The 115343-nt window shown below is 72.8% G+C and carries 97 protein-coding genes and 2 pseudogenes (1 of these 99 running past the window's edge); 60 read left to right on the forward strand and 39 right to left on the reverse strand.

All coding sequences use genetic code 11. The annotated features are described in order from the left end of the window. Positions 1 to 23: 23 nt before the first annotated feature. Positions 24 to 305 carry a hypothetical protein gene (locus ACWCXH_RS19065; RefSeq protein WP_449802590.1) on the reverse strand — a complete coding sequence of 94 codons (282 nt, stop codon included), beginning with the start codon at positions 303 to 305 and terminating at the stop codon, positions 24 to 26. A gap of 101 nt (positions 306 to 406) precedes the next feature. Beyond that, a pseudogene (locus tag ACWCXH_RS19070) lies at positions 407 to 743 on the reverse strand (cobalamin/Fe(3+)-siderophore ABC transporter ATP-binding protein); the annotation flags it as partial. A gap of 146 nt (positions 744 to 889) precedes the next feature. Here ACWCXH_RS19070 and ACWCXH_RS19075 point away from each other — a divergent pair. Then, entirely contained in the window at positions 890 to 1531 is a 642-nt protein-coding gene (locus tag ACWCXH_RS19075) for an HAD family hydrolase (protein WP_449802591.1), read from the forward strand. Here ACWCXH_RS19075 and ACWCXH_RS19080 read toward each other — a convergent pair. Continuing rightward, a complete protein-coding gene (locus tag ACWCXH_RS19080) occupies positions 1528 to 1767 on the reverse strand; it encodes a hypothetical protein (protein WP_449802592.1) in 240 nt (79 codons plus the stop codon). The two genes, ACWCXH_RS19075 and ACWCXH_RS19080, sit on opposite strands and share 4 nt — an antisense overlap. A 531-nt stretch (positions 1768 to 2298) precedes the next feature. Between ACWCXH_RS19080 and ACWCXH_RS19085 the strand changes: the two genes are divergently transcribed. Continuing rightward, positions 2299 to 2682: a cold-shock protein gene (locus ACWCXH_RS19085; protein ID WP_449802593.1), complete on the forward strand. Its 384-nt coding sequence runs from the start codon at positions 2299 to 2301 to the stop codon at positions 2680 to 2682. Between the two features lie 18 nt (positions 2683 to 2700). Here ACWCXH_RS19085 and ACWCXH_RS19090 read toward each other — a convergent pair whose 3' ends face one another. The 4 genes from ACWCXH_RS19090 to ACWCXH_RS19105 form a co-directional block, all read right to left on the reverse strand. Beyond that, a complete protein-coding gene (locus ACWCXH_RS19090; RefSeq protein ID WP_449802594.1) occupies positions 2701 to 3552 on the reverse strand; it encodes a 1,4-dihydroxy-6-naphthoate synthase in 852 nt (283 codons plus the stop codon). Beyond that, positions 3545 to 4294 (reverse strand): futalosine hydrolase, encoded by a 750-nt coding sequence (locus tag ACWCXH_RS19095; RefSeq protein ID WP_449802595.1) that lies wholly within the window; start codon positions 4292 to 4294, stop codon positions 3545 to 3547. Before ACWCXH_RS19095 ends, ACWCXH_RS19090 begins: the two co-directional genes overlap by 8 nt. Before the next feature lie 10 nt (positions 4295 to 4304). Then, positions 4305 to 4835 (reverse strand): hypothetical protein, encoded by a 531-nt coding sequence (locus ACWCXH_RS19100; RefSeq protein ID WP_449802596.1) that lies wholly within the window; start codon positions 4833 to 4835, stop codon positions 4305 to 4307. Positions 4836 to 4909: 74 nt separating this feature from the next. After that, complete coding sequence (locus ACWCXH_RS19105; protein ID WP_449802597.1) at positions 4910 to 6559, reverse strand: MFS transporter; 1650 nt, start codon at positions 6557 to 6559, stop codon at positions 4910 to 4912. 297 nt (positions 6560 to 6856) lie between these two features. Here ACWCXH_RS19105 and ACWCXH_RS19110 point away from each other — a divergent pair, with 297 nt between their 5' ends. Both ACWCXH_RS19110 and ACWCXH_RS19115 read left to right on the forward strand, forming a co-directional pair. Then, positions 6857 to 7738 (forward strand): DUF3027 domain-containing protein, encoded by an 882-nt coding sequence (locus tag ACWCXH_RS19110; RefSeq protein WP_449802719.1) that lies wholly within the window; start codon positions 6857 to 6859, stop codon positions 7736 to 7738. Between the two features lie 180 nt (positions 7739 to 7918). Further along, positions 7919 to 11215, forward strand: a complete 3297-nt coding sequence (locus ACWCXH_RS19115) for a sacsin N-terminal ATP-binding-like domain-containing protein (RefSeq protein ID WP_449802598.1) — start codon at positions 7919 to 7921, stop codon at positions 11213 to 11215. A 43-nt stretch (positions 11216 to 11258) separates the two neighbouring features. Here ACWCXH_RS19115 and ACWCXH_RS19120 read toward each other — a convergent pair whose 3' ends face one another. The 3 genes from ACWCXH_RS19120 to ACWCXH_RS19130 all read right to left on the reverse strand — a co-directional run bounded on the left by ACWCXH_RS19120 (position 11259) and on the right by ACWCXH_RS19130 (position 14455). Then, positions 11259 to 11480 (reverse strand): hypothetical protein, encoded by a 222-nt coding sequence (locus ACWCXH_RS19120; protein ID WP_449802599.1) that lies wholly within the window; start codon positions 11478 to 11480, stop codon positions 11259 to 11261. Positions 11481 to 11616: 136 nt separating this feature from the next. Continuing rightward, positions 11617 to 14082, reverse strand: a complete 2466-nt coding sequence (locus ACWCXH_RS19125) for an HAD-IC family P-type ATPase (protein WP_449802600.1) — start codon at positions 14080 to 14082, stop codon at positions 11617 to 11619. Between the two features lie 52 nt (positions 14083 to 14134). After that, on the reverse strand, positions 14135 to 14455 hold the full coding sequence (locus ACWCXH_RS19130) for a DUF2530 domain-containing protein (protein ID WP_449802601.1): 321 nt from the start codon (positions 14453 to 14455) through the stop codon (positions 14135 to 14137). Between the two features lie 164 nt (positions 14456 to 14619). Here ACWCXH_RS19130 and ACWCXH_RS19135 point away from each other — a divergent pair, with 164 nt between their 5' ends. Next, positions 14620 to 16080, forward strand: a complete 1461-nt coding sequence (locus ACWCXH_RS19135; RefSeq protein WP_449802602.1) for an NCS2 family permease — start codon at positions 14620 to 14622, stop codon at positions 16078 to 16080. 78 nt (positions 16081 to 16158) lie between these two features. Here the strand turns inward: ACWCXH_RS19135 and ACWCXH_RS19140 are convergent, their stop codons facing one another. Next, a complete protein-coding gene (locus ACWCXH_RS19140; RefSeq protein ID WP_449802603.1) occupies positions 16159 to 16608 on the reverse strand; it encodes a VOC family protein in 450 nt (149 codons plus the stop codon). Positions 16609 to 16738: 130 nt separating this feature from the next. Here ACWCXH_RS19140 and ACWCXH_RS19145 point away from each other — a divergent pair, with 130 nt between their 5' ends. Together ACWCXH_RS19145 and ACWCXH_RS19150 are read left to right on the forward strand one after the other, a co-directional pair. Further along, positions 16739 to 17662 carry a DUF4231 domain-containing protein gene (locus ACWCXH_RS19145; RefSeq protein ID WP_449802604.1) on the forward strand — a complete coding sequence of 308 codons (924 nt, stop codon included), beginning with the start codon at positions 16739 to 16741 and terminating at the stop codon, positions 17660 to 17662. 198 nt (positions 17663 to 17860) lie between these two features. Then, the gene (locus ACWCXH_RS19150; protein WP_449802605.1) at positions 17861 to 19582 is read left to right on the forward strand and encodes a hydrogenase maturation protein; all 1722 of its coding nucleotides are present in this window, start codon (positions 17861 to 17863) and stop codon (positions 19580 to 19582) included. An 80-nt stretch (positions 19583 to 19662) separates the two neighbouring features. On the opposite strand, the gene ACWCXH_RS19155 is transcribed toward ACWCXH_RS19150, so the two are convergent. Continuing rightward, positions 19663 to 20439 (reverse strand): MHYT domain-containing protein, encoded by a 777-nt coding sequence (locus tag ACWCXH_RS19155; protein WP_449802606.1) that lies wholly within the window; start codon positions 20437 to 20439, stop codon positions 19663 to 19665. A gap of 321 nt (positions 20440 to 20760) precedes the next feature. Continuing rightward, positions 20761 to 21183 carry a VOC family protein gene (locus ACWCXH_RS19160; RefSeq protein WP_449802607.1) on the reverse strand — a complete coding sequence of 141 codons (423 nt, stop codon included), beginning with the start codon at positions 21181 to 21183 and terminating at the stop codon, positions 20761 to 20763. A 134-nt stretch (positions 21184 to 21317) separates the two neighbouring features. On the opposite strand from ACWCXH_RS19160, the gene ACWCXH_RS19165 reads away from it, so the two are divergent. Next, positions 21318 to 21752, forward strand: a complete 435-nt coding sequence (locus ACWCXH_RS19165; RefSeq protein ID WP_449802608.1) for a MarR family winged helix-turn-helix transcriptional regulator — start codon at positions 21318 to 21320, stop codon at positions 21750 to 21752. 356 nt (positions 21753 to 22108) lie between these two features. After that, entirely contained in the window at positions 22109 to 23398 is a 1290-nt protein-coding gene (locus ACWCXH_RS19170) for an MFS transporter (protein ID WP_449802720.1), read from the forward strand. 51 nt (positions 23399 to 23449) lie between these two features. Here ACWCXH_RS19170 and ACWCXH_RS19175 read toward each other — a convergent pair whose 3' ends face one another. Then, the gene (locus ACWCXH_RS19175) at positions 23450 to 23968 is read right to left on the reverse strand and encodes a GNAT family N-acetyltransferase (RefSeq protein WP_449802609.1); all 519 of its coding nucleotides are present in this window, start codon (positions 23966 to 23968) and stop codon (positions 23450 to 23452) included. Positions 23969 to 24079: 111 nt separating this feature from the next. Between ACWCXH_RS19175 and thpR the strand changes: the two genes are divergently transcribed. Then, positions 24080 to 24670, forward strand: coding sequence for an RNA 2',3'-cyclic phosphodiesterase (gene thpR / locus ACWCXH_RS19180; protein ID WP_449802610.1), 591 nt, complete (start codon positions 24080 to 24082; stop codon positions 24668 to 24670). A gap of 3 nt (positions 24671 to 24673) precedes the next feature. Here the strand turns inward: thpR and ACWCXH_RS19185 are convergent, their stop codons facing one another. Further along, positions 24674 to 25264 carry a TetR/AcrR family transcriptional regulator gene (locus ACWCXH_RS19185; protein WP_449802611.1) on the reverse strand — a complete coding sequence of 197 codons (591 nt, stop codon included), beginning with the start codon at positions 25262 to 25264 and terminating at the stop codon, positions 24674 to 24676. 100 nt (positions 25265 to 25364) lie between these two features. Here ACWCXH_RS19185 and ACWCXH_RS19190 point away from each other — a divergent pair, with 100 nt between their 5' ends. Continuing rightward, positions 25365 to 26135, forward strand: coding sequence for an SDR family oxidoreductase (locus tag ACWCXH_RS19190; protein WP_449802612.1), 771 nt, complete (start codon positions 25365 to 25367; stop codon positions 26133 to 26135). 208 nt (positions 26136 to 26343) lie between these two features. Here ACWCXH_RS19190 and serC read toward each other — a convergent pair whose 3' ends face one another. After that, positions 26344 to 27462 carry a phosphoserine transaminase gene (serC, locus tag ACWCXH_RS19195; protein WP_449802613.1) on the reverse strand — a complete coding sequence of 373 codons (1119 nt, stop codon included), beginning with the start codon at positions 27460 to 27462 and terminating at the stop codon, positions 26344 to 26346. A 163-nt stretch (positions 27463 to 27625) separates the two neighbouring features. After that, positions 27626 to 28726 carry a citrate synthase 2 gene (locus ACWCXH_RS19200; protein ID WP_449802614.1) on the reverse strand — a complete coding sequence of 367 codons (1101 nt, stop codon included), beginning with the start codon at positions 28724 to 28726 and terminating at the stop codon, positions 27626 to 27628. Between the two features lie 418 nt (positions 28727 to 29144). Between ACWCXH_RS19200 and pdxH the strand changes: the two genes are divergently transcribed. The 14 genes from pdxH to ACWCXH_RS19270 all read left to right on the forward strand — a co-directional run bounded on the left by pdxH (position 29145) and on the right by ACWCXH_RS19270 (position 49803). After that, complete coding sequence (pdxH, locus tag ACWCXH_RS19205; protein ID WP_449802721.1) at positions 29145 to 29777, forward strand: pyridoxamine 5'-phosphate oxidase; 633 nt, start codon at positions 29145 to 29147, stop codon at positions 29775 to 29777. A 147-nt stretch (positions 29778 to 29924) separates the two neighbouring features. Next, positions 29925 to 30116 carry an FxSxx-COOH cyclophane-containing RiPP peptide gene (fxsA, locus tag ACWCXH_RS19210; protein ID WP_449802615.1) on the forward strand — a complete coding sequence of 64 codons (192 nt, stop codon included), beginning with the start codon at positions 29925 to 29927 and terminating at the stop codon, positions 30114 to 30116. 149 nt (positions 30117 to 30265) lie between these two features. Next, positions 30266 to 31648, forward strand: coding sequence for a TIR-like protein FxsC (locus ACWCXH_RS19215; protein ID WP_449802616.1), 1383 nt, complete (start codon positions 30266 to 30268; stop codon positions 31646 to 31648). Continuing rightward, positions 31638 to 35651, forward strand: coding sequence for an FxSxx-COOH system tetratricopeptide repeat protein (gene fxsT, locus ACWCXH_RS19220; RefSeq protein WP_449802617.1), 4014 nt, complete (start codon positions 31638 to 31640; stop codon positions 35649 to 35651). The genes ACWCXH_RS19215 and fxsT (ACWCXH_RS19220) overlap by 11 nt, the downstream gene beginning before the upstream one ends. Before the next feature lie 156 nt (positions 35652 to 35807). After that, the gene (locus ACWCXH_RS19225; protein WP_449802618.1) at positions 35808 to 37022 is read left to right on the forward strand and encodes an FxsB family cyclophane-forming radical SAM/SPASM peptide maturase; all 1215 of its coding nucleotides are present in this window, start codon (positions 35808 to 35810) and stop codon (positions 37020 to 37022) included. 192 nt (positions 37023 to 37214) lie between these two features. Then, on the forward strand, positions 37215 to 38279 hold the full coding sequence (locus ACWCXH_RS19230; protein ID WP_449802619.1) for an aKG-HExxH-type peptide beta-hydroxylase: 1065 nt from the start codon (positions 37215 to 37217) through the stop codon (positions 38277 to 38279). A 214-nt stretch (positions 38280 to 38493) separates the two neighbouring features. Then, complete coding sequence (locus tag ACWCXH_RS19235; protein ID WP_449802620.1) at positions 38494 to 38685, forward strand: hypothetical protein; 192 nt, start codon at positions 38494 to 38496, stop codon at positions 38683 to 38685. A gap of 255 nt (positions 38686 to 38940) precedes the next feature. Continuing rightward, positions 38941 to 39126 (forward strand): FxSxx-COOH cyclophane-containing RiPP peptide, encoded by a 186-nt coding sequence (gene fxsA, locus ACWCXH_RS19240; RefSeq protein ID WP_449802621.1) that lies wholly within the window; start codon positions 38941 to 38943, stop codon positions 39124 to 39126. A 70-nt stretch (positions 39127 to 39196) separates the two neighbouring features. Next, on the forward strand, positions 39197 to 41578 hold the full coding sequence (locus ACWCXH_RS19245; protein WP_449802622.1) for an FxsB family cyclophane-forming radical SAM/SPASM peptide maturase: 2382 nt from the start codon (positions 39197 to 39199) through the stop codon (positions 41576 to 41578). A 143-nt stretch (positions 41579 to 41721) separates the two neighbouring features. Continuing rightward, positions 41722 to 42435, forward strand: coding sequence for an aminoglycoside N(3)-acetyltransferase (locus ACWCXH_RS19250; protein WP_449802623.1), 714 nt, complete (start codon positions 41722 to 41724; stop codon positions 42433 to 42435). Positions 42436 to 42557: 122 nt separating this feature from the next. Further along, positions 42558 to 43307: a hypothetical protein gene (locus ACWCXH_RS19255; RefSeq protein ID WP_449802624.1), complete on the forward strand. Its 750-nt coding sequence runs from the start codon at positions 42558 to 42560 to the stop codon at positions 43305 to 43307. Positions 43308 to 43444: 137 nt separating this feature from the next. Next, positions 43445 to 44809, forward strand: a complete 1365-nt coding sequence (locus tag ACWCXH_RS19260; protein WP_449802625.1) for a TIR-like protein FxsC — start codon at positions 43445 to 43447, stop codon at positions 44807 to 44809. Further along, positions 44802 to 48809 carry an FxSxx-COOH system tetratricopeptide repeat protein gene (fxsT, locus tag ACWCXH_RS19265; RefSeq protein ID WP_449802626.1) on the forward strand — a complete coding sequence of 1336 codons (4008 nt, stop codon included), beginning with the start codon at positions 44802 to 44804 and terminating at the stop codon, positions 48807 to 48809. Before ACWCXH_RS19260 ends, fxsT (ACWCXH_RS19265) begins: the two co-directional genes overlap by 8 nt. 31 nt (positions 48810 to 48840) lie before the next feature. Continuing rightward, a complete protein-coding gene (locus ACWCXH_RS19270; protein WP_449802627.1) occupies positions 48841 to 49803 on the forward strand; it encodes a 2-hydroxyacid dehydrogenase in 963 nt (320 codons plus the stop codon). 4 nt (positions 49804 to 49807) lie between these two features. On the opposite strand, the gene ACWCXH_RS19275 is transcribed toward ACWCXH_RS19270, so the two are convergent. The 3 genes from ACWCXH_RS19275 to ACWCXH_RS19285 all read right to left on the reverse strand — a co-directional run bounded on the left by ACWCXH_RS19275 (position 49808) and on the right by ACWCXH_RS19285 (position 52605). Continuing rightward, entirely contained in the window at positions 49808 to 50662 is an 855-nt protein-coding gene (locus ACWCXH_RS19275) for an alpha/beta fold hydrolase (RefSeq protein WP_449802722.1), read from the reverse strand. Positions 50663 to 50692: 30 nt separating this feature from the next. Further along, entirely contained in the window at positions 50693 to 51625 is a 933-nt protein-coding gene (locus tag ACWCXH_RS19280; RefSeq protein WP_449802628.1) for a DUF4231 domain-containing protein, read from the reverse strand. A 215-nt stretch (positions 51626 to 51840) separates the two neighbouring features. Beyond that, on the reverse strand, positions 51841 to 52605 hold the full coding sequence (locus tag ACWCXH_RS19285) for a sugar isomerase domain-containing protein (RefSeq protein ID WP_449802629.1): 765 nt from the start codon (positions 52603 to 52605) through the stop codon (positions 51841 to 51843). A gap of 222 nt (positions 52606 to 52827) precedes the next feature. Between ACWCXH_RS19285 and ACWCXH_RS19290 the strand changes: the two genes are divergently transcribed. After that, positions 52828 to 53520: a metal-dependent transcriptional regulator gene (locus ACWCXH_RS19290; protein ID WP_449802630.1), complete on the forward strand. Its 693-nt coding sequence runs from the start codon at positions 52828 to 52830 to the stop codon at positions 53518 to 53520. Between the two features lie 453 nt (positions 53521 to 53973). Here the strand turns inward: ACWCXH_RS19290 and ACWCXH_RS19295 are convergent, their stop codons facing one another. Then, positions 53974 to 54681 carry a bifunctional DNA primase/polymerase gene (locus ACWCXH_RS19295; protein WP_449802631.1) on the reverse strand — a complete coding sequence of 236 codons (708 nt, stop codon included), beginning with the start codon at positions 54679 to 54681 and terminating at the stop codon, positions 53974 to 53976. 306 nt (positions 54682 to 54987) lie between these two features. Between ACWCXH_RS19295 and ACWCXH_RS19300 the strand changes: the two genes are divergently transcribed. Both ACWCXH_RS19300 and ACWCXH_RS19305 read left to right on the forward strand, forming a co-directional pair. Further along, positions 54988 to 56364 (forward strand): transcriptional regulator, encoded by a 1377-nt coding sequence (locus ACWCXH_RS19300; RefSeq protein ID WP_449802632.1) that lies wholly within the window; start codon positions 54988 to 54990, stop codon positions 56362 to 56364. Between the two features lie 164 nt (positions 56365 to 56528). Continuing rightward, positions 56529 to 57698 (forward strand): hypothetical protein, encoded by a 1170-nt coding sequence (locus ACWCXH_RS19305; RefSeq protein ID WP_449802633.1) that lies wholly within the window; start codon positions 56529 to 56531, stop codon positions 57696 to 57698. A 40-nt stretch (positions 57699 to 57738) separates the two neighbouring features. Here ACWCXH_RS19305 and ACWCXH_RS19310 read toward each other — a convergent pair whose 3' ends face one another. Then, complete coding sequence (locus tag ACWCXH_RS19310; RefSeq protein ID WP_449802634.1) at positions 57739 to 59034, reverse strand: ABC transporter substrate-binding protein; 1296 nt, start codon at positions 59032 to 59034, stop codon at positions 57739 to 57741. A 255-nt stretch (positions 59035 to 59289) separates the two neighbouring features. Here ACWCXH_RS19310 and ACWCXH_RS19315 point away from each other — a divergent pair, with 255 nt between their 5' ends. Both ACWCXH_RS19315 and purU read left to right on the forward strand, forming a co-directional pair. Further along, positions 59290 to 59724 carry an SCO4402 family protein gene (locus ACWCXH_RS19315; RefSeq protein WP_449802635.1) on the forward strand — a complete coding sequence of 145 codons (435 nt, stop codon included), beginning with the start codon at positions 59290 to 59292 and terminating at the stop codon, positions 59722 to 59724. A gap of 135 nt (positions 59725 to 59859) precedes the next feature. Continuing rightward, a complete protein-coding gene (gene purU, locus ACWCXH_RS19320) occupies positions 59860 to 60726 on the forward strand; it encodes a formyltetrahydrofolate deformylase (protein WP_449802636.1) in 867 nt (288 codons plus the stop codon). A gap of 39 nt (positions 60727 to 60765) precedes the next feature. Here the strand turns inward: purU and ACWCXH_RS19325 are convergent, their stop codons facing one another. Continuing rightward, positions 60766 to 61944 carry a zf-HC2 domain-containing protein gene (locus ACWCXH_RS19325; protein WP_449802637.1) on the reverse strand — a complete coding sequence of 393 codons (1179 nt, stop codon included), beginning with the start codon at positions 61942 to 61944 and terminating at the stop codon, positions 60766 to 60768. Further along, on the reverse strand, positions 61941 to 62582 hold the full coding sequence (locus ACWCXH_RS19330) for a sigma-70 family RNA polymerase sigma factor (RefSeq protein ID WP_449802638.1): 642 nt from the start codon (positions 62580 to 62582) through the stop codon (positions 61941 to 61943). Before ACWCXH_RS19330 ends, ACWCXH_RS19325 begins: the two co-directional genes overlap by 4 nt. 498 nt (positions 62583 to 63080) lie before the next feature. Here ACWCXH_RS19330 and ACWCXH_RS19335 point away from each other — a divergent pair, with 498 nt between their 5' ends. Beyond that, positions 63081 to 63560 (forward strand): ATP-binding protein, encoded by a 480-nt coding sequence (locus ACWCXH_RS19335; protein WP_449802639.1) that lies wholly within the window; start codon positions 63081 to 63083, stop codon positions 63558 to 63560. A gap of 409 nt (positions 63561 to 63969) precedes the next feature. Here ACWCXH_RS19335 and ACWCXH_RS19340 read toward each other — a convergent pair whose 3' ends face one another. Then, on the reverse strand, positions 63970 to 64938 hold the full coding sequence (locus ACWCXH_RS19340; protein ID WP_449802640.1) for a GlxA family transcriptional regulator: 969 nt from the start codon (positions 64936 to 64938) through the stop codon (positions 63970 to 63972). Between the two features lie 122 nt (positions 64939 to 65060). Here ACWCXH_RS19340 and ACWCXH_RS19345 point away from each other — a divergent pair, with 122 nt between their 5' ends. The 3 genes from ACWCXH_RS19345 (at position 65061) to ACWCXH_RS19355 (ending at position 68255) form a co-directional block, all read left to right on the forward strand. Next, a complete protein-coding gene (locus tag ACWCXH_RS19345) occupies positions 65061 to 66410 on the forward strand; it encodes an MFS transporter (RefSeq protein WP_449802641.1) in 1350 nt (449 codons plus the stop codon). A 302-nt stretch (positions 66411 to 66712) separates the two neighbouring features. Further along, positions 66713 to 67057, forward strand: coding sequence for a DUF4229 domain-containing protein (locus ACWCXH_RS19350; protein WP_449802642.1), 345 nt, complete (start codon positions 66713 to 66715; stop codon positions 67055 to 67057). A 31-nt stretch (positions 67058 to 67088) separates the two neighbouring features. Further along, the gene (locus tag ACWCXH_RS19355; protein ID WP_449802643.1) at positions 67089 to 68255 is read left to right on the forward strand and encodes a substrate-binding domain-containing protein; all 1167 of its coding nucleotides are present in this window, start codon (positions 67089 to 67091) and stop codon (positions 68253 to 68255) included. A gap of 258 nt (positions 68256 to 68513) precedes the next feature. On the opposite strand, the gene ACWCXH_RS19360 is transcribed toward ACWCXH_RS19355, so the two are convergent. Beyond that, complete coding sequence (locus ACWCXH_RS19360; protein ID WP_449802644.1) at positions 68514 to 69722, reverse strand: MFS transporter; 1209 nt, start codon at positions 69720 to 69722, stop codon at positions 68514 to 68516. A 441-nt stretch (positions 69723 to 70163) separates the two neighbouring features. Here ACWCXH_RS19360 and ACWCXH_RS19365 point away from each other — a divergent pair, with 441 nt between their 5' ends. After that, positions 70164 to 71516: a dicarboxylate/amino acid:cation symporter gene (locus ACWCXH_RS19365; RefSeq protein WP_449802645.1), complete on the forward strand. Its 1353-nt coding sequence runs from the start codon at positions 70164 to 70166 to the stop codon at positions 71514 to 71516. Between the two features lie 225 nt (positions 71517 to 71741). Here the strand turns inward: ACWCXH_RS19365 and ACWCXH_RS19370 are convergent, their stop codons facing one another. Then, positions 71742 to 71945, reverse strand: a complete 204-nt coding sequence (locus tag ACWCXH_RS19370) for a cold-shock protein (protein ID WP_030060085.1) — start codon at positions 71943 to 71945, stop codon at positions 71742 to 71744. 321 nt (positions 71946 to 72266) lie between these two features. Between ACWCXH_RS19370 and ACWCXH_RS19375 the strand changes: the two genes are divergently transcribed. The 8 genes from ACWCXH_RS19375 to ACWCXH_RS19410 all read left to right on the forward strand — a co-directional run bounded on the left by ACWCXH_RS19375 (position 72267) and on the right by ACWCXH_RS19410 (position 79939). Further along, a complete protein-coding gene (locus tag ACWCXH_RS19375; RefSeq protein ID WP_449802646.1) occupies positions 72267 to 73181 on the forward strand; it encodes a menaquinone biosynthetic enzyme MqnA/MqnD family protein in 915 nt (304 codons plus the stop codon). A gap of 267 nt (positions 73182 to 73448) precedes the next feature. Continuing rightward, positions 73449 to 74669: a cyclic dehypoxanthinyl futalosine synthase gene (gene mqnC, locus ACWCXH_RS19380; protein ID WP_449802647.1), complete on the forward strand. Its 1221-nt coding sequence runs from the start codon at positions 73449 to 73451 to the stop codon at positions 74667 to 74669. Between the two features lie 52 nt (positions 74670 to 74721). Continuing rightward, positions 74722 to 75366 (forward strand): imidazolonepropionase-like domain-containing protein, encoded by a 645-nt coding sequence (locus ACWCXH_RS19385; protein ID WP_449802648.1) that lies wholly within the window; start codon positions 74722 to 74724, stop codon positions 75364 to 75366. A 249-nt stretch (positions 75367 to 75615) separates the two neighbouring features. Next, the gene (locus ACWCXH_RS19390; protein ID WP_449802649.1) at positions 75616 to 76203 is read left to right on the forward strand and encodes a hypothetical protein; all 588 of its coding nucleotides are present in this window, start codon (positions 75616 to 75618) and stop codon (positions 76201 to 76203) included. 91 nt (positions 76204 to 76294) lie between these two features. Further along, on the forward strand, positions 76295 to 76993 hold the full coding sequence (locus ACWCXH_RS19395) for a demethylmenaquinone methyltransferase (protein WP_449802650.1): 699 nt from the start codon (positions 76295 to 76297) through the stop codon (positions 76991 to 76993). Positions 76994 to 77106: 113 nt separating this feature from the next. Next, a complete protein-coding gene (locus ACWCXH_RS19400; RefSeq protein WP_449802651.1) occupies positions 77107 to 78417 on the forward strand; it encodes a geranylgeranyl reductase family protein in 1311 nt (436 codons plus the stop codon). A gap of 111 nt (positions 78418 to 78528) precedes the next feature. Beyond that, complete coding sequence (locus tag ACWCXH_RS19405; RefSeq protein WP_449802652.1) at positions 78529 to 79365, forward strand: LLM class flavin-dependent oxidoreductase; 837 nt, start codon at positions 78529 to 78531, stop codon at positions 79363 to 79365. A 28-nt stretch (positions 79366 to 79393) separates the two neighbouring features. Continuing rightward, positions 79394 to 79939, forward strand: a complete 546-nt coding sequence (locus ACWCXH_RS19410; RefSeq protein WP_449802653.1) for a nucleoside deaminase — start codon at positions 79394 to 79396, stop codon at positions 79937 to 79939. 136 nt (positions 79940 to 80075) lie between these two features. On the opposite strand, the gene ACWCXH_RS19415 is transcribed toward ACWCXH_RS19410, so the two are convergent. The 11 genes and pseudogenes from ACWCXH_RS19415 to ACWCXH_RS19465 all read right to left on the reverse strand — a co-directional run bounded on the left by ACWCXH_RS19415 (position 80076) and on the right by ACWCXH_RS19465 (position 95401). Further along, positions 80076 to 80531, reverse strand: a complete 456-nt coding sequence (locus tag ACWCXH_RS19415) for a cupin domain-containing protein (protein WP_329932195.1) — start codon at positions 80529 to 80531, stop codon at positions 80076 to 80078. Between the two features lie 76 nt (positions 80532 to 80607). Further along, a complete protein-coding gene (locus tag ACWCXH_RS19420) occupies positions 80608 to 81876 on the reverse strand; it encodes an MFS transporter (protein WP_449802654.1) in 1269 nt (422 codons plus the stop codon). Positions 81877 to 81884: 8 nt separating this feature from the next. Beyond that, positions 81885 to 83141 (reverse strand): ATP-grasp domain-containing protein, encoded by a 1257-nt coding sequence (locus tag ACWCXH_RS19425; RefSeq protein WP_449802655.1) that lies wholly within the window; start codon positions 83139 to 83141, stop codon positions 81885 to 81887. 67 nt (positions 83142 to 83208) lie between these two features. Beyond that, on the reverse strand, positions 83209 to 84477 hold the full coding sequence (locus ACWCXH_RS19430; protein WP_449802656.1) for an ATP-grasp domain-containing protein: 1269 nt from the start codon (positions 84475 to 84477) through the stop codon (positions 83209 to 83211). Next, the gene (locus ACWCXH_RS19435) at positions 84474 to 85472 is read right to left on the reverse strand and encodes a PLP-dependent cysteine synthase family protein (protein ID WP_449802723.1); all 999 of its coding nucleotides are present in this window, start codon (positions 85470 to 85472) and stop codon (positions 84474 to 84476) included. The genes ACWCXH_RS19430 and ACWCXH_RS19435 overlap by 4 nt, the downstream gene beginning before the upstream one ends. Then, positions 85473 to 86726, reverse strand: a pseudogene (locus tag ACWCXH_RS19440) (ATP-grasp domain-containing protein); the annotation flags it as partial. It abuts the gene before it with no gap. Between the two features lie 48 nt (positions 86727 to 86774). Next, positions 86775 to 87374 (reverse strand): serine O-acetyltransferase EpsC, encoded by a 600-nt coding sequence (gene epsC, locus ACWCXH_RS19445; RefSeq protein WP_449802657.1) that lies wholly within the window; start codon positions 87372 to 87374, stop codon positions 86775 to 86777. A 59-nt stretch (positions 87375 to 87433) separates the two neighbouring features. Beyond that, entirely contained in the window at positions 87434 to 91519 is a 4086-nt protein-coding gene (locus ACWCXH_RS19450) for an amino acid adenylation domain-containing protein (protein ID WP_449802658.1), read from the reverse strand. Positions 91520 to 93426: 1907 nt separating this feature from the next. Further along, the gene (locus ACWCXH_RS19455; RefSeq protein WP_449802659.1) at positions 93427 to 93765 is read right to left on the reverse strand and encodes a MazG-like family protein; all 339 of its coding nucleotides are present in this window, start codon (positions 93763 to 93765) and stop codon (positions 93427 to 93429) included. Positions 93766 to 93898: 133 nt separating this feature from the next. Continuing rightward, entirely contained in the window at positions 93899 to 94603 is a 705-nt protein-coding gene (locus tag ACWCXH_RS19460) for a peptidylprolyl isomerase (RefSeq protein ID WP_449802660.1), read from the reverse strand. A 96-nt stretch (positions 94604 to 94699) separates the two neighbouring features. Next, complete coding sequence (locus ACWCXH_RS19465; protein WP_449802661.1) at positions 94700 to 95401, reverse strand: TetR/AcrR family transcriptional regulator; 702 nt, start codon at positions 95399 to 95401, stop codon at positions 94700 to 94702. Between the two features lie 94 nt (positions 95402 to 95495). Between ACWCXH_RS19465 and ACWCXH_RS19470 the strand changes: the two genes are divergently transcribed. Next, positions 95496 to 96158 (forward strand): CatB-related O-acetyltransferase, encoded by a 663-nt coding sequence (locus tag ACWCXH_RS19470; protein WP_449802662.1) that lies wholly within the window; start codon positions 95496 to 95498, stop codon positions 96156 to 96158. A gap of 38 nt (positions 96159 to 96196) precedes the next feature. Here ACWCXH_RS19470 and ACWCXH_RS19475 read toward each other — a convergent pair whose 3' ends face one another. Then, a complete protein-coding gene (locus tag ACWCXH_RS19475) occupies positions 96197 to 96748 on the reverse strand; it encodes a hypothetical protein (RefSeq protein WP_449802663.1) in 552 nt (183 codons plus the stop codon). Between the two features lie 192 nt (positions 96749 to 96940). On the opposite strand from ACWCXH_RS19475, the gene ACWCXH_RS19480 reads away from it, so the two are divergent. From ACWCXH_RS19480 to nuoN, 16 genes are all read left to right on the forward strand, one after another. Beyond that, a complete protein-coding gene (locus tag ACWCXH_RS19480) occupies positions 96941 to 98059 on the forward strand; it encodes a sensor histidine kinase (protein WP_449802664.1) in 1119 nt (372 codons plus the stop codon). 2 nt (positions 98060 to 98061) lie between these two features. Beyond that, complete coding sequence (locus ACWCXH_RS19485; protein ID WP_449802665.1) at positions 98062 to 98748, forward strand: response regulator; 687 nt, start codon at positions 98062 to 98064, stop codon at positions 98746 to 98748. An 801-nt stretch (positions 98749 to 99549) separates the two neighbouring features. After that, on the forward strand, positions 99550 to 99909 hold the full coding sequence (locus ACWCXH_RS19490) for an NADH-quinone oxidoreductase subunit A (protein WP_030060100.1): 360 nt from the start codon (positions 99550 to 99552) through the stop codon (positions 99907 to 99909). 182 nt (positions 99910 to 100091) lie between these two features. Continuing rightward, complete coding sequence (locus tag ACWCXH_RS19495; RefSeq protein ID WP_449802666.1) at positions 100092 to 100646, forward strand: NuoB/complex I 20 kDa subunit family protein; 555 nt, start codon at positions 100092 to 100094, stop codon at positions 100644 to 100646. Continuing rightward, positions 100643 to 101356 (forward strand): NADH-quinone oxidoreductase subunit C, encoded by a 714-nt coding sequence (locus ACWCXH_RS19500; RefSeq protein ID WP_449802667.1) that lies wholly within the window; start codon positions 100643 to 100645, stop codon positions 101354 to 101356. The genes ACWCXH_RS19495 and ACWCXH_RS19500 overlap by 4 nt, the downstream gene beginning before the upstream one ends. Beyond that, positions 101356 to 102765, forward strand: coding sequence for an NADH-quinone oxidoreductase subunit D (locus tag ACWCXH_RS19505; RefSeq protein ID WP_449802668.1), 1410 nt, complete (start codon positions 101356 to 101358; stop codon positions 102763 to 102765). The genes ACWCXH_RS19500 and ACWCXH_RS19505 overlap by 1 nt, the downstream gene beginning before the upstream one ends. Then, positions 102762 to 103565, forward strand: coding sequence for an NADH-quinone oxidoreductase subunit NuoE (gene nuoE / locus ACWCXH_RS19510; RefSeq protein ID WP_449802669.1), 804 nt, complete (start codon positions 102762 to 102764; stop codon positions 103563 to 103565). Before ACWCXH_RS19505 ends, nuoE begins: the two co-directional genes overlap by 4 nt. Next, positions 103565 to 104926 carry an NADH-quinone oxidoreductase subunit NuoF gene (gene nuoF / locus ACWCXH_RS19515; RefSeq protein ID WP_449802670.1) on the forward strand — a complete coding sequence of 454 codons (1362 nt, stop codon included), beginning with the start codon at positions 103565 to 103567 and terminating at the stop codon, positions 104924 to 104926. The genes nuoE and nuoF overlap by 1 nt, the downstream gene beginning before the upstream one ends. Beyond that, positions 104923 to 107415, forward strand: coding sequence for an NADH-quinone oxidoreductase subunit G (locus ACWCXH_RS19520; protein WP_449802671.1), 2493 nt, complete (start codon positions 104923 to 104925; stop codon positions 107413 to 107415). Before nuoF ends, ACWCXH_RS19520 begins: the two co-directional genes overlap by 4 nt. Next, positions 107412 to 108785: an NADH-quinone oxidoreductase subunit NuoH gene (gene nuoH, locus ACWCXH_RS19525; protein WP_449802672.1), complete on the forward strand. Its 1374-nt coding sequence runs from the start codon at positions 107412 to 107414 to the stop codon at positions 108783 to 108785. The genes ACWCXH_RS19520 and nuoH overlap by 4 nt, the downstream gene beginning before the upstream one ends. Positions 108786 to 108791: 6 nt before the next feature. Continuing rightward, positions 108792 to 109394 carry an NADH-quinone oxidoreductase subunit NuoI gene (gene nuoI / locus ACWCXH_RS19530; protein WP_449802673.1) on the forward strand — a complete coding sequence of 201 codons (603 nt, stop codon included), beginning with the start codon at positions 108792 to 108794 and terminating at the stop codon, positions 109392 to 109394. Further along, positions 109391 to 110347, forward strand: coding sequence for an NADH-quinone oxidoreductase subunit J (locus ACWCXH_RS19535; protein WP_449802674.1), 957 nt, complete (start codon positions 109391 to 109393; stop codon positions 110345 to 110347). The genes nuoI and ACWCXH_RS19535 overlap by 4 nt, the downstream gene beginning before the upstream one ends. After that, the gene (gene nuoK / locus ACWCXH_RS19540; protein ID WP_195911268.1) at positions 110344 to 110643 is read left to right on the forward strand and encodes an NADH-quinone oxidoreductase subunit NuoK; all 300 of its coding nucleotides are present in this window, start codon (positions 110344 to 110346) and stop codon (positions 110641 to 110643) included. The genes ACWCXH_RS19535 and nuoK overlap by 4 nt, the downstream gene beginning before the upstream one ends. A gap of 14 nt (positions 110644 to 110657) precedes the next feature. Continuing rightward, positions 110658 to 112553 carry an NADH-quinone oxidoreductase subunit L gene (gene nuoL / locus ACWCXH_RS19545; protein ID WP_449802675.1) on the forward strand — a complete coding sequence of 632 codons (1896 nt, stop codon included), beginning with the start codon at positions 110658 to 110660 and terminating at the stop codon, positions 112551 to 112553. Positions 112554 to 112736: 183 nt separating this feature from the next. Continuing rightward, complete coding sequence (locus tag ACWCXH_RS19550) at positions 112737 to 114371, forward strand: NADH-quinone oxidoreductase subunit M (RefSeq protein ID WP_449802676.1); 1635 nt, start codon at positions 112737 to 112739, stop codon at positions 114369 to 114371. An 11-nt stretch (positions 114372 to 114382) separates the two neighbouring features. After that, positions 114383 to 115343, forward strand: the 5' portion of a protein-coding gene (nuoN, locus tag ACWCXH_RS19555) for an NADH-quinone oxidoreductase subunit NuoN (RefSeq protein WP_449802724.1). The gene runs 662 nt beyond the window's last position; only the first 961 of its 1623 coding nucleotides appear in the window; the start codon lies at positions 114383 to 114385; its stop codon lies beyond the right edge, outside the window.

Raw genomic sequence — 115343 nt, forward strand, 5'->3', positions numbered from 1 at the left:
GACCTCCGTCATCTCCCCAGGTGTCACCCACTGCCAACGACACAACCAGCCAACGGACACGCCACCGTTAAACCGACCTGACCAAGCCCTACTAGGTCGTCGACCGGCTTGGTGGTCGCGAACAACTGCTCGGCCTCGGGGGCCTTGTAGTACGACTTCAACCCGCCGAAGCTCGTGTGCACGGCACCCGCCGCCGACGCGATCGCCGCCCCGGCTGTCGAGATCGACTTCACCCTGTTGTCCAGTGCGAACAGATCGCCCGTGAAGACCGGCACCTCCGCCGGGTTCACCGGCTCATTGCTCACCTGCTACCCCCCTAAGTAACGTGTGTCGCGCTGCCCCCGCCGCTCAATAAATCATAGGTATGCCCACTGACACGCTGGGTGACGTCCGTCCTCAGGCGCCGTCATGCCGCCGTCCAGGGGGCGGCGGGGACTACCAGCGGGGTGCCGGTGACCGGGTCGGGATGACGATGGAGGCGAGGCCGAAGACCTCGTGGACCAGGTCGGCTGTCACCACCTCCGCCGGGTGCCCTGGGCGACGACGCGGCCGTTGCGCATCGCCACCAGGTGGTCGGCGTAGCGGGCGGCCTGGTTGAGGTCGTTGAGGACGGCGACGACCGTGCGGGCGCGTTCGGCGTTGAGGCGGCGGACCAGGTCGAGGACTTCCACCTGGTGGGCGATGTCGCGGTAGGTCGTCCGCTCGTCGGCGGCGAGGGCGGCGGCGAGCCACGGTGTCCGGCGGTGCGAGGTTCGTGGCCGGCCGGGCACCGGCGCGGTGGTGTCGGTCATGAGCCCCCCCGCAGACAACCAAGGTTGACCCGAGTTCCGCCGCGAAGCCGGGGCGAATTCCCCCGGCCCCCGTCTCGGCCGTTGGATAGCCTGGCGGCATGCCCGCGACCCCCGCCACCCCGCAGCACGCCACCCCGCTCACCGTCGGCTTCGACCTCGACATGACGCTGCTGGACACCCGGCCCGGTATCCGCGCCACCTACCTGGCACTGTCGGCCGAGACCGGCACCCCCATCGACGCCGACCTGGTGGTCACCCGGCTCGGCCCGCCGCTGCTGGACGAGATCCGCAACTGGTTCCCGGAGGGCGAGGTCGAGCGGGCCGCCACCCGCTACCGCGAGCTGTACAAGGAGCTCGCCTTCGGGCCGACCGTCCCCCTGCCCGGCGCGCACGCCGCGGTGGACGCGGTCCGCGCGCACGGCGGCCGGGTCGCCGTGATCACCGGCAAGTACGAGCCGAACGCCCGCCTCCACCTGGAGCACGCCGAGCTGCACGCGGACGCGCTGATCGGCGACCTGTGGGCGGAGACCAAGGGCGACGCGCTGCGCGAGCAGGGCGCGACGGTCTACGTCGGCGACCACCTGGGCGACATCGTCGGCGCCCGCCGCGCGGACGCCGTGGCGGTGGGCGTGGCGACCGGCCCGTACAGCGCGGAGGAACTGCGGGAGGCGGGCGCGGACGTGGTGCTCGCGGACCTCACCGAGTTCCCGGCCTGGCTCGCCGCGCACCTGGGGGGCTAGGACTCCCGGGCCTGCACCCGGCGCTTCTGCTCCCGGGCGTTCACGAAGAGCCCGATCAGCGCGAGCAGGAAGCCCGCCGGCATCAGCATGCTCAGCCAGTACGCGACCGTCGGCAGCGGCGTGAGGTGCAGGAACAGCGGGACGAAGGTGACCAGGGTGGCGAGCGCGCCGACGCCGAAGACGATCGCTCCGGCCCGGACGTAGGCGTCGCCGCGGTCGGCGCTCTGGCTGCTCACTTCTGCTCGCTCCTCGGGAGGTGCTCGGGGGTGCTCGGGGGTGCTCGGGGGTGCGTGGGGCCACCCCAGTCTGGCAGAGCCTCGCCGTCCGCCCACCCCGGCCCGCCTCCCGCCGGACCGCTTCGCAGGCGAGCGGTTCGGTCACGTTGCGCAGTTTCCCGGAAGCTGGGAGTTTCGATCCCTGCTGAGCGAGGGTATGCAGGGGGTGCCGAGGGGTGCGACAGGCGCGCCCCGACTTCCTCGGAGCCGGAGGTGTGAGCCGCATGGACAGCGCTGAGCCGCGCCCAGGCCGCACCAGTACCGGGTCGCCCGTGATCGCGAGAGCCCCGCGGGCCTGCGTGCCCGAGTCACCCGACCGCGCAACTTTCGCGGAACGCGGATGAGGCAGTGACGGACCGTTAGTCTGCTCCTGACAGTGTGCTGGCCATGAGCGCCCACGGGCGCCGAGCCGAGGCCGGCCCGCTCTTTCCACCACCCAGTGATCCCCGGCCAGGGCCGGGATCCCTCACACCCATTCGAGGACTGTTCGAGATGCCCACCGGCCAGGTCAAGTGGTTCAACGAGACGAAGGGCTTCGGCTTCCTGTCGCGCGACGACGGCGGCGACGTCTTCGTCCACACCAAGGCGCTGCCCGCCGGTGTCACGACTCTGAAGCCGGGCCAGCGGGTCGAGTTCGGCGTGGTGGCGGGCCACCGCGGCGACCAGGCGATGGCCGTGCAACTGCTCGACGCGCTGCCCTCGGTGGCCGTCGCCCAGCGGCGCAGCGCCGACGACATGGCGCCCATCGTCCAGGACCTGATCACCACGCTGGACGCGGTGCTGCCGGGCCTCCAGCACGGCCGCTACCCGGCGAAGCCGACGGGCCAGAAGCTGGCCGGCCTGCTGCGCGCGGTGGCCGACCAGTTCGACATCTGACCAGGGCCTGGGAGCGGTTCAGAACGCGAGCGCACCCGGGTCGAGCGGGGGCACCAGCCCCTCCGCGGCGGCCCGGGTGAGCAGCGCGCGCACGGCCGCGTAGCCCTCCTCGCCGAGGTCGGCGGTGAACTCGTTCACGTACAGCCCGATGTGCTGGTCGGCGACGGCCGGGTCCATCTCCTGGGCGTGCGCGAGCACGTACTCCCGGCTGGCCGAAGGGTTCGCCCAGGCCTGCCGGACGGACGCGCGGATCGCGTCGGTGAGCGCGCGGAGCCGCTCGGCGCCGAGCGAGCGCTTCGCGACGATCGCACCGAGCGGGATCGGCAGGCCGGTCTCCCGCTCCCAGGCCTCGCCCATGTCGGCGAGGCTGTGCAGCCCGTACTGCCGGTAGGTGAAGCGGGCCTCGTGGATCACCAGGCCGGCGTCCACCCGGCCGTCCCGGACGGCGGGCATGATCTCGTGGAACGGCAGGACGACGATCTCGCCGAAGCCGCCCGGCACGGCCTTCGCGGCCCAGAGCCGGAACAGCAGGTAGGCGGTGGACCGCTCGGACGGCACCGCCACCGTCTTCCCGGCGAGGTCCCCGGGGGCGGCCACGCCCGGCCGGGTGAGCACCAGCGGGCCGCAGCCGCGGCCGAGCGCGCCGCCGCAGGGCAGCAGCGTGTACTCCTCCAGGACCCAGGGCAGCGCGCCGTAGCTGATCTTCAGGACGTCCAGTTCGCCGCGCTCGGCCAGCCCGTTGGTGATGTCGATGTCCGCGAAGGTCACCTCGGGGGCGTCCGCGCCGGGCACCAGGCCGTGCGCCCAGGCGTGGAAGACGAAGGTGTCGTTCGGGCAGGGCGAGTACGCGATGCTGAGCCGTTCAGCCACGGCCGGCCTCCTCGATGAGTGCCTCGATGAGCGCGGGGACGGGCAGCGCGGCGAAGGCCCGTTCCAGGGCGGCCAGGGCGTCGCCGATCCGCCAGGCGGCCCGGTCGCGCGGGCCCACGGGGTTGGAGACCGTCCGCAGTTCGAAGGCCGGCACACCGAACCGGGCGGCGGCCTCGGCCACGCCGAAGCCCTCCATCGCCTCGGCCGCGGCGCCGGGGTGGCGGACGGCCAGGGCGGCGGCCCGCTCGGTGCTGCCGGTGACGGTCGAGACGGTCAGGACGGGCCCGGTGACGGCGCCCAGCGCCCGCGCGGCGAGCGCGACGGCGGCCGGGGGAGGGGTGTGCCGGGCGGTGCCGAAGCCGAGCTCGGCGACGTCGGCGAAGCCCTCGGGGGTCTCGGCGCCCAGATCGGCGGCGACGATCGCGTCGGCCACCACGGTGGCGCCCACCGGGGCGTGCGGGGCGAACCCGCCCGCGATGCCGGCCGAGACGACCAGCCCGTAGCGGTGCGCGGACAGCGCGGCCGAGGCACCGGCAGCGGCGGCGGCCGGGCCGACCCCGCCCGCCAGGACGTCCACGGGCCCGGCGCGGTGCAACTCCCCACCGGGCAGCGGCAGCGCCCGCGCCTCGCCGGGCAGGCCCCGCAGGACCGCCTCGGCCTCGACGGGCACCGCGACGACGACGAGCAGCCGGGCCCGCTCGGGGCCCGACCGCTCGTTCCGCCCGTCGGCGTGCGCGGTCATCGCAGGACCGTCAGCTGTCCTGGGTGTTCAGCTGGAAGTACCAGACGGCGGTCGGGTTGTCCGAGTTCTGGTCGCCCTCGACCACGGTGACCAGCGTCTTGCCCGAGGCGTTCAGCAGCTTGGCGGCCGACTGCGAGCCCGAGTAGGTCGCGTTCTTGGCGTAGGCGGACAGGCTGTAGCGCCCGCCCTGGGCCTGCGAGCCGCCGTTGGTGAAGGCCCACCAGCCCTTGTCGGCCACGTTCGGCGAGACGCCGACGCCGACCCTGTCGCTGACGGCGACGTCGGAGGTCGGGAGCGTGCCGTCCTTGAGGGCCTGGGTGGCCGTCTCCTGGCACTTCTGCTGGTCGTCCTCGGTCAGCGGGTTGCCGTCGTTGTAGCAGAGCGGGTCCGCCGCGATCGAGGAGTTGCCCACGGTCAGCGTGACGCGGTGGCTGTTGTGCGCGGTCTGGCCGGACGCGAAGGCGATGGACCCGCCGACCGTGCCGGCGCCGATCACGACGACGGCGCCGACGGCGGCGAGGACACGGGTATCGAGGCTCATGCGTCAGAATCTACCGGGCTTCGCCGATCACGCTACGCGGGGGTCGGCAGCCGCGTGTTGCCGCAGCCGGCGGGTCAGGCGACCCGGGGTGCCGCCGGGCGCCGGCGCAGGCCCACCCGGAACAGCGAGCGGAGCGTCCACAGCAGCACCAGGCCGACCACCGCGGCGGCCACCGAGAGCCCCAGCTCCCCGTTCAGCGGCAGCAGGATGCCGACCGCGCCGCCGGCCACCCAGGACAACTGCATCAGCGTCTCCGAACGGGCGAACGCCGAGGTCCGCACGGCCTCCGGGACGTCCCGCTGGATCAGCGCGTCCAGCGCCAGCTTGCCGAGCGAGGCCGCCAGCCCGGCCGTCCCGGCGATCATGATCACCGTCACGACGCCGTACCAGAGGGCGGACGCCGCCGTCGCACAGGTCGCGAGCAGCAGCATCGCGGTGACCGTCGCCTCCGGGCCGCGGGTGCGCAGCCAGGAGCCCAGGACGGAGCCCAGCGCGTTGCCCGTGCCCGCCGCCAGGGCGACCAGGCCGAGGGCCACCGTGGGCCGCAGACCGCCGATCGGCTCCTCGCGCAGCAGGAAGGCCAGGAACAGCACCAGGAAGCCGACCAGCCACTTCATCGCCGACATCGCCCGCAGCGCCAGGACCACCGACGGGCCGACCGTGCGCAGCGAGGCCTTCACCGGCGGCGGCCTGTGGTGGATCAGGTGCGAGCCCGGGGTCGGCGCCTCGGCGTGCAGTACGGCCCGCTGCTCTCCCTTCGCCGAGTCCACCGCGTGCGGCAGGTGGAAGGCCATCAGGGTGCCGATCACGAAGACCAGGAACGCGCCGCGCAGCGGCCAGCCCGGCCCGATCAGGTGCAGCAGGCCGCCCACCCCGGCCGCCACGCCGGTGGCCAGCAGGCCGGCCAGGGTGACCCGGGAGTTCGCCTTCACCAGGGACAGCCGGTGCGGCAGCAGCCGGGGCACCACGACGCTGCGCACCACGCCGTACGCCTTGGACGCCACCAGCACGCCGAGCGCCTCCGGGTAGAGCGCGATGCCGCCGCCCGAGATCACCCCGGCCATCGTCCAGGCCAGGACGGCGCGGGCCAGCATCGACATCGCCATGGCGGCGCGGCGGCCGTGCGGCAGGCGGTCCAGCAGCGGGCCGACCACGGGGGCGAGGACGGCGAACGGGGCCATCGTGATCAGGAGGTAGAGGGCCACCCGGCCGCGGGCCTCGCCGGTCGGGACGGAGAAGAAGATGGTCGAGGCCAGCGCGATGGTGATCAGCATGTCGCCGAAGGAGTTCAGCGCGTGCAGCTCGATCAGCTTGGCGAGGCCGGACTCGCCCGCGCCCTCGGCCGCGGTGGCCCGGCGGATCCGGCGGCCGGTGCCGTGCACCACCCGGCCGGTGCGGGCGCCGGCGGCGGAGGCGGTGCGGACGAGGAAGTGGCGGTGGGTCTCGGGGAGCTCCTCCTCCAGGTCCTCCCGCAGGTCCTCGTCGAGGTGGCGGGTGTGGATCTCCTCGGTGTCGTGCTCCTCCGCCTGCTGCGGATCGTGTTTCATCAGGTCGACTTTTCTCAGGTCGACCGGGGTGGCCGCGGACGTCCCGGAACCGTCCGCCTGCTGCGGTTCGCCCGCAGGGTGGACCGGGGGCTGCTGTCGTAGCACGGCGTCCGCCTCGCCGGGGCCGTCGGCCTGCGAGGCGCGCAGTGCGTGCTGCGACGGGTTCTCGTCCGCCACAAGCCCATCCTGCCCCAGATTCGCTTCTGCGACGCGGGATTCCGCTCCGTGCGGCGCGGCCCCGGCCGGTCCGCCGGCGCCCCGGACTGTGCTGGGGCACCGACCGACGGGTAGCCTGCCCAGGGTCCGCCCTCCCGGGCCCCCACGGCGCCGGCAGGCCCGGACGAGCGGCGCGGTCGGTACCGCGGCGGCCCCCGGTCGCGCAGAATGGACGAGGGACACCTAGCCGCGACGGAACAGGCAACACGCCGTGGGCGACAGAAGAACTGGGAGAGAATCGACGCCGTGAGTGCTGCGATGCGAAGCCGTACCCCCGATCGGCTCTGTGCCGAGGCCGTCGAACTCGCCCGCCAGGCAGCCGAAGAGGCGGTCGGAGCGGAGACCGTCGGGACGCACCTCGGTGTCCAGGCGGACGCCGACCGCGTCGTCACCCACAGCTTCGAGTGCCTGGACGCGGCCTACCGCGGCTGGCACTGGGCTGTCACCGTCGCCCGCGCTCCGCGCGCCAAGAACGTCACCCTCGACGAGGTCGTCCTGCTGCCCGGCCCCGACGCCGTCCTCGCCCCGCAGTGGGTGCCGTGGAGCGAGCGGCTGCGCCCCGGCGACATGGGCCCCGGCGACCTGCTGCCCACCGACGCCGACGACGTGCGCCTGGAGCCCGGCTGGAGCGGCGAGGACGAGCCCGCGCCGAACTCCGCGGTGGCGCAGGCCGCCGAGGAGGACGTCGTCGTCTCCGACCCGCACGTCCAGCCCGCCCCGGCCCGCGCGCAGATCAACGCCGTCGCCGAGGAACTCGGCATGGGCCGCAGCCGGGTGCTCTCGCGGATGGGGCTGCACCTGGCCGCCGAGCGCTGGGAGAAGGCGCACGGCCCGCAGACCCCGATGGCGCAGGCCGCCCCGGCCTCGTGCGCGAGCTGTGGCTTCCTGGTCCCGATCGGCGGCTCGCTCGGGCAGGCCTTCGGCGTTTGCGGCAACGAGTTCGGGCCGGCCGACGGGCAGATCGTCTCCTTCGCGTACGGCTGCGGCGGGCACTCCGAGGCGGCCGTGATCCCGGCTCCGCCGGCGCCGTCCGAGCTGATCCTGGACGAGCTGGTGGTCGAGCCGCTGCAACTGCACCCGGACCGCGCCTCCGGCTCGGTCGAGCCGGACGCCCCGGCCGAGGAGCTCGGCCACTCCTGACGAGCCACGCCGACGGCCCGCCCCGCTGGATCCGCGGGGCGGGCCGTGGCGTTTGCGGGGCGGGGGCGCTGCGGGTTTCCCGCCCGCCGCTGCGCTCGGCAAGGGCCGTGGTCGGGAGCAGTCGGTGGGGCAGGGAAGAATGCCCTACGACGTACAGGGCGGCGGAAGGCGGCAGGTCCAGTGGAACCTCGGATCATCGGCAGCGGCACGGACGAGCACCTCGCGGACCCCTTCGGGAGTGCCGCGTTGCGTCGGCGGGTGCTGGACGCCTGGGCCGCCTCGCCGGCCCGGTTCCGGGAGGACGCCAACGCCGAGGAGGAGCTGGCCCTCGGCGGCTACCGCGACCGCCTGGTGGTCGAGTTGGCGCAGAACGCGGCCGACGCCGCCGTCCGGGCCGGCCGCGGCCCCGGCCGGCTGCGGCTCACCCTCGCCGACGGCGTGCTCGCCGCCGCCAACACCGGCGCCCCGCTCGACGCCGCCGCCGTCGAGTCGCTGTCCACCCTGCGTGCCTCCTCCAAGCGCGGCGAGGCGCCCAGCGTCGGCCGGTTCGGCGTCGGCTTCGCCGCCGTCCTCGCCGTCACCGACGAGCCCGCCGTGCTCGGCGCCGCGGGCGGCGTGCGCTGGTCGCTCGGCGAGGCCCGCGCGCTCGCCGGGGCGCAGCCCTCGCTGGCCGACGAGCTGCGCCGCCGCGACGGCCACGTCCCGCTGCTGCGGCTGCCGTTCGCGGCCGAAGGCCCGGCGCCCGAGGGCTACGACACCGTGGTCGTGCTGCCGCTGCGCGACGCCGCCGCCGAGGACCTGACGCGCCGCCTGCTCGCCAACATCGACGACGCGCTGCTGCTCACCCTCACCGGCCTCGCCGAGATCGTCGTCGAGACCCCGGACGGCACCCGGACGCTCACCCGCAGTGCCACCGAGCAGCGCCCCGACGGCGTCACCGAGGTGACCGTCACCGACGACGGCGGCGGCCGCCCGCGGCAGACGCTCTGGCAGACCGTCGGCGCCTCCGGCAGCCTCGATCCGGCCCTGCTCGTCGACCGGCCCACCGAGGAGCGCGCCCGTCCGTACTGGACGGTCACCTGGGCCGTCCCGGTCGCCGAGGACGGCACCCCGCAGCTGCCCGGGGTCCTGCCCGTCCTGCACGCGCCGACCCCGAGCGACGAGCCGGTCGGCCTGCCCGCGCTGCTCATCGCCTCGTACCCGCTGGACTCCTCCCGCCGGCACGTCGCCCCCGGCCCGCTCGCCGCCTTCCTCACCGAGCGCGCCGCCGACAGCTACGCCGACCTGCTGCGCGCCCGCGGCGGCGACCTCGGCTCGCTCGGCCTGGTGCCCGGCCCGCTCGGCGACGGCGCGCTGGACAACGAGCTGCGCGCGGCGATCCTCCTGCGGCTGCCCGGCACGCCGTTCCTGCCGCACCCGGCGCCGGTCGAGGAGGGCACGCCCGCGCTGCGGCCCCGGGACGCGACGCTGCTGGAGGGCGCGGACGGCTCGGTGGTCGAGGCGCTGGCGCCGATCTTCCCCGGGCTGCTGCCGGCCGGCCTGGAGCGCCGCACCGAACTGCGGGTGCTGAACGTGCGCCGGGTGCCGCTCGCCGAGGTGGTCGACCAGCTCGGCGGCCTGGACCGCGAACCCGCCTGGTGGCGCAACCTGTACGCGGCGCTCGGCGCGGCCGACCCGGAGGCGCTCGGCGCGCTGCCCGTCCCGCTCGCCGACGGCCGGACGGTCACCGGGCCGCGACGCGTGCTGCTGCCCTCCGACGCCGCCGACTGGGCGGCCTTCCCCGGCTACCCCGAGTCGCTGGCCGGGGCGCTCGCCGCGCTCGACCTGCGGCTCGCCCATCCGGAGGCGGCGCACCCGCTGCTGGCCAAGCTGGGCGCCGGCACCGCCACCCCGGCCGGCGTGCTGGACACGCCCGAGGTGCGGGCCGCCGTCACCCGCTCCTTCGAGGTGGCCGAGGACGACCTCGACGCCGCCCTCGAACTGGCCGACGCCGTCCTGGCGCTGGTCAGGGCCGCCGCCCCGGCCGTCGGCGAGCACCCCTGGCTGGCCCGGCTGGCGCTGCTCGACGACGAGGGCGAGCCCGCCCGGGCCGGCGAACTCGTGCTCCCCGGAAGCCCGTTCGCGGCGCTCGCGCGCGAGGAGGACGCCGGCTGGGTGGACGACGAACTGCTGGAGCGCTGGGGCCCCGAGGTGCTCGGCGCGGTCGGCGTGCTGTCCGACTTCGTCCTCGTCCGGGCCGAGGACGTCGTGCTCGACCCGGACGACCTGGAGCGCCTCGACCCGACCGCCCCCGCCGACCGCGCGGCCGGCGGCCACCCCACCGGCCTGCTCGACGAGGCGCCCGACGGGCTCGCCGACTGGGCCGAGGACGCGCTCGAAACCCTGCAGGCCGATGAGGCCGTGGGCGTCCCGCCGGTGGCCGCCGAGCTGCTCGCCGTCCGCGACCTCGACCTGGTCGACGACGACGCCTGGCCCGAGGCGCTCGCCGCGCTCGCCCGCCCGCCGTACCGGGACGCCGTCGTCAATCCCGTCCGCACCCTGCTGCCGGACGGCTCCTACGCCGACCTGCCGCCGTACACGGCGTGGTGGCTGCGCGACCACCCCGTGCTGGACGGCCGCGAGCCCGCCGGGCTGCGCGCCGCCGGGGCCGACCCGCTGCTGCGCGGCCTCTACGACGAGGCCCGCACCACGCTGGACGAGCAGTTCCTGCACGCCCTGGGCGTCCGGACGACGCTCGCCGCGCTGCTCGCCGAGCCGCACGGGCCGGACGAGGTGCTGGACCGGCTCGCCGATCCGGAGGCGGAGGTCGGCCACCGCCAACTGCACGGCATCCACAGCGCGTTGGCCCTGGTCGACGCCGATCGGATCGAACCCCTCGACGTGGTGCGGGCGTTGCCGCCGCTGGACCCGGACACCGGCCGCCGTCCGGCGCACACGGTGATCGTCGACGCCACCGAGGCGGTCGTCGCGGACGCCCCCGACCTGGTCCAACTCCTGCACCCGTACCCGCTGTTGCCGGTCGCCCCCGCGCTCGCGGCGGACCTCGCCGAGCGGCTGCACGTGTCGCTGGCCAGCGAGGTGGCGGGCGGGCGCGTGCTGTCCGAGGGCGTGCTGCACCGGGTCCCGGCCGTGGTGCGGGAGCTGCTGCCCGGGTGCCCGGTGGCGTACGAGGAGCACGAGGAGCTGCTCGTGGTCGGCCCGGACGGCAACGAGGCCGCGGTGGACTGGCGCCTCGACCGCGAGGCGGACGCGCCGGAGGCGCCGTACGACCCGGAGGCGGCCGAGGCCGAGGACGAGGACGACGAGTTCGAGGTGCCGCCGGTGCCGGGGCTGCTGCACGCGGCCACCCCGGAGGGGCTGGCCGCCGGGCTGGCCTGGTCGGTCGGGCAGTGGCACCGGCGGTTCGAGGTGCTGGCCGCGCTCAGCGAGCCGGACCGGGCCTACGAGCTGTCCGCGGCACGGGACTTCGAGGGCTGAGAGGGCTGCGAGGGCTGCGAGGGCTGAGAGGGCTGCGAGGGCCTCAGTGGGCCCGTCCTCCGGGGCGGGCCCGCATGCGCACGTAGAGCGTGACCGTGACGGTCAGCCAGACCACGCCGAGCGTCACCAGCGCGGCGGCCCTGAGCGGCGGTGCCGGCCTCGTCAGCACGTGGAGGACGGTCATCGCGAGGGCGGTCAGTGTGACCGCCAGCAGCCCGCCCAGGAAGGCGATGAACGCCTCCAGCTCCCCACCCCTGCGCGCCATTCGGCACCCCCTCTCGGGAGCCATCATGGGGTGCGGGTGCCGTGGCACGCCAGGGGGTGGGGGTGTGGTGAGGGCCGGGGGGTGCCGTGGCGCGGGCGGAGGGCGTACCGGCCGAGTGCCGTGGCGGGGCGCTGCGTTACTCGTAGCCGCGGCGTTTCATGAAGCGCCAGGCGAGCTCCAGGGCGATGCAGCAGACCGCCGCGATGCCGACGCCCGTCCACGGGTCGCGGATGCCGACCAGGCGGAGCTGGAAGAAGTCGGACAGCCACGGGACCAGCAGGACCAGCGAGAACGCGCCCCCCATCGTGCCGATCAGCAGCAGGCGCCACCAGTTGTACGGGCGGGCGAGGATGGCGAGCACCCAGATGGCGATCAGGAACAGCGTCAGCGTGGCCACGCTGGTGTCGGCCTTGAGGTCCGTCGCGTGATCGGCGCGGGCCAGCGCGTAGGCCACGAACGTCCCGGTGCCCGCGATGATGCCGCCGGGGACCGCCAGCCGCAGGACGCGCTGCACGAAGCCGGTGCGGGCGCGCTCGTTGTTGGGGGCGAGCGCGAGGAAGAAGGCCGGCACGCCGATGGTGAGCGTGGACAGCACGGTCGAGTGCCGGGGCAGGAACGGGTACGGCGAGTGGGTGAAGATCACCAGTAGGGCCAGCAGCACCGAGTAGACCGTCTTGACCAGGAACAGCCCGGCGACGCGCTCGATGTTGCCGATCACCCGGCGGCCCTCGGCGACCACCGAGGGGAGCGTCGCGAAGGAGTCGTTCAGCAGCACGATCTGGGCGACCGCCTTGGTCGCGTCGCTGCCGGTGCCCATCGCCACGCCGATGTCCGCGTCCTTGAGCGCGAGCACGTCGTTGACGCCGTCGCCGGTCATCGCCACGGTGTGCCCGCGCGACTGCAGCGCCCCGACCAGCTCGCGCTTCTGCTGCGGGGTGACGCGGCCGAACACGCTCGTCCGCTCGGCGGCGTCGGCGAGCGCCTCCGGCTCGGCGGGCAGCGTACGGGCGTCCAGCGGGTGGTCGGCGCCGGGCAGGCCGAGGTGACCGGCGACCGCGCCGACCGAGACCGCGGCGTCGCCGGAGATCACCTTCGCCCGGACCTGCTGCCCCTCGAAGTACCGCAGCGTGGCCGCGGCGTCCTCGCGCAGCCGCTGCTGGAGCACCACCAGGGCGAGCGGGGTGAGGCCCGCCGCCGGGTCGGGGGAGTCCAGCGGGGCGGGGTTGCGGCCGAGCAGCAGCACCCGCAGGCCCTTGGCGCCCAGCTCGTCCACCTCGGCGAGCGCCGGGTGGCCGGCGGGCAGCAGGACGTCGGGGGCGCCGAGCAGCCAGGTGGCCTCGCCGCCCTGCGGCTCCAGCAGTTGCACGCCGCTCCACTTGCGGGCGGAGGAGAAGGGCATGGCCTCGATGACGCGCCAGCCGTCGGCGCCTGCGTCCGCACGTCCGTCGCCGTCCCCGCGCCCGTAGGCGGCGATGACGGCCTGCATGGACGGGTTGGGCCTGGCGTCGGCGCCGGCCATCACGCCGAGCGCGTGCTTGATCGTCACCGGGTCGACGGGGGCGGGCTCGCCGTTGGAGAGCACGAGCAGGTCGACGACGTCCATGCCGCCCTCGGTGAGGGTGCCGGTCTTGTCCAGGCACACGGTGTCGACCCGGGCCAGCCCCTCGATCGCCGGCAGCTCCTGCACCAGGCACTGCTTGCGGCCGAGCCGGATCACGCCGATCGCGAAGGCGACCGAGGTGAGCAGCACCAGTCCCTCCGGCACCATCGGCACGATGCCGGCCACCATGCGGCGCACCGCCTCGCGCCAGTCCCGGCCCTCGACCGCCAGTTGGCTGATGATCAGGCCGAGGGCGGTGGGGATCAGCAGGTAGGTGATGAACCGCAGGATGCTGTTGATGCCGCTGCGCAGCTCCGACTTCACCAGCGTGAACCGGCTGGCCTCCTCGGCCAGTTGCGCCGCGTACGCCTCGCGGCCGACCTTCGTCGCGGTGAACGCGCCCGCGCCGGCGACCACGAAGCTGCCGGACATCACCTGGTCGCCGGGTCGCTTGAGGACGGGGTCGGGCTCGCCGGTGAGCAGCGACTCGTCGATCTCCAGGCCGTCCGCCTCGCTGACCTCGCCGTCGACGATCACCTTGTCGCCGATGCCGAGCAGCACGGAGTCGTCGAGGACGATCTCGCCGACGGCGATCTGCTGGACGGTGCCGTCCCGGCGGACCTGGGGGCGGGCCTCGCCGATCAGGGCCAGGCTGTCCAGGGTCTTCTTGGCGCGCAGCTCCTGGATGATGCCGATCGCCGTGTTGGCGACGATGACCAGGCCGAACAGGCCGTCCTGGAGCGGGCCGACGATCAGGATGATCCCGAACATGACGCCGATGATCGCGTTGAACCGGGTGAAGACGTTGGCCCGGACGATCTCCTTGGCGGAGCGGCTGGAGCGCACCGGGACGTCGTTGACCTGTCCGCGGGCGACCCGCTCGGCCACCTCCGCGCTGCTCAGCCCTCCGCGGCGACCGGGCAGCAGACCGAGGGGGTGCGCACCGTCGGGTCGGTCGCCCTCGCCGGGCTGCTCTTCCGAGGAGTGGGCAGGCTGCGTCATGGCACCGACTCTACGGGCGCCCTATGTCCGATGCGTGGTACTAAAGGCCTGTTCAGTCCGACCGGGTGGCCGGGTCCGGCCCGTTCCCGTTCGGGCCCGTTCCGTCGGCCTGCGGGGCGGCCTCGGCCTCGGCGGCGCGGCTGCGGGCGATCGCGTCCCGGCGGGCGCGGCAGTACCAGAGGCCGATCAGGCCGAGCAGCCCGCCGGCCAGGCAGATCCAGGGCCAGGTGCCGTGGCCGTGGTCGGAGAGGGTGCCCTGGAACGGGAGCAGTGCCAGGAAGGCGACGAACCACAGCACCGTGCCGCCGCCGACGATCGCGACGTCGTTGGCCTCCAGCGGAGGGGGCGAGGGGTGCAGCGGGGTCTTGGGCATGGGGCCTAGCGTACGGGGCCAGGGCCGCTGGGCCGTTCGGCTCGGTGCTCTACGCGCGAAGATAGCGTGTGTGCGATCGGGAAACCATACTTGAAGTTCCGCGTCCGGCCACCGTCGCCCCGGGCGTGACCCCCACTCCTCCGCCCCCCACAGAGGACGCACGCATGCCTGTGGTCCAGCCGACCACCGAGTCGCCCGAGCCTGCCGACACCGCGCCCGAGCCGCCCTCCGGTGCCCTCGACCGCTACTTCCGGATCAGCGAGCGCGGCTCCACCCTGCCGCGCGAGATCCGCGGCGGCGTGGCCACCTTCTTCACCATGGCGTACATCCTGGTGCTGAACCCGATCATCCTGGCCAGCGCCACGGACATGAACGGCACCCACCTGGACAGCGCCCAGCTGGTCACCGCGACCGCCCTCACCGCGGGTCTCACCACCCTGCTGATGGGCGTCATCGGCAACGTCCCGATCGGCCTGGCCGCCGGCCTCGGCGTCAACACCATCGTGGCGCTCCAGCTCGCGCCCAGGATGACCTGGCCGGACGCGATGGGCATGGTCGCGCTGGCCGGTTTCGCGATCATGCTGCTGGTCGCCACCGGCCTGCGCGAGCGGGTCATGAACGCCGTCCCGCTCGGCCTGCGCAAGGCCATCGCGATCGGGATCGGCCTGTTCATCAGCCTGGTCGGCCTGGTCGACTCCGGCTTCGTCAGCCGCATCCCGGACGCCGCCCACACCACCGTCCCGCTCCAGCTCGGCGGCAGCGGCCACCTGCTCGGCTGGCCGGTCCTGGTCTTCGTGATCGGCCTGCTGCTCACCCTGGTCCTGGTGATCCGCAAGGTCCCCGGCGCGATCCTGATCAGCATCGCGGTCAGCACCGCCGTCGCCGTGGTGATCGACAAGTTCGTCGACGTCCCGGCCCTCAAGTGGGGCCTCACCGTCCCCGCGTGGCCCGGCAACCCGGTCGCCGCCCCGGACTTCGGCCTGGTCGGCAAGGTCAGCCTGTTCGGCGGCTTCGAGAAGGTCGGCGTGCTCACCGGCGCGCTGTTCGTCTTCACCGTGCTGATGTCGTGCTTCTTCGACGCGATGGGCACCATCCTCGGCGTCGCCGACGAGGCCCACCTGCTCGACGAGAAGGGCGACCTGCCGGGCATCAACCGGATCCTGATGGTCGACGGCATCGCCACCGCGGCCGGCGGCGCCACCTCGTCCTCCGCGAACACCTGCTTCGTCGAGTCCACCGCGGGCGTCGGCGAAGGTGCCCGGACCGGCTTCGCCTCGATCGTCACCGGCCTGCTCTTCGTGGTGGCGCTCTTCCTCACCCCGCTCGCCACCATGGTCCCCGCCCAGGCCGCCACCCCGGCGCTGGTCACCGTCGGCTTCCTGATCCTGGCGGGCTCCATCAAGGAGATCGACTGGGCCGACTACACCATCGCGATCCCGGCCTTCCTGACCATCGTGATGATGCCCTTCACCTACTCGATCACCAACGGCATCGGCTTCGGCTTCATCGCCTTCTGCATCCTGCGGATCGCCGCCGGCCGCGCCCGCGCCGTCCCGGTCCCCCTCTACGCCGTGGCCGCGGTCTTCGCCTTCTACTACCTGATGCCCGCGCTCGGTCTGCTCTGACGCCGTACGGGCCGTACGGACCGCTCGCAGCCTCGCCCTCCCTCGTGGGGGCGGGGCTGCGGCGTTTCCGGGGCGGGATCACTGGACGCAGAACTCGTTGCCCTCGGGGTCGGCCATCGTCGTCCATTCGCCGCCGTTCTCCTTCACGTGGCGCAGGACGGTGGCGCCGAGGGCCTGGAGGCGGATGACGGTGGCCTCGCGGGCTCCGGGGCCGGGGTGGAGGTCGAGGTGGAGGCGGTTCTTCGTCTCCCTGGGTTCGGGGACGGCCTGGAAGAGGATGCGGCGGCCCAGGCCGGTGCCGGTGGCGGGGTCGAACGGGTCGTCCGGGTGGCGGACGGCGAGGAGGGTGCGGAAGGCGGGGCGGCCCTCGAACTCGGTGACGGCCTCCGGGGGGAGGGCACCGGCCGCGAGGAGGCGGGTGACCAGGGCGCTGTTGTCCTCGACGGTGTAGTCGAGGGCGGCGGCCCAGAAGGCGGCCTGGCGGAGCGGGTCGGCGCAGTCGATGACGAGCTTCCAGTGCAGCGGCATGTAACCGTTTATATCGGTTACGGAATGGGGGAGCAATCAGTCGTGTGGGAAAAGTGCCAAAAAGGTGACTGTGTACGGCAGTTGGCTGTGGGCATACTGCCTGGACGGAGACGGGGAGGGGACTCGACCGATGGTGCAACAGGATCCGCCCGGGGGAGACGAGGCCAAGCTGCTGCCGGACCTGTTCTGGACGGCGGACAAGGCCTCGCTGGACGGACAGCGCGAGACGCTCCGGTGGTACCGCGGGCTGATCGCGATGCTGGTGATCGCTGCCGTGATCGGCTCGTTCCCGGGCCCGGACAAGGCGGGGGACGGCGACATCGCGCCACTCTTCTCGGTGGTCGCCTTCCTGGTCGCCGGCTACTTCTGGTCCCGGCTGCGCCGCAGCAACCCGCAGGGCCGCTGGTACGAGGCCCGGGCCGCGGCCGAGTCGGTGAAGACGCTCGCCTGGAAGTACTCCGTCCGCGCCCGGCCGTTCGACGGCGAGGCGGACTCGGCCGACGTGGACCGCGGCTACCTGCTGCAGCTCGAAGACGTGATGCGGGCCTTCGAGGACCCGGAGGTCGTGCCGCCCGGCACCGTCCCCGAGATCACCCCGGAGATGCGGCTCGCCCGGGCCGGCACCCTGACCGCCCGCCGGACGCTCTACCTCCGCACCCGGGTCGAGGGCCAGCGCACCTGGTACCGCTCCCGGGCCGACGCCTGCGAGTCGCAGGCGGTGTCGTGGGGCCTCGGCATCGCGGCGCTGATCATCATCGGTGCGGCGGCGGCCATCGCGCAGGCGACCGGTGCGCTGCAGGTGCACGTGTTCGGGGCCAGTTCCGCCGCGGCCGCGTCGATCATCGCGTGGACGCAGCTCAAGCAGCTCCGCCCGCTGGCCGCCGCCTACCAGCTGGCCGCGCGCGAGCTGGAGAACGTCGGCAACCAGCTGTCCGACCTCGACCTCCGGGCACCGGACGCGGAGGCCCGCTGGGCCCGGCTGGCCGCCGAGGCCGAGGACGCGGTCTCCCGCGAGCACACCACCTGGCGCGCCCGCCGGGCGTTCCCGCGGTAGCCGTATCCGGGTGAACGGGGAAGGCCAACTCCGGGGAGGGGCTGGGGAGATCCGGAGGAGCGCACGCCATGCCGAGGGCACAGGTGTGCGGGGTGCGTGAGGGTAGGACAGGGACCCGCCGACCGTAATCGTTACGTGTCCATGTCCTGGTTTCATCGCCTCCGCGCGCGACCCCCCAGTCCCCGTCCGGAGGCACCCTTGCGCATTCTCCTGATCGCCAGTGCGTTCAACAGCCTGACCCAGCGCGTCCACGCCGAGCTGCGCGGGCGCGGCCACCAGGTCGCCGTCCAGCTCGCCCTCGGGGACGAGCAGATGCGGGCCGCGGTGGCCCGGACCGACCCCGAGCTGATCGTCTGCCCGATGCTGACCAAGGCCGTGCCGGAGGACATCTGGCGCACCCGGACCGTCCTCATCGTGCACCCGGGACCGAAGGGCGACCGCGGCCCGTCCTCGCTGGACTGGGCGATCACCGAAGGCGCCGAGCGCTGGGGCGTCACCGTCCTGCAGGCCGTCGAGGAGATGGACGCGGGCGACATCTGGGCGTCCGTCGAGTTCACCGTCCCCGCCTGCGGCAAGAGCGAGCTGTACCGGAACGAGGTCGCCGACGCCGCCGTCGAGGCCGTCCTACTGGCCGTCCAGCGCTACGAGGGCGGGCTGTTCACCCCCGAACCGCTCGACTACGACCGGCCCGACGTCCGCGGCCGGCTGCGGCCGTTCCTGCCGCAGGACGCCCGCCGGATCGACTGGGCCGCCGACGACACCGCCACCGTGCTCCGCAAGCTCCGCGCCGCCGACTCCCAGCCCGGCGTCCTCGACGAGCTGTACGGCCGCGAGTTCTTCCTGCACGGCGGCCACCCCGAGGACGAACTGCGCGGCCCGGTGCCCGGCGAGGTGCTCGCGACCCGCGACGGCGCGATCTGCCGGGCCACCGTGGACGGCGCGGTGTGGATCGCGCAGCTGCGCCCGCGCCGCACCCCGGGCGGGCCGGTCACCTTCAAGCTGCCCGCCGCGACGGTGCTCGCGGACGAGCTGTACCGCGTCCGCGAGGTGCCGGTGACCCCGGCCGAGGCCGCCCGCCGCGACACCTGGTCGGAGCTGCGCTACCACGAGGACGGCGACGTCGGCTTCCTCGAATTCGCCTACACCGGCGGGGCGATGAGCGCCGAGCAGTGCCGCCGCCTGCTCGCCGCCTACCGCGCGGCCGCCGACCGGCCCACCTCGGTGCTGGTGCTCGGTGCGGCCCGGGACTTCTACTCCAACGGCATCCACCTGAATGTCATCGAGGGCGCGTCCTTCCCGGCGCTGGAGTCGTGGGAGAACATCAACGCGATGGACGACGTGGTCGAGGCGATCCTCACCACGACCGACAAGCTGGTCGTCTCGGCGCTCGCCGGCAACGCCGCCGCCGGCGGGCTGATGCTGGCGATCGCCGCCGACGAGGTGTGGTGCCGCGATTCGGCGGTGCTCAACCCGCACTACCGGCTGATGGGCCTGTACGGCTCGGAGTACTGGACGTACACCCTGCCGCGCCGGGTCGGCGCCGAGTGGGCGCAGCGGCTGACCACCGAGGCCCTGCCGGTCGGGGCCGAACAGGCGCGCCGGATCGGCCTGGTGGACCGTACCGCGGGCGGCGACGCGGCCCGGTTCCGCCGCTGGGTGGCCCGGGAGGCGGCCGGCCTCGCCGCTTCGCCGGAGCTCACCGCGCGGCTGGTGGACAAGAAGCGCCGCCTGACCGCCGACGAGGAGGAACGCCCGCTGGCCGAGTACCGGGCGGAGGAACTGCGGCGCATGCACGGCAACTTCTACCGCGCGGGCGAGCCGTACCACGCGCTGCGGCGGGACTTCGTCCGCAAGGTCTGCCCGGTGGCGACGCCGGAGCACCTGACGGGACTGCTCGGCCGGCCCGAACAGCAGGCCTGAACAGCGGGGCGGCGGAACGCCGGAGGCCGGGCCCGACGTGCGGGCCCGGCCTCCGGCGCGCGCTGGGCGTCGGAGGGCGCTCAGCGCCGCCGCGGGACCAGTGGTGCGGCCGGGCCGACGACGACGGGCTGGGTGACGCCCTTGCTCGGCGACACCGCGAAGGCGAGCGCACCGAAGAACACGTAGCAGCCGAGCCCGACCCCGAGCGGGAAGATGAACTCCAGCGCCATCACGCCGCCCTGGGTGCTCTGCGACAAGTCGAGCTGGACGGAGAGCGCGGCCATGCCCGTGTAGTGCATCGCGCACACCGCGACGCCCATCACCGGCGCCGCCGCCAGGACGGCCAGCGTGCCGCGGATGTTCAGCGCGGCCCAGAGCGCGGCGGTCGCCGCGAACACCGCGATGCCGATCGACAGTCCGACCGTCGTGCGGTCGTAGTGCACGTGGCCGGGCAGGACCATCGCGGCCATGCCGAGGTAGTGCATCGCCGCGACTCCGAGGCCGGTGGTCAGGCCGCCGGCGAGCAGCGACAGCACCGGGCGCTTGCTGTACCCGACGGTGAACAGGCCGACGCCGACGACGGCGATCGCGACCAGCAGGCTGAGCACCGTCAGCCCCGGCCGGTAGGTGATGTCGACGCCGCTGACGGAGAAGCCGAGCATCGCGATGAAGTGCATCGACCAGATCCCGGCGCCGAGCGAACTCGCGGCGAAGAGCAGCCAGTTGGCCCGGGTGCGGCCGCGCGAGACGAGCGCCCAGCGGGCGCTGCGCAGGGCGACGAAGGCGCCGAGGCAGGCGACGAAGTACGAGACCGCCGGTGTCACCCAGCCGTGGTCGGCATGGTGGATCTCACCCAATGACAGCTCCCTGGACGGACGACGGGGGAGGGACGCCAGGGCTCGGGCGGACGCGGGGTGGCCGGGAGGAACGGGGCGGCCGGTGGAACGCGCGCGGAGTGGGCACGGACGGGGTCCGCCGAGGGAGACCTGGCGCTCCCGATATGCGGTGCCCCTGACAACGGGGCCCTGACAACCGGGACAGTAACCACTGCCCGGCGCTCGCACAAGGTTCGGCGTTTTCGTGAAGTCCCAGGTCAGCATGGTCCTTTACGGGGCCTGCAAGATCTTGGCACCAACCCCTGACAGCCTCTGCGCAGGTCCGCCCGGCCCGTTCGTCCGTTACTCCAGGGGAGCTAGCCCGAACGGGTGGCCGGCCGGGTCGATCAGCACCTTGAGCGTCCGGCCGTGCTGGTACGTCGGCTCGGTGGCGCCCAGCTCCAGGGCGCGCTCGGTAGCCTCGTCCAGATCGTCCACGTAGAAGTCCAGGTGGAAGTGCTTGCCGCCGTCCGGCTCCGTCCACGGCTCCGGCCGGTAGCCCGTGACCCGCCCGAACGCCAGGGGGGTGCCGCCCTCGGGGTTGTCGAGGATCGCGAAGTGCTCGTCCGCGTGCCGGGTCTCCCATCCGAGCAGTTCGCCGTAGAACCCGGCCAGCGCGACCGGGTCGGCGCAGTCGATGGTGACCATGGCGAGCCGGGCGAAGCCGGCGCCCTCGGATTCGGCCCGGTTGGCCTGGCTGGCCCGGTCGGTGGCGAGGTCGGACATGTCTGGTCGGCCCTTCTGGGAGTCGAGAGCTATGTCCAATATGGCACCGGGGCGATCTTCCGGCGCGGCGGTGGCGGAAGGGGGGTGCGGGAACCAATTTTCGTTAGCGAGGGTAATGACGTAGGCTAAAGACCATGCCCGAGATGTCCGAGCAGGACCTCGCAGCGATCAATCAGCTGCGATCGTCCACGATGCGCCTCTCCCGCCGGCTCAAACACCAGCGGGTCGAGGAGTCGCTGAGCCCTACCGAGATGGGGGTGCTGGGCACCCTCGCCCGGTGCGGAAAGGCGACGCCGGGTGAGCTCGCCCGGAAGGAGCACGTGCAGCCCCCTTCGATGACCAGGATCGTCGCGATGCTGGAGGAGAAGGGTCTGGTGCGGCGCGAGCCGCACCCCGAAGACCGCCGCCAGGTGGTCGTCAGCAGCACCGAGCAGGCCGAGGCGATCCTGGCGGAGAGCCGCCGGCGTCGCAACGCCTGGCTCGCCGAGCTCGCCCAGGGGCTCGACGAGGAGGAATGGGCCGTCCTCCGGGAGGCCGCGCCCGTGCTCTACAAGCTCGCACACCTCTAGGCACACCCATCCCAGCGGGCCAGTTGGAGAAGAAGGAGCACCGCATCACCACAGGACCGACCACCGACACCAGGAGCGCGACGGCCGCAGCACGGGCCGTCGCGCCACGAGGGGAGACCACCGTGACACCGCCGGCCGCAGCCAGCGCCGCCGCCATCCGTACCGACGAGCCGACCACCGACCCCGCCGCGGCCGGCGCCGCGGCCGCCGACAGCCAGGCACCCGCCCCCACGGGGCTGCCGGGCAACGGCGACGACGACCCCGACGAACGCACCGCGGCGGACGACCCCGCCGCTCCCGGCCGCAGCCACGCGGCCACATCCCCGACCGGAGCCCGCTTCACGCGGCCGGGGGGGATGTTCTCCTCCCTGCGCGTTCGCAACTACCGCTACTACTTCGCCGGTCAGGTGGTGTCCAACACCGGTACCTGGATGCAGCGGATCGCCCAGGACTGGCTGGTGCTCAGCCTCACCGGCAGCCCGCTCGCCGTCGGCATCACCACCGCGATGCAGTTCCTGCCGATGCTGCTGCTGGGCCTGTTCGGCGGCGTCCTCGCCGACCGGATGCCCAAGCGCCGACTGCTGATCCACACTCAGGGCGCCATGGGCCTGCTCGCCGCCGGCCTCGCCGTACTGACCATCGGCGGCATCGTGACGCCGTACTACGTGTACGGGTTCGCGCTGCTGCTCGGCCTGGTCACCGTGGTGGACAACCCGGCCCGGCAGGCCTTCGTGTCCGAGATGGTCGAGCCGAAGGACCTCGCCAACGCGGTCAGCCTGAACGCCGCCAACTTCCAGACCGCGCGCCTGGTCGGCCCCGCCGTCGCGGGCCTGCTGATCGCCGCGGTCGGCAGCGGCTGGGCGTTCGCCGTCAACGCGCTGTCCTTCGCCGCCGTGATCGGCGGACTGCTCGCGATGCGGGAGGGCGAACTGCGCCCGACCGAGCCGATCGCCCGCGAGAAGGGGCAGTTGCGGGAAGGGCTGCGGTACGTGAAGGAGCGGCCCGAGCTGCTCTGGCCGATGGTGCTGGCCGGGTTCATCGGCACCTTCGGCTTCAACTTCCCGACGCTGCTGTCCGGTTTCGCGTACGACACCTTCAAGGTGGGCGCCGGGCAGTACGGCCTGCTGAACACCGCCATGGCGATCGGCTCACTGGCCGGCGCGCTGCTCGCGGCCCGCCGGGGCGCACCGCGCCTGCGCCGGCTGGTGGGGGCGGCGCTGGGCTTCGGCGCGCTGGAGGTCGTGGCCGCGTTCGCGCCCGGCTACTGGACGTTCGCGGCGCTGCTGACGCTGATCGGGGTGTTCGGCCTGAGCTTCAACACCTCGGTCAACTCGATGCTGCAGCTGGCCACCGACCCCGAGATGCGGGGCCGGGTGATGGGCCTGCTGGTGCTGGTCTTCACCGGCGGCACGCCGATCGGCGCGCCGATCGTGGGCTGGGTCACCGCCTCGTACGGGCCCCGGCTCGGGCTGCTGGCCTGCGGGCTGGTGTCCGCGCTGGCGGCCGGCGCGGTGGGCCTGGTGCTCGCCCGCAGCGCGGACCTGAAGGTGCGGTTCGACCTGCACCCGGGCCGCGGCGGCCGAGTGGTGGCCGTCGTGCCGCGGGCCGGTGCCACGTCCAAGTCGCAGCTGGCCGCCGCCTGCTGATGGTTCGTCAGGCCTCGGGCGTGCGACAGTACCCCCGAGGCCTGCGGTGCTTCAGAGCCGGATCTCCAGGACCTGGCCGACCCAGACGCCGTTCGGCTGCTCGACCTCGAAGGCCTCGGTCTCGGTGAAGCCGAGCGCCCGGTACTGGCCGACCAGCTTGCGGTCGGCGCCGCCATAGCAGTCCACCCGGAGCAGGCCGATGCCGCGCCGGCGGGCTTCGTCGAGCGCGTCGGCGATCAGTGCGGCACCGATGCCCGAGCCCTTGTGCGTCCGGTCGGTCACCAGGTTGCGGACGTACAGCTCGCGCTCGTCCACGGCGGGGATGTACGGCCCCCGCTCCTCGGACAGGACGCACGAGCCGACGGTGCGGCCCTCGTCGTCCACGGCGAGGCGGATCAGGAACGGCTCGCGGCCGTACTTCTCGATGTGCTCCACCCGGGCCGGGACGGTGGAGAACGGCTGGTCGCCCCACTGGCCGGTGCGGCCCTGACCGGCCAGCCAGGCCACGGCGCCGTCGAGCAGGGTGAGGATGTCGGGGATGTCCTCGGGGCCCCCGTTGCGGATCTTCATGGAAAAGGTTCTAGTCCAAACGACGGCGCGCGGGAAGAGCCAGGGGCGCGCGAGGCGCGCAGGGTGCGGGGAGGGCGAGAAGCGCTGCGGGAAGAGCGGGAAGATTGGTCCATGAGGTTGTTCGTGGCGGTGCTCCCGCCGGTCGAGGCGTTGCAGGGGCTCTTCGACGCGGTCGCGCCGGTGCGCGGGCTGCCCGGGGCGGACCGGCTGCGCTGGACCACCGTCGAGGGCTGGCACCTGACCCTGGCCTTCCTCGGGCAGGTGTCGGAGGAGCGGTTGCCGGAGCTGGAGGCGGGCCTGGCCGCGGTCGCGGAGACGAACCCGGCGCACCACCTGCGGTTCGCGGGGGCCGGCCGCTTCGGCGACCGGGTGCTCTGGGCCGGGGTCGACGGGCAGACCTACGCCCTGCGCAGGCTCGCCGAGGCCGTGTACGAGGCCACCGCGGACGTCACCGGCGAGGTGGACGCGTTCAGCTTCCACCCGCACCTGACCCTCGCCCGGGCCGGCTCGTCGCGGGGGCACCGGCGGGCCGTCCTGCGGGTCGCGGCGGCCGAACTGGAGGGGCTGGCCGCCGCGCTGGCCGAGTACCGGGGGCCGGAGTGGGAGGCCGCCGAGCTGCACCTGATGAAGAGCGAGCCGGCCGGCGGCACGATGCGCTACGAGACCGTCCGCGCCTGGCCGTTGGCGCGCTGGGCGTCCTGACGGCTACGGCCAGGCGCGCATCGCGGCGGCGGCCACCTGTTCCAGCTCGGCCCGGCCCGCGCCGTCGCGGGCGCGCAGCGTCATGCCCTGGATGACGGCCGCGATGAACTGCGCCAGCGCCGCCGGGTCGGTGTCGGCGGGCTCCAGGCCGGCGGCGACGTCGGCGCGGATCCGGGACTCCAGGGTGCGCACGTTGGCCTCGCGCTGCTCGCGGACGGTCTGCACGACCTCGGGCGAGGTGCAGTTGACCGTCGAGCCGGCCAGCAGGCAGCCCCACGGGTGGTCCGGGTCGGTGAGCACGGCCGCGGCCTCGCGCAGCATCCGGGCGACGCCCGCCCTGGCGGTCGGCTCCTCCGCGAACGCGCGCGTGGTGTACGCGCCGTACGTCTCCTCGTAGCGCGCCAGGACCTCCGCGAAGAGCGTCCGCTTGTCGCCGAAGGCCGCGTACAGGCTCGGCGGGCGGATGCCCATGGCGGCGGTGAGGTCGGCCACCGAGGTGGCCTCGTAGCCGCGCTCCCAGAACAGGAGCATGGCCTGTTCGAGGGCGGCCTCGCGGTCGAAGGAGCGGGGGCGCCCGCGTGTCGCGCTGGTCATGGAGCAGATTTTATATCGAGCACTACAGAAGCCGTGCTACGGTTTCTTTTATTAGCGACCACTACAGAAGTGTCGCCGGAGAAGCGGGGAGGGCGTGGCCATGGGCGCGCTGGCAGGGAAGACGGCACTGGTGACGGGCGGCAGCCGGGGCATCGGGCGGGGCATCGCCGAGCGGCTGGGCCGGGACGGCGCGCTGGTCGCCGTGCACTACGGCCGCAATGCGGAGGCGGCCGAGGAGGTCGTGCGGACGATCGAGGCGGCGGGCGGACGGGCCTTCGCGGTCGGCGCCGAGCTGGGCGTCCCGGGGGACGCCCAGGCGCTGTGGGAGGCGTTCGACCGGGGGCTGGCCGAGTACGACGGGGGAGCCGGGGGGCTGGACGTCCTGGTCAACAACGCCGGGACGGGCCTGTTCGGGCGGGTCCACGAGGTGGGGGAGGAGGCCTACGACGAGGTGTTCGCGGTGAACGCGAAGGCGCCGTTCTTCGTCGTCCAGCAGGGCCTGGAGCGCCTGCGGGACGGCGGGCGGATCGTCAACGTCTCGTCCGGTGCCACCCGGCTCGCCTTCCCCTCGGCGATCGCCTACGCGATGACCAAGGGGGCGCTGGAGACCTTCACCCTGGCCCTGGCCGAGGAGCTCGGGGCGCGCGGGATCACCGTGAACTCGGTGCGGCCGGGCATCGTCCCGACCGACATCAACCCGTGGCTGGAGGACCCGGCGGAGCGCGAGCGCGCGGCCGGCTACTCGGCGCTGAAGCGGGTCGCCGAGGTGTCCGACGTCGCCGACATCGTGGCCTTCCTGGCCTCCGCCGACTCCCGCTGGGTCACCGGCCAGCACATCGATGCCACCGGCGGGTCCAGCCTCGGCGTCTAGCCGGGTGTGAGCCGGAGGTACGCTCGTTGACCGTGGATCCCAAGACTCGCATGCGTATCGTGACCGGCACCCTGGTGCTCCTGCTGGTCGTCGTGCTGATCAGCTCGCTGGTCAACCGGTAGCGGAAGCGCCGGGCGGCAAGGACGAGAGGGCCACCGCACGCATGCGGTGGCCCTCTGTCGTGCCCTCGGTCAGGGGCGGAAGCCGCTCAGAGCTGCCCGACCACGTGGTCGATGCACCGCGTGAGCGCCTCGACGTCCGCCGGGTCGATCGCCGGGAACATCGCGATGCGCAGCTGGTTGCGGCCCAGCTTGCGGTACGGCTCGGTGTCGACGATGCCGTTGGCACGCAGTGCCTTGGCGACCGCGGCGGCGTCCACCGACTCGTCGAAGTCGATCGTGCCGACCACCTGCGAGCGCTCGGCCGGGTTCGCGACGAACGGGTTCGCGAAGGAGGACTTCTCGGCCCACGCGTACAGCCGGGACGAGGAGTCAGCCGTACGGGCGACGGCCCAGTCGAGCCCGCCGTTGCCGTTCAGCCACTCCAGCTGGTCGGCCAGCAGGAACAGGGTGGCCAGCGACGGGGTGTTGTACGTCTGGTCCTTCGACGAGTTGTCGATGGCCGTCGGGAGGGAGAAGAACGGCGGGATGTAGCGGCCGGAGGCGGCGATCCCGGCGGCGCGCTCCAGGGCGGCCGGGGAGAAGGTGGCCAGCCACAGGCCGCCCTCGGAGGCGAAGGACTTCTGCGGGGCGAAGTAGTAGACGTCGGTCTCGGTGATGTCGACCGGCAGGCCGCCGGCGCCCGAGGTGGCGTCCACCAGCACCAGGGAGCCCTCGTCGGCGCCGGCCGGGCGCCGGATCGGCATCGCGACACCGGTCGAGGTCTCGTTGTGGGTGAGCGCGTAGGCGTCCACACCGGCCTCGGCGACCGGCAGCGGGTGGGTGCCCGGGGCGGTCTTGATCACGCTCGGCTCGGCCAGCCACGGTGCGGCCTTGACCGAGGAGGCGAACTTCGAGGAGAACTCGCCGAAGTCCAGGTGCTGGGACTTCTCCCGCACGAGGCCGAAGGCGGCGATGTCCCAGAACGCGGTGGAGCCGCCGTTGCCGAGCACCACCTCGTAACCCTCGGGCAGCGAGAACAGGCTGCTCACGCCCTCGCGCACGCGCTTGACCAGGTTCTTGACCGGGGCCTGGCGGTGCGAGGTGCCGAGCAGGGAGGTCTGGGTGGCGGCGAGGGCACTCAGGGCCTCGGGGCGCACCTTGGACGGTCCGCAGCCGAAACGGCCGTCTGCGGGCTTGATGTCAGCGGGGATCTGGATCTGAGCCACGCGCCGCAGCCTACCGGCCGGGGCTCGGGCGGGGATACGGTCGTCCGCGTCCTGAGACTGTGATCTCGACTGCTTCCCGACACCGGACAGCGGGCCCGGCCGAGGCCGGACCCGCTGGTCAGAGGTGGTGCGTCAGGAGGGTGTTCGGGATGTTCCGGGTGCCTCAGTGCGCGATGGCGTCCCAGCCCTCGATCTCCTCGGGACGACGCGCGCCGGGGCCGATGTAGCGCGCGGAGGGGCGCACGAGCCGGCCCGTGCGCTTCTGCTCCAGGATGTGCGCCGACCAGCCCGCCGTGCGCGCGCACGTGAACATCGAGGTGAACATGTGCGCCGGGACCTCGGCGAAGTCCAGCATGATGGCGGCCCAGAACTCGACGTTGGTGGCGAGGACGCGGTCCGGGCGGCGGCTGTGCAGTTCCTCCAGCGCGGCCTTCTCCAGCGCCTCGGCGACCTCGAAGCGCGGCGCGCCGAGCTCCTTGGCGGTGCGGCGCAGCACGCGGGCGCGCGGGTCCTCGGCGCGGTAGACGCGGTGGCCGAAGCCCATCAGGCGCTCGCCCTTGTCCAGCGCGTTCTTGACCCACTTGACGGCGTCGCCGGTGCGCTCGATCTCCTCGATCATGCCGAGCACGCGGGACGGCGCTCCGCCGTGCAGCGGGCCGGACATCGCGCCGACCGCGCCGGACAGCGCCGCGGCGACGTCGGCGCCGGTGGAGGCGATGACGCGGGCGGTGAAGGTGGAGGCGTTCATGCCGTGCTCGGCGGCCGAGGTCCAGTACGCGTCGACGGCCTTGACGTGCTTGGGGTCCGGCTCGCCGCGCCAGCGGATCATGAACCGCTCGACGACCGTCTCGGCCTTGTCGATCTCGCTCTGCGGGACCATCGGCAGGCCCTGGCCGCGGGCCGACTGGGCGACGTAGGACAGCGCCATGACGGCGGCGCGGGCGAGGTCGTCGCGGGCCTGCTCGGCGGAGATGTCGAGCAGCGGCTTGAGGCCCCAGACCGGGGCGAGCATGGCGAGCGCGGACTGGACGTCGACCCGGATGTCGCCGGAGTGCACCGGGATCGGGAAGGGCTCGGCGGCGGGCAGGCCGGGGTTGAACTTGCCGTCCACCAGCAGGCCCCAGACGTGGCCGAAGGAGACCTTGCCGACCAGGTCGTCGATGTCGACACCGCGGTAGCGCAGGGCGCCGCCCTCCCGGTCGGGCTCGGCGATCTCGCTCTCGAACGCGACGACTCCCTCAAGCCCGGGTACGAAATCGGACATGCGGCGGCTCCTTCAGTTCTGCGATCGGCGCTCCGCCGTGGTGGGGCGGGCACGCCAGTGACCGAATGGTGGTTGGCACTCGGTGCCAGAGTGGCAGGCACGGGGTGCATTGCGCCATACACCACCGTGGTGATGTTTCCCGCGGGCCCGCTTGACTTTTCCGTCGAGGGTCGGTCGTGCCCGGGGAATCGCCGGAACCAAACGCCCGGTTCCGGACAATTCACCGTACGACGGGCGGCCAAGCGGTGGCGAGTCACCTTATCTCCCACCGAGGTTTGTCCGGACGTAGCGGTGCCGGTTGCTTGTCGTACGGGATGATGTTGGCGTGCAGACCCCGGAACGCGCCCAGTCGGCGCCCCTGAGCCCCGCCAACCGGACCCTGGCCGACGAGGCCCGGCCAGGCCCGGACCTCACGGTGATGCGCAAGCACTACAGCCACGAGGGCCTGGTCGAGGAGCAGCTGGCGCCCGAGCCGATCGGCCAGTTCACCCGCTGGTTCCACGAGGCGGACGACGCCGGGGTGGCCGAGCCCAACGCCATGGTGCTCTCCACCGCCGACGCCGAGGGGCGGCCCAACTCGCGCACCGTCCTGCTCAAGGGTTACGACGCGCGCGGCTTCGTGTTCTTCACCAACTACGGCTCCCGCAAGGGCTCCGAGCTCGCCGCCAACCCGCACGCCGCCCTGCTCTTCCCGTGGATCGTGCTGGCCCGCCAGGTCATCGTCCAGGGCCGGGTCGAGAAGGTCGGCCGGGACGAGACCGCCGCCTACTTCCGCACCCGCCCGCACGGCTCCCAGCTCGGCGCCTGGGCCAGCGAGCAGTCCAGCCCGGTCGGCGGCCGCGAGGTCCTCGAACAGCGCTACGCCGAACTCGAACGCCGCTACCCCGAGGGCGAGGGCGTCCCCGTCCCGCCGTTCTGGGGTGGCTACCGGGTGATCCCCGAGAGCGTCGAGTTCTGGCAGGGCCGGGAGAACCGCCTCCACGACCGCCTCCGCTACCTCGCCGACCCCGCGGCCCCCGGCGGCTGGCGCGTCGAACGCCTCTGCCCGTGAGGGCCGGGCGGGTCGGTCCGGGCGCGGCGGCGCCGCTGAACTGACGGCACGTCATGATCAAGGTGTAGCATTCTGCCCGTCGCGGACCTGGGTCGATGCACCTCCGGCCAGCGGCCCGCCGTGCCGACACGATCGAGTGAGGGACTGATGGGCGTCACCGGTGCGGAAACCACCGCTGGACTCGGCTCCGACCTGGTCGACGTCGCCGCTCTGCCGCTCGACGAACTCGACGCCCTGCCCGACACCGTCCTCGGCGACCTGCTGCGCCGGGTGGTCGCGGACGCGCTGACTCCCGGCGCGGAACCGCTCGCCGCGTTCCAGTCGGCGCTCGACCGGTAGCGAGCCCCGGCCCGGGCGTGCGCCCCACCACCGGTTAAACCCCCCGGAGCCTACGACTTCGCCAACTTCCCCGCGCGACCGGTGGAGTTCACGACATGCTGGGTATGAATCCAGCGCCGTCGCGACACCGTCGGGCCTCGGGGGACAGAGTGCTGCAGCCTTACTTCTTCTTCAGCTACGCGCGTCGGGACTTCGAGGCGGAGGACGCCTTCGTCGACCAGTTCTTCAACGACCTGAGGGACGAGCTCGGCCGCATCGAACCCGCCGCCCGGGCCGAGGAGCTGGCCTACCGCGACACCGAGCAGCTGCGCGTCGGCGACGACTGGGCCGAGCAGCTCGCCACCATGCTGGGCCGCAGCCGGACCATGGTCGCGCTCTACTCGCCGGCCTACTTCGCCAGCCTCTACTGCGGCAAGGAGTGGACCGCCTTCCGCGGCCGCGTCCGGCGCCACCACGAGGACACCGGGGAGCTCATCCCGGCGCTGATCCCGGTGCTCTGGGAGCCCGTCGTCCCGGGCGAGCTGGCCGCCGAGGTCACCAAGATCCAGTGGGCCCAGCCGGACATGGGTGAGGCCTACGCCCGGTACGGCCTGCGCGCGCTGCTGCGCACCGGGCCGCAGGGCGACGCCTACCAGCAGGTCGTCAAGGTGGTCGCCGAGCGGGTCCGCGACGCGGCCGCGCGCCGGCTCACCGAGCTCGCGGACTTCGACCTGGGCGCGGTGCGCGGCTACTTCCCCGGCCCGCAGCCGGTGGAGCCCACGGCCACCGCGGGCATGATCCGGCTGTTCATCGCGGCCGGCCGCGCCTCGGAGGCCGCCGCCGACGGCGGCTCCTACAGCGGGGGCTGGTACGGGGCCAAGCCCTGGCACTGGGCGCCCTACCACCCGCCCAGGACGCCGTCCCTCGCGGTGCGCGCCCAGCAGGTGATCACCGCCGCCGGGCACACCACCAGCCTGGAGGAGGTCGGCGCCGGCCTCGGCGAGAAGCTCGACCAGGCCCGCGAGGACAGCCAGGTCAGCGTCCTGCTGGTGGACCCGTGGGTGGCCGGCAGCGACCGCTACCGCGCCGCGCTGCGCGAGTACGACGACCAGAACCACCCCGTCACCGGCGTGATGGTCCCCATCGGCAGCGCCGACCCGGACGGGGAGCGCGACGCGCTCTGGGCCGGCGTGCGCGGCGTGTTCCGCCGCAACTGGCTGCGCCGGAGCGACCCGGAGCACCTGTTCCGGGTCAAAGTGAACCGGGAGAGCTTCGATGCCGACCTCACCATCATGGTGACGGTCGCTCAGAACAAGCTCATGGACGACAACCTGGATTGGGGGGACGATGACGGCGGCGCATTCGGCTTCGGCCCCGGCGGCACCGGCGAACGGGCGATCCCCGGGCTGGCCATCCCGTCCGGTCCGGAGCCGGCCCCGCAGGCCCCGCAACGGGCGACGGGGCGGTGGCCCAACCCGCCCGACGTGCCGAACCCGCGCGACCACCACGACGACGCAGCGCCCTTGAGGGGAGACCAGGACGATGATCACTGAGCCCGGAACAGAGCCGGCCCGCGGCGGACCGGGATCGGTCGTCACGTTCTACTCGTTCAAGGGCGGCACCGGCCGGACCATGGCCCTCGCGAACGTCGGCTGGATCCTCGCCAGCCGCGGCCTGCGCGTCCTCGTCGTCGACTGGGACCTGGAGGCGCCCGGCCTCCACCGCTACTACCACCCGCTGCTGGTCGACCCCGAACTCCACTCCAGCGACGGCCTGATCGACCTGCTGCGCTCCTACGTCAAGCAGGCGCTGCCCTCCGCCGTCGGACCCACCGGCCTGCCCCCGGCCGCCTGGCTGGACGAACCCGGCCGGCTGGACGCCTACATCTGCGGCCTCGCCCTCGACCTGCCGGCCGGCGGCCGACTCGACTTCCTCCCGGCCGGGCGGCAGAACGCCGCCTACGCCGCCGCCGTCACCAGCTTCAACTGGCGCAGCTTCTACCACGGACGGGACATCCGCGGCGGCGAGTTCCTGCGCGAGCTGCGCGAACGCTGGTCCCGCACGTACGACTACGTGCTCATCGACAGCCGCACCGGCGTCAGCGACACCTCCGGCATCTGCACCGTCCTGATGCCCGACACCGTCGTCGACTGCTTCACCTTCAGCGCCCAGAACATCCGCGGCGGCGTCGACGCCGCCCGCGCCATCGCCGAGGCGGAGGAACGGGCCATCCGCGTCCTGCCGGTGCCGATGCGGGTCGAGGACGCCGAGCAGGAGCGCCTCGAAGCCGGCCGCGACTACGCCCGCGAGGCCTTCGCGCCCTACCTCGGCCGCTGGCTCTCCGCCGAGCGCCGGGCCGGCTACTGGGCCGACGTCGAGGTGCCGTACAAGCCGTTCTACGCCTACGAGGAGGTGCCCGCCACCGTCGCCGACCGGCCCCAGGAGGCCCGCAGCCTGCTCAACGCCTTCGAACGGCTGGCCGGCTGGATCACCGACGGCCGGGTCCGCACCCTGCGCCCGCTCAGCTCCGAGACCCGCCGCCGCCTCTACGGCGCCTACCTGCGCTCCGCCCGCGCCGTGCCCCGGCAGGTCTACGTCAGCTACGCGCCCGAGGACCGGATGTGGGCCGAGTGGGCCGCCGGCACCCTCACCCGCTTCGGCTACCAGTCCTCCCTGCACAACGCCGCCGAGCCGTACACCGGCACCCGGCCGCCCGAGGTCGCCGGGCCGCTCGACGGCCAGGGCCGGCTGCTCGCGCTGCTCTCGCCCGAGTACACCGCGCTGCCCCGGGCCGCCGAGGTCTGGCAGCTGCTCCAGGGCCGCGAACTCGCCTCCGGCTCCCCGGCCCTGGTCGCCCTGCGGCTGCAGGACTCGGACGGGCCGGTGCCCCGCCCGTTCATCGGCCAGGCCGCGCCCGACCTCGTCCGCTCCTCCGCGGTGGCCGCCGAGTCCCAGCTGTACGGCGAACTCGGCCCGCCGCCCGGCAGCATCCGCCAACCCGACTCCGACAGCGGCGAGTTCCTCGCCCCCGCGCGCTTCCCCGGCACCGCACCGCAGGTCCAGGAGGCGCCCTCACGCAACGCCTCCTTCATCGGCCGCGGCAAGCTCCTCGAACTGCTCCGCAACCGCTTCACCGGCGGCCCCGGAGCCGTGCTCAGCCAGGTCCTCTACGGTTTCGGCGGCGCCGGCAAGTCGCAGATCGCCGCCGAGTACGCGCACCGCTTCAAGGCCGCCTACGACGTCGTCTGGTGGGTGCCCGCCGAGGAGCCCGCCAACATCCCGCAGAAGCTCGCCGAACTCGCCCCGAGGCTCGGCGTGCCCACCAGCGACGACGTCGCGCACACCGCCGCCGCCGTCCTCGACGCGCTGCGCCGCGGCCAGCCCTACCGCCGCTGGCTGCTCGTCTTCGACAACGCCGGCACCCCCGAGGAGCTCGCCCCCTGGCAGCCGGCCGGCTCCTCCGGCGGGCACGTCCTGATCACCTCCCGCAACCAGGGCTGGGCCCGGCACGCCGGCCTCGTCGAGGTCGACGTCTTCCTCCGCGAGGAGAGCATCCGGCTGCTGCGCCGCTTCAACGCCGGCCTCTCCCTGGACGACGCCGAGCAGGTCGCCCACCGCCTCGGCGACCTGCCGCTCGCCGTCGGCCAGGCCGCCGTCTGGCTCCAGGAGACGTCCATGCCGATCGCCACCTACCTCGAACTGCTCGACGAAGAGCTCACCGAGATGCTGGAGCGCACCCGGCTGCGCACCGCCGACTACCCGCACTCCGCCGCCGCGACCTGGCGCATCTCGGTCGAGGAACTGCGCCGGATGAACGCCCCGGCCGCCCAGATCCTGGAGATCTGCGCCTTCTTCGGCCCCGACGCCATCCCGATGCGCCTGCTCTACAGCCGCGCCGTCACCCGCGCCCTGCGCCTGCCCCCGCGCGCGCCCCGCGACAAGCTCGCGATCGGCGAATTCCTGCGCGCCATCAACCGGTTCGGACTCGCCCGCACCGACCAGGGCAGCGAGACCATCACCGTGCACCGGCTGGTCCAGGCCGTGCTCCGGGACCAGGTCGAGGAGGAGCGGCGGGCCGAACTGCGCGGTGTCGTCCACGCGGCGCTCGCCACCGCCAACCCCGGCAACCCGGACGTCCCGGCCGACTGGGCCGAGTACGCCGAACTCCTGCCCCACCTCTGGCCCTCCGGCGCCGTCGACAGCGCGGACGAGGACGTCCGGCAGTGGATCATCGACTCCGTCCGCTACCAGTGGAAGCGCAGCCTGCACGAGTCCGGGCGGGAGCTCGCCGAGCGGACGCTCCAGCACTGGAGGCAGGAGGGCTACGGCGGGCCCGGCTTCGACGTCGACAACGACGCCCAGACGCTCATGCTGCGCACCCAGCTCAGCAACATCCGCCGCTCCCAGGGCGCCATCCAGGAGGCGTACGAGATGGACCGCGACATCCTGGAACGCTTCACCGCGACCCTCGGCCCCGAGCACTCGCACACCCTCGCCGTCGCCAGCAGCCTCGGCGCCGACCTGCGCTTCCTCGGCCGCTACGACGAGGCCAGGGCGCTGGACCAGCGCACCCTGGACGCGGCCCGCCGCACGCTCGGCCCGGACCACCCGCGCACCCTGATGATCACCAACAACCTCGCCGTCTCCGACTACCTGGCGGGGGACCGGCGGGCGGCGCTGGAGCGCCACCGCATCAACTACCTGCAGCAGCGCGACGCCCTCGGCGCGCACAGCCTCTATGCGCTCTCGTCCGCCTCGAACTACGCGCGCGACCTGCGCGAGACCGGGCGGCTGCGGGAGGCCCTCGACCTGCTGGAGGAGACCGTCCGGATATACCAGCAGACCATCGGCGACGGCCACACCGACACCCTCCGCGCCCGCAAGAACCTCGCCGTGGCCCTGCGGCGGGCCGGACGGTACAACGAGGCCCTGGAGATCGACGAGGACATCTACCAGCGCTACCTCGACATCAACGGCGCCGAGCACCCCGACACCCTGGCCGCCGCCACCAACCTCGCCAGCGACCTCAACGCCCTCGGCCTCACCGAACGGGCCATCCCGCTCGCCGAACGGGCCCTCGCGCGGTACCGCGACTACCTGGGCGAGAACCACCCGGTGACGCTGGCGGGCGCCAACAACCTCTCGGTGTACCTGCGGCTGGCCGGCCGCGTGGAGGAGGCGAGGGCGCTGTCCGCGCGGACGCTGGCGCAGTTCCGGATGGTCCTCGGTGAGCACCACCTCTACATCCCGATCGCGATGATGAACCACGCGAACGACCTGGCCCTGGCCGGGGAGACACAGGCGGCACTGGCCCTGGAGCTGGAGGCGGCGCCCCTGATGACCGAGACGCTCGGCCCGGACCACTACGACTCGATCGGCATCAACTCCAACCTCTCGCTGTCGCTCGCGGCGGTGGGGCAGACCGAGCGGGCGGCGGAGCTGCGGGCGGACTGCATCCGCAGGGCCAGGGCGACGCTGGGCGAGGAGCACCCGACGACGGTGGCGGTGAAGGCGGGGACGCGGCTCGACTCGGACGTGGAGCCGCCGCACGTGTGACGGGTGGCGGTGGGTGCGCCCCGTTCGCCGGGGCCGCCGGAGGCCGCCGCACGGCGAGGCCTCGCCCGACGGCCGGTGTCGTGCCCTCCGCAGGTGGGGTCGCCGGGCGTTGACGGTTGGTCATGCCCGGCGGCCCAGCGGCGTTAGGCTCGCCGCATGGTGCCGTTCCGGCAGTTCCTGCTGAAGATCCACAGTCGGTGCAACCTGGCCTGCGACTACTGCTACGTCTACGAGGGTGCGGACCGGAGCTGGCGGGACCGGCCCCGGCGGATGGAGCTGCCGACGGTCCGGCGGACCGCGCGACGGATCGCCGAGCACGCGGCCGAGCACGGGCTGGACGAGGTCGCCGTGGTGCTGCACGGCGGCGAGCCGCTGCTCGTCGGCGCGGGCCACCTGGACGCCGTGCTGGGCGAGTTGGCGGCGGCCGGGCCCCGGGTGCGGTTCAGCCTGCAGACCAACGGGCTGAGGCTGCTCGACGAGCCCGCGCTGCTCGACGTGCTGCACCGGTACCGGGTCGGGGTCGGGGTGTCCCTGGACGGCACCCGGGCCGGCCACGACCGGCACCGCCGCCTGCCCTCCGGCGCGGGCAGCTGGGACCGGACGGTCGAGGCGGTGCGGCTGCTCGGCTCGCCCGGGCACCGGGAGCTGTTCGCCGGGCTGCTGTGCGTCGTCGACCTGGCGGCGGACCCGGTCGCCACCTACGAGGCGCTGCTGGAGTTCGCCCCGCCCCGGCTCGACCTGCTCCTGCCGCACGCGACCTGGCGGGCCCAGCCGGCGGGCGTGCGGCGGGCCCTGCCGTCCGCACCCCCTTCCGGCAGGGAGCCCGCGCCGTACGGGGAGTGGCTGATCGCCGCCTTCGACCGCTGGTTCGACGCCCCCCGGCGGGAGACCGGGGTGCGGCTGTTCGAGGAACTGGCCGTGCTGCTGCTCGGCGGCCGGGCGGCCAGTGAGGCGGTCGGCCTGGCGCCGGTGGACCTGGTGGTGGTCGAGGCGGACGGCGCGATCGAGCAGGCCGACAGCCTCAAGGCCGCGTTCGACGGCGCCGCCGCGACGGGCCTGGACGTGTGGCGGCACGGCTTCGCCGACGCCGTCGCGCACCCGGGCTTCCGCGCCCGCCAGCGCGGCCTGGACGGCCTCGGCCAGGTCTGCGCGGCCTGCCCGCTGGCCCGGGTCTGCGGCGGCGGGCTCTACGCGCACCGATACGCGGGGGACGGCTCCGGCGGAGGGTTCGGCCATCCGTCCGTGTACTGCGCCGATATGGACCGGCTGATCCGGCACATGGCCGGGAGGCTGCGGGCGGGGGTGGCGGAACTGCGCTCGGCCGTTCGGGTGGTGGGCGCCGGTTGGCCGGTTGGCCGGTTGGCCGGTTGACCGGTTGGCCGGGTGGGCGGCCGAGGGGTTGTGGGCGGGGGAGGTGGCGTCGCGCTCGTCCGTCCGGGTCATGTACGCCCGTTGACCGGCTTATCCGGCACGGCGGGGGGAAACTGCGGGCGGACACGGCCGGGGCGGCCGGGTGTCATCGGACCGGCGTCAGGGGCCGGCGTCAGACGAGGAGGATGGCCGGTGGCGGGTACGGGCGAGGCGGTGGCGGTCGGGGTGCCGAGCGCGCGAGGGGCGGACGGGCTGCCCCGGCACGGGATGGACCGGGCGACGTTCCGGGCGATCGCGGGCGCGCGCGGCGGGCCGGAGGCCGTCCGACTGCTGCGTGCCGGACAGTTGAGCAAGCGGGCGCTGCTGCTGCTGGCACTGCGCCGGGCGGCGCCGGACGACGACGGGTACCACGCGGCGTACGCCGAGGTGCGCGCGCTGCAGCGGACGGACCGGGTGCGTTGGGAAGAGGTGCTGCTGAGGCCGGAGTTGGACGCCTGGGCGGCCGACTGCCTGCGCGGCCTCGCGGCGGGCGGGACCGTCCCGCTGGGCGGGCTGGGCGAGTTCGTGCGGGCCGGTGCGGGGCGTCCGCTCGCGCTGAAGTGCGAGGGGCTGCACTGGGCGCCGGTGGTCGACCATGTCGGGCCGCGCCGGGTGGACTACGGACGGCCGCCGGCCGGTCCGCTGGAAGAGGCGGAACTGGAGGAGTGGGAAACGCAGTTGGCGCAGGCCTGGCAGGTCCTCGTGCGCCGCCACCGGCGCCACGCGGAGGCCGTCGCAGCCTGCGTCACCACGATCGTCCCGCTCCGGCCGGCCCCCGGCGGGGAGGCGGTGAGCGCCGCCGCCCGGCGCGCGTACGGTGCGGTGGCCGCGTCGCTGCCGTGCGAACCGGTGCTGCTGGCGCTCGCGCTGGTGCACGAGTTCCTGCACGTCCAGCTCGGCGCGCTGCTCGACCTGGTGCCGCTGCACCGGCCCAACGGCGCCGCCGTCTACCATGCGCCCTGGCGCCCCGACCTGCGCCCGGTCGGCGCGCTGCTCCAGGGGACGTACGCGCACCTGGGGGTCGCCGACTTCTGGCGCGCCGAGGCGGCCGCCGGAGGGGCCGAACGGGAGCGTGCGGAACGGGAGTTCGAACGCTGGTCGGCGCGAACGGCCCTGGCGGGCACTACCCTGGTCGGGAGCGGCGAGCTCACGGCGCTCGGCCGCGAGTTCACCGAGGAACTCGTCCGCACCGTCCGCGAATTGGGGCGAACGGAATAGAATGCGATCGCCCCGGCCGCCCGACGGAGTGCGGTGGCGGGCATCGGCCCGGAAATCGTGTCCGGCATTTCGTGCAGTGCCGCCGCCGGGGGCGCTAGATTGGCGATTACCGCAGAGCTGAAACAGGGGAGTCCCATTGACGACCGGTCAGGTTGCCGCCTGACCGTCATGGGACCCCCCGAGAGCACCGGTCTCTTCCAGGAGGGGTACTCCCATGCACCAGCCTACCCAGAACCAGAACCAGGACCAGCCCCCGGCGCCTTCGGGTCCGCCGGACCGGCCGCGCCGCCCCGGTCTGCTCCGGCGGGCCTTCGACGCGATGGTCGTCGCGTCCTGCGCCGGTGCCGCCGGGGCGCTGAGCGCCCAGGTGACCACCGTCCTGTGGGGGTGCGCCACTGGCCGCTGACAGGGTGGCCCGCCCGGCCGCCGGGACGGGCGATTCCGTCCCGGCGGCCGGCCTGGGCGCGCGTCAGGGCGAAGTGCGCGACCGCTGAACGGGTGAATTTTGGGGTCGCGGGGGCCACCGCAGGGCATGGACCGGCTGTGGGGCCCAACTTGAGACGGCAAGGTGCCGCACGTGGCCCGCACGGGCACTACATTGGACGCAATCGGGTGGCTTACCCACCCCCGGCAGGTCCTAACCGCGCCTAAGGAAACGAATATGACACCGGTAACCAGCACCAGGCCAGCCACCGACCTGACGGTCCCTCAGGATGCCGCCGAGCGCCTCTCGCTCGCCGCCCTCGCCGCCCTCGGCGCCGAGGAGCTCGCCGCCCGGCTCCGGCGCGCCCTGCCCGGTGCCGAGTCCGGCCGGGTCGCGGTCGCCGCGTTCAATTCCTCGATCTGACCGCCCCGGTAATTCCGGACGGATTCCACCGGGTCGAGCCCAAGTGAATCAGAGCTGAATCAGAACTGCGATGACGCGAATTCCGCTGCCATTCTCGCAATTCGTGGTCAAGGTGCACAGCCGCTGCGATCTCGCGTGCGACCACTGCTACGTCTACGAGCACGCGGACACCAGCTGGCGCGCACGCCCGAAGGTCATCGGCGACGAGGTCCTGGCCAAGGCCGCCGAACGCATCGGCGCGCACGCGGCAACGCACCGGCTGCCCGCCGTCCGGGTCGTCCTGCACGGGGGAGAACCCCTGCTCGCCGGCCCGGACCGCCTTCGTGCGGTCGCCGAAGCGCTCCGGGCGGCGCTCCCGCCCGGCTGCGCCCTCGACCTGCGCGTCCACACCAACGGCGTCCTCCTCGACCGTGCGTTCCGCGCGCTCTTCGCCGAGCTGGACATCAAGGTCGGCATCTCGCTGGACGGCGACCGGGCGGCCAATGACCGCCACCGGCGCTTCGCCGACGGCCGCAGCAGCCACCCGCAGGTGCTGCGGGCGGTCGCGCTGCTGCGCGAGCCGGCGTACCGGCACCTGTTCGCCGGGCTGCTGTGCACCCTCGACGTCGAGAACGACCCGGTCGCGGTGTACCGCGCCCTGGCCGAACTCCAGCCGCCGGCCGTCGACTTCCTGCTCCCGCACGCGACCTGGGACGACCCGCCGAAACGTCCCTCCGGGCCGGGATCCACCCCGTACGCGGACTGGCTGCTCACCGTCCACCGCCTGTGGGAGTCGGACGGGCGTCCGTTCGCCGTCCGGACCTTCGAGTCGGTGCACCGGACGCGGCGCGGGTTCACCAGCCTCACCGAGTCGCTCGGGCTCGAACCCTCCGACCTCGTCGTGCTGGAGACGGACGGGACCTTCGAACAGGTCGACAGCCTCAAGACGGCGTACGACGGCGCGCCCGCGACCGGATTCGACGTCTTCGCCCACAGCCTCGACGACGTCGCCCGCCACCCCGGCATCGTCGCCCGCCAGTCGGGCCTCGCCGGGCTCAGCGCCACCTGCCGGTCCTGCCCGGTCGTCCGAACCTGCGGAGGCGGTCTGTACGCCCACCGCTATCGGGGCGACGATGGTGGCGGCGGCTTCGACAACCCCTCCGTCTACTGCGGGGACCTCATGACGCTCATCAACGGCATCGCGGCGGGCAGCGGCCCGGTCGCCGTGCCCGCGCAGGCCACCGCGCCCGTCGTCCCGGACGCCCTCACGCCGGAGCAGGTCGGCGAACTCGCCCGCGGCTACGGGAGCGCGGCCACCGTCGCCGCCCTCACGCGGTCCCAACTCGCCCTCACCCGGGCGATGCTGGCCGCCGCCTGGGACGCCTCCGGACAGGGCCGGCCCGAGGCGTGGGCCCTGCTGTCCGCGCTCGACGTGGCCGCGCCGGCCGTCGTCGACACCGTCCTCGCCCACCCGTACGCCCGCGCCTGGGCCGCCCGGCAGCTGGCCGGCGACCTCGGCACGGGGCTCGGCCCGCTGGCCGGGCTGGCCGCCGCGGCGGTGGTCCGGGCCGGGCGGGAGGAATCCGTCGCGGTGCCGGTGCGCGGCGGGTGGCTGCACCTGCCGACGCTCGGGCGGATCGCCGTCCCGGACGGGGAGGCGGTCGTGACGGGCGCGGCGGACGGCTTCAGCGTGCGGGCGTCCGACGGGACGGTGTTCACGGCCCTGGACGAGCCGCTGCGGCGGGTCCGGCTCGCGGGCGGGTGGACCGTCGCCCTCGAAGACGTCGACCCGCTGCGCGACAGCCATGACCACGCGGTGTCCGCCCGGCTGGCGGACGGCGAACTGCTCGACTGGACGGGCGCGTTGCGCGAGGCCTGGGAGTTGCTCGGGCGGGACCTGCCCGGGTACGCGGAGGGCATCCGGGCCGGCCTCACGACGGTGACCCCGTTGCGGCCGGGCCCGGCGGGCCGGGACGTCAGCTCGGCGGCCCGGCAGGCGTTCGGCGCGGTCGGCATCGCCCGCCCGGCGACGGCGCCGACGCTCGCGCTGCTGCTCGCCCACGAGTTCCAGCACGTGAAGCTGGGCGCGGTGCTCGACCTGACGGACCTGTACGACCGCGGCGACGACGCGCTGTACTTCGCGCCCTGGCGGCCCGACCCCCGGCCGCTGGAGGGCCTGCTCCAGGGGACGTACGCCCACCTGGCGGTCACCGAGTACTGGGGCACCCGCACGCTCGTGTACGACGGGCTGCCGGGCGAGGCCGCGGACCGGGCGCGGCGCGAGTTCGCGCTGTGGCGCCGGTACACCGCGGAGGCCGTCGAGCGGCTGGCCGAGTCGGGTGCGCTGACGCCGCTCGGATTGCGCTTCGCCGACGGCATGCGTGCGACCGTGGCCCCCTGGCTGACCGTACCGCTGCCCGCCGCGGCCGAACGGGCGGCCGAACGGGCACGGCGGGAACGCGCCGCGGCCTGACCACCATCCACCCGCCCCGGGTCTCCCTCACCCGGGGCCCTCGACCCCGGGGAACCGTCATCCTCACCGAATTCCGCGCCGGCAGCGTCGCCGCCGCCTCACTCGCCCGCGAGTTCACCGGGCTCGGCGTCCGCCCGGGCACGGTGCTGCACGTCCAGGCGTCCCTGCGCGCGCTCGGCCCGGTGCCCGGCGGCGCGGCGACCGTGGTGGAGGCGCTGCGCGAGGCGCTCGGCGAACAGGGCACGCTCGTCGCCTACACGGCGACCCCGGAGAACTCGGCCACCTCGCGGATCCACCAGGCCGCCACCGCCGGCCTCTCCCCGGCGGAGCTGACCGCCTACCTCGTGCGGATGCCCCGGTTCGACCCGGCGACCACACCGTGCTCGCCGACCATGGGGACCCTCTCGGAGGCCATCCGCACCCACCACGGCGCCCTGCGCAGCGCGCACCCGCAGACGTCCTGGGCCGCCGTGGGCCCGCAGGCCCGGAAGATCACCGAGAAGCACCCGCTGAACTCCCACCTCGGCGCCGACTCCCCGCTGGGCCGCCTCTACGACCTCGACGCACGGGTGCTGATGATCGGCGTCCCGATGGCCCGCTTCACCGGCTTCCACCTCGCCGATCTGCGGATGCCCGACGTCCCCCAGCGCGAGTACCGCTGCGTGGGTACGGACGGCTGGACCACCTTCAAGGCCCCGGACCTGGACGACCTCCACTTCGCCACCCTGGGCGCCGAAGTCCTCGCCGGAATGACCAGTGCCACCAGCGGCCGGATCGGCACCGCCACCTGCCGCCTGATCCCGCTGCGCGAAGCCGTCGACCGCGCCGAACAGGTCCTCCGCCGATCCCGCTCCTGAGGCCCTGCTTCTCCCGCCCCGATGCCTCTGCCCCCTGCCGGTGGTAGAGGCGCAGCGGTGTCATCCATCGCACACAGCCCGTCCGGCCTCCCAGGCGGACTCGGCGCGTAGGATCCGCGCAGGTGTCCTATTTGCGCGAAGGGTTCGGCGTGATCATCAAGCGGGCTGCAGCGGTCGGCGGGGTTGTGCTGGCGCTGGCGGCCGTCGCTGGGTGCGGGGGTGACGGCAAGGCGGACATGAGTGCGGGGACGGTGCTGGAGAAGGGGCACCGGGAGTTCTCGCAGGCCACGTCCGTGAAGATCACCGGGACCGAGACCGACTCGGGGCAGACGATGACGTTCACGGTGTCGGCCGCCGCGAACGGGGACTGTACGGGGTCGTTCGACTTCGGACAGCAGGGCAGGGCGGAGCTGCTGCGCAGTGGCGGGCAGACGTTGTTCCAGGAGGACGACCGGCTGCTCGCCAAGCTCGGCGGGGACAGGGCCGTGGCGGCGGGGAAGGGCCACTGGCTGCGGATAAAGGCCGGGGACGATCTGCAGACGGTGACTGCGTTCTGCGATCTCAGGAGCACGCCGGTGTTCGGGGACGGCGACTGGTACAAGCAGGTCGCCTCGGACGGGACCACGACCGTGGACGGGCAGAAGGTCGCGTCGATCACCGCGACCTCGTCCACGGACGGCTCGTTCGACGGGTACGTCGCCACCGATGGCCCGGCCCGGCCCGTGCGGGTCGAGTCGCCACGCGTGGGCGGGAGTACAGATGGTACGACCATGGACTTTTCGGATTACAACGCCCCAATTACCGTCAACCTTCCTCCCGTCGACCGGATCGTCGACCTGGACACGCTCAAGCAGGGGACGGCCACGAGCTGACCAGCACGTCGTTTCGGTCATGTCAATTCGTGCGAGTCGTTGTGCTATTCCATTGGAGCGTCAGTCGTTCCTACACTGAAGCCCCGCGCACGGGGGCTGCGGGAAACAGGTTGCCGGCGGGCCCGGGGGAGGCGCGTGTGAACGTCCGGGGCTGGGACGACGACGACGCCCGGCCGTACTTCTTCCTCTCCTACGCCCACACCCCGAGATCGGGCGCACGCGGCGCCGGGGACCCGAACCACTGGGTGCGCCAGCTGTACCGGGACCTGTGCGACGCGGTGCTGCAGCTCACCACGACGCCCGCCGGGGTGCCGGTGGGGTTCATGGACGAGTCCATGCACCAGGGCGAGTTGTGGGCGGAACGGCTGTCGGAGGAGCTGGCGAACTGCCGGGTGTTCGTGCCGCTGTACTCGCCGCGGTACTTCAACAGCCTTCCGTGCGGCCAGGAGTGGCACGCCTTCACCCGCCGGCCCGTCTACCCGGCGAACCTCGACTCCGAGCGCACCAGCGGGATCGTGCCGGTGCTGTGGGCGCCGATGAGCCGCTACAGACTGCCCAAGGTCGCCAGCGACCTCCAGTTCAACCACACGAGCTTCGGCCCGGACTACGCCACCGAGGGCCTGTACGCGCTGATGAAGCTCACCTACTTCCGGTCCGCCTACGAGCTGGCCGTGCACCGGCTGGCGGCACGGATCGTGCAGGTCGCCGAGGAGACGGTGATCCCGGTCGGGCGGCGGCTGGACTTCAACGCCCTGCCCAGCGCGTTCAACGTCACCGCACCCACCAAGCAGCTGCGCATCTCCGTCCTCTCCTACCACCAGGGCGAGTTGCCCGAGGACCGCAGCCCCGACTACTACGGCGCCAAGCGCACCGACTGGCACCCCTACCGCCCGGCCGGCTCCCCGATCGCCCAACACGCGGTGCGCCTCGCCCGGCAGTTGGGCTTCCAGCCGACCGTGCACGAGTTCGACGACGAGGCCGAGGCGATCATCGGCGGTGAGGCGGCCGCGCCCGGCCTGCTCCTGCTGGACCGGTGGGCGCTGCGCGACGAGCGCCGCCGCGAGCTGGTCCGGCGCTTCGACCGTGCGGACGCCACCTGGGTGAGCGTCCTGGAGCCGTGGAACATGGACGACCCCGAGTGCGAGGAACAGCGGCACGAGCTCGGCGAGTTGAGCGACAGCACGCTGCGGATCACCCGCCGGGCCAGCCGCCCCAGCTTCCTCGGCGCGACCGGCTCGCCCGGGCTGACCTCCCTGGACGAGTTCGACGACGCGCTGCCCCAGGCCGCGATGAAGGCCAGGTGGGCCTTCGAGAAACGCACCCGGGCCGAGCCGGAGGACCCACCGCCGCCGCGGCCCAACCTGCGGGACGCGTTCCGGCGCGACTCCGCCCCGGACCCCTTCGGACCAGGCCCCACCGGCAGCGACGACCACCCAGACCGCGACGACCTCGATGACGACCCGGCTACGGGACGGCACCCGTGGGAGGACCCAGATGAGTGACAACACCACCAGGAACCTCCGCCTCGGGGGTCTCACCGCCGCCGACCTGGCCGCGCAGCGCGAGGCCCGGAGCCGGGCGCAGGAGCAGGACCGGGGCGGCCGGATCATCACCTTCTACTCCTACAAGGGCGGCACCGGCCGCACCATGGCGCTCGCCAACACCGCCTGGATCCTGGCCGCCAACGGCTACCGCGTGCTCACCGTCGACTGGGACCTGGAGGCGCCGGGCCTGGCCAAGTTCTTCCACCCCTTCCTCGACCCGGCCTCCCTCGCCGGCACGACCGGCATGATGGACCTGATCGCCGAGTACCGCGAGGAGGCGCTGCGCCCGGTCGAGCACGCCGAGGGCTGGCACCTCGACTTCGCCCGCGTCCACCCGCACGCCCTGTCGCTGTCCTGGCCGCTGTTCCCGCGCGGCGGCAGCCTCGACTTCCTCTCCGCCGGCCAGTTCAACCGGGACTACTCGGAGGCCGTCACCCACCTGGACTGGGACATCTTCTACGACCGGTTCGACGGCGGGCAGTTCTTCGACGCCCTCAAGGCCGACATGGCCAAGCGCTACGACTACGTACTGATCGACTCCCGCACCGGCCTGTCCGACATCGCCGAGATCTGCACCGTCCAGATGCCCGACGACCTCGTCGTCTGCTTCACCCTGAGCGACCAGTCGATCGACGGCGCCTCCCGGATCGCCCAGCACATCCACGACCGCTACCGCGAGCGCGGCATCCGCATCCTGCCCGTCCCGATGCGCATCGACGAGGGCGAGAAGGAGAAGGCGGACGCCGGCCGCGCCCTCGCCCGGGTGCGCTTCGACGGACTGCCGGCCGGCCTGAACGGCGAGGAACTCGCCCAGTACTGGGGCTCGGTGGAGATCCCGTACCGGCCGTTCTACGCGTACGAGGAGATCCTCGCGACCTTCGGGGACCAGCCCGGCACGCCCACCTCGATGCTCGCCGCCTGCGAGCGCCTGACCTCCGTCATCACCGAAGGCCGGGTCACCAACCTGCCGCCGGTGGACGAGGAGGTGCGGCTGCGCTACGTCGACGCGTTCACCCGCCGCCGCCCGTCCGTGCCCGCCGACCTCTACCTGTCCTACGTGCCCGAGGACCGGATGTGGGCGGACTGGATCGAGTCCGTGCTCACCCTGGCCGGCTTCCGGGTGCTGCCGCGGGACCTCAGCGCCGGCACCGACCCGCGCGAGGAGACCGAGCGCGGCATCGACGCCGCCTACCGGACGGTCGCCGTGCTCTCGCCCGCCTACCAGCGCTCCCCGCAGGCCCGGGCGCTGTGGGAGTCCGTGGTCAGCTCCGACCCGTCCGGGACGCGCCGCCAGCTCGTGCCCGTCCGGGTCGGCGACGTGCGGCTCACCGCGCCGTTCAGCAACCGCAACCCGGTCGACCTGGTCGGCCGCGACGAGGCGCAGTCCGTCCAGACGCTGCTGCGCGCGCTCGGCCGCGGAGACGTCACCCTGCCCGAGACCAACGGCAGCGGGCCGCGCTTCCCCGGCAGCAAGCCCGCCGTGTGGGACGTCCCGCCCCGCAACCCGTCCTTCACCGGCCGGTCCGCCGTCCTGGAGCAGCTGCGCAACCAGCTGCGCGGCGGCATGGCGGCCGTCCTGCCCACCCCGCAGACGCTGTACGGGCTCGGCGGCGTCGGCAAGACCCAGGTCGCGCTGGAGTACGCGCACCGCTTCATGTCCGACTACGACCTGGTGTGGTGGATCGACGCCGAGCAGACCGAGCTCGTCGCCCCCGCCCTCGCCGACCTCGCCCGGCGGCTCGGCCTGCGCGTCGGCGACTCCGTCACCGAGGCCGCCGAGGCCGCCCGCGAGGCGCTGCGGCGCGGCGTGCCCACCCCGCGCTGGCTGCTGATCTTCGACAACGCCGACGAGCCGTCCGAGATCCGCCGCTTCTTCCCCGGCGGCTCCGGCCACATCCTGGTCACCTCCCGCAACCAGGCCTGGAGCGGGCACGCCGAGGCCCTGGAGGTCGACGTCTTCACCCGCGGCGAGAGCGTCGAACACCTGTGCCGGCGCGCCCGCGGCCTGTCCCGCGCCGACGCCGACCGGGTCGCCGAGGCCGTCGGCGACCTGCCGCTCGCCGTCGAGGTCGCCGCCGCGTGGCTGGACACCACCGGCACCCCGGTCGAGACGTACGTCGCCCAACTGCACGCCGAGGCCGCCCGCGCGCTGGCCGTCGCCCGGCCCGCCGACTACCCGACCCCGGTCGGCGCCACCTGGAACGTCTCCATCGGCCGGCTGCGCCAGCAGTCCCCGGCCGCCGTCCGGCTGCTCCAGCTGTGCGCGTTCTTCGCGCCCGAGCCGATCTCGATGAACCTCTTCTACAGCGACCAGATGATCCGGGCGCTGGTGAAGTACGACGCCGACCTCAGCGACAAGTTCATGCTGGGCAAGGTCATCCAGGCCATCGGCCGCTACGCGCTCGCCAAGGTCGACGCCGGCAGCAACAGCTTCCAGGTGCACCGGCTCGTCCAGGCGGTGATCCGGGCCGAGATGACCGACGAGGAGCAGGAGGTCGCCGTCCACGAGGTGCACCGCATCCTCACCGGCGCCCGGCCCGTCCTCGGCGACACCGACGACCCGGCCAACTGGCCCGCCTTCGACGAGATCTGGCCGCACCTGTCGCCCTCCAAGGCGCACAACTGCGACGAGGCCGACACCCGCCAGCTGCTCATCGACCGGGTCCGCTACCTGTGGAAGCGCGGCGAGCTCGACCGCGCCCGCGACCTCGGCCACGCCCTCGACACCGAGTGGACCCGCAAGCTCGGCGAGGGCGACCGGCAGACCCTCCTGCTGCGCTTCCAGCTCGCCAACGTCCTGCGCTCCCAGGGCAACTACGCCGAGGCGCTGGCCCTCGACGAGGACACCCTGGAGCGCCAGCGGGCCCTGCTCGGCGAGCACCACGCGTACACCCTGATGACGGCCGGCTCGCTCGGCGCCGACCGCCGGGCCCTCGGCCGCTTCCAGGCCGCGCTCGAACTCGACCGCGAGATCCTGTCCCAGTTCCGCGAGCTGTTCGGCGACGACCACCCGCGCACCCTCGCCATGGCCAACAACCTGGCGATCGACTACCGGCTCGTCGGCGAGAGCGAACTCGCCCGCGAACTCGACCAGGAGACCCTCGACCGCCGCACCGCCGTCCTCGGACCCAAGCACCCCTACACCCTCTCCACCAAGTCCAACCTCGCCCGCGACCTGCGCGAACTCGGCGACTACCAGGGCTCGGTGGAGCTCCTCGCCGAGGTCACCGCCGACCTCGGCGACGTCCTCGACCCCGACCTGCCGGAGAACCTGCGCAACGCCAAGTCGCTGGCCGTCTCGCTGCGCCGGATCGGCCAGCTCGCCGAGGCCCGCCGGATCACCAAGGAGACCTACGAGCGCTACCTGGAGCGCTACGGCGCCGACGCGCCCGACGCGCTGGCCTGCGCGCTCAACCTGGCCGCCGACCACAGCGCCTCCGGGGACAAGGAGACCGCCCGGGACCTCTGCGCCACCGTGTTCGAGGGCCACCGGCGGCTGTTCGGCGACGAGCACCCGTTCACCCTGGCCTGTGCCAACAACCTGGGCATCTACCTGCGCGGCAGCGGCGACATCCCGGGCGCCATCGAGCGCGGCCGGGCCACCGTCGACGGGCTCACCGGCTCCGTCGGGCCGGAGCACCCGTACACCCTCAACGCGATGATCAACCTGGCCAACGCCTACGGCGACGACGGGCAGATCCAGCGCGCCGAGGAGCTGGGCCGTGCCGCGTACGAGGGCCTGTGCGCGCGCTACACCCCCCGGCACCCGGACGCCGTCGCCTGCGAGGCCAACCTGGCGATCACCCTGCGGGCGGCCGGCCGGCACGCCCAGGCCGCCGAACTGCGGGCCCGCTCGATCGCCGAGCTGATCCGGCAGTTCGGCGAGGAGCACCCCAACACGGTGTCGGCGCGCGGCTGGAAGCGGATCAACCGCGACCTGGAGCCGCAGCCGGTGTGACGTTCAAGGGGCGGGAGTACGCTCCGGGACCATGACTACCCCGCCCCCGGTCCTGGTCACCCGCCGCCTCGCGCCCGGGGTGATCGAGCGACTCACCGCGCACCACGCCGTCACCTGCCACGACTCCGACCGGTCGATGCCCCGGCCGCAGCTGCTGGCCGCCCTGCCCGGCCGCCGGGCCGTCCTCGCCACCCTGGGCGACCGGGTGGACGCCGAGTTCCTCGACGCGGCGGGGCCGGAGCTGCGGATCGTGGCCAACCACGCGGTCGGTTTCCACAACATCGACCTGGAAGCCTGCGCCGAGCGCGGCGTGCTCGTCACCAACACCCCCGGCGTGCTCACCACCGCCACCGCCGACATGGCCTGGGCGCTGCTGCTCGCCGCCACCCGCCGGCTCGGCGAGGGCGAGCGGCTGCTGCGCTCCGGGCAGCCGTGGGTGTGGGCGCCGAACATGCTGCTCGGCCTGGAGCTGGCCGACACCCCGCTCGGCATCCTCGGCATGGGCCGGATCGGGCAGGCGGTGGCCCGGCGGGCGCGCGCCTTCGACATGCCCGTCGGCTACCACAACCGGAGCCCGCTGTCGCCGGAGGAGGCCGACGGCGCGGAGTGGAAGTCCCTGGACGAGCTGCTCGCGACCTCGACCGTCCTGGTCGTCACCTGCCCGCTCAGCGACGCCACCCGGCACCTGCTGGACGCCCGGCGCCTCGCCCGACTCCCTCACGGGGCGGTCGTGGTGAGCATGACGGCGGGCGTCGTCGACGAGGAGGCGCTGGCGGCGGCCCTGGAGTCCGGCGCGCTGTTCGCCGCGGCCGTCGACAACTTCGAGCACGAGCCGGCCGTCCCGTCCGCCCTGCTCGCCCAGGAGCGCGCCGTCCTGGCCCCGCACCTCGGCAGCGCCACCGTCCGCACCCGCCAGGCGATGGGCGGGCTCGCGGTCGACAACATCCTGGCCGTCCTGGCCGGAAACGAACCCCTGACGCCCGTGAAGTCCTAGGACCCTAGCCCGCCGCCCACGCCAGGGCGGTGGTCAGCACCCGGAAGGCGCCGAAGTGCGCGGCGCCGGGCTCCAGGAAGAGCTCGGCGCCCGGGATGTGGTCGGCCAGCCAGCGGGAGTGCTCGACCGGCGAGAACTGGTCGTCCGCGCCGTGCCACAGCCAGGTCGGCACCGCGATGTCCTCGACCTTGAAGCCCCAGTCGGCGGTGAACGCCAGCACGTCGTCGATCCAGCCGTCCGCGCCGTGCCGGAACGCCTCCCGGTAGTTGCTCTGCAGCATCCGCCGCAGTCCGCTGTCGGCCACCACCATCCGGTCGGCGGGCGACAGTTCGGGCCGCAGCCCCTTCAGCAGCCGGACCGGGTCGTCCTTGATCTGCCGGGAGCGGAACTCCATCGTGTCCGCGATCCGGTCGTGCCCGCGTTCCGCCTCCTGGTAGGCGCGGACGTTCGACGGGGTCATCCCCGCGTACCAGTCCAGGCCCGTCGCGTTCCGCGGCGCCAGCCCCACCAGCACCGCCACCCGGCTCACCCGCTCCGGCAGCAGCGCCGCGCAGGCCAGCGCGTGCGGGCCGCCGCCGGAGCGGCCCAGCACCGCGAAGCCCTCCAGTCCGAGGTCGTCCGCGATGGTCCGCACGTCGGCCGCCGCCGCGCTCACCCGCCGCCCGGGCAGCCGGTTCGAGTCGCCGTACCCGGGCCGGTCGTACGAGATCAGCCGCACGCCCAGCCGGTACAGCACGGTGCTGCGCGGATGCGGACCCACCCGGCTGCCCGGCATGCCGTGCAGCAGGAACACCGGACGGCCGCGCGGATCACCCAGGGACTCCACGGCGAGTGCGCGTCCGCCCGGGGCCTTGACCATTCGTAACGCCACGCGCCTGCCTCCTGAGTGTCACCGGTCGGTGGTGGTGCGGATCTCCCGGCGGGCCTGCCAGGTGGTGTGCTCCCGGGACACCGCGTCCTCGGCGTCCCGGGCCAGCCGGGCCCAGACCTCCTCGGCGTCCGCCGACTCCAGCTCCAGCGCCGTCAGTTGGCGCTTGATCTGCTCCAGCTCGTCGGCCGCGAGGCCGTACGCGGCGGCCAGCGGACGGTACTGGCGCAGCTGCGCCCACGCGGCGACGGACGCGGCCACCGCCGAGACCGTGCCGAGCGCGTCGTAGGTGAACGCGCCGAGCGCCCGCAGCACCGCGAGGACCAGCCCGAGCGCGGGGAGCACCACGCCCAGCACGCCCGTCCAGAAGCCCGCCCGGGCGCAGTAGCGGGACTTCGACCGGTACCACGCGTACTGCACCTCGATCCGCTCGCGCAGGTACACCTCGCGGCGCACGGCCAGCGGCTGCTCGCGCAGGTCGCGCATCGCGGCCGTGATCCCGCCCGGCTCCGCGCCCGGCTCCGGCCCGATCACCGGGCCGTCGCGGAACGCGCCCAGCACCCGGCCGAGTTGGAAGCGGTACAGGCCCTCGGCGTCCGGCAGGGTGCGCGGCGGCGGCTGGTAGGCGTCGGCCCGGACGGCGAACTTCCAGGCGAGCGTCTTCACCGACTCCGCGGCGGCCCGGCCCTCGTACCAGAGGCCCTGCGGGTTCTGCCGGCCGATCACCACGGCGAACCCGATCGCGCCGAGGTAGGCGACGGCGGCCGGCCAGGCCCACGCCTCGCCGTCGGCGGAGCCGGTCGCGGCGGCGACGAGGAGGAGGGCCAGCTCCCACGCGGAGAGGACCACCGAGCGGTGCTGGCCCCGCAGTGAGACGGAGTCGGCGGCCCAGAAGAGGTCGGGCAGCAGGTCCCGCTCCCGCACCCATCCGGTACGCCCCGCACCAGACGCCATGTTCGGCCCCCACCCGTCGCTCCGGTCGCACCCCTTCCCTGCCCCGGCGGACTCCCCGGTACGCCTGCCGCCCGGCCACACCGCCCGCAATGGCCGGGAACCCCCGGTGGTTGTCCGGCGGGCGGCCCGGAGGCGGCCCCGGCGGTCATATGAGCGGCCTGACCGGTGGTGGCTCGGTACACGTGGCTCAGTACGTGTGGCTCAGTACGTGTGGCTCAGTACGTGTAGAAGATCCGCTCCGCGTTGTCGTTCATCTGCTGGACGTTCCACTCCGTCCCGCCCGGGACGTTGCCCGAGCGGAACAGCGGCGGCGCCTGCGCCGTACCGGCCTGCGCCGCGTCGGCCAGGCGGCCCACGGCGGAGGCGACGACGGCCTGCATCAGGGCGCTGGTGACGATCGTCGAGACCGGGCCGAACGCGGTCCGGGCGCCCGGGTGGGTCAGCTCGCCGTCGCCGACCGCGACCTTGCTGTCCAGCACCACGTCGCAGTTGTCCTTCAGGTACGTCCCCGACGGGTGCGCCGAGGGCACCTCGCCCGGGTACGCGAGCGAGGTGACCCCGATCACCTTCAGCCCGCGCTCCCGCGCATACCTGGCCAGTTCGACCGGCATGACCTGCCGGCCGGACAGCGAGATCACGAAGAGCACGTCGCCCGCCGTCGCCGGGGTGAGGTCGAGGCTCGTCGTGGCCAGCCCGGGCACCCGCTCCAGCGCGCTCGCCAGCGGCGCGGGCATCACCGTGACCCCGGCCATCCCGGGCACGTTCAGCAGGTTCATCGGCACCAGCCCGCCCGCCCGGTAGACCACGTCCTGCGCCGGCAGCGAGGAGTGCCCGGCGCCGAAGGTGAAGACCCGGCGGCCCTGCGCGATCGCCTCGGCGAGCAGCGCGGCGGCGGCCTCGACGGCCTCGGCCTCCTCCTCGCGGACCCGCTGGAGATGGGCGATCGCGGCGTCGAAGTACCGGCCGACCAGGTCGTTCATCAAGTGCCTGCGCTCTCTGCCGGTGAAAGAGCCGGCCCGGGTGGGGCGGTCGGGGTGGTCCTGGCCGCCAGTGGAGAAAGCTACGGCGAGCACGGTGGTGCTTCGGCGGCACCGCTGTCAACAGGAACGAAAACCAGTGCCGGAAGCCCCTTGACGGGTCCGGTTGTCGGTGCGGTACGTCAGAATTGGCGGTGAGGACACCGAAGAACGGAGCCAGCGGCGATGTCTGGGCTGATCGACACCACAGAGATGTACCTTCGCACCATCCTGGAGTTGGAGGAGGAGGGCATCGTCCCGATGCGCGCCCGGATCGCGGAGCGCCTGGAGCAGAGCGGTCCCACGGTCAGCCAGACGGTCGGCCGGATGGAGCGCGACGGGCTCCTCCAGGTCGCCGGCGACCGCCACCTGGAGCTCACCGAGGAGGGCCGCCGGCTCGCGGTGCGCGTCATGCGCAAGCACCGCATCGCCGAGTGCCTGCTGGTCGACGTGATCGGCCTGGAGTGGGAGCAGGTGCACGAGGAGGCGTGCCGCTGGGAGCACGTCATGAGCGAGACCGTCGAGCGCAAGGTGCTCGCGATGCTCGGCCACCCGACCCAGTCCCCGTACGGCAACCCGATCCCCGGCCTCGACGAGCTCGGCGACGCCAAGGCCGAGGGCGAGGGCTTCGACGCCGCGCTGGTCCAGCTCGACTCGGTCAAGCCGGGCGAGGAGGGCGTCAGCGTGGTGGTCCGCCGGATCGGCGAGCCGATCCAGACCGACGAGGGCCTGATGCGCACGCTGCGCCGCGCGGGCGTCCGGCCGGGCTCGACGGTCACGGTGAGCCCCGGCGTCGGCGGCATCCTGGTGGGCACCGGCGAGAACGCGGCGGAGCTGGGCAAGGACATCGCCCAGCACGTCTTCGTCGCCCAGGCCTGAGCCGCCGGCACCAACGGAATACGACGGAACGCGACGAAGAGGGCCCGCTGCTCCCCGTGCAGCGGGCCCTTCCGCCCTCCCCGTCCCCCTCTTCCCTCCCGTCCCCTCCCGTCCCTCCCTCTTCCCCTCCACCGCCCCGCCCGGCTTCCCCGTCCGAGCGTCCCTTCCGGCGTCCCCTCGCACCGGAAATCCTCCCCTCGGCCGATCATGGCAATCCTTGAGCGCTGTCACTCGTACGAGGGGCTTTCACGGTCGACCAGCGGGTAGACCGAGGCCTTATCCGCACATGCGTATGACGGGCCCGGCCTCCGGTGGGAGACAAGGCCCGTCACTTGCGCGCGTTGTGTCGCGCGGCGCACGCCCTCACCCGATAGGCGTAGGGCGGCTGTTCGGGGGAGGGTGAATCCGCTCGGTCGAACGCCCGCCGACGCACTGCCGCCGACGCGCCGCCGCTCAGCGCACCGCCGCGGGCTGGGCGTTCTGCGGGCGGGCCGAGGGGGCCTCGCGCCCGCACGCGTACGCCAGCGGGCTGATGAGCTCCGCGGCGTCCGGCAGCCAGCGGTTGAGCGCCGAGGGGGAGCGGGCCCACTGGGCGTACCCGGTGCTGCCGACCCGGGACGGCGGGGCGACCGTCCAGTCCCCCTCGCCGCGGGCGACCAGGTCGAGCCGGCCGGGCGGCCAGCCGAGCTTGCGGAGCATCTCCGGCAGCTTGGCCGCGACTCCGGGCAGCACCAGGAAGTGCAGCCGGCGCCCGACCCGGCCGGGAGAGGCGGGGACGGCCACCACCGGGCCGAGCTGGAGGTCCTGCCGCTCCATCCGGGCCAGCGCCAGGCAGCCGGCCACCTCCGGGACGTCCAGGACGTCGAAGGAGCGGCCCGTGGGCAGCAGGATGGAGGCCTGCGGCCGCTCGGTCCACCAGCGCCGCACCGCCCCCGGCCCGGCGCTCGCCTTGCGGGCCCAGTCCGCGTCCAGCGGGTGGGCACCCGGCAGCGGGCAGCGCGGGTCGCCGCAGGAGCAGCGGGTGGGCCCGTCGCCGTCGATCAGCCAGGCACCCGGGGCGACCTCCCAGTGGCGGGTCTCGGCGTAGCTGACGGCTTCGATGAGCAGCGGGGGCAGTCCGCTCTTAGTGCCCTGGTCGGGGGAGTCGGCGATGTCTTCCACGCGCTGCTCAACTACCGTGTGTGAGCCTGGTTACGGCCCTGTGGCGCCCGAATGGGCGCATGATGGCAATGTCACCCGAACCGGTGACTCAAGCGAGTTGGGGCGGCCGGGGGCGGGCGCAGTGGGGGCGCACGGGAGCATTTCCCAGGGCGCGTGGGGGGTGCGGTTCGTCACCGTGGGTATCCCGCTGGCGTTGCTGATCGCTAACCTTGTGTCAGATTCCTTGGACGGTCGGACAGTCGGCAACAGATCAGCAGAATCGTCGCCCGCCGGCCGGGACCGGAGGGTGTGGGGAGGCGAAGCCCAATGGCCGCGAGACCACTCGTCGCACGACAGCCCAACGAGCGTCTGCAGCAACTGATCCAGGAGGCCAGCTGCTCCAACGCCGGCCTGGCCCGGAGGGTCAACCTCTGCGGCGCCGAGCACGGTCTGGACCTGCGCTACGACAAGACCTCCGTCGCCCGGTGGCTGCGCGGGCAGCAGCCGCGCGGGCAGGCGCCGGCGGTGATCGCCGAGGCCCTGGGCCGCAAGCTCGGCCGCAGCGTGTCGGTCGAGGAGATCGGCATGGCGGACGGCAAGAACCTCAGCTCCGGCATCGGGCTGCAGTTCGCGCCGACCCTGGGCGCGGCGCTGGAGCAGGTCTGCGAGCTCTGGCGCAGTGACGTCGGCCGGCGGGACTTCCTGACCGGGGCGACGGTCGCCGCCTCCGCCCTGGTGGAGCCCAGCCGGGACTGGCTGATCACCCCGCCCGACCCGGTGGTGGCGCGCGCCGGCGGCCCGAGGGTCGGTCCGACGGACGTCGCGGCGATCAAGGCGACCACGGCGATGCTGGTGGACCTGGACCACCGCTTCGGCAGCGGGCACGTGCGCCCGGTGGTCGTCCACTACCTCAACTCGGTGGTCTCCGGCCTGCTCGGCGGGGCGTACCGGGAGGAGACCGGCCGCCAACTCTTCGCCGCGGTGGCCCGGTTGACCGAGCTGGCCGGCTACATGGCGGTGGACACCGGGCAGCCCGGGCTCGCCCAGCGCTACTACATCCAGGCGCTGCGGCTCGCCCAGGCGGCGGACGACCGCGGCTACGGCGGCTACGTCCTCGCGGCCTCGATGAGCCACCTCGCGGCGACGCTGGGCAATCCGCGCGAGATCGCCCAACTCGCCCGCGCCGCCCAGGAAGGCGCGCGGACGGTGGCCACCCCGACGGCGATGGCGATGTTCTACGCCGCCGAGGCCCGCGGCCACGCGCTGCTCGGGGACGCCCGCTCGTGCGAGGCGGTCGCGGCCAGGGCGCTGGAGATGATGGAGAAGCGCCGCCCGGAGGACGATCCGGACTGGATCGCCCACTTCGACGACGCCTACCTCGCCGACGAGCTGGCCCACTGCCACCGGGACCTGGAACAGGCCGGCCAGGCCGAGCACTACGCCCGCCGGGCGCTCGACCTGCACCCGCCGACGCGGGTGCGCCGCCGCGCGGTGGACCTGGTCCTGCTCGCCACGGCGCAGCTGCAGCAGCGGGACCTGGAGCGCGCCTGCGAGACGGGCACGCAGGCGGTCCGGCTGCTGAGCGGGCTGCGGTCCAACCGGGGCGTGGAGTACCTGGACGAGTTCCGGCGCCGGCTGGAGCCCTACCGGGAGCAGCGGGTGGTCCGGGAGTTCCACGCCAGGGCGGACGCGGAGGCCGCCTGACCGGATCCCGGTGGAGGGAGCGTGAGTGATGTCCCGCCCACGTGGTCACCCGGTGAGGCGAACCGGTAGCGTGGGCGCGACGTCCAAGGAACTGTGATGCTCCCAAGAACCGACGAGATGTGGTCCGCCGTCAGCGCGCGGTCGTGCACAGGTGAGGAATCGCGTTGAGCCAGCGCCGCTCGTATCCCAACTCGGGTGACTTCAACCTGGACGACCTGTTCCGCCCGGAGCCCGGCCGGCAGCAGGGCCCGCAGGCCGTCCAGCCGGGCCAGCCGCAGGCCGTCCCCGGCCAGCAGATGCCGCCGGTGGGGCAGCCGTCCGGGCAGCCGGAGTACCTGGGCGAGGGCGTGCACGCGCTGCCGACGCAGGCCATCCCGGCCCAGGGCGCCCCGTGGGGCGGTGCCCCCGACCCCGGCGTCCAGGGCTACCCGCACGGCGGCCCGGCGCCGGACACCCAGCACCTCCCGCCGTACCCGGCCGCGGACCCGCACGCGGGCGGCTACCCCGCCGCCCCCGGCTACCCGCAGCAGGCACCCGGCTACCCGCCGCAGCCGGACCCGGGCTACGCCGGCCACCAGGGCTACCCGCCGGCCGCCTACCCGCAGTCGATCCAGCCGCAGCCGGCCCAGCCGGACTACTCCGGCCCCGAGTACCAGACCACCGCGGTGCCGGTCCGCGAGGACCGCGGCGGTGGACGCCCGTCCCCGAAGCTGATCGTCGGCGGGGTCGTGGCCGGCTGCGCCGCGGCCGGGGTCCTCGTCGCCGTCCTGATGAACGGCAACGACAGCACCGGCGGCAGCGACAAGAAGACCGCGCCGGTCGCCGCGGCGAGCAGTGCCTCGCCCGGCACGGCGAGCGCGAGCGGCTCGGGGGCCGCCGTCGACCCGGAGGTCAAGGCGCAGGCGCAGCCGCTGTCGGACCTGCTGGGCACCGCGAGCGACAGCCGCTCGGCCGTCGTCACCGCGGTCGGCTCGGTGCAGAAGTGCGACAAGCTGCCGGAGTCGCAGCAGGCGCTGACCGGCGCGGCCGGCAAGCGGCGCGAGCTGCAGACCAAGCTCGGCCAGTTGAAGACCGACAAGCTGCCCGGCGGCCAGCAGCTGGTCGAGCAGCTCAACGCGGCCTGGACGGCCTCGGCGCAGGCGGACGACGAGTACGCGGCCTGGGCCTCGGACTCGCAGGCCCCGGGCGCGTGCGGCAAGCAGGACAACCAGCACTACAAGAACGCCGTCGCGGCCAGCGGCACGGCGACGACCGCCAAGAAGCAGGCGTCCACGCTCTGGAACGCGATCGCGACCCAGACCGGCCTGCCGAGCCGCGGCGACGGGGACCTGTAGCGGACGGAGGGCGGGCCGGGTCGGCCCGCCCTGTGTCACGTCACGCCGGCGGCCTGCCGCCGGTGAGCACCCAGCGGACGTCCACGAAGCCCGGCTGCTGCAAGGTCATCCGCCCGTTCCTCACCACCTGGTAGGTGACCCAGGTGTTCACCAGCCGCGGCGACTCGGTGCTGGGCAGCATGTTGGTGGTGCCCCAGTTCAGCGGTGGCGTGAGGCCGACGTCGATGCCCTCGCCGCTGTCCAGCAGGGCGGTCACCGTCTTCGCGCTGACCGCCTTGCCGGCCGAGGTCAGTTTGTCGGAGAGCTGGCGGAACACCTCGTACGCGACCCAGGTGGTCTCCACGCCCGGGTCGGACACGTCGATGGTCCGGCCGCCGCCGGGGTCGGCGCGCACGACCTCGCGCAGCCCGTCCCACACCTTGGCCGACTCCGGCGGGTACCAGCTGGTGACGAAAGCGCCGGCCAGCGGGCCGCCGTCGCCGCCGGTGGAGTCGACCACCGACTGCTGGACGCTGCCGATCACCGAGGCGATCCTGGTGTTCTTCGGGCCCAGGCGCCGATAGGAGTCCAGCAGGTTGCCGGTCGGCTCGGCGCCGAGCGCGACGGTCAGGCAGTTGCCGGGCTCGTCCTTGCCGATCGCCTTGCGCACCACGGGCGTGTAGTCGTTGGACTTCTCGGGCGCCTTGACGTCGAACAGCTTGATCCCGGCCGGCTTGAGCGCGTTGGCCAGGTAGCCGAGCAGGCTGTCGCCGGCCGGGGTGTCCGGGCGCACCAGCGAAACGTTCTTGCACCCGGCGTCGACCAGCTGGCGGCCGCTGCCGCCGATCAGCGCGGGCATTCCGCCGTCCACCGGGTAGGACAGCGGGCTGCTGAACTCCGGCTGGGAGAGCCCGTAGCCGCCGATCAGCGGGATCCCGGCGCGCTCCAGGACCGGCATGAAGTCGTCGCCCCACTGGCTGTAGGACCCGATGACGGCGACCGCGTCGTTGTCCACCGCCTGCTGCGCGCAGGCCTTGGCGCCCTCGGCGGTGTTGTGCTCGTTGCAGGTGAGCACCTTTAACTTCCGTCCGTTCAACCCGCCCTTGAGGTTGACGTCGCGCCCGATCGCCTCGGCGAGCGCGGTCATGCCCGGCCGGTCGGCCGAGCGGGTCCCGGCCGGCGCCCAGGTCATCACGGTGAGGTCGGAGCTGCTGGTGGTGGCATCGGCCGGTCCGCCGCACGCGGAGGCCGAGAAGAGAGTGGGGAGCAGGGCCGCGGCGGTGGCCGCCGCGGCGATCGGGCGGCGGCGTCGCGCGATCTGGTGCTGAGCCTGGAACGGGTCCCTTCGGCTGGTCATCGGTCTTCCCTCTCTGGGGCGCCCTTCGGCGCGCCGGACCAAGCCAAGCCCCGGTGCCACAAGCCGAGAGGGCCGAAATGCGAACGTTCGGCAAACGGGTGCCGAACTCCCGGCGGGTACGCGTGTAGATCGGGAGTGGAGCACGAACAGCAGGGGAACGTACGATCGTTCCCCATGTCCGCCAGCACAGATTCTTCGCACCGGTCCACCCGAAACCCTTCTCGTCCGGGCCACCGCTCCAGCACGATGGGCGGCATGCCGCTCAACGACCTGCCCTGGTGGCGCTGGCGAGCCCGACTGCGCTCGGCCCTGCACATGCTTTCCGACCCCGGCTTCCAGCAGGAGGCCTGGCTGAACGGCCGGGAGGGGTACGGGGACGTGACCGATGCCGTCTACCGGCTGGTGGAGGACACCTGGCTGGACCGCTGGTCCGCGGAGAAGTACGTCGGCGCGATCTTCCGCGACTCGGCCGAGGCCGCCCTGGTGGACGTCGCCGTGCTGCGGGTGGTCAGCCTGCTGCACGAGGTCGGCGCGGACGCCCCGGCCGCCGCCTACCTCGGCCACCCGGGCTGGCCGGAGGCCGTCCGGGCCGCGCGCGAGGCGCACGTCGCGCTGGCGGTCAACGACGGGGACGACCCGGACGCGGCGCCCAGGTCGCTGGACGTGCTGCGGATCGTGACCTCGGTCTGAGCCCGAGGGGCCCGGCGCCGACCCACGGTACGGGCGGCGCCGTCCCGCAGTACGGGCACCGGGACGGCCGCTGTCCAGGATGTGACACGCTTGAGCATCCAGGAAACCCACGACCATAGGACGGGACAACCCCACGTGGAACAGCAGCCGGCCAGTGCCCAGTACGTCCTCACGCTGTCCTGCCCCGACAAGCAGGGCATCGTCCACGCGGTCTCCAGCTACCTCTTCATGACCGGCTGCAACATCATCGACAGCCAGCAGTTCGGGGACGGGGACAGCGGGCTGTTCTTCATGCGGGTGCACTTCTCGGCCGCCGAGCCGGTCACCGTCGACAAGCTGCGGGCCAGCTTCGCCGCGATCGGCGCCTCGTTCGGGATGGAGTGGCAGATCCACCCGGCCGAGGAGCGGATGCGGATCGTCCTCATGGTCAGCAAGTTCGGGCACTGCCTGAACGACCTGCTGTTCCGCACCCGGATCGGCGCGCTGCCGGTGGAGATCGCCGCGGTGGTCTCCAACCACACCGACTTCCGCGACCTCACCGAGGGCTTCGGCATCCCCTTCCACCACATCCCGGTCACCAGGGACACCAAGGCCGAGGCCGAGCGGCAGCTGCTCGACCTGGTGGAGCGCGAGAACGTCGAACTCGTCGTGCTGGCGCGCTACATGCAGGTGCTCTCGGACGACCTGTGCAAGGCGCTGTCCGGCCGGGTGATCAACATCCACCACTCCTTCCTGCCGAGCTTCAAGGGCGCCAAGCCCTACCACCAGGCGCACGCCCGGGGCGTGAAGCTGATCGGCGCCACCGCGCACTACGTCACCGCCGACCTCGACGAGGGCCCGATCATCGAGCAGGAGGTGGCCCGGGTCACCCACGACATCACCCCGGACCAGCTGGTCGCGCTCGGCCGGGACGTCGAGTGCCAGGCGCTGGCCCGCGCGGTCAAGTGGCACAGCGAGCACCGCGTGCTGCTCAACGGCAGCCGGACGGTCGTCTTCGCGTAGCGCCGGACGGCGTCGGGGCCTGCCGTCCGGCGGCAGGCCCTACGGCCGCGACAGCAGCGGCATCGCGCGCAGCACCTCGCGGATCGCGGCCCGGTCGCCGTGCTCGCCGACCGGCACCCGCTCCGGATCGCGGTGCGCGGCCGCCAGCTGGCAGAACTCCAGCCCGTCCAGCACCATCGACGCCACCGGCTCGCCGCCCGGCGGCGAACCCTCCTGGCCGTCCAGCGGTATCAGCCACTCGCCCGCCGCCGGACCGTCGATCACCAGCCGCAGCCGCCGCCCGCCCCGCCCGTCCGCGGGTGGCCCGGGTGCCCCGGCCGGCTGGGCGGCCCGCAGCCCGGCCAGGGCGTGCGGGACCATCCGGACCGCCAGGTCCACCAGCTGCCGCAGGTGCTGCGGCGCGGGCGGGTCGTACGGGTACGCCACCGCGCGGGCCACGTCCTCGCCGTGCACGTAGCACTCGAAGGCGCGGTCCAGGAACGCGTCGCGCAGCGGGACGGTCGCGAAGCCGAAGTCCACCGGGGTGTTGCCCCGCGGGGCGAGCGCGGCGGTGCGCACCAGCGCGTGGGTCTGCTGCCGCCAGCCCGCCCGCACCGACTGCGGCGGACGGCCGGCCGTCTCGGAGACCAGCCGCGCGGTGCGCCCGGTGATCCCCGCGTACCGGCCGCCCTGCGGCGGCACCCGGGGCGGGCGCCGTCGGGTGTCCGGCTTCTGCGGAGGCACCCGGCGCTCGACGGGCACGGCGGCGCCCGGCCCGGCCGGCACCGGGTCCGGCAGGCCGAGGGCGAGCGCCACGTAGCCGTCCACGGCGGTGAGGTGGCACAGCACCTCGGCCGGGCGCAGGTACTCGGTGCCGCCGTGCCAAGGGAGTTCGGCGATCTCCTGCCACTCCTCCGGGCCGAGGTCGCGCAGCAGCGCGTCGAACTTCGCCGTCTCCGCCGCGTACGGAACTCCCCAGGCGGGGACGGGCAGTTCGGCCGGGCGGCGGGCCAGGCACCAGTCGATCACCTGCTGGCGCAGCGAGCCCGGCTGGTCGAGCGGCTCGTCCACGGCGAGCCAGCCGGCCGCCTCGCGCAGCCGCGCGGCCTCCTCGGCGCACTCCGGGCAGGCGCGCAGGTGGAGTTCGAGTCCGGCGGCCTCGGCGGGCGGGCACGCGCCGAGGGCCCAGGCGCCGAGCAGCGAGCGCAGGGCGTCGTGCTGCTCCTCGGTGGTCGTCACGTGCCCCCGTTCCCCTCCTCGGCGCTCCGTCCGCACTGACGGGCGCGCTCGTCGGCCAGCTCGGTGGCGAGCAGTTCCAGGCCGAGCCGCATCCGTTGCCTGGCGGCCTGCTCGCTGATGCCGAGCCGGCGGGCCGTCTCCTGGTAGGTGCGGCCGTCGTAGTACGTCACCGCGATGGTCTCACGCAGGCTGTGGGGGAGGGAGTCGACCACGTACTGCATGCGCGCGGCGGTGGCGACCTCGCGGATCTCGTCCTCGGCGGCCCCCGCCCCGGCGCCCGGTTCGGCGGCCCGGCGCAGGCGCAGCCGGTCGACGGCGCGGCGGTGGGTGAGCGCGCCGAGCCAGGAGCGCAGCGATCCCTGGGCGGGGTCGAAGGCCTCGGGGTGTTCCCAGAGGTGGGCGAAGATCTCGCGGGTGAGCTGGACGGCGGCGCCCTGGTCGGCGAGTATCCGCCCGGCGAGGCCGTGCACCATCGGTGCGAGCTGGTCGTAGAGTTCGCCGAGCGCGGTCTCCTCGCCGCGGGCGAGGCGCCGCTGGAGCTGCTCGTCCCAGCGCGGGGCGCCCGCGGGCGGGGCGGTGGGGCCGGCGGCGGCCGTCGTGCCGCGCTCGGGGGTGGCCATCGGGCCGGGGGTGGCCATCGGACACCACCCTCCTGCCTGGGGTTCGCTGGCTTACCCAACGGTATCTTGCGGTCCTCGGGCGGCGGGAGGAATCCCGCAAGAAGGGAACCGCGAGTTTCGGATCGTCACATGGTGGGACGTTCGGCTCGTGGGACCGTCCATCGATGCCGCCGTTCGAAGGCCGCTGGACATATGTCGCACGGGTGGTTCGCGAGTGGCGGGCGGGGCGCCGGGGGTGTCCGGCGGTAGGTTCGCCACTGCCGGTCCGGCGGGTTCGGCCGCGGGCCGGACGAGCGCCGGTGCGAGGCTCGCCAGAGTGAACGGGACAGTATGCACTGCCCTGTCCCCCGAACGCTGGAATATGCCCGAAGCGCTTGCTGCGGTCCGTCCGCCCACTCATCCTGAGGCGTATTCGTGTCGCGGCCAGCACCGGGTGGGACGTGCGAGGGCCCTGCCGGCCGGCCGAACCGGCCCGAGCGGGACGATGGCCGAACTGCGAGTGCGGGTGGTGGAGCGGTGCAGGTTCTTCAGGTACAGCTGGCGGTGCAGGCGGACCCCGCCGAGGTGGGCCGGGCCCGCCGGTGGGTGCGCTCGCGGCTGTTGAACCACGGGGTCGACCCGGACGCGCCGATGGCCGAGACGGTGGTGCTGGTGGTCTCCGAGCTGGTGACCAACGCCGTGGTGCACACCGGCTGTCCGGCCGTGCTGCGGCTGTGCCTGCCGGTGGAGGACACCGCCCCGGCCGGCGGCCCGGCGGCAGCCGTCCCGCTGCGGGTGGAGGTCGCGGACGCGAGCCAGGTGGCGCCGTCCCCCCGGCACGCCGGGGCGGACGCGGACGCCACCAACGGGCGCGGCCTGGAGCTGGTCGAGCTGCTCTGCGAGCGCTGGGGCTGGTACCCGGACGGCTCGGGCAAGCGGGTGTGGTGCGAGATCGGCGCGGACGCCCGGCCGGCGGACCCGTTCGTCGGGGTGGACTGGGCGGCGCTCGCGCAGTAGCCGGGCCGGCCGGCGGATTCACCACGGCGGCGGGCACGGGGCGATCACCGTGACGATCACCGGCCGAAACCTGACGCAACCATTCCGAATTTCCGACTACCCATTGACGTGACGTATCCGACTGATCACGCTTGGGTCCGGCTCTCCGTCGCGAGGGGACGTCGAGGGGACATCCGAACGGCCGTCGTGGTGCTGCTGTCCAGGGGGATCGTGTCAGCAGGGGGGACCGCGGCCTGCCGGAGGTGGCCCCTCCTCGGCGAGTGCGGAGAGCCGGTGCGCGGGTTCAGGGCCCGTGCGTTGCGATTGGATGGCGGCCCGCCGTGCCGCGCTCGGGGTGCGCACGGCCCGCCGCCATCCAATTCGCCGTCGCGGCACGGTGGTTTCCGGTCAGGGAGCCCTCGGCAGTCCCTCAGGACACCGCCCGGAACGTCCGCCGGTAGGCGCTCGGCGCGACGTCGAGGCGCCCGCGCAGCTGCAGCCGGAGCGAGGTCGCGGTGCCGAACCCGGACTCCCGGGCGACCTGGTCGATCGGCAGGTCGGTGCGCTCCAGCAACTGCCGGGCCCGCTCGGTGCGCTGGACGGTGAGCCACTGGCCCGGGCTGCTGCCGGTCTCCTCGCGGAAGCGCCGGGTGAACGTCCGCACGCTCATCCCCGCGCGGTCGGCGAGTTGGCGCAGGGCGAGCGGTTCGTCCAGGTGCTCCAGCGCCCACGCGCGCACCGCCGCGGTGCCGGTGCCGCCGTGGTCCACCGGGCTCGGGGCCTCCACGTACTGCTTCTGGCCGCCCTCGCGCCACGGCGGGACGAGGCAGTTGCGGGCCACCGTGTTGGCGACGGCGCTGCCGTGGTCGCGCCGCACCACGTGCAGGCACAGGTCCACGCCGGCGGCCACCCCGCCGGAGGTGAGGATGTCGCCGTCGTCGGTGTAGAGCACGTCCGGGTCGAGCCGGACCTTCGGGAACAGCGCGGCGAAGCGCTCGGTGTAGCGCCAGTGGGTGGTGGCCGGGCGGCCGTCCAGCAGGCCGGCGGCGGCCAGCAGGAAGGACCCGGTGCAGATCGACAGCAGCCGGGTGCCGGGCCGGATCCGGGCCAGGGCGGCGGCCAGTTCGGGGGTGTAGGCGGCGTCGGGGGCGGCCGGGCCGGCGTCGGCGGAGGCGGGGATCACCACCGTGTCGGCCCGCTCCAGGAGTTCGGGCCCGTGGTCGACGGCCACCCGGAAGTCGGCGCTGGTGGCGACCGGCCGGCCGTCCAGCGTGCAGGTCGCGACCTCGTACAGCGGCTCGCCGCCCGGGCCCTTCGCGCCGCCGAAGATCCGTGCGGGGATGCCGAGTTCGAAGGCGATCACGCCGTCCAGGGCCAGGACCGCGACCAGGTGCGTCATCTCGTTTCTCCCCTCACGCCTGCGGACGGGGGCCAGCCTAGGCCAAGCCGTGGCCCGATTCTTTCGAAAGCTGGCATTCAGGCCACTCGTCGCGCTCCGGCCGCCCCGGGAGACTCGACCGCGTGACCGAACGCAACGTCCTCGCCCCCACTTCCTCCGCCGGAACACCCGGCCCCTCCGAGGGAACACCCGGCCCCTCCGCCGGAACACCCGCCCGGGGCCGGGTGCACTACGCCTGGGTGGTCGCCGGCGTCGCCCTGCTGGTGCTGCTCGGCTCGGCCGGGTTCCGCTCCACGCCCAGCCTCATGATGGACGCCCTGCACAACGAGTTCGGCTGGTCGCTCGGAACCATCTCCAGCGCCACCTCCGTCAACCTCACCCTCTACGGCCTCACCGCCCCCTTCGCCGCCGCCCTCATGGACCGCTTCGGCGTGCGCCTGGTCGTCGTCTGCGCGCTGCTCACCATCTCGGTCGGCTCCGGGCTCACCATGCTGATGCGCGAGCCGTGGCAACTGGTGCTCTGCTGGGGCGTGTTGGTCGGTCTCGGTAGCGGATCGATGGCCGGTGCCTTCGCCACCACCATCACCGGCCGCTGGTTCCGCGCCCGCCAGGGCCTGGTCACCGGTGTGCTGACGGCCGCCGGGGCCGCGGGCAACCTGGTCTTCCTGCCGGTCGGCGCCTGGCTGGTCGAACAGCACGGCTGGCGCTCGGCGGTGGTCGTCGTCTCGCTCGCGGCCAGCGCGGTCGCCGTCCCGGTCCTGCTCCTGATGCGCGAGCGGCCCGCCGACATCGGCCTCCTCCCGTACGGTGCCACCGAGGCCCCGCCCGCCCCCGTCACCGACAACCGGGCGCTGGCCCGCTCGCTGCGCGTGCTGCGCGATGCCGCCCGCACCCGGGCGTTCTGGCTGCTCGCAGGCTCCTTCGCGATCTGCGGCGCCACCACGGCCGGCCTGGTCGGCACCCACTTCATCCCGGCCGCCCACGACCACGGCATGCCCGTCACCACGGCGGCGAGCCTGCTCGCCCTGATCGGCATCTTCGACGTCGCCGGCACCATCGCCAGCGGCTGGCTGACCGACCGCGTCGACTCCCGGCTCCTGCTGGTCGTCTACTACGGGCTGCGCGGGCTCTCCCTGCTCCTCCTGCCGCAGCTGCTGGCCGGCTCGCTGAAGCCGCCGATCCTCGCCTTCGTCGTCTTCTACGGCCTGGACTGGGTGGCCACCGTGCCGCCGACCGTCGCCCTGTGCCGTCGGCACTTCGGCGAGGACGCGCCGATCGTCTTCGGCTGGGTGCTCGCCAGCCACCAGATCGGCGCGGCCGTGGTGGCCGGGCTCGCCGGGCTCGCCCGGGACGCGCTCGGCAACTACGACGCCACCTGGTACGGCGCCGGCGCACTCTGCGCGATCGCCGTCGGTCTGTGCCTGGCGCTCCGCGGCACCCGCAAGGACCGGGTCACCGTCGCTCTGTCGTAACGACGGTGAGGCTCCGCGCCCATGACGCTCACCTTCACGCTCGACCCCGAGGCCCGACCCAGCGCCTGGAGCGGTTCCACGCCCGCCGCGGCTACCGCGAGGTCGGCCGGGTCCGGGCGCGATCCGGGCCGCCGCCGGGGACGAACGCGACGACGTCACCTTCTGGCTCGACCTGCGCTGACACCGGCGCCGGACGGCCCTCGCGGAGCGGGGAGCGGGAGACCCGTCCCCCGCTCCGCCCGTCGGGCATGCTTCACTGGGAGACCGGCCCCGACCCCCCGCGCAGTGAAGGACGTGTCCCAGTGAGCAGCAGCAACGGCCCAGGCAAGTCGCACGCCACGCTCCGCTACACCTCCCTGCGGGTCAGCATCTTCCTCGGCTGCCTGCTGGTGGCCCTCCTGCTCGGCCACTTCGGGGTCATCCCAGTCAGCGGCCAGACCGGCGTGATCTTCCTGTTCCTGCTGGCCGCGATCGTCTCCGCGCCGCTCAGCTACGTGCTGCTGAGCAGGCAGCGCGACGAGATGTCCGCCCAGATCAGCACCAAGGTCTCCGGGATGCGCAGCCGCACCGCCGAGCGGATCGCCGCGCAGAACGCCGAGGAGGACGCGGCCGACGAGGCCGCCCGCGCCGCCGCGTCGCGGAACTGAGCCCGGACCGCCCGGACCCGCTCCCGCCGCCGTGCCCGCCCCCGCCGACCTCCCGCACCCGCAGACCCCCGAGCCGTCGGCTCCCGAGCCGCGGACCCCTGAACCGCACGCTGCCGACCTCCCGCAGGCCCCCGAGCCGCCGGCCGCCGAGCCGAGTGCCGCCGAACCGCCCGCCGACAGCGGGGGCGGCACCTGGCCCGCCCCCGCGCGGCGGCCCACCGGCCGGGACGTCGCCCGGCTCGCCGGGGTCTCGCAGGCCACCGTCTCCCTCGTGTTCTCCGGCTCCGAGGCCGGCTCCCGGGTCTCCGACGCCACCCGCGAACGCGTCCGCGAGGCCGCCCGCAGCCTCGGCTACCGCCCGCAGGCGGCCGGCCGCCAGCTGCGCCTCGGCCGCAGCGGAATGATCCTGCTGGCCGTTCCGAACATCCTCGGCCCTTTCTTCGGCCGGGTGCTGGAGGGCGTCCACGAGGAGGCCGGGCGGCACGGCCTGGCCGTCGTCGTCAGCTCCGGCTGGGGCAGCGCCACCCTCGCCGAGGCCGCCACCACCAGCCGTTTCGACGGCCTGCTGATCTGCTCGCCGGACGACAGCCAGCTCGGCGAGCTGCCCGCCGACACCCCCGCCGTCTTCCTCGACGCCGACCCGGGCACCGACCGCGCCAGGCCCACCATCGAACTGGACGTGGCCGGCGGCATGCGGGCCGCGGTCGAGCACCTGGCCGCCCTCGGCCACCGCCGGATCGGCCGGCTTCGCTCGATCCACTCCGCCTACACCTTCCGGGTGCGGCAGGCCGCCTTCGAGCGGGCCGTGGCCGAACTCGGCCTGGACGTCGTCGAGTTGGGCGTGAGACTGAACGAGGGGCACACGGCCGCCCGGAGTGTCGCCCGGCGGATGCTGGAGCGCCCGGACGCGCCGCGCGCGGTGATCTGCGACGACGACGTGGTGGCCTCCGGGGTCTACCAGGCCGCCGCCGAGCTGGGCGTGCGGGTGCCGCACGAGCTGTCCGTCGTCGGCATGGACAACGTGCCGGTCGCCGCGCTGCTCGCCCCGCCGCTGACCACGGTCGACCTGCCCGGCGAGGAGCTCGGCCGGGCCGGCGCCGCCGCCCTGGCCGGTCTGCTGCGCGGCGAACGGGTGACCCCGCTGCCGCCGCTCGCGACCTCGCTCGTGCTGCGCTCCTCGACCACTGCGGCCCGTTGACGGGGGCGTACCGATCGGACCAGTCCGACCAGGCGAAAAGCATCGGCCACTCCCGCGCCGCACCCCCGGGCGGAGAATCCACCGCCCGGACGCAGACCCCCACCTTCCAGCCGCCCGCCACCGGCATCAAGGTCACCGCCGGCCGGGGCCGCCACGGCTGATCCGACCGCGCACGACGGACGCATGCGCACACGACGGACGAATGACTGTGCCCGCCGGTCCAGACCACCAGCGGGCACAGTCGTCTCCGGGGGCCGGTCAGCCCACCGGCACCGGCTGCGGCACCGGCGCGAGCGGCACCACCCGGAACCACCGGCGCGCGCCGAACAGCAGCAGACCGCCCAGCCCGATCCCGCCCGCCGCACACAGCGCCACCGACCGCAGCGAGCCCTCGGCGAGGTTCCCGGACACCGCGTAGCCGAGCGAGTTCCCGGTCGCGAACAGCGTCACCAGCCAGGCGAACGCCTCCGTCACCGTCCCGATCGGTGCCAGCTCCGCGACCAGCACGAACGCCGCCGCCAGCAGCGGGGCCAGCAGGATCCCCGACACGAAGGCCAGCCCGGCCATCGGGTACGGCGCGGGCAGCACCACCAGCGGCAGGTAGGAGGCGGCCATCACGAGCGCCATCACCCACGTCCGGGTGCCCGTGCCGCTGCGCCACCTGACCGCCCCGTACGCGAGCGCGCCCAGCAGCCCGCCGAGCGCCGCCAGCGCCAGCAGCATGCCGGCGCCGCCGGGCAGGGCGCCCGCGTGGTGCTCGGCGTAGGCGATGAACAGCACGTTCTGCGCGCCGACCGCCCAGCCGGCCCCGGCCAGTCCGATCAGCAGCAGCACCAGGCCGGGGGAGCGCAGCGGACCCAGCAGCCCGGCCGAATGCCCGCGCGCCGGAGCGCGCCAGGCCCGCGCCGGTGCGGTGGTGGCCACGACCAGCGCGCCCGCGAGGCCGAGCCCGGCCGCCACCCACAGCGCCGCGACCGGGCTGAAGACGCCCGCGATCCCGGCGACGGCGAGCGGCCCGGCCACGTAGAGGATCTGCTGCGAGGCGGAGTCGAAGGCGTAGGCGGTGTCCAGCTGCTCCTCCTCGACCACGGCCGGCCACAGCGAACGCAGGCAGGGTTCGAGCGGGGGCATGGCGAGCCCGGCGATCGCGGCGCCGACGGGCGCGGCGAGCACCGACCCGGGCGCGAGGGCGAGCAGTGCGTACCCGCCGCCCGCGACGACGGCGGAGGCGACCAGGACACGCGGCTGCCCGGTGAGGTCGACGATCCGGCCGAGCACCGGCCCGCCGACGGCGGCCGCCAGCGCGTAGACAGCGGTGGCCAGGCCGATCCGGCCGTACGGCGCGCCGGCCTCGCGCAGGGCGAGGGCGATCACCAGGGCGGTCATGCCGGCGGGCAGGCGGCCGAGCAGGGTGCCGAACAGGAGGCGGCTGACGTGGGGGGCGCGGAGCAGGGCGAGATAGCCCATCGGCGGATCTCCGGTGGGGGAGCGGGGCGGGCAGGGGGCATCGAGGACCATGCAAAGTTATACGTATAACTGCCGAACGGTCAATCGGGCCCGATCCCGGGGCTGATGGCACGTCAGGCTCGTTCGTGTCCGGATCTCGCCCTTGCGCCGCCCTGATCTCAAACAAGTACTTTGAACATCTCAAATATTTACTGCTAACGTGTCGCCCATGACCCCCTCGGACGCACCCCGGATGCACGGCCTGGGCACCCCGCCCACCGCCGCCCGCGCGTGCCGTCTGCCGGGAGCCGTGGACAGCCCGTGCCGTTGTCGCGCCGCCTGCTGTATTCCGGCGGCACGCCCCTGACCGGGGCCGAGCCCTCTTCGCCCGGCCCGCGCGCCGTGCCGCCGTCCCCGCCGCACCCCACTGTCAGCAACGCCCTCCCCCGGAGTCGCACCCCCATGTCCACAGCGCCCGAGGCGACCTCGTCGCCGTCCGTGCTCGCCCGCATCCGCAAGACGCCGTTCTGGGCGCAGATCGCCGCCGGCCTCGTGCTCGGCGTCGGCCTCGGCTACCTCGCCCGCGCCGCCGACATCTCCTGGCTGGCCACCACCCTGGAGACCATCGGCAAGACCTTCGTCCAGCTGCTCAAACTGGCCGTCCCGCCGCTGGTGTTCACCGCGATCGTGGTGAGCGTCGCCAACCTGCGGGGCGTCACCAACGCGGCCCGCCTCGCCGGCCGCACCCTGCTCTGGTTCCTGATCACCTCGCTGATCGCCGTCGTCATCGGCCTCGGCCTCGGCCTGCTCACCGACCCGGGCAAGGGCACCAACCTCAGCACCGACGGCCTCAAGGCCCCCAAGGGCGGCGGCACTTGGGTCGACTTCCTGACCGGCATCTTCCCGACCAACATCGTCACCGCGTTCACCGAGGTGAACGTGCTGCAGATCGTCTTCATGGCGGTCGTCGTCGGCGCCGCGGTCATCAAGCTCGGCGCGAAGGCGGAGCCCGTCCTCAAGCTCAGCGAGTCGGTCCTGGAGCTCACCCAGACCGCCCTGTGGTGGGTCATCCGGCTCTCCCCGCTCGGCACCCTCGGCCTGATCGGCAAGTCCGTCGCCAAGTACGGCTGGGACCTGCTCAAGCCCTTCGCCACCCTCACCGTCGACATCTACGTCGGCTGCGCGCTGGTGCTCTTCGTCGTCTACTCGCTGCTGCTGAAGTTCGCCGGGGGCCTCAACCCGGTCAACTTCTACAAGGGCGCCTGGCCCGCGATCCAGCTGGCCTTCGTCTCCCGCTCCTCCGTCGGCACCCTGCCGGTCACCCGCCGCGTCACCGAGCGCCTCGGCGTCCCGAGCGAGTACGCGTCCTTCGCCGTCCCGTTCGGCGCCACCACGAAGATGGACGGCTGCGCGGCGATCTACCCGTCGATAGCCGCGATCTTCGTCGCCCAGGTCTACAACATCGACCTCGGCATCAAGGACTACGTGCTGATCGCCTTCGTCTCGGTCATCGGCTCGGCCGCCACCGCGGGCCTCACCGGCGCGATCGTCATGCTGACCCTGACCCTCTCCACCCTGGGCCTGCCCCTGGAGGGCGTCGGCCTGCTGCTCGCCATCGACCCGATCCTCGACATGATGCGTACCGCGACGAACGTCACCGGACAGGCGCTGGTGCCGATCCTGGTCTCGGCGCGGGAGAAGACCCTCGACCTCGCCGCCTACAACAGCCCGACCGGCGACCTGCTGGACGGCCCGGAGCCGTCCGCGGTCCCGGCCCGGGCCGGTGCCAAGGAGGCCGCTGCGGCTGCGGCCTGAACTTCGTGACGAGGCCCGTCCTCGCGCCTTCCGGCGCGGGGGCGGGCCCGTCGTGTGTGTCCGGTGGGGGCGGCTGACGGCCGGCGATCCCGGTGGCCTGAAAAGGCAGGGGGCCCGCCGGATGGCGGGCCCCCTTGGGTGTTGCTCTTGTGCTCATGGTGGCGGCTGTCGGGAGCCGCCGATGGACCCGTCGGGGTCCCGAGCGATCAGATCATCAGAGGATGGTCAGATAGCGGTGACGTTCTCCGCCTGCGGGCCCTTCGGGCCCTGGGTGACGTCAAAGCTGACCGCCTGGTTCTCCTCCAGCGAGCGGAAACCGCTCGCGTTGATGGCGGAGTAGTGGACGAAGACGTCGGGGCCGCCGCCCTCCTGGGCGATGAAGCCGAAGCCCTTCTCAGCGTTGAACCACTTGACGGTTCCCGTGGCCATGCCGTTCTCCTTGCGAGGCGTGTCGGGGGCCACACCGTGTGGCTCCCGGTCCGCTGCGCTGATCGCCCTGCCTCCGGACGAGTCCGAAGTTTTTCGATATTGCTGAAAAACTACAAAAAGCCTGCGGTTACATGCTCCGCAGGCTTCAAGTACTGCAAGGGGAATCAAACTGCAACTGAGGGCAACGCTAGCATGCGGTTGCGGTGACGACCAGGGGTGAACTGCGGTGCGCACGGCGCGTGTCGGGAGGGCGGGTGCGGGCCGCTCACAACGCCGGGCATACGCTGCGGGGAGGCGCACGAACAGCAAGGGAGCGGCGCAGTGGAGCACACCCCGGCGGAGCACACCCCGGTCAGGCCGCGGGTCGGACACATTCAGTTCCTCAACTGCGTACCCCTCTACTGGGGCCTCGCCAGAACCGGCAATCTGCTCGATCTCGACCTCACCAAGGACACCCCCGAGAAGCTCAGCAACCAGCTGGTCGACGGCACGCTCGACATCGGCCCGATCACCTGTGTGGAGTATCTGCGGCACGCCGACGAGTTGCTCGTCCTGCCCGACATCGCGGTCGGCAGCGACGGCCCGGTGATGTCCTGCGTGATCGTCAGCAAGGTGCCGCTCGCCGACCTCGACGGCCGCCGGGTCGCCCTCGGCTCCACCAGCCGCACCTCCGTCCGGCTCGCCCGCCTGCTCCTGGAGGAGCGCGAGGGCGTCCGCCCCGACTACTTCAGCTGCCCGCCCGACCTCGCCCAGATGCTCGCCGAGGCCGACGCGGCCGTCCTCATCGGCGATCCGGCGCTGCGCGCCCATCTCGGCCAGGCCGCCGACCTCGGGCTCACCGTCCACGACCTCGGCGCGATGTGGAAGGAGTGGACCGGCCTGCCGTTCGTCTTCGCCGTCTGGGCCGTGCGCCGCGACTTCGCCGCGCGCCGGCCCGAGCTGACCGCCGCCGTCCACCGGGCCTTCCTGGAGTCCCGTGACCTGTCGCTGGTCGAGGCGGCCAAGGTCGCCGAGCAGGCCGCCCGGTGGGAGGCCTTCGACGCCGACGTGCTGGAGCGGTACTTCAGCGAGGCGCTCGACTTCTCGCTCGGCGAGCGACAGTTGGCCGGCGTCGCCGAGTTCGCCCGCCGGGTCGCGTACGACAGCGGCTTCGCCCCTGACGTCGCCGTGCGGCTGCTGGAGCCGGCGGGGGTGCCGGAGCCCGTGGGGGGCCTGGAGCCGGCGGTCGTCGGCTGAGGTCCGGAGGTCCTGAGGCCCCGGGGAACCCCGGCGGTCGGCTGGGGCCGGTACCCCGCGGTGTCCGGTGTCCGGTGGCGGACGGGCGGCAGCGGCAGTGCCGGACCGGAGCGCGGACGGGGCGCCGCGATAGGCGGACGGCCTGCCGCAGGGGCCGGAATCGGCTGGCGTAGGCTGGTTCGGCCGTATCCGGAAGCACGCGCGACCGGGACCGATGCGGTGAGAACAGCAGTACCCGAGCAGTTCCGAGAGAGAGAAGGCCGCCAGGTGTCCGAGCTCGCAGCGACCACCCTCGATGCGCCCAGCACCGACCTGCAGGCCGTGCTCGACCGCGCCGCCGACGGCGGCCGGATCACCCCGGAGGAGGCGCTGGAGCTCTACCGCTCGGCGCCGCTGCACGCCCTCGGTTCGGCGGCCGACGCGGTGCGCCGCCGCCGCTACGCCGGGACCGAGCACATCGCGACGTACATCATCGAGCGCAACATCAACTACACGAACGTCTGCGTGACGGCGTGCAAGTTCTGCGCCTTCTACGTGCCGCCGAAGAGTGACAAGGGCTGGTCGCGCGAGCTCGACGAGATCCTGCGCCGCTGCGCCGAGACGGTCGAGCTGGGCGGCACCCAGGTCATGTTCCAGGGCGGCCACCACCCGGACTACGGCGTCGAGTACTACGAGCGCGCGTTCTCGGCGATCAAGGCCGAGTTCCCGCAGCTGGTGATCCACTCGCTGGGCGCCTCCGAGGTCGAGCACATGTCGCGGATCTCGGGCGTCCCGATCGAGGAGGCCATCACCCGGATCCACGCGGCGGGCCTGGACTCGTTCGCCGGCGCCGGCGCCGAGCTGCTGCCGCAGCGCCCGCGCAAGGCGATCGCCCCGCTGAAGGAGTCGGGCGAGCGCTGGCTGGAGATCATGGAGGCCGCGCACAAGCTCGGTGTGGAGTCCACCTCCACCATGCTGATGGGCACCGGCGAGACCAACGCCGAGCGGATCGAGCACCTGCGGATGATCCGCGACGTGCAGGACCGCACGGGCGGCTTCCGCGCGTTCATCCCGTACACCTACCAGCCGCAGAACAACCACCTGAAGGGCTCGACGCAGGCGACCGTCTTCGAGTACCTGCGGATGATCGCGATCGCCCGCCTCTTCCTCGACAACGTCGCCCACATCCAGGGCTCCTGGCTCACCACCGGCAAGGAGGCCGGCCAGCTGTCGCTGCACTACGGCGCGGACGACCTCGGCTCCGTGATGCTGGAGGAGAACGTGGTCTCGGCGGCGGGTGCCAGGCACCGCTCCAACCTCACCGAGCTGATCCACCTCATCCGGGCCGCCGACCGCGTCCCGGCGCAGCGCTCGACCACGTACGAGCACCTGCGGGTGCTGGACGACCCGGCGAACGACCCGGTCGACCCGCGCGTCGCCTCGCACATCGCCTCGACGGCGATCGAGGGCGGCACCGCGCACCCCGAGCTGAAGATCCTGGACAACTGAGCGCCGCCGCCGTCGTGCCGAGCTTCACCGTGCCGACCGTCGCCGTGCTGCCGTGCTGACCCTGCACCGGGCGGCCTTCGTGCTGCCCGATCCGGGCCGCTGCGTCGTGCCGTCCGCCGCCCCGTTCGTCGACGGGGCGGTGGTGGTGCGCGGCGAACTCGTCGAGGCCGTGGGCCCGTTCGGCGAGCTCGCGGCGGCCCACCCGGGGGCGCGCGTGCGGGACTGGGGCGCGGCCGTGCTCACGCCCGGGCTGCGCAATCCGTACGGGCACTGGTTGTTGGAGCGCGCGTACCACCCGGATCCGCGCGAGGAGGCCGGTGCCGAGCCGGTGCCGGGCGGGCTGGACGCGGAGACCGACGAGGTGCGGTGCGGGGCGAGCGCCCGGCGCGGGCTGCAGCGGATGCTGGGGTTCGGGGTGACGGCGGTGGCCGGGCCCTTCGAGCGGGCGTCGGTGCGGACGGCGGTGACGCGGTCGGGGCTGGCCGCGCTCGCCCCCGGGAGCGCTGGGGGCGGCGGCGAGGGGCCGTTGGACCCGCTCGCCGTGCTGCCGCTGGCGGAGGCCGTGCACGGGCGGATCGCGGCCGGGGGACGGGCGGACTTCGCGGTGTTCGCGTGCGACGCGGACGCTCCGCGGCCGTTGCCGGGGGGCTGCCTGGCGACCGTGCTGGGCGGCCGGTTGGTGTACCGACGGCGCTGAGGGCGGAGTTCCGGCGCCCGCCGGTGGCCGGTCGGTGGACCGACTTCCTTGCCGTGCAAGGGACTTCCTTCGCGTGCGGCCGAAATCGGGTTCCCGTGCGGCCGGGTGATTGCCCCTTCGCCGTGACCTGAGGGCCCGCCAGCGGATACGATCCCGGACAGCTCACTCCGTACCCTCACCACACCACCGCCCGTGCCCGCGGGTGGCGGGGCCGCGTCCCGGGCCCCGAAGCAAGCCAGGACAGGAACCATGCGACCCGCGACCGTCCCTTCGCCGCGCGCCCCGCGGCTGGGCCGTGGCTGGTACCTCGCCGCCGTGCTCAGCGCCGTGCTCGCCGTGGGCATGTGCCTGCTCGGCTGGCGCCAGGCCGACCAGGCCGACCGGATCGAGGCCCACCCGGTGCGGGTCGAGGGCGTCGTCACCCAGCTCCCGACCGGCGGCGGCTCCTACAGCGCCGTCAGCTACCGGGTCGGCGGCCAGGCGCACACGGCCGCCGCGCTGCCGCTCGCGGACGGCGCCAAGGTCGGCGACGCGATCTGCCTGGAGCACGCCGCCGACGACCCGGGTGCGGTGCGGATCTGCGGCGACACCTACCCGCAGCCGGTCGGCGTCGGGCTGGCCCGGTTCAGCGTGCCGGTGGCGGTCGTGCTCTTCCTGGTCTGCGTGTGGCGGATCCGCCGGCACCGGCGCGCGGTCGCCGTCCGCACCCGGCAGGGCCGGCTCGCGACCACCGTCGCGCTCGCGACCGGGGCGCTGGCCGAGGGGATGCCGGCGATCACGGACGGCAAGCGCTCGCGCCGCAAGGGGCGTGCGGGCGGGCGGCGCGCGCTGCACTGAGGGGCGGCCGGTGGGCCGCCAGGGGCGCGCGAGGTGGGCTCCGTGCTGCCCCGTTGCTCCGGGCGCGGGCGCCAGGGTGAACAATGGGGGCGTGACCCGAGCCTCTCTGGACAAGCAGCCGCACGAAGTCGCCGCCATGTTCGACGACGTCGCGGCCAAGTACGACCGCACCAACGACGTGCTCTCCCTCGGCCAGGCCCGCGCCTGGCGCCGGGCGGTGGCCGAGGCGGTGGCCGCCGGACCGGGGGACCTCGTGCTCGACCTCGGGGCCGGCACCGGCACCTCCTCCCTGCCCTTCGCGGAGGCCGGCGCCAAGGTCGTCCCGTGCGACTTCTCCGTCGGGATGCTCGCCGAGGGCAAGCACCGCCACCCTGAACTGGCGCTCACCGCCGGGGACGCCACCCGGCTGCCGTTCGCGGACGACACCTTCGACTCGGTGACGATCTCCTTCGCGCTGCGCAACGTCCACGACCCGGACGCGGCGCTGCGCGAGATGCAGCGGGTCACCAAGCCCGGTGGCAAGCTCGTGCTCTGCGAGTTCTCCACGCCGACCTGGACGCCGCTGCGCACGGTCTACACCGAGTACCTGATGCGCGCCCTGCCGCCGGTCGCCACCGCGGTCAGCAGCAACCCGGACGCCTACGTCTACCTCGCCGAGTCCATCCGGGCCTGGCCGGACCAGCCCGCGATGGCCGCCCGGCTGCAGGAGGCCGGCTGGTCGAAGGTCGCCTGGCGGAACCTCACCGGCGGGATCGTCGCGCTGCACCGGGCGTACAAGACCGTCGCGTAGCCGCCGCCCGTTCCCGCTCCGGGGGCGGGAACCGGGGTGTGCCTTTCGTCCTAGACTGCCGGAGGCGGCAGTCGCCGTTCACCCGTCGCCGTAGCTCCAGGAGAGTGCCCACCGTGTCCGAGACCGCAGCCGACCCGACGAAGCCGGACAGCACCGTCGAGAGCACGGCGGACGTCATCGTGGTCGGTGCGGGCCCGGCCGGCTCCACCACCGCGTACTACCTCGCGCAGGCCGGGCTGGACGTGCTGCTGCTGGAGAAGACCTCCTTCCCCCGCGAGAAGGTCTGCGGCGACGGCCTCACCCCGCGCGCCACCAAGCAGCTGGTCGACATGGGCATCGACGTCTCGACCGGGAACGGCTGGCTGCACAACAAGGGCCTGCGCATCATCGGCGGCGGGGTGCGGCTGGAGCTCGACTGGCCGGAGCTGTCCTCCTTCCCCGACTACGGCCTGGTCCGCAAGCGCGCCGACTTCGACGAGCTGCTGGTCCGTCAGGCCGAGAAGGCCGGTGCCCGCCTCTACGAGCGCTGCAACGTCAGCGGCCCGGTGCTGGACGACCGCACCGGGCGCATCGTCGGCGTCACCGCCAGGCTCGGCGAGGAGAAGCGGCCGGTCACCTTCCGCGCCCCGCTCGTCGTCGCCGCCGACGGCAACTCCACCCGGCTGTCCCTCGCCATGGGCCTGCACCGGCGCGAGGACCGGCCGATGGGCGTCGCGTACCGGACGTACTTCACCTCGCCGCGCCACGACGACGACTACCTGGAGTCCTGGCTGGAGCTGTGGGACACCCGCGACGGCCAGCGCCGGCTGCTGCCCGGCTACGGCTGGATCTTCGGCATGGGCGACGGCACCTCCAACGTCGGCCTCGGCATCCTCAACTCCTCGCCCGCGTTCGGCGAACTGGACTGGCGCGAGGTGCTCAAGGCCTGGTGCGCCGGCATGCCGCAGGAGTGGGGCTACACCCCCGAGAACATGACCGACCCGATCCGCGGCGCCGCGCTGCCGATGGCCTTCAACCGCCAGCCGCACTACACCCGCGGGCTGCTGCTCGTCGGGGACGCCGGCGGCATGGTCAACCCGTTCAACGGCGAGGGCATCGCCTACGCGATGGAATCCGGCAAGATCGCCGCCGGCGTCGTCGTCCAGGCCCACGCCCGCGTCACCGACGGCGGACGCGAGCGCGCGCTCCAGGCCTACCCGCGCATCCTCAAGGACGTCTACGGCGGCTACTACACGCTCGGCCGCGCCTTCGTGAAGCTCATCGGGAACCCGCAGGTCATGCAGATCGCCACCCAGCGCGGGCTCACCCACCCGATGCTGATGCGCTTCGTCCTCAAGCTCCTCGCCAACCTCACCGACCCCCAGGGCGGCGACGCCATGGACCGCGTCATCAACGGCCTCGCCAGGGTCGCGCCGAACGCCTGACGGACGGCCCCGCGGGCGGACGGAACACCACCGTCCGCCCGCACCAACAAATTTGATCAAGCATCGCCAAGAACCGCCCGCGGACGAAGGCCGATTGCTAGCCTGGCAGCCATGCGGATAGGCGTGAACGTCCCCAACTTCGGGCCCGGAACTCACCCGGAACACCTCGCCCAATGGGCCAAGACCGTCGAGGGCCTGGGCTTCGACCTCCTGATGGTCTCCGACCACGTCGCGGTCACCCCGGACGTCGCCAAACAGTATCCGGCGCCGTTCTTCGAGCCCTTCACCACGCTCTCCTGGCTCGCCGGCATCACCACCCGGGTCCAGCTGGGCACCACCGTCCTCATCGTGCCCTACCGGCACCCCCTGCTGATGGCCCGGATGGCCGCCAACCTGCAGCAACTCAGCGGCGGGCGGCTGATCCTGGGCGTCGGCGTGGGCTGGGCCAAGGAGGAGTTCGCGGCGCTCGGCGTGCCCTTCGAACGGCGCGGGAAGCTGACCGACGAGTACCTGCGCACCATGCGGGCCGCCTGGGACGACGAGGCCGACTACGGCAGCGGGCGGATCCCGGTCTGGGTGGGTGGCAACAGCGACGCCGCGCTGCGCCGGGCCGTGCGCTTCGGCGCGCCCTGGCACCCGCTGCGGTTCACCATGCCGTGGTTCGCGGAGGCGGTGGGCCGGCTGAAGACCATCGCCGACGAGCAGCAGCGGCCGGTGCCGGAGCTGGCGCCGCGCATCCTCCTGCGGCTGACGGACAAGCCCGTCGACGGGCCCGACCGCAAGGCCGGCGAGGGCACCATCGAGCAGATCCTCGGCGACATCGAGCAGCTGCGCCTGACCGGCGCCGACACCGTGCTGCTCGACCCCTACCTCGGCGACCCGAACGAGACGCTCCGGCCCGAGGTGGCGTGGCAGGCCCTGGCCACCGTCGCAGCGCACCGACCGTAGCCACCACCCCCAGAGAGACGGAGTACCCGTGGCCAGCAACGCCCACGACCTGCACGAGAGCGACGTCGCCGGCGCCGCCGCCGTCGCCGAGTCCGACCTGCCGTACCTGCGCCGCTGCGTGGAGCTGGCGACCGAGGCGGTGGAGGCCGGTGACTACCCGTTCGGCTCCGTGCTCGTCTCGGCGGACGGCAGGATCCTCGCGGAGGACCGCAACCGCGAGTCCAGCACCGGGGACCCGACCCGCCACCCGGAGTTCGAGCTGGCCCGCTGGGGCGCGGTCAACCTGAGCCCCGAGGAGCGGGCCAAGGCGACCGTCTACACCTCCGGCGAGCACTGCCCGATGTGCGCGGCCGCGCACGGCTGGGCGGGCCTCGGCCGGATCGTCTACGTGAGCTCGACGCGGCAGTACCGCGGCTGGCTGGCCGAGTGGGGCGTGGCGATCACCTCGCCGCTGAACCCGCTGTCGGTGCGGGACGTCGTCCCCGGGCTGGAGGTGGCCGGCCCGTCGCTCGAACTCGCCGGTGAGGTGCGTGAGTTGCAGCGCCGCTTCCGCGGCATCGACGCGGCGGTCTGAGCCTCGGCCGTTGTCCGCCGCCGCCGGGAGCCGGTGGCGGCGGACAACGGTGACGACGGTGGGGAACACACGGAACCGGGCCTGACCGCGATCCGCTGTCAGGCCCGGTTCTCGTTGTCCGGCAGGCTACCGACGATCAGACCATCCGCTGGTCGTACTTCGCCATGTGCTCCTGCAGCTCCTCGAGGCTGGGGTTGCGGCCGTTGGCCGTGAGGCGCTCCAGGCCACGGAAGTAGTCCTCGCGGTTGAAGATCGGGTAGAACATGATCAGCAGGGTGGCGTCCTCCTTGCCTCGGTTGGTGAAGCCGTGCGGCGCACCCTTGGGGACGTAGGCGAAGGCGCCCGGCTCGCCGACGACCTTCTCGTCGCCGATGGTGAACTCGATCTCGCCCTTGACGACGTAGAACATCTCGGTGGACTGGTCGTGGATGTGCGGGGCGGCACCGTTGGCCTCCGGGGCCATGTGGTGCTCGAAGAAGCCGAACTCCCCGTTGGACTGCTCGGTCGTGAGCTTGAAGTAGGTCTTCTTGCGGCCGTCGCGGATGCTCGCGAACTCGCCGCCACCGGCCGGAACATACAGGGGGATGGACATGTCTCTCCTCAGTGTGTTTCACAAGTGACGACCCGTCGGACGGGCCGGGTCTTTCGGTGGTCGGTTGCTTGGGTGGTTACTTGGCCTCGGCCAGGGCGGCGTCTTCCTGCGGGGCCCGGGCGTCCGCCTGGGCCTGCGCCCACCGGCCGATCGCCGGCGCGGCGAGACCGCAGGCGGCGAAGAGGGCGGCGAGCACGACCCACCCGACGGCCCCGGTCGTGACGACCAGGCTGACCAGGATCGGTGCGGCGATCTGCTGCACGGCCAGGCCGAGCCAGAAGACCGAGAGGTAGACGCCCTCCTGGCCGGGCACCGCGAGCAGGTAGGAGGCGCCCCAGCCGCCGGCGGACTGCCACAGCTCGCCGCCGGTCAGCGCGATCATGGCCAGGAGCAGGACGCCGATCGCCAGGACGACCGGCAGCTCGGGTGCCGCGATCAGCAGCAGGCAGCAGATGGCGAGTGAGAACCCGGCCCGGACCAGGGCCTTGGCCGCGCCGGGGATGGTGTCGGTCCCCCGGCTCGCCCGCACCTGCAGGGCGACCGCGAGGACGGTGTTGACCGCCACCAGGGGGGAGATCACCGCGGACGATACACCGGTGTGCCCGGTGATCCACATCGGGATACCGATGCTCAGCAGGGTCATGTGCATCGTCAGCACCGCGTTGATCCCGGTGAACGACAGGAACGACCCGTCCCGCAGCACGCTCATCGAGAACCGCCGCCGCAGGCTCGTCGCCGGCGTGCCGCGCACCGGGAGCTGGGAGGCCAGCAGGGCGAGCACCGCGAGCGTCGTGGCGTTCAGCAGCAGGATCCCAGTATACCCCGCCCGGGTATCTATCAACAGTCCGATTCCACCCGCGAGGGCGCCGACGGTGAAGCCGACGTTGCGGATCGAGCGCAGGATCGCGATCATCTTGATCCGCTCGTCGCTCGACACCGCCGTCCCCACCAGGGCCTGCTCCATCGGCGCGGCGGCCTTGTCGACCAGCCCCAGGACGCAGACCACGGCCAGGAATTCCCAGAGGTTCCGGACGAACGGGTACACCAGGAAGCAGACGCTGCGCCACAGGCTGACCCCGACCAGCACCTTCTTGGGGCCGATCCGGTCGGCGAGGATGCCGATCGGGATCGCCGTGCCGAGGGCGATGGTCGCGGACAGGGTCAGGCCGAGGCCGAGGTCGCCCTCGGACAGGCCCACCGACCTGGTGATGAAGGGCACCGACACGGACAGGAAGGCGCCCGTGCCGACCGCGTTGATCGTCGCCATGACGGCGAGGCGCCAGCCGACCGAGCCGCCCGGCATGGACCCGCGCAGGCCGCGGATGCGCTGCCACAGAACAGACATGTCGTTCCTCAGTCGGTTGCGATGCGAATGGCGGCGTCCGCGTCCAGCACGCGCCGGAGCGTGCCGGCCGCGTCCGGCCCGGTCGCGATGACGTGCCCGGCACGGTCCCAGGACGACGCCCACGGCCGGACCTCCTGGCCGACCACGACGTCCACCTCGGCGTCGTGCACGCCGGGCAGCTCCTTGGCCGTCTCCAGGCCGGAGATCTCGGTGACGGTGCCCGGCTCGGCGGCCAGGAACCTGATCGCCGAGGTGCGCTGCGAGGTGCTGGGCAGGCTGACCGGCCGGCCGGCGAGCAGGTCGATCAGCGTCAGCCGGATCTTCGTGTCGTAGGCCAGGTCGACCAGGTCGATCAGGTAGTCGCCCGGGCAGCGGCCCGCGCACTCGACCAGCGTCGGGCCGTCCTCGGTGAGGATCCACTCGGCGTGCAGGATGCCGGTCCGGAAGCCCGTGGACGCGACCAGCTGACGGATCGCCGTGGCGAACGCGGCCTGCGTGTCGTCGTCGAGCGGGGCGGGCAGCAGGTGACCGAGCTCGACCGGGTACGGCCCCTCGATCACCGACTTGGCGGTGACGTTCTCGAAGATGACCTCGCCCTCGCGCACCAGCGCCTCGACGCTGAACTCGGGCCCCTGCAGGCGCTCTTCGGCCAGGAACCGCCAGCGCAGCTCACGGTCGGGCACCTGCTCGTACTCCGAGGCGGACGACGTCCGCTCCCAGGCCAGCGCCGCACTGGCGGCGTCGACCGAGTCCAGCAGCTGCACGCCCACGCTCGCCTGCCGGTTCGCCGGCTTGACGACCACCGGGCCGTCCCCGGCGAAGTCGAGGATGTCCTCGGGCCCGAACACCTCCCGCCAGCGCGGGTTGCGCACGCCGCCGGCACCGGAGACCTCGCGCAGCCGGGCCTTGTCGCGCAGCGCCTGCGCGGCCTCCTCGGTGGCGCCGGGCAGCCCGAGCTTCTCGGCCAGGGCGGCCGTCGCCGGGACCGCGTACTCCAGGCCCGGCACGACGGCGGCGACCGGACGCTCGGCGGCCAGCTCGACCGCCAGCTCCAGGGCCTCGGTCGACTGCTGGTACCCGGCCGCGACGATCCGCTCCAGGCAGTCGAAGCGCGACGCCGCGTCCTGCAGCTCCCGCTTGCGGATGATGTCGGGTTCCTCGATCACCACGACGGACCCGCTGGGGACCTTCCCGTCGATGGCGCGCAGGTACGCCGCGTTGTAGCCGACGAACACCACCTGTGCGTTCGGGTCGGGGGCGGTCATGCCAACCTCCTGGTTGCTGGGACGGAGCACTGACTGGGCACTGCGAAATCCGTGACGGGGCCGCGGCTCATGCGGGGGCCCCGACCGCGCCGGTGTGGCCGGCCGCGCGCGTCGGCACGCCGTCGACGACGACCTCGACGGTGGCGAGCACCTCCGCGAGGCGGGCCCGCGCCTCCTCGGGGGAGGCACCGGAGACCACCACGTGCCCGTGCCGGCTCTTGGAGTCGCGGACCTCCGGGACGGTGTCCCCGGGCCGCAGGCGGATGCTCAGCTCGTCGACGAAGCCGAACCGCTCGGCCTGCGCCACGCCGCGGACCTCGTCGACCCGGCCGGGCGGGAAGGTGAAGAAGTGCACCAGCGCCGTCGCCGTCGGGGCGGGGACCTTCGTCGGCGTGCCCGCCATGCTCGCGAAGATCGCCTGCTCGACGTCCAGGCCGGTGGCCAGCTGGACGAGCCGCGGGATCCGGTCGCCGCCCAGGCGGGCCTGGGACTCGACGATGCGCGGGCCGCGCCCGGTCAGGATCACCTCGGTGTGCGCCGGGCCGAACCGGTAGCCGCAGGCCGTGAGGAAGTCCGTGGTCAACTGCTCGATCGCCGCGCGGCGGTCGTCGGGCAGCGGCGCCGGGTGGACGTGCCCGGCCTCCACGAACAGCGGCGGCGGGCCGAGCACCTTCTCGGTGATCCCGACGACCTGGTGGCGGCCGTCCTCGCTCAGCGTCTCGACGCTGAACTCGGGGCCGCGCAGGTACTCCTCGACCAGGAACGGGCCGTCGTAGCCGTACTCGTCGACCAGCGCGGTCCACGTCGCCAGGTCCTCCGGGCCCTGCCACAGGAACACGCCGCGGCTGCCGGCGAGCGCGGAGGGCTTGACCACGACCGGGTGGCCGATCCGCTCGACCGCGCCCGGCACCTCCCGGCGGGTCGGCGCGGCCTCGAAGGCCACGGGGGAGAGGCCGCGCTCGGCCAGCAGGTCGCGCATCGCGTGCTTGTCGGCCAGGCAGCGCACCGCCGAAGCCGGGTTGAGCTCCGCCCCCAGCTCCTCGGCCACCTCGTACGCGGTGACCATCGTCTCCTCGCGGCCGATGTGGTACACCACCGAGGCGCCCTGCTCCTCGGCCACCTCGCGGATGGTGCGGCCGAGCCGCTCGTGGTCCTCGAAGTCGGCCAGGACGAAGAAGTCCGCGAGCTCGCGCACGTCGTCCAGGTACTGCGGGGACTCCAGACGGGTGTCCCAGATCGCACCGACCCAGTAGCCCTCGGCCTGCGCCTTCCGGACGAACTGGCGGTACGGCATCACCATCAGCAGGCGCGGCCGGCCGTCGTTCCCGGAGTTCAACGGGCACCGTCCCCGGCGGCGGCGGGCACCGGCGCGGCCTCGCGGTTGAGCAGGCTCAGGTAGCGCTCGCCGGTGTCGGGCAGCAGGGTGACGATCCGCTTGCCCCGGAACTCCGGACGGCTCGCGACGACGCCGCTCGCGTGCACGACCGCACCGGCCGAGACACCGACCATGAGGCCGGCCCGCAGGGCGAGCCGACGGGTGGTGCGCAGCGCGTCGGCGTCCGCGACCGGGATCACCTCGTCGATGAGCTCGCGGTCCGTCGTCGGCGCGATGAACCCGCCGTTGAAGCCGGGGATGCAGTGCGTGCCCGGTTCGCCGCCCGACAGCAGCGGCGAACCCGCCGGCTCCACCGCCACGATCCGCACCGCGGGGTTCTTCTCGCGCAGGTACTTGCCGGTGCCGCTCAGCGTGCCGCCGGTGCCGACGCCGCAGACGAACACGTCGACCCGGCCCTCGGTGTCGGCCCAGATCTCCGGACCGGTCGACTCGTAGTGCGCCCGGACGTTGTCCGCGTTGTCGTGCTGGCAGCAGAACCACGAGCCCGGGGTCCGCCGGTGCAGCTCCTCGGCCTTGTCGACCGCCGCCTGGTAGCCGCCGGTGTGCGGGGTGCGCACCACCTCGGCGCCGAGCGACTGCAGCATCGTCACGCGCTCCTGCGTCGCGTTGTCCGGCAGCACGATGACGCAGCGGTAGCCGCGGGCCGCCGCCAGCGCGGCCAGCGAGATGCCGGTGTTGCCCGAGGTCGCCTCGATCACGGTGCCGTTGCCCGGGGTGAGCTCCCCGCGCTCCTCGGCGGCCCGGAGCATCGACAGCGCGGCGCGGTCCTTGCTGCTGGACCACGGGTTGAACAGCTCCAGCTTCGCGAGCACGGTCGCGTCGGCCGGGACGCCGTCCACGATCCGGTCCATCGCCAGCTCCAGCAGCGGCGTGCGGCCGATCAGGTCGACCAGCGACTGCGCGACGGGGCGGGCGGCGGCCGGCTCGGTCCGGATGATGATCTCGCGGGCGGCGGCCTCGGCGGTGCGCGCCGCGAGCTGCGCGCTCTCGGCGATCACCAGGACGTGGCCGGCACGGTCGCCGTTGCGGCGCACCTCGTGCAGGACGTCGCCGGGCTTCGGCTTGACGACGACCTCCTCCACGCCGGGCTGCGCGGCGGCGCGGTCCTGGCCGCCGACGGACACGACCCGGCCGGCCGGGGCGGTCAGGTACCGGATCGCGGCGCCGCCGACCGGCTTGGCCGGCACGACCTCGGCCGGCAGCGGCTCGCCCAGGTACTGGCGCGACACCAGCTCCAGCGAACGGATGCCGAGCGCCCGGTCGACCAGGTAGGTGATCTTCCCGCCGGCGGGCCGGGGGTTGATCTCCACGAGCTTCGGCCCCGACGGGGTCACCTTGATCTCGACGTGCGCCATGCCGAGGTCGAAGCCGACCGCGCGCAGAGCCTCCACCGCGAGGTCGCCGATCGCGCGGACCGTCGTCTCCGGCAGGCTCGACGGGAAGCTGTGACCCAGCTCGACGAAGTAGCCCTGGCCGGTGACCGACTTGTCGGTCACACCGAGCACCTCGAAGCGGTCGCCCTCCGCCAGCACCTCCACGCTGACCTCGGGGCCGGTGACGAACTCCTCGACCATCAGCTCGTGGTAGCGGCTCTGACCGCGGGTGTTCTCGATCCGCGACCGGATCAGCGCCACGTGCTCGGCGGCCTCCTGCGCGGTCTCCACCAGCTTGACGTCCGCGCTGCTGGTCTCGTCGGCCGGCTTCACCACGCACGGCAGACCGATCTCCGCCGCCGCCGCGGCGGCCTCCTCCGGGGTCTGCACGGTACGGAACGCCGGCATCGCGACGCCCAGTTCGGCACAGCGACGGCGCATCAGCGCCTTGTTGCGGGCGGTCGCGACACCCTCGACGCTGACCGTCGGCAGGCCCAGCAGGATCGCCACCTCGGCGGCCACGACCACGTCGTACTCGGCCAGCGTCAGGAACGCGTTGAAGGGGTGCTCCGCCGCGGCCGCGTGCACGTGGGGCATGAGCTCGTCGAGGATGTTCGTCTCGCAGTGGACGATCTCGTCGACGTACTTGTCGAAGTAGGCGGGGCCGCCCGGCACTTCGAGGTACCGGTCCAGGTCGCGGGTGAAGAAGGTCACGCGGCAGTCGAGTTCCTTGAGGATCTGCAGACCCTCGAACCCGGAACCGGAGAGGTTGCTCTCCAGAACACCTACATGGATCACGTATGCCTCCGTTGGCATGCCGACATGCGGTCGGGCTGACTTGCGATGGACTGGGGGAGGGGCCGGCTACCAGCAGCCGGAGGTGGCCAGGGTGCGCAGCAGCTGCGAGGACTCCTCGACGGGCACCCGCTGCGCCACCTTGGCCGCGGGGGCCATCACCCGGGCACCGGGCGGCACGTCGGCCAGCACGAGCGCGCCGGCGCCGATCAGCGCGTCGTCCCCGACGGTGACCGGACCGAGCACGATCGCGTTCGTCCCGATGACCACCCGGTCGCCGACCACCGGGTGGCGGCGGGCACCGGGCTTGCGCCAGGAGTCCCGCCAGAAGCCGACCGCGCCGAGGGTGACCTGGTGGAAGATCGTGACGTCGTCACCGATCACGGCGGTCTCGCCGATCACCACGGCGGCCCCGTGATCGATGAACACCCGCCGGCCCAGCCGGGCGCCCGGATGGATCTCGATGCCACCGGTCACGGCGCGCGCCACGTACGCCAGCACCCGTGCGGCCTGGCGGTGCCCCCCGGTGTGGAGGACGTGCGCCACCCGGTGTGCCCACAGGGCCGGCAGAGCCGGATGCAGGAGCGCCTCTCTCCGCGTGCGGATCGAAGGGTCCCGCTCGACGATCACGGAGAGGTCTTCCTTCGCCCTGGCGATCGTCCTACGCATGCCGTCCTCCGTCTGTCATGGCCTGCTCCCCGCTGCTCCGTCGGATGTGGTGACCGGGCTCAGTAGTTCGGGACCTTGACCAGCGTGCCGGCGCCCTCGACGATCTCCGGGACGTAGACCCGTTCGTTCCAGACGTCCTGCTCGACCGGCTCCAGGGCGATGGACACGGCGCCCTCGTCGACCGAGAACGCGGTCTTCACGGCGCTGGTGATCGCCTCGACCAGGTCGGAGATCTGCTGAGCGTCGAGGTTGTTCGGGAAGTGCTTGATGTTGACGTGCGGCACGCCGGTGACCTTCCTCATGAGCCGTGCGGACTTGATGGCGGAGGTGAGTTCGTCGATTCCGCCGGAGCGGATCAGGCCGTAGTGGTCGGCCTTCAGCTGGGTGATCGTGGGGGCCTTGGCCGTCAGCGCGAAGCCCGAGTCGATGAACGAGGCCTGGTCCCCGTCCGCCCGGAACACCGTGACCGGCGCCGAGACGGTGCGCTCGGCCAGCTCCTCGGGGGCGTACTCGAACAGGAAGGTCCGCCACACCACGTCGGTGATCCGCCGTACCAGGTCGCGCTCCAGGTGCTCGAACCGGCCGCAGACGAAGTCGACGAAGCTGGCCTCGTCGTGCGTCGCCGCCAGGCACTGCTCGACCGCCGACTGCTCCAGGTTCCCGGAGAAGACGGAGTAGAGGATCGCGACGAACGTGGGGTCGGTGAAGCTGGCCGCCGCGTCGGCGGGCGCCTCCAGGTGCGCCTCCACCGGGGGCTTGCCCGGCGCGAGGAGGATCACCTCGTCGACCTGCTCGCCGGCGCGCTCCAGCTGGTAGGCCACCTCGAACGCGACCCGGGCGCCGAAGGAGTAACCCCACAGCGTGTAGGGGCCGTTCGGCTGGACCTCGCGGATGAGCTCGATGTCCCGGGCGACCATCTCGTCGAAGGTCGGGTACGCGGTCTCGCCGGCGTTGATGCCGTAGGCCTGGACGCCGAGGAACGGAGACGTCAGGTCGAGCCGGCTCGCGAGCAGCCGCAGGCTCATCGGGTAGCCGCCGAGCCCGGGCCAGCAGAAGACGGGCCGGCGGCCCTCCTCGCCCGCGCGCAGGCGCACCAGCCGCGACGAGGTCGTCGAGGGCTCGCGGTCCACCCGCCGGGCCAGCTCGGCGATGGTCGGAGCCTCGAACAGCACCTGGAGCGGGAGGCTCGCGCCGAGCTCCTTGTTGATGCGGCTGATCAGGTTGACCGCGGTGAGCGAGTGCCCGCCGGAGCCGAAGAAGTCGTCGCGGATCGAGACCCGCTCCTGCTTCAGGACGATCCGCCACAGGGTGGCGATCGCCTCCTCGGTGGGCGTGCGGGGCAGGATCACCGGAGTCTCGGTGTCGTCCACGGCGGCCTTGTCCAGCTCGCGCAGCGCCTGGTGGTCGACCTTGCCGTTGGGGGTGAGCGGGAAGGCGTTCAGCACGGTGACCCGGTTGGGCACCATGTAGGGGGGCATCGCGTCGGCGAGGTTGTCCTTGACGATCTCGGCCGGTCCACGCATGTGGACGGAGTCCTCCTTCATGCCCTCGCTGAGCCGTTGCTCCTCGCTGATGCGGCCGCCGACGGCGAAGTAGGAGGCGGTGTCCGGGCCGAGCCCGACGATCTCCGCGATGCGGCGGGCGGCCGACAGCGGGTTGCCGGTCTCCGAGCTGTAGCCGGAGGACATCAGGCCGAGGCCGAGGTCGTTCAGCTGCAGGCGCTGCAGCTCGCGGCCGAGGTCGGTGTAGCGCTGCCAGGGCTCGTCCGCCCGGCCGATCATGCTGACCCCGAAGCTGGCGCGCTGGTACACCTCCTGGTTGATCGCGATGACGTGCTGCTTGCGGACCAACTCGTCGGACATCCGGACCAGTTCGCCGTCGACGTAGCGGTACTGGCCGGCGGGCAGGTCGGCGATCCGGCCGGGGTGGGCCTGCACGTAGAGGTCGACCGGGTCGGCGTCGGCCGGGGCCGCGGCGCTCTCCACCTCGTAGGTGGCCAGGTAGTAGTCCTCGTCGGGGCAGCGCAGGAGGTCCTTGACGGCGGGCTCGCCGTCGCGGGCGGTGATCCGCAGGCCGTAGCCGGGCAGCACATGGTCGAACAGGCCGACCATGTGACCGGCCTCGAACTGGAGGACCTCCTGGATGTTGTTGAGGTAGACCGCCTCGATGGCCGACCGGCGCCCGATGAAGTGGGCCTTCAGCCGCGGTTCGCCGGCGGGGGCCGGGCTGATCAGCACGAGGCTGTGGTCGACCGGGTGGAAGTAGTAGTAGCCGGGTTCGAGGCCCGCGACGCCCGACAGCTCCAGGTAGAGCTGGGTGGCGTACAGCGATCCCGGGGAGGCGTAGCCGTACTTGGGCAGCAGCCGCTCGGTACTGGTGAACTGGCCGAAGTTGCGTAGCAGCGCGCCGAGTTCGGCAGGCGTCAGGGTGTCCGGGGTGCGGGGTGCGGTCGCCTCGCCGGCCGGGCGGGCGAGCAGGTTCAGGACGTCGTCCCTGGTGACCTCGCCGCCCTCGTAGAACCGGTACGTCTTGCGGGCGAACGCCGTGCGCCGCTGCTCGGGCGTCTCCTGCCGACCCTCCAGTGCGACGGCCGGCAGGCCGGGCTCGTCGCGCACGCCCAGGCCGGCGAGCTGGGCCTTGAGCTGGAGCTTGCTCTTCTTCGACTGGTGGTGGGCGCCGTGGTTGCCCTGGTCCATCAGCGAGGCCTGGTTGGGGTCGAGCTCGATGAACGCGATGAGGTTGGCGCCGGTCCGCTGGTCGTCGCGGACCAGGACGGCGGCCCGCTTCACCCAGTCGTGGGACTCGATGGACACCTTGATCTCGTCCAGCTCGACCCGGAACCCGCGCAGCTTGACCTGGCTGTCGGTGCGGCCGAGGAACTGCACGGTGCCGTCGTCGTTCCAGCGGGTGAGGTCGCCGGTGCGGTACAGGCGGTCGTGGTCGGGGTCGTCGGAGAACGGGTTGGGGATGAACCGCTCGGCCGTCAGGTCGTCACGGTTCAGGTACCCGCGGGCCACCTGGACGCCGGCGATGTAGAGCTCGCCCGACTCTCCGGGCGCGACCGGATTCCGGGCGGCGTCGAGGATGTGGAAGCTGAGGCCCCGCACCGGCCGGCCGATGGAGATGTGGTCCGGGCCCTGGCGCACCGTGTCCCGGTCGACCGTGAGGGCCGAGGAGTTGATGGTGCACTCGCTCGGGCCGTACAGGTTGATCAGGTCGCAGTCCGGCAGCGCGTCGAAGACCTCGACCGCGAGGCTCTTGGTGAGCGCCTCGCCGCCGCTGAAGATCTGGGTGAGGGAAGTGCAGTCGGGCAACCGTCCACTGTCGACGAGCGCCTGAATGAGCGTCGGAACACCCTGAAGTGTCGTCACATCATGAGCGACGATCAGGTCGAGGAGGCCGTTCGGGTCGGCGTAGACCCCGCGCTCGCTCATCACCACGCTGGCGCCGCAGGCGGGCGCGAGGATCTCCCACTGGGCAGCGTCGAAGCTCAGCGGCGTCTTCTGCAGCACCGTCCGGGTCTGGTCGAGGCCCTGCTCGTCGGCCATCCAGCGCATCTGGGCGACGATGCTGTGCTGCTCGATGCCGATGCCCTTCGGGTTGCCCGTGCTCCCGGAGGTGTAGATGACGTACGCGAGGGAGTCGCCGTTGTCGCCCCTCGCCTCCCGGGGGGATTCGTCGGCGGCGGCCGCGGTGTCGGTGGTGTCCGCGGTGTCGGTGATGTTCGTGGCGTCTGCGGTGTCCGCGGTGTTCGTGGCGGCGAACGTCCCGGAGGCCGCCTCGGCGAGAGTGATGATCTTTGTTTCCGGCGGCGCCATGGCGGCCACCCGGGATGTCAGGGACGTGTCGGCCAGAATGACCTTGGTCCGCGAGTCCACCACCATGTACCGAACGCGCTCGTCCGGATACTCAGGTGACAGCGGCAGATACGCAGCACCGGCGTGCAGCACGCCCCAGACGCTGGCCATGAGATCGACGGACGGTTCCATGAAGATGCCGACCGGCTCGTCCGGCCGCACGCCGAGTTGCCGCAGGTGGTCGGCGATGTGCTCGCTACGGTCGCTGAGCTGCTGGAAGGTCAGTCGCTCGGCGCCACAGGAAACGGCGGTCCGGTCGGGCTGGACAAGCGTGGCCGAGCGCAGCATGTTCGAAAGAGTCAATTCCTCGGACCCTGTGAATATCGCCATCATTCCTCGAATTCGTCATTCTTCGAGCGCATAGCCGACAAGGGTGCATGCCGATATGGCCGATGCCAGAAAATGTGACCGCGGCCGCGACCGCCTGTTATCGCGGTGCATTGACCCCGGCGAAGAGGGCATGCGAAAAGCGCGTAAACAGGATGCCAAAAGAAAATTACGTGGGCATGACACTAGCTCGAACAGTCGCGGTCCATAAGGGAGTTCTCATGACCGCGCGGCGTCCAGCCGATGCTCAGGCTGAATCGGATTACTTACAACAGAGGTTCGGGCGCTCCCCTGCGCCCCCTTGCAGAAACAACACTACGCCTCCCCCTCGACCGTCGGTTGGCCGGCATCTGAATAGTCGGATGTGCTGTGGTGTGTCCGTGCTATCCGGGCCGGTCAAGCGCTCTTCCGTCGGCGATGACTCTAAAACCGGAAGACTCGCGTTGTAAATCCCCGAAGACGCTCCGCGCATGCCCTGCGTGTGCAGCTCGTGCGCAGCTCAGGCGCGGCTCGCACCTGGCGGGCTGTGCGAATGCCGCGACGGCGGACCCTGCGTTCGGTGGTCGTCGCGTGACCGTCCGGAGCCATTTGCCGTGGTCACGGGCGGTGGCCGACCGCGCCTCGGCGGGTTCGCGGGTGGTCGGAGCGCGTCATCCGGGCGGCGGCATCTTCTTACGCGGCGTCGTGATGCGATGACTTTCCGTCAGAATTCTTCTGGTTCACGACCTTGAGTGTGATCGTCGACACACCGGTTTGATGGTGACCGATCCATCCTGTGTCGCGCGCTTTCCCGTGGCGGTTTCTTGGCGGCCGTGATGTTTGCGCCAGGTTGATTGATGCCGGAGACGTGTTGGCCGCGGTGCCGGCGGGCTTTCCGGCGAGGTTGGAGTGCCGGATGGCCGGGCAATGGGCATGTACATGCTTAATCTTGCCAGGGCGGCAAGGGGAATCGCTCAAAGCCGCTTTCGGGCACGGGTTCTGAATCAGAGTCAGGTGTCCGCGGGGGCTGGATGCGCCGGCGTGGGGCGTGGGGCGGGGGCGCGGGGGCTGTGCGGGTGAGGCGGGTTGCGGGGGTCGCGGTGGTGGGCGTTCGGGCGGGGTGGGTGGCGGCGCGGGGCGGCTCGATCGTCGGGAGCCTCGGCGATCCGGCCATCGTCACCCCTCCCTCACTGCTGCATCTGACAAGCTATTGCGATCATGTCGCAATAGCTGCCGTGGTGCAATGCCTGCCCTCCTCGGTGGAGGGCGTCGGTGCGGGGCATGCTCAGGTGCGGCGTGCCGGCCGTGCTTGGTGTCCGCGCGGCGGCGCGGTGCTGTGGCGGTGCGCGGTGCTGTGGCGCTGCGTGGTGCGCGACGCTGCGGGAGGTGCCGTGCGTGGCGGAGCCGTGCGCGGTGGCGCTTGGCGCGGGCGCGGCCAGTGCCGGCGGTGCTGCGGCGGTGCAGCGTGTTCGGCGTGAGTGCGGCCGACGCCGGGGGGCGGTGCGCGGCGGCGGTGCAGCGCGCGGTTGCGGTGGCGCGGCGTGCGGCGGAGCTTGGCACGGGTGTGGCCCGCGCCAAGGCGGCGTGCGGCGGGCGGGGCGATGGTCCTTGCCGGCTCGCGATGGCGTCTTCGCCTGCGGGGTGGCAGGGAGCGGCGGTGTCGGTGCGATGAGCGCCGGAAGGGAGCCGGAGGGGCGCCGTGGTGATTCCGGTCGATCGGGGTGGAGCCGGGTCGTCGCCGGCCGGCGCGGGGTGGGCGCACTCGGCGAACAGGGGGCGCGGTCGATCGCCGGTGAGGCGACCGGGCCATGTCGGCTCAGGCTAGGTAGCGGCAATCCGATCGTCAACGGGATCGCCGGAAGCGCCGCCGAAGAAGCTGTGACGTGGCATCAAGTTGCCTGCGGGGGCGTGCGACTGGCGGCCGAGCGCTGCTCGACGTAGGCGAGGCGGTCGGCGAACACCCGAGCCGCGTCCGGGGTGAGCGTCCGCAGGGCGACGAGCGCGGAGAAGACGACGTCGCAGAGCTCGTGCTGGACGTCCTCCCAGGTGTGGGTGACCCCCTTGCGCGGGTTCTGGCCGGTGGCACCGATCACCGCGGCACCGACCTCGCCGACCTCCTCGGAGAGCTTGAGGATCCGCAGCAGGCGCTCCTCCTGGGGTGACTGCGTGCTCTCCTCGTCGAGCCAGGCGACCAGGTGGTCGACGCTCTCCCAGATCCTGCTGTCCATGCGGTGCTGCTCCCGTCGCTCCCGTGCGGTGTCGTTGGTGCTGCCACCGTACGGGAGCGCCGGAGCTGCGTGTCGGGCCCTGCACGCGGGGCTGTTGGCCGGGCGGGTGCGGGGCCGTCGGCGGGTGGGGCCGTCAGTACGTGCTGATCTTCACGTGGCGGATGTTCACCGGCAGGGTGGGGTAGCCGTCGCCGGGGCCGTTCTGGTCGTCCTCGCCGCCGGCGGCGATCTTCTGCAGGACGTCCAGGCCCGCGGTGACCCGGCCGAACGGGGTGTAGGCGGGGGAGAGTTTGGTGTCCTTCCAGACGAAGAAGAACTGGCTGCCGTTGGTGTTCGGTCCGGCGTTGGCCATGGCCACGGTGCCGGCCGGGTAGGTGGCGCCGGTCAGGTTCTCGTCGGGGAAGGAGTAGCCCGGGCCGCCGCTGCCCGTCCCGGTGGGGTCCCCGCACTGGAGGACGTAGATCCGCTGGGTGGTGAGGCGGTGGCAGTGGGTGCGGTCGAAGTAGTCGTTCTCGGCGAGGAAGCGGAACGAGAACGTGGTGCAGGGGGCCTTGTCGGTCAGAGCCTCGAAGGTGATCCGGCCCTGGTCGGTCCGCAGGGTCGCGCGGTAGGGCTCGGCGGCCTCCTCGGGGTCGAAGACCGGGATGCCCTTGAAGTCGTCGGCCGGCACGGCCGGGGTGTAGGTGCAGGCGGCGTTCGGGGCCGGGGCGGGGGTGTCCGCGACGGCGGTGCCGGTGCTCGCGACGAGCGGGAGGACGGTGGCGGCGGCGACCAGCGCCCACTGCTTGCGCTTCACGTGACGGGCCTTCCGGGGGGTGGTGGACGGCGGGATTGTCATGGAGGCATCATCCACGGCCGGATGGCGATCCGGTAGGGGGTGGCGTGGCTCCGGTTTCGGTCGTGGCGGCGGTGTAGGTGTGGTGATGGTGGATCGTCAGATTGCCTCCGGGGTTCGGTGGTTGGCGGAGAGCATCTCGCCGGTCGGAGTAGCGGGGTGGGTTGGGGTGGCAGGGGCGGTGGTGAACAGTCCGGCGCGGGCTGCCAGGGCGGCGGCGTCGGCGGCTCGCTCGGCGGTGAGGGCGTCGAGCGGCTCGCCGGTGACGAACAGGCGGTAGTAGAGCGGGGCGGTCGCGGCTCGGACGACCTCGGCGCCGTCCGTGCCGGCGGGCAACTCGCCGCGGGCGACGGCCCGTTCGGCCACTTCGGCGGCCTGGTGGTGGCGGGCCGCGAAGAAGGCGCGCAGGGCGGCGGCGCCGGCGTCGGAGCGCTGGGCGGCCGCGATCAGCGCGGTGGGGGTCGGGCCCAGGTCGGGGTCGGTGAAGACGGCGAACACCTCGTGGGTGATCCGGCGGAGATCGCCGCAGAGGTCCCCGGTGTCGGGCAGGGGCCAGGGCTGGTCGGCGGAGGCCGTCAGGGCGTCCGCGACCAGTCCGTCCACGCCGCCCCAGCGACGGTAGAGAGTCGCCTTGTGGACGCCGGAACGGGCCGCGACCGCCTCGACGGTGAGGCCGTCGTACCCCTTCTCGGTGACCTCGGCCAGCGTCGCGGCGACCACGTCCGCCCGTACCCGGGCGCTCCGACCGCCGGGGCGGGGGGTGGGGGTGTGCGGGGTCGGGGTCTCGGAATTCTCACTCAAAGTCGACTCCAGTCGCATTAAGGCTTGCCGCGGTGGGGTGGTCATGCCATGCTCATCGTAATGCGACATGAGTCGCATTACGAGAGGAGTTCTCATGTCCGCCACCACCCCCGACCCGACCGCCCTCCACCCCCTTGCCGGCCACGACCGCGTCGTCCTGCTGCGCCCCCTCGTCACGGACCCCAGGATCGAGGTCGGCGAGTACACCTACTTCGACGACCCCGACGGAGCCACCCGCTTCGAGGAGCGCAACATCCTCTACGCCTACGGCCCCGAGCGCCTGGTGATCGGCAAGTACTGCGCCCTCGCCACCGGCACCCGCTTCCTCATGGCCGGCGCCGCCCACCCGACCATCGGCGTCTCCACCTTTCCGTTCACGATGTTCGGCGGCAGCTGGACCGAGCAGACCCTCGACATCGTCACCGGCCTCCCCAGCCGGGGCGACACCGTCGTCGGCAACGACGTCTGGTTCGGCCACGGCGCCACCGTCCTGCCCGGAGTGCGCATCGGCGACGGGGCGATCATCGCCGCCGGAGCCGTGGTCACCTGCGACGTCGACCCCTACACCGTCGTCGGCGGCAACCCCGCCCGCCCGATCCGCCGCCGCTTCCCCGACACCGACATCGAGCTCCTCCTGCGCGCCGCCTGGTGGGACTGGCCCGTCGATCTCGTCACCGCACACGTCCGCGCCATCATGGCCGGCACCCCGGCCGACATCGGCGCGATCGCCGAGGAGCACGGCCTGCTCGCCGCTTGACCCGTGGTTCGAGCCGAATGCCGGACGGGCCGGAGCCGTCATATTCGCCGCAGGGTGCGGCGGGCGTAGTCGACGGTGACCGCGCCGAGCAACGGGCCCCAGGCCACCAGAGGCAGATAGGCGAGGGTCATCACCGCGGCGGCGACACCGTGCGGGGATCCGGGCTCGGCCATGTTCCGGGCCCAGCCGCCGAACAGCGCGAGCAGGCCGAGTGCGGTCAGGACCGCCGAGCCCAGCGCGGCCGGGACGATCGCCGCGAACGGGTGGACCGCCCGGCCGCCGACGAGCGGGATCCAGCGCGGCACCACCAGGCCCCACGGGCGGACCAGCCCGACGGTGAGGAAGGCCAGCGTCTCCGCCACGGCGCTGAGCGCCACGACGTACACGGTGCCCCAGCCCGGGTAGTACCGGCGGACCTCCTCGGCCATCGCCCCGCCGAACCCGACCGGGACACCGACGCCGAGCGCGATCCGCCACAGCCCCGAGGGCACCGTGGTGCACACGGCGGCCCTGGCCGCCAGCTCGGCCCAGCGCGGCGCGGGCGGCACGGCCTCAGCGGCGACCCGCGCATCGATCACGATCTCCGACATGGTGGTGGACTCCCCTCCCGGCCGGCCCGGCGACCGATCCGACGGCTCAAGCCTGGCGGCCGGAGCCGGGCGGCGGTAGCTGCCGATCGGGCTGTTCTCCCAGCTCAACAGGCCTGCGAAATAGGACGATCGGCACAGCCGATCCGCCTCGACGCGTCGTAATGTGGGCGCAGTCGAAGGGAGGTTGTGACGATGACTCAGATGCTCTCGCTGGTCGTACCGGCTGCCGTGCTGCTCGGCTGGCCGCTCCGCACCCGCTACGGGACGGCCTCCGTGGTGTGCGCGGCCGGAGCGCTCTCGGTGGCCGCCACGGTCGGCGTGTGGATCGCCGGCCGGTGGACGGAGGCGGACCGCTGGCCGGGCCTGGTCGGCCTGTTCGAGCTGGCCGTCCTGCTGCTGTCGACCGTGCTCGCCCTGCGGGCGGAGGACGGCCGCAGGGCCGCGGCGGCGGCCTGGACGGTCGGCGGCGCCGTCTCGCTCTGGCCGTCCCGCTTCGGGCTGGTGACCGGCCCCGGAGACGTGCTCACCCTCTTCGGCTTCGGCGCGCTCTTCGCACTCCCCGCCGTCCTGACCGGGCTCTACCTGCGTCGCCTCGACGAAGGCCGACGCCGGGCGGTGGCCGAGGCCCGCCGCTCCCAGCGGCTGGAACTGGCCCACGACCTGCACGACTTCGTCGCGCACGATGTCAGTGGCATGGTCGCGCAGGCCCAGGCCGGCGCGTACCTGGCCGCGATCGACCCGGCCGGGGCCGTCGCCATGTTCGAGCGGATAGAGCAGGCCGGGCAGCGGGCCCTGGCATCGCTGGACCGGACGGTGCAACTGCTGCGCACGGAGGAAGGGACCGGGCGCGGCCCCCAGCCGGGGCTGGCCGAACTCGCCGAGGTGGCCGAGAGGTTCACGGCCACGGGCGGCGCGGAGGTCCGGCTGGAACTGCCGGACGCCCCGGTCCCGAGGGAGGTCGCGGGGACGGTCCACCGGGTCGTCGTCGAGGCGCTGACCAACGTCCGGCGGCACGCCCCGGGCGCTCGGCGGATCGACGTCCGGGTCGGCTGCACCGGCGGGTGGCTGGAGTTGACCGTGACGAACGACGGCCGGGCACCCGGCCAGGGCGGGCGTCCCCGTCGGGGCGGTGGCAGCGGACTGCCGGGGTTGGCGGCCCGGGTGGAGGCCCTCGGCGGCACGTTCGACGCCAGCGCGCACGAGCGGGAGGCCTGGCGGGTGACGGCGAGGCTGCCGCTGGACGCGCGGGAGCAGCAGGTGCAGTCGGAAAGGCCGGCGATTCCGGCGAGGACCAGCGGGAGGGAGAAGTGAGCATGAGCAGCGGCGCGGGGCCGACTCGCATCCTGGTGGCGGACGACCAGGCGGACGTCCGCGGCGCGTTCCGGATGATTCTGGACGTGCAGCCGGACATGGTCGTGGTGGCGGAGGCGGCGGACGGCGCCACGGCCTTGGCCGAGGCCAGGCGGCTGAAGCCGGACGTGGTGCTCGCGGACATCCGGATGCCGAAGCTCGACGGCCTGGAGGTCACGCGGCAACTGGCCGGGGAGTGCAAGGTGATCGTGGTGACCACCTTCGACCTGGACGAGTACGTGCACACGGCCCTGCGGAACGGTGCGGCCGGGTTCCTGCTGAAGCGTTCGGGGCCGGTGCTGCTGACCGAGGCGGTGCGGGCGGCAATGGCCGGGGACGCGTTGATCAGCCCACAGGTGACCGTCCGGCTGCTGCGGCACATGGCAGGGCAGGAGCCCGATCGGCAGGCCGATGCTGGGCCCGTGACGGCGCCGCTGATAGCCGGCTCGGCGGAGGAACTGACCGCGAGGGAAAGGGAGATCGCGGAACTGGTGGCGGACGGCGCGACGAACGCCGAGATCGGAACGGGACTGTTCATCTCACCGGGCACGGTGAAGAACCACCTCGCCAACATCCAGCGCAAGCTCGGTGCCCGTAACCGGGTGGGCATTGCGGCCTGGGTCTGGGAACAGGCGGCCGGTATCCGGTAGCCGGCCCCATGGGACCGCGGCTGGGGTCTCGATCCTGGCTGTGTCACCGCTGTCCGGGAGGGGAACGCCTTCCGAGGAACTGGTCGGCCTCACCCGGAAGCAGGAGGTGTGTCCTCCGTCGCCCATCACGACGCTGGCTGGCCCGGCGCGGCAGCCGTCCGGCAAAGGGGGCGAAGTCCTGGCCGTGTTGCCGGTCGGGCGCGGCCCCGACCCTGGGTGGTCGCGCCCGGCCCGCGGCGACCAGATGGGCCGCGACCCAGCAGGAAGAAGACGGTGCCGTCCTCGTGTGGGGGTCACCGTGTAGGAGGCGGTGCCGAGCTGCACCGCAGCCGAGCCGCCACCGGCCGCCTGGGAGGGGGCCCAAGGAGACTTCGCGCGCTTGTGAACGAAGGGTCAAGCGAGCGTTCACCCCCCGGCCACCCCTCCGAGTGAGCCGCTATAACACGTCAACATGGCGCCCGGAAATTTGCCATCCCCGGAGCATAGTTGATATAGGAGCATGGCCCTGACCAGCCGCTTCACAAGTAAATACGACTGGTTGTGACCATTTGACTGCTTTGTGTTGACGGAACTGGGCATGTTCGCATTCACCCACATTCCCAGGGTGTCGTAGATCACAAAGATCCCGGCGAACTGCGTGTCGCAGATCACAAGCCGACGGGCATAGGATGCGCTCGTTCCAGCCTTTGTGAACTGCCTCACATGAGGTGGATCTCGGGAACTGGAGCGCGGGTTCACCTCAGCGTGACCCGCCGGTTCCGATCTGCAGTCAAGGACGACTGGACGGAGGGAGCGGGGGCTATGAATGCCTACGCGCCGATCCTCGTACTCGGTGCCATCGCGGCGGCGTTCGCGGTCGGCTCCGTCGTGATGGCCTCACTCACCGGCCCCAAGCGCTACAACCGGGCCAAGTTGGAGGCGTACGAGTGCGGCATCGAGCCGACCCCGCAGCCCGTGGGCGGCGGTCGGTTCCCGATCAAGTACTACCTGACGGCGATGCTCTTCATCGTCTTCGACATCGAGATCGTCTTCCTCTATCCGTGGGCGGTGACCTTCGACGCCCTCGGGATCTTCGGGCTGGTCGAGATGCTCCTGTTCATCGCCACCGTCTTCGTCGCCTACGCCTACGTGTGGCGGCGCGGCGGCCTGGAGTGGGACTGAGCGCTGGGCGCCCGCCCACCCGTCGGCAGCCTGCCCCGGTCGGCCCCGGCGACCCCTTGTGAACGAGCGGACAAGCCCGAACGGCCGACGAACCCGAAGGGACGGACGGACGGGCCAGGAACCAGCGGACAAGCCAGAACCGGCCGATGAACCACCGGACTTGAGGCATTGAGAGGGATCTGATGGGAATCGAGGAGAAGCTGCCGAGCGGCTTTCTGCTCACGACCGTGGAAGCGGCCGCCGGCTGGGTGCGCAAGGCGTCACTCTTCCCGGCCACCTTCGGCCTGGCCTGCTGCGCGATCGAGATGATGACCACCGGCGCCGGCCGCTACGACCTGGCCCGGTTCGGCATGGAGGTCTTCCGCGGCTCCCCCCGGCAGGCCGATCTGATGATCGTCGCGGGCCGGGTGAGCCAGAAGATGGCCCCGGTGCTGCGCCAGGTGTACGACCAGATGGCCAACCCGAAGTGGGTCATCTCGATGGGCGTCTGCGCCTCCTCCGGCGGGATGTTCAACAACTACGCGATCGTGCAGGGGGTCGACCACATCGTCCCGGTGGACATCTACCTGCCCGGCTGCCCGCCCCGCCCGGAGATGCTGATGGACGCCATCCTGAAGCTGCACGACAAGATCCAGCACGAGCCGCTGGGCGTGAACAAGCGCCGGGCCGAGGAGCTCGGCGAGGCGCTCGCCCTGCGGGCCACCCCCATCAGCGAGATGCGGGGGCAGCTGCGATGAACGAGCAGGTACCCGAGATCCGCCGCGAGCAGCCGGTCCGCGAGATCCCGGTCGAGGTGGTCGGTCGCCGCCAGGGCATGTTCGGTGCCCAGGACAGCGGCGACACCTCCGGTTTCGGCGGCCTCGCCGCGCCCGTCGTGCTACCCGGACCGAGCGAACGCCCGTACGGGGGCTGGTTCGACGAGGTCGCCGACGAGCTGGAGGGCGCCCTGGAGGAGCAGGGCCTGGACCCGGCCGACGTGATCGAGAAGACGGTCGTGGACCGTGGCGAGCTGACCTTCCACGTCGACCGCGCCCACCTCCTGCGCACCGTCCGCGTCCTGCGCGACGATCCGGCGCTGCGCTTCGAGCTGTGCCTCGGCGTGAGCGGCGTGCACTACCCCGGCGACAAGGGCCGCGAGCTGCACGCGGTCTACCACCTGCGCTCGATCACCCACGGCCGGCTGATCCGGCTGGAGGTCACCGCGCCGGACGCCGACCCGCGCATCCCGTCCGTGGTGAGCGTCTACCCGACCAACGACTGGCACGAGCGCGAGGCCTACGACTTCTTCGGTCTGGTCTTCGAAGGCCACCCGGCGCTGACCCGGATCATGATGCCGGACGACTGGCTGGGCCACCCGCAGCGCAAGGACTACCCGCTCGGCGGCATCCCCGTCGAGTACAAGGGCGCCCAGATCCCGGCACCCGATCAGCGGAGGTCGTACAGCTGATGAGCACCCAGCACTACGAAGAGGCGCACGAGGAAGCCCGCGAGGAAGCCCGCGAGGAAACCCTCAGGGGAGCCAGCCAGGAAGCCGGAGCGGCCGAAGAGGCGCAGGCCCGCGAGACCACCGAGGGCCGCGTCTTCACCGTCACCGGTGGCGACTGGGGCGAGGTGGTCGAGGCGGTCGGCCGGGCCGACGACGAGCGCATCATCGTCAACATGGGCCCCCAGCACCCGTCCACGCACGGCGTGCTGCGGCTGATCCTGGAGATCGACGGCGAGACGGTGAAGGAGGCCCGCTGCGGCATCGGCTACCTCCACACCGGCATCGAGAAGAACATGGAGTTCCGCAGCTGGGTCCAGGGCACCACCTTCGTGACCCGGATGGACTACCTGACGCCGCTGTTCAACGAGACCGCCTACTGCCTCGCGGTCGAGAGGCTGCTCGGCATCACCGCGGACGTCCCGGACCGGGCGAGCGTCATCCGCGTGATGATGATGGAGCTCAACCGGATCTCCTCGCACCTGGTCTGCCTGGCCACCGGCGGCATGGAGATCGGTTCCACCACCCTGATGATCTACGGCTTCCGGGACCGCGAGCTGATCCTGGACGTCTTCGAGCTGGTCACCGGCCTGCGGATGAACCACGCGTACGTCCGCCCCGGCGGCCTCGCCCAGGACCTGCCGCCCGGCGCCGTCGACCAGATCCGCGAGGCGGTCAAGCTCCTGCGCTCCCGGATGCACGAGTACGACAAACTCGCCACCGGCAACCCGGTGTTCAAGGCCCGCCTGGTCGACGTCGGCTTCCTGGACCTGCCCGGCTGCCTGGCCCTCGGTGCCACCGGCCCGATCCTGCGCGCCACCGGCCTGCCGCACGACCTGCGCAAGTCCGACCCGTACTGCGGTTACGAGGACTACGACTTCGAGGTCGCGGTCGCGGACGGCGCCGACTCCTACGGCCGTTTCCTGATCCGCCTGGAGGAGATGCGCCAGTCGCTGCGGATCGTCGAGCAGTGCCTGGAGCGGCTGCGTCCGGGCCCGGTCATGGTGGCCGACAAGAAGATCGCCTGGCCCGCCCAACTCGCCGTCGGCCCGGACGGGATGGGCAACTCGCTCGACCACATCCGGAAGATCATGGGCACCTCGATGGAGGCCCTGATCCACCACTTCAAGCTGGTCACCGAGGGCTTCCGGGTCCCGGTCGGCCAGGCGTACGCGGCGGTCGAGTCGCCCAAGGGCGAGCTGGGCGTGCACGTGGCCAGCGACGGCGGGACGCGCCCCTACCGGGTCCACTTCCGCGATCCGTCGTTCACCAATCTGCAGACGATGGCGGCGATGTGCGAGGGCGGCCAGGTCGCCGACGTGATCGTCGCGGTGGCCGGGATCGACCCGGTGATGGGAGGCGTGGACCGGTGACCAATGTCGAACTCGGACTGCCGGCGCTGCCGGCGAAGCCGTACCCCGAGGAGGTGCACACCCGGCTGGCCGCGGACGCCGCGGAGCTGATCGGCCGCTACCCGGTGGCCCGTTCGGCACTGCTGCCGCTGCTGCACCTGGTGCAGGCCGAGGAGGGCTTCGTCAGCCCGACCGGCATCCGGTTCTGCGCCGAGCAGCTGGACCTGACCACCGCCGAGGTCACCGCGGTCGCCACCTTCTACACGATGTACCGGCGGCGTCCGGCCGGGAAGTACCACGTCGGGGTGTGCACCAACACGCTGTGCGCGGTGCTCGGCGGCGATCAGATCTTCGACGAGCTCCAGGAGCACCTGGGCATCCGCAACAACGAGACCACCGCGGACGGCGATATCTCGATCGAGCACATCGAGTGCAACGCGGCCTGCGACTACGCCCCCGTGGTGATGGTCAACTGGGAGTTCTTCGACGACCAGACCCCCGAGAGCGCCCGGCGGCTGGTCGACGACCTGCGCGCGGGCCGGGAGGTCCGGCCCACCCGCGGCGCCCGGCTGTGCGGCTTCAAGGAGACGGCCCGCATCCTGGCGGGCTTCCCCGACGAGCGTCCGGGTGTCAACGACGAGTCCGGCGCCGGCGGCGCGCCCTCGCTGGCGGGCCTGCGGCTGGCCAGGGGCGAGGCCCTGCCCGGCACCGGCGGCACCAGGGTCGTCTCCCCGCGCCACGAGGAGCACCTCGGCCAGGAGCCCCACCCCGAGGAGCCCGGCCACCAGGACCGCCCCGGCCAGGAAGGGACCGAAGCGTGATGACCTCCGCCGAGCCGGCCGAGAAGCTGCTCACCCCCGTCCTGTCGGCCTCCTGGGACGACAGCCGCCCCTGGACGCTCGCCACCTACCGCCGCCACCACGGTTACGACGGCCTGAAGGCGGCCCTCGCGATGCCGCCGGACGACGTGATCGCCCTGGTCAAGGACTCCGGTCTGCGCGGCCGCGGCGGTGCAGGCTTCCCGACCGGCATGAAGTGGCAGTTCATCCCGCAGAACGACGGCAAGCCGCACTACCTGGTGGTGAACGCGGACGAGTCGGAGCCGGGCACCTGCAAGGACATCCCGCTGCTGTTCGCGAACCCGCACGCGTTGATCGAGGGCATGGTCATCGCCTCCTACGCGATCCGCTGCGACCACGCGTTCATTTATTTGCGCGGCGAGGTCGTCCCGGTGCTGCGCCGCGTGCACGCGGCGGTCGCCGAGGCGTACGAGGCGGGGCTGCTCGGCCGCGACATCATGGGTTCGGGTGTGGACCTCGACATCACCGTGCACGCGGGCGCCGGCGCCTACATCTGCGGCGAGGAGACGGCGCTGCTGGACTCGCTGGAGGGCCGCCGCGGCCAGCCCCGGCTGCGTCCGCCGTTCCCGGCGATCGCGGGCCTGTACGCGTGCCCGACGGTGGTCAACAACGTGGAGTCGATCGCCTCGGTGCCGTCGATCCTGGCCCGGGGCAAGGAGTGGTTCAAGGGCCTGGGCACCGAGAAGTCCCCGGGCTTCACGCTCTACTCGCTGTCCGGCCACGTGACCAACCCCGGTCAGTACGAGGCGCCGCTCGGCATCACGCTGCGCCAGCTGCTGGACCTGAGCGGCGGGATCCGCCCGGGGCACCGGCTGAAGTTCTGGACGCCGGGCGGCTCGTCGACCCCGATGTTCACCGACGAGCACCTGGACGTGCCGCTGGACTACGAGGGCGTCGGCGCGGCCGGGTCGATGCTCGGCACGAAGGCGCTGCAGGTGTTCGACGAGACGACCTGCGTGGTGCGGGCCGTCACCCGCTGGACCGAGTTCTACGCGCACGAGTCGTGCGGCAAGTGCACGCCGTGCCGCGAGGGGACGTACTGGCTGGTCCAGCTGCTCAAGCGGATCGAGGCCGGCGAGGGCGTCGAGGGGGACCTGGAGAAGCTCCTCGACATCGCCGACAACATCAACGGCAAGTCGTTCTGCGCCCTGGGCGACGGCGCGGCGAGCCCGATCGTCTCCTCGCTCCAGCACTTCCGGGCCGAGTACGAGCAGCACCTGGCCGAGCGCCGCTGCCCGTTCGACCCGGCTGCCTCCACCGTCTGGGCCGACGGGCCCCGCCCCGGCCACCAGTCCGCCACCGAGAGGGAGGTGCACGCGTGACGATCACGGAGCAGGCCGCCCCCGAGGCGGCGGTCGAGCTGGTCACGCTCACCATCGACGGCGTCGAAGTGCAGGTCCCCAAGGGGACGTTGGTGATCCGGGCCGCCGAGGTGATCGGCACCCAGATCCCGCGCTTCTGCGACCATCCGCTGCTGGATCCGGCCGGCGCGTGCCGGCAGTGCATCGTGGAGATCGAGGGCCAGCGCAAGCCGGTGGCGTCCTGCACGATCCCGGTCGCCGAGGGCATGGTGGTGCGCACGCAGCTGAGTTCGCCGGTGGCCGAGAAGGCGCAGCGCGGTGTGATGGAGCTGCTGCTGATCAACCACCCGCTGGACTGTCCGGTGTGCGACAAGGGCGGCGAGTGCCCTCTGCAGAACCAGGCGATGTCGACGGGTGCCGCGGACTCGCGCTTCGAGGGCATGAAGCGGACGTACGAGAAGCCGGTTCCGGTGAGCAGCCAGGTGTTGCTGGACCGGGAGCGCTGTGTGCTCTGCGCCCGCTGCACGCGCTTCTCGCAGCAGATCGCGGGTGATCCGTTCATCGATCTGGTGGAGCGCGGTGCGTTGCAGCAGGTCGGTACGGGCCAGGGTGACGATTTCGAGTCGTACTTCTCGGGGAACACGATCCAGATCTGTCCGGTGGGTGCGCTGACGTCGGCGGCCTATCGCTTCCGCTCGCGTCCGTTCGACCTGGTGTCGTCGCCGAGCGTGTGCGAGCACTGCTCGTCGGGCTGTGCTCAGCGGACCGACCACCGTCGGGGCAAGGTGCTGCGTCGCCTTGCGGGTGAGGATCCGGCGGTGAACGAGGAGTGGAACTGCGACAAGGGCCGGTTCGCGTTCCGTTACGCGCAGCAGCGGGACCGGTTCACGACTCCGCTGGTGCGGGTGGACGGCGAGTTGGTGCCCGCTTCCTGGCCGGAGGCGCTGGCGCGGGCGGCCGAGGGGCTGCGCGGCGCGCGGGCGGGTGTGCTGCCGGGCGGCCGGGTGACGGTCGAGGACGCGTACGGGTACGCGAAGTTCGCGCGTGTGGTGCTGGGCACGAACGACGTGGACTTCCGGGCCCGCCCGCACAGCGGTGAGGAGGCGGACTTCCTGGCCGCGGCCGTCGCGGGGCGTGGTGTGGACGTGGACGGCGGCGGCGTCAGCTACGAGCAGTTGGAGCAGGCGCCGGTGGTGCTGCTGGCGGGTCTGGAGCCGGAGGAGGAGTCGCCGATCGTCTTCCTGCGGCTGCGGAAGGCGAATCGCAGCAAGGGCCTGAAGGTGTACTCGGTGGCGGCGTTCGCGTCGCGGGGTCTGGCGAAGCTGCACGGTGCGTTGCTGCCGGCGGCGCCGGGCACCGAGCCGGAGTGGTTCGGGGCGCTGGCGGCGGACGAGCCGCTGACCGACGACGCGGGGCGCGCTGCGGAGCTGTTGCGCGCGCCGGGTGCGGTGATCCTGGCGGGTGAGCGGCTGGCCGTGATCCCGGGGGCGTTGACGGCGCTGCTGCGTCTCGCGCACGCGACGGGTGCCCGGCTGGCGTGGGTGCCGCGCCGGGCCGGTGAGCGGGGCGCGGTGGAGGCGGGTGCGCTGCCGGGCCTGCTGCCGGGCGGCCGTCCGGTGGCCGCTCCGGCGGCGCGGGCGCAGGCGGCGGCGCTGTGGGGTGTGGCGGAGCTGCCGTCGCGGCTGGGCCGGGACACGGACCAGATCCTCGCGGCGGCGGCGCGCGGTGAGTTGGACGCGCTGGTGGTCGGCGGGGTGGATCCGGATGATCTGCCGGATCCGGCGCTGGCGGACGAGGCGCTGGCGGCGGTGCGGTTCGTGGTGTCGCTGGAGTTGCGTCCGTCGGCCGTCACGGGGCGTGCCGACGTGGTGCTGCCGGTGGCGGCGGTGGCGGAGAAGGCCGGCACGTTCCTGGACTGGGAGGGCCGGGTGCGGATGTTCGAGCCGGCGCTCAAGCCGGACCAGTTGATGGGCCGCCATCTTCACTCGGACGTGAAGGTGCTGAACATGCTGGCGGACGCGCTGGGTCACCGGCTGAGCCTGCCGGACGTGCGGTCGGCCCGGTTGGAGCTGGACGGGTTCGCGCCGTGGACCGGGGACCGGGCGGCGGATCCGGCCGCGCACCCGGGAGTGCTGCCGCGGCCGGCCACCGGGCAGGCGGTGCTGGCGGGCTGGCGCCAGTTGCTGGACAACGGGTCGCTCCAGGAGGGGGATCCGCATCTGGCGGGCACCCGGCACCGGGCGGTGGCCCGGCTCTCGCCGGTGACGGCGCGGGAGGTCGGCGCGCGACAGGGCGAGGACCTGCGGGTGACGGGTCCGGCCGGTTCGCTGACGCTGCCGCTGGAGGTCACCGAGTCGCTGCCGGACCGCACGGTGTGGATCCCGCTCAACTCGACTCCGGGCGGCGCGCACCGCACGCTCGGCACCGTCGTCGGCCAGCTGGTCACGATCGCCGCCACCGACGCCGTGCCCGCCGTGGCGGATGCGGCCGCGGAAGGGGAGGACCGATGAACAACCCGCAGCCGTACGAGATGCTCAGGTTCTTCGGCCATGACCCGTGGTGGCTGGTGCTGTTGAAGGCGGTGTTCTGTTTCGCCTTCCTGGTGCTGACGGTGCTGATCGCCATCGTGTGGGAGCGCAAGGTGGTGGCCTGGATGCAGTTGCGCATCGGGCCGAACCGGCACGGTCCGTGGGGTCTGCTGCAGTCCCTGGCGGACGGCGTGAAGCTGGCGCTCAAGGAAGACCTGGTGGTCAAGGGCTCGGACAAGGTGGTCTACGTCCTCGCTCCGATCGTGTGCGCGATCCCGGCGTTCATGGCGTTCGCGGTGATCCCGTTCGGTCCGGCCGACAACGAGGTGTCCGTCTTCGGGACCCGGACGGCGATGCAGCTGACGGACCTCCCGGTGGCGCTGCTGTACATCCTGGCGACGGCGTCGGTGGGCATCTACGGGATCGTGCTGGCGGGCTGGTCCTCCGGGTCGACGTATCCGCTGCTGGGCGGGCTGCGTTCGTCGGCGCAGATGATCAGCTACGAGATCGCGATGGGCCTGTCGTTCGCGGCGGTGTTCATCTACTCGGGGTCGATGTCGACGTCGGAGATCGTGGCGCAGCAGCAGCCGACGTGGTTCGCGGTGCTGTTGCCGGTGTCGTTCATCGTGTACATCGTCTCGATGGTCGGTGAGACGAACCGGGCGCCGTTCGACCTGCCGGAGGCCGAGGGCGAGCTGGTGGGCGGGTTCAACACCGAGTACTCGTCGCTGAAGTTCGCGATGTTCATGCTGGCCGAGTACGTGAACATGGTGACGGTGTCGGCGGTGGCGTCGACGCTGTTCCTGGGCGGCTGGCGGGCGCCGTGGCCGGTGACGGAGTTCTGGGCGGGCGCGAACCACGGCTGGTGGCCGATGCTGTGGATCACGTTGAAGATCCAGTTGCTGCTGTTCTTCTTCATCTGGCTGCGCGGCACGCTGCCGCGGCTGCGCTACGACCAGTTCATGAAGCTGGGCTGGAAGGTGCTGATTCCGGTCTCGCTGGTGTGGCTGGTGCTGATCGCGAGCGTGCGGGCGCTGCGCAACGAGGGGTACGGCTTCGGCGAGGTGGTGCTGTACGTGGGGGCGCCGGTGGGCGTGATCCTGCTGCTGTCGCTGCTGCGGGACTTCGCGCGCAGGCAGCCGGAGCCCGCAGCGGCATCGGGGGAGGGGGAGCCTCCGGGTGGGGGCACCTCCCGGCCCGAGGCCGGGGGAGAGTTCGACCCGATGGCGGGCGGGTACCCGGTGCCGCCGCTGCCGGGCCAGGTGCTGCCGCCCGTTCCGCGCCGGCGCAGCCGGGCGCCGAAGCAACTCCAGGACGCCCTGAACGGGTCCGACCATTCCGAGGGGAGCTGATCCGCGATGTCGTCCGACCACACGGACCGTCCGGAGAGGACCGACCGGCCGTCGGTCCTGGGCCCGGCCGCCGGTTTCGGCGTGACGTTCCGGGCCATGTTCAAGAAGCGGCTGACGGAGCAGTATCCGGAGCAGAAGAAGCCGACGGCGCCGCGCTTCCACGGCCGTCACCAGCTGAACCGTCATCCGGACGGGCTGGAGAAGTGCGTGGGCTGCGAGTTGTGCGCGTGGGCGTGCCCGGCCGACGCGATCTACGTCGAGGGTGCGGACAACCGGGACGAGGAGCGCTATTCGCCCGGTGAGCGCTACGGCGCGGTGTACCAGATCAACTACGCGCGCTGCATCCTGTGCGGGCTGTGCATCGAGGCGTGTCCGACGCGGGCACTGACGATGACGAACGAGTACGAGCTGGCGGACTCCTCGCGCCGGGACCTGATCTTCACCAAGGAGCAGCTGCTGGTGGGTCTGTCCGAGGGCATGGTCGACACCCCGCACGCGATCTTCCCGGGTGCGGACGAGGGCGCGTACTACCGGGGCGAGATCACGGCGGCGGCGCCGGGGACGGTCCGCCAGGAGCGCACCGACCGGGAGAAGGAGGTGCAGGAGTGACCACGGTTCTGGCGGAGGCGACCGGGACGACCTCGACCGGCGAGGCCGTCCAGTTCTGGGTGCTGGCGGTGGTCGCGGTCGGCGGCGCGCTCGGCATGCTGCTGATGCGCAAGGCGGTGCACAGCGCGCTGTGCCTGGCGGCGACGATGCTGGCGCTGGCGGTGTGCTACATGGCCGAGGGCGCGGTGTTCCTGGGCGTGGCGCAGATCGTCGTCTACACCGGCGCGATCATGATGCTGTTCCTGTTCGTGGTGATGCTGGTGGGTGTCACGAGCGAGGATTCGCTGAAGGAGCAGCTGAAGGGGCAGCGGTTCGCCGCGGTGCTGTGCGGGCTGGGCTTCGGCGTGCTGCTGGTCGCGGGGATCGCGAACGCGAAGCTGGACCAGTTCACGGGTCTGCAGGGCGCGAACGCCGAGGGCAACGTGCCCGGTCTGGCGCGGCTGATCTTCACCCGGTACGTGTGGGCGTTCGAGGTCACCGGCGCGCTGCTGATCACGGCGGCGGTCGGGGCGATGGTGCTGACGCACCGGGAGCACGTGAAGGCGCCGAAGACGCAGCGCGAGCTGGCGGCGCAGCGGGTTCGGGACAACATCCAGGTGCCGCCGCTGCCGGCGCCGGGCGTGTACGCGCGGCACAACGCGGTGGACGTTCCGGCGCTGCTGCCGGACGGCACGGTCGCCGAGGACTCGGTGATGGCGACGCTGCGCGAGCGCGGCCAGGTGCGGGACGTGAGCCAGGACATGCTGCGCCGGATGGCGGAACTGGAGAACACGACCGCGGACTGGCTGGGCCGTCCGTCGTCGCAGCGGCCGGCGGTGTCCGGGCCGCGCAAGTCCCTGGAGCCGGTCGCGGCCAACAACACGGTCGCGGCCAACAACACGGTCGCTGCCAACAACACGGTCGGGGGCAACAACGTGAACCACCCGAAGACCGGCGAGGAGGGCGCGGAGTGAATCCGGTCAACTACCTCTACCTGTCGGCCCTGTTGTTCACCATCGGTGCGGCCGGGGTGCTGATCCGGCGCAACGCGATCGTGCTGTTCATGTGCGTCGAGCTGATGCTGAACGCCTCGAACCTGGCGCTGGTGACGTTCTCTCGGCTGCACGGCACGCTGGACGGCCAGATCATCGCGTTCTTCACGATGGTGGTCGCGGCCGCGGAGGTCGTGGTGGGCCTCGCGATCATCGTCTCCATCTTCCGGACCAGGCACTCCGCTTCGGTCGACGACAGCAACCTGATGAAGCTGTAGGCGGAGGGCCCTCGGTGAACTCTCTCATTCCGCTGCTGGTGGCGGCCCCGCTGGCCGGTGCCGCCCTGCTGCTGCTCGGCGGGCGGGCGCTGGACCGGTCCGGCCACTGGCTGGCCACGGCGCTCGCGGCGCTCTCGTTCGGCTTCGGCCTGGCGCTGTTCTCGGACATGCTCGGCCGTGACGCCGGGCACCGGGCGATGACGAAGCACTTGTTCAGCTGGGTGCCGGTGAACGGTTTCCAGGCGGACGTCTCGTTCCGGCTGGACCAGCTGTCGATGACGTTCGTGCTGCTGATCACCGGTGTCGGCACGCTGATCCACCTCTACTCGGTCGGCTACATGGCGCACGACGAGCGCCGCCGCCGCTTCTTCGCGTACCTGAACCTGTTCCTGGCCGCCATGCTGCTGCTGGTGGTCGCGGACAACTACCTGCTGCTGTACTTCGGTTGGGAGGGAGTGGGCCTCGCGTCCTACCTGCTGATCGGGTTCTGGCAGCACAAGCCGAGTGCGGCGGTGGCGGCGAAGAAGGCGTTCATCGTCAACCGGGTCGGCGACATGGGCCTGTCGATCGCGATCATGCTGATGTTCGCGCAGTTCGGCTCCTTCGCCTTCGACCCGGTGTTCGGCGGGGCGGGCCGGGCGAGCGAGGGCAGGCTGACGGCGATCGGCCTGATGCTGCTGCTGGCGGCCTGCGGCAAGTCCGCGCAGGTGCCGCTGCAGTCCTGGCTCGGGGACGCGATGGAGGGCCCGACCCCGGTCTCGGCCCTGATCCACGCGGCGACGATGGTGACCGCCGGCGTCTACCTGATCACCCGCTCCGCGGCGATCTTCAACCTGGCGCCGGACGCGCAGACCGCCGTGGTGGTGGTCGGCGCGGTCACGCTGCTGTTCGGTGCGGTCGTCGGGTGCGCGAAGGACGACATCAAGAAGGCGCTGGCCGGATCGACGATGTCGCAGATCGGCTACATGATCCTCGCGGCGGGCCTCGGCCCGATCGGCTACGCCTTCGCGATCATGCACCTGGTGACGCACGGCTTCTTCAAGGCCGGGTTGTTCCTCGGCGCCGGGTCGGTCATGCACGGCATGAACGACGAGGTGGACATGCGGCACTACGGCGGCCTGCGCACGTACATGCCGGTCACCTTCGTCACCTTCGGCCTCGGCTACCTCGCGATCATCGGCTTCCCGGGCCTGTCCGGCTTCTTCTCCAAGGACAAGATCATCGAGGCGGCGTTCGCCAAGGGCGGCACCGAGGGCTGGATCCTCGGCCTGTGCGCGCTGGTCGGCGCGGCCGTCACCGCGTTCTACATGACGCGCGTGATGGTGCTGACCTTCTTCGGCGAGAAGCGCTGGCAGCCGGACGCGGGGGGCAACGCCCCGCACCCGCACGAGTCGCCGAAGACGATGACGGTCCCGATGGTGCTGCTGGCCCTCGGCTCGGTCTTCGCGGGCGGGCTGTTCGTCCTGAACGACTCGTTCCTCACCTGGCTGGAGCCGGTCACCGGCCACGCCGAGGGCGACTCGCCGCTCACACCGCTCACCGTCACCCTGCTCACCACCGCGTGCATGCTGGCCGGCGTCGGCCTCGCCTACGTCATGTACGGGCGCGGCACCGTCCCCGTGGTGCCGCCGGTCGGCTCCCCGCTCACCCGGGCCGCCCGCCGCGACCTGCTCCAGGACGACCTCAACCACGCCGTCCTGGTGCGCCCCGGTTCGGCGCTCACCGCGACGTTGGTCTACTTCGACAGCCGCGGCCTGGACGGCTTCGTCAACGGCCTGGCCGCCACCATCGGCGGGCTCTCCGGCCGGTTGCGGCGGGTCCAGAACGGCTTCGTCCGTTCCTACGCGCTCTCCATGTTCGGCGGCACGCTGGTGCTGGTCGCCACGACTCTCCTGATGAGGTCCGTGTGATGGACAGGAAATCCACAACGTATGGGGGAGGAGTGGGCATGAGCGAGCGAATCACCGAAAGGCGTGCGCGGGCGAATGCCCCTGCCGGGCGAAGCGAGGCGGGCGCATGAGCGAGCGTAGTGAGCGAATCATCGAAAGGTGCGTGTGGGCGAATGCCCCTGCCGAGCGAAGCGAGGTGGGCGCATGAGTGTCCTCTTGACCGCCACGTGTGCCGTCCCGGCGGCCGGCGCGGTGCTGACCGCCGCCCTGCCCGCCGGGTCCACCGAGGACCGGCGCACCACGACCAAGGCCGTCGCCCTTGGCACCTCGGCGGTCACGCTGGCCCTGGCCGCCCTGGTGGCCGTGCGGTTCGACCCGCACGGCGACCGCTACCAGCTGACCGAGTCCCACAGCTGGATCCGCTCCTTCGGCATCAACTTCTCGCTCGGCGTGGACGGCATCGGTGCGGTGCTGGCCCTGCTCACCGCCGTCCTCGTGCCGATCGTGATGCTCGCCTCCTGGCACGACGCGGATCCTGCGCCGGCCGCGCCCGACGGCACCTTCGACCCCGACACTTTTGAGGGGCGGCGCCGCACCCAGGGCTTCTTCGCGCTGATCCTCGCGGTGGAGGCGATGGTCCTCGTCTCCTTCTACGCCACCGACGTGTTCGTGTTCTACGTGTTCTTCGAAGCCATGCTGATCCCGATGTACTTCCTGATCGGCGGCTTCGGGGACCGGGCGGGCGGCCCCGAGTCGGCGCGCCAGCGCTCCTACGCGGCCGTCAAGTTCCTGCTGTACAACCTGCTCGGCGGCCTGGTCATGCTCGCCGCCGTGATCGGCCTGTACGTGATCGCGCAGGACCAGGGCCTCGCGACCTTCGACCTGCCGACCCTCGCCTCGGCCGTCGCCGACGGCAGGCTGCAGTTCAGCGGCACCGCCTCCAACGCGCTGTTCCTCGGCTTCTTCTTCGCCTTCGCGGTGAAGGCCCCGCTGTGGCCGCTGCACACCTGGCTGCCGAACGCGATGGGCGAGGCCACCGCCGGCACCGCCGTGCTGATCACCGCCGTGGTCGACAAGGTCGGCACCTTCGCGATGCTGCGCTTCTGCCTCGGGCTGTTCCCCGACGCGTCGAAGACCTTCGCCCCGGCGATCCTCGTGCTGTCGGTGATCGGGATCATCTACGGCGCGCTGCTCGCGGTCGGCCAGAAGGACATCAAGCGCCTGGTCGCGTACGCCTCGATCTCGCACTTCGGCTTCATCATCATGGGCATCTTCGCGCTGACCAGCCAGGGCCAGAGCGGCGCCACCCTGTACATGGTGAACCACGGCATCTCCACCGCCGCGTGGATGCTGGTGGCCGGCTTCCTGATCTCGCGCCGCGGCTCGCGCCTGATCGCCGACTACGGGGGCGTGCAGAAGGTCGCCCCGGTGCTCGCCGGGACGTTCCTGCTCGGCGGCCTCGCCACCCTGTCGCTGCCCGGGCTCGCCCCGTTCGTCAGCGAGTTCCTCGTCCTGGTGGGCACGTTCACCCGCTACCCGGCGATCGGCATCGTCGCCACCTTCGGCATCGTGCTGGCCGCGCTGTACGCGCTGCTGCTCTACCAGCGCACGATGACCGGCCCGGTGAAGGCCGAGGTCACCGGCATGCCGGACCTCAAGGTCCGCGAACTGGCCGTCGTCGCCCCGCTGGTGGCGCTGACGATCCTGCTCGGCGTCTACCCCAAGCCGCTCACCGACATCATCAACCCGGCGGTGAACGCGACGCTCTCGCAGGTCCACGAGACCGACCCGGCGCCGGCCCACCCGGTCGCCGCCACCTCAGGAGGTGAGCAGAAGTGAGCACCACCGGCATGCTCGCCGCCGCTGGCGGCTCCACCCCCGGCATCCCGGCGCCGCACATCGAGTACGGCCAACTCTCCCCGATGCTGGTGGTGTTCGGCGCCGCCGTGGCCGGCGTCCTGGTCGAGGCCTTCGTGCCCCGCCGTTTGCGGCACTGGACGCAGGTCGTCCTCGCCCTCACCGGCCTGGCCGGCGCGTTCGCCGCCGTCGTGGTGCTCGCCGCGCAGGGCCACGGCACCACCAGGATGGACCTGCTCGCCATGGAGTCGGTGGCGATGGACGGCCCGGCGCTGTTCCTGCAGGGCGTGATCATCCTGGTCGCCGCCGTCGCCGTGCTGACCTACGCCGAGCGGCGCCTGGAGCCCAAGGCGGGCGGGCGCCCGGCCGACGCGTTCGCCGCGCAGGCCGCCGCCACCCCGGGCGGCGAGCAGGAGCGGGCCGCGGTCCGGGCCGGCTTCGCCACCAGCGAGGTGTTCCCGCTGACCCTGTTCGCCGTCGGCGGCATGCTCCTCTTCCCGGCCGCCAACGACCTGCTGACGATGTTCGTCGCGCTGGAGGTCTTCTCGCTGCCGCTGTACCTGCTGTGCGCGCTGGCCCGGCGCCGCCGGCTGCTCTCCCAGGAGGCGGCCGTCAAGTACTTCCTGCTCGGCGCCTTCGCCTCCGCGTTCTTCCTGTTCGGCACCGCCCTGCTGTACGGCTACGCGGGCAGCGTGAAGCTCGGCGACATCGCCGACGTCATCTCCGGCAAGGCCATGACCAACCCGGCGCTGCTCAGCAGCACGCGGACCGACGCGCTGCTGCTCATCGGCCTCGCGATGCTCGCCGTCGGCCTGCTCTTCAAGGTCGGCGCCGTGCCGTTCCACGCCTGGACCCCGGACGTCTACCAGGGCGCGCCGACCCCCGTCACCGGGTTCATGGCGGCGGCCACGAAGGTCGCGGCCTTCGGGGCGTTCCTGCGCCTGTTCTACGTGG

The organism is Kitasatospora sp. NPDC001660, assembly GCF_053596725.1.

Coding starts and splice junctions, on each gene's coding strand:
- ACWCXH_RS19315 (WP_449802635.1), top strand. CDS start 59,290: ATGCCGCTCAACGACCTGCCCTGGTGGCGCTGGCGAGCCCGACTGCGC.
- ACWCXH_RS19370 (WP_030060085.1), bottom strand. CDS start 71,945: ATGGCCACGGGAACCGTCAAGTGGTTCAACGCTGAGAAGGGCTTCGGC.
- ACWCXH_RS19175 (WP_449802609.1), bottom strand. CDS start 23,968: ATGAAGATCCGCAACGGGGGCCCCGAGGACATCCCCGACATCCTCACC.
- ACWCXH_RS19245 (WP_449802622.1), top strand. CDS start 39,197: ATGACGCGAATTCCGCTGCCATTCTCGCAATTCGTGGTCAAGGTGCAC.
- ACWCXH_RS19470 (WP_449802662.1), top strand. CDS start 95,496: ATGTCCGCCACCACCCCCGACCCGACCGCCCTCCACCCCCTTGCCGGC.
- fxsT (WP_449802617.1), top strand. CDS start 31,638: ATGATCACTGAGCCCGGAACAGAGCCGGCCCGCGGCGGACCGGGATCG.
- fxsT (WP_449802626.1), top strand. CDS start 44,802: ATGAGTGACAACACCACCAGGAACCTCCGCCTCGGGGGTCTCACCGCC.
- ACWCXH_RS19140 (WP_449802603.1), bottom strand. CDS start 16,608: ATGCCGCTGCACTGGAAGCTCGTCATCGACTGCGCCGACCCGCTCCGC.
- ACWCXH_RS19120 (WP_449802599.1), bottom strand. CDS start 11,480: ATGGCGCGCAGGGGTGGGGAGCTGGAGGCGTTCATCGCCTTCCTGGGC.
- ACWCXH_RS19085 (WP_449802593.1), top strand. CDS start 2,299: ATGCCCACCGGCCAGGTCAAGTGGTTCAACGAGACGAAGGGCTTCGGC.
- ACWCXH_RS19285 (WP_449802629.1), bottom strand. CDS start 52,605: ATGAACGACCTGGTCGGCCGGTACTTCGACGCCGCGATCGCCCATCTC.
- nuoF (WP_449802670.1), top strand. CDS start 103,565: ATGACCTCCGCCGAGCCGGCCGAGAAGCTGCTCACCCCCGTCCTGTCG.
- ACWCXH_RS19420 (WP_449802654.1), bottom strand. CDS start 81,876: ATGTCTGTTCTGTGGCAGCGCATCCGCGGCCTGCGCGGGTCCATGCCG.
- ACWCXH_RS19340 (WP_449802640.1), bottom strand. CDS start 64,938: ATGACGCACCTGGTCGCGGTCCTGGCCCTGGACGGCGTGATCGCCTTC.
- ACWCXH_RS19455 (WP_449802659.1), bottom strand. CDS start 93,765: ATGGACAGCAGGATCTGGGAGAGCGTCGACCACCTGGTCGCCTGGCTC.
- nuoH (WP_449802672.1), top strand. CDS start 107,412: ATGAACAACCCGCAGCCGTACGAGATGCTCAGGTTCTTCGGCCATGAC.
- ACWCXH_RS19300 (WP_449802632.1), top strand. CDS start 54,988: ATGGCCGCGAGACCACTCGTCGCACGACAGCCCAACGAGCGTCTGCAG.
- ACWCXH_RS19405 (WP_449802652.1), top strand. CDS start 78,529: ATGCGGATAGGCGTGAACGTCCCCAACTTCGGGCCCGGAACTCACCCG.
- epsC (WP_449802657.1), bottom strand. CDS start 87,374: ATGCGTAGGACGATCGCCAGGGCGAAGGAAGACCTCTCCGTGATCGTC.
- ACWCXH_RS19270 (WP_449802627.1), top strand. CDS start 48,841: ATGACTACCCCGCCCCCGGTCCTGGTCACCCGCCGCCTCGCGCCCGGG.
- ACWCXH_RS19185 (WP_449802611.1), bottom strand. CDS start 25,264: ATGACCAGCGCGACACGCGGGCGCCCCCGCTCCTTCGACCGCGAGGCC.
- ACWCXH_RS19145 (WP_449802604.1), top strand. CDS start 16,739: ATGGTGCAACAGGATCCGCCCGGGGGAGACGAGGCCAAGCTGCTGCCG.
- ACWCXH_RS19290 (WP_449802630.1), top strand. CDS start 52,828: ATGTCTGGGCTGATCGACACCACAGAGATGTACCTTCGCACCATCCTG.
- ACWCXH_RS19480 (WP_449802664.1), top strand. CDS start 96,941: ATGACTCAGATGCTCTCGCTGGTCGTACCGGCTGCCGTGCTGCTCGGC.
- ACWCXH_RS19390 (WP_449802649.1), top strand. CDS start 75,616: ATGCGACCCGCGACCGTCCCTTCGCCGCGCGCCCCGCGGCTGGGCCGT.
- fxsA (WP_449802615.1), top strand. CDS start 29,925: ATGGGCGTCACCGGTGCGGAAACCACCGCTGGACTCGGCTCCGACCTG.
- ACWCXH_RS19135 (WP_449802602.1), top strand. CDS start 14,620: ATGCCTGTGGTCCAGCCGACCACCGAGTCGCCCGAGCCTGCCGACACC.
- thpR (WP_449802610.1), top strand. CDS start 24,080: ATGAGGTTGTTCGTGGCGGTGCTCCCGCCGGTCGAGGCGTTGCAGGGG.
- ACWCXH_RS19200 (WP_449802614.1), bottom strand. CDS start 28,726: ATGTCCGATTTCGTACCCGGGCTTGAGGGAGTCGTCGCGTTCGAGAGC.
- ACWCXH_RS19415 (WP_329932195.1), bottom strand. CDS start 80,531: ATGTCCATCCCCCTGTATGTTCCGGCCGGTGGCGGCGAGTTCGCGAGC.
- ACWCXH_RS19425 (WP_449802655.1), bottom strand. CDS start 83,141: ATGACCGCCCCCGACCCGAACGCACAGGTGGTGTTCGTCGGCTACAAC.
- ACWCXH_RS19500 (WP_449802667.1), top strand. CDS start 100,643: ATGAACGAGCAGGTACCCGAGATCCGCCGCGAGCAGCCGGTCCGCGAG.
- ACWCXH_RS19485 (WP_449802665.1), top strand. CDS start 98,062: ATGAGCAGCGGCGCGGGGCCGACTCGCATCCTGGTGGCGGACGACCAG.
- ACWCXH_RS19550 (WP_449802676.1), top strand. CDS start 112,737: ATGAGTGTCCTCTTGACCGCCACGTGTGCCGTCCCGGCGGCCGGCGCG.
- ACWCXH_RS19360 (WP_449802644.1), bottom strand. CDS start 69,722: ATGGGCTATCTCGCCCTGCTCCGCGCCCCCCACGTCAGCCGCCTCCTG.
- ACWCXH_RS19130 (WP_449802601.1), bottom strand. CDS start 14,455: ATGCCCAAGACCCCGCTGCACCCCTCGCCCCCTCCGCTGGAGGCCAAC.
- ACWCXH_RS19280 (WP_449802628.1), bottom strand. CDS start 51,625: ATGGCGTCTGGTGCGGGGCGTACCGGATGGGTGCGGGAGCGGGACCTG.
- pdxH (WP_449802721.1), top strand. CDS start 29,145: ATGCGCAAGCACTACAGCCACGAGGGCCTGGTCGAGGAGCAGCTGGCG.
- ACWCXH_RS19460 (WP_449802660.1), bottom strand. CDS start 94,603: ATGACAATCCCGCCGTCCACCACCCCCCGGAAGGCCCGTCACGTGAAG.
- ACWCXH_RS19110 (WP_449802719.1), top strand. CDS start 6,857: ATGCGAAGCCGTACCCCCGATCGGCTCTGTGCCGAGGCCGTCGAACTC.
- ACWCXH_RS19095 (WP_449802595.1), bottom strand. CDS start 4,294: ATGACCGCGCACGCCGACGGGCGGAACGAGCGGTCGGGCCCCGAGCGG.
- ACWCXH_RS19450 (WP_449802658.1), bottom strand. CDS start 91,519: ATGCTGCGCTCGGCCACGCTTGTCCAGCCCGACCGGACCGCCGTTTCC.
- ACWCXH_RS19075 (WP_449802591.1), top strand. CDS start 890: ATGCCCGCGACCCCCGCCACCCCGCAGCACGCCACCCCGCTCACCGTC.
- ACWCXH_RS19475 (WP_449802663.1), bottom strand. CDS start 96,748: ATGTCGGAGATCGTGATCGATGCGCGGGTCGCCGCTGAGGCCGTGCCG.
- ACWCXH_RS19505 (WP_449802668.1), top strand. CDS start 101,356: ATGAGCACCCAGCACTACGAAGAGGCGCACGAGGAAGCCCGCGAGGAA.
- ACWCXH_RS19365 (WP_449802645.1), top strand. CDS start 70,164: ATGTCCACAGCGCCCGAGGCGACCTCGTCGCCGTCCGTGCTCGCCCGC.
- ACWCXH_RS19165 (WP_449802608.1), top strand. CDS start 21,318: ATGCCCGAGATGTCCGAGCAGGACCTCGCAGCGATCAATCAGCTGCGA.
- ACWCXH_RS19190 (WP_449802612.1), top strand. CDS start 25,365: ATGGGCGCGCTGGCAGGGAAGACGGCACTGGTGACGGGCGGCAGCCGG.
- ACWCXH_RS19235 (WP_449802620.1), top strand. CDS start 38,494: ATGCACCAGCCTACCCAGAACCAGAACCAGGACCAGCCCCCGGCGCCT.
- ACWCXH_RS19125 (WP_449802600.1), bottom strand. CDS start 14,082: ATGACGCAGCCTGCCCACTCCTCGGAAGAGCAGCCCGGCGAGGGCGAC.
- ACWCXH_RS19330 (WP_449802638.1), bottom strand. CDS start 62,582: ATGGCCACCCCCGGCCCGATGGCCACCCCCGAGCGCGGCACGACGGCC.
- ACWCXH_RS19495 (WP_449802666.1), top strand. CDS start 100,092: ATGGGAATCGAGGAGAAGCTGCCGAGCGGCTTTCTGCTCACGACCGTG.
- ACWCXH_RS19225 (WP_449802618.1), top strand. CDS start 35,808: ATGGTGCCGTTCCGGCAGTTCCTGCTGAAGATCCACAGTCGGTGCAAC.
- fxsA (WP_449802621.1), top strand. CDS start 38,941: ATGACACCGGTAACCAGCACCAGGCCAGCCACCGACCTGACGGTCCCT.
- ACWCXH_RS19100 (WP_449802596.1), bottom strand. CDS start 4,835: ATGAGCCTCGATACCCGTGTCCTCGCCGCCGTCGGCGCCGTCGTCGTG.
- ACWCXH_RS19310 (WP_449802634.1), bottom strand. CDS start 59,034: ATGACCAGCCGAAGGGACCCGTTCCAGGCTCAGCACCAGATCGCGCGA.
- nuoI (WP_449802673.1), top strand. CDS start 108,792: ATGTCGTCCGACCACACGGACCGTCCGGAGAGGACCGACCGGCCGTCG.
- ACWCXH_RS19170 (WP_449802720.1), top strand. CDS start 22,109: ATGTTCTCCTCCCTGCGCGTTCGCAACTACCGCTACTACTTCGCCGGT.
- ACWCXH_RS19490 (WP_030060100.1), top strand. CDS start 99,550: ATGAATGCCTACGCGCCGATCCTCGTACTCGGTGCCATCGCGGCGGCG.
- ACWCXH_RS19275 (WP_449802722.1), bottom strand. CDS start 50,662: ATGGTCAAGGCCCCGGGCGGACGCGCACTCGCCGTGGAGTCCCTGGGT.
- ACWCXH_RS19160 (WP_449802607.1), bottom strand. CDS start 21,183: ATGTCCGACCTCGCCACCGACCGGGCCAGCCAGGCCAACCGGGCCGAA.